Genomic DNA, 91419 nt, shown 5'->3' with positions numbered 1-91419 from the left:
GCAGGCCTTCTTCGGCGGCGAGGCGGGCGATGAAGTCGAGGTCGGTTTCGCCGGCCTGTACGCAGTATTCGCGGGGTTGGTGCTCGAAGCAGATCTCGCTGCGGATGTCGGTCAGCTTTTGCTCGGCCAGCATGCTGGTGATGATGTCGGGCACGGTCTGGCCCTGGAAGATGCGCCAGTTGGAGCGCAGGTCGAAACGTTTCAGGGTCGGTTCAACTATGGCGGTGTAGCGGGTGCGTCGAAAGCCGGTGTCACCTTGCTGGAACAGGCTGACCAGGCCGTGGACGTAGCGTACCGGGGTGTCGTCGCGCCAGATGGTGAACACTGCCGCCAGGTCGAGCATGCGGTAGAAGTCGATCGCCGGGTGATGGCTGACGAGTTCCAGTTCCAGTTTGAACGGTTGGGATAGGCCTTCTTGAAGGGTAAATGAGACCACTTCGAAGGGATCGCCCCGCAGCGGTTCGAAGGTGTAGCGCAGGTCGCTTTGACGGGGCATGAAACCTCCTTGTGGTGAGTCCGGGTCAGTTGATCAGCCAACTAGCGTCGCCGTTTTCCAGGACGCCGCCGTGATCGGTGGTGTCCCCGATCCTTGCTACAGGTTGGCCTTCGATAATCATCAACGCTGAGCCGCTGGAAATTACGGCTCCGCAACCGAGCGTGTCGCCAACACGGGCGACGGCTCGTCCGTTGACACTGAAACTTCCTGATCCACTGGTGACAGTGACCGGTCCACACGATGGACAAGCATGGTCGTGACCGACCAATACGACGGCAGGCATATGGCCTCCTGATAGTTTTTTACGTAGGGGTCAGAGCTTTAGAATTTTGTCCAGCGAGGCAAGCACCTCTTGGGTGATAGCGTTCAGGCGCAGGGTGTAAATCGTGTAAGCCGTGGCCAGGACGACGGCGGCCAGGGCCCATGGAGTCCACAGCGGCCACGTGCGTTTGATGCGGTAATTGCGCGGGGCGACGTTGGCCAGTGGGTTGGTCAGGCGCTTGGGTGTTTCGCCGCGCAGGGGGCGCAGCAGGCCGTGCAGTTGGGTGATGATTTTTTGTACTTCGTCGTCGCCGTTGGTACGGGCGCCATATTTGCCCTTGAGACCGGAGACCAGGCACTGGTACATGAACTCCAGTACATGCTGGTACCGGGCCGCTTCGGGGATCATGTTGTTCATGACGGTAAAGAATTTTTCGCCACCCCACGTCTCTTTATGAAACTGACTGAGCAGTGAGCGTGCACTCCACGTGGAGGACTTGCCCCAGGCGGTGTTCATGACAACTTCATCCAATAACAGGCACAAGCTGTAGGAATAGGCCTTGAGCATGCCGTCGTCGTAGTCGAGTTGGCTGACTTCTTCCATGATCGTGGTGATCTGGTTGCTGACGCTGCGGTACAACGCAGGCACGTCCGCATGCTGGTCCAGGCGCCGTATTCGGATCACCAGGCCGATCAAGGGCGTGGCGGCATCGCACAGCGGGTTCCACGCCACACCGCGCATGACGAACTCGGGATCTGCGAGCAGCAGTTCGGGCTTGGTGTCAGTAGATGTCGGTTCAGGGGTGTTGTCGGCCAAAGCGGCAGGTGTTGGTTGTGTGTGGGTGGTACTGTTCGATAGGGCGTCACTCATCGCGTGCACTCATCTATTTATGCCTATCCTGCAGGGAAATTCGCTGCTGGCGTCACTCTAGGCAAACAAGATTTGGCGCTTCAATAGGGCAGGGGCGATCAAGAGTCGTCCTACAATTGCTGGTGCAATAGGCTGTCAGTTTTGACTGTCTTCGGCGGGCGTTTCGTTTTCCTACCCACATGCTCGGGCCAGACGCAACGTCGCCTCGCGGATTTCATCCTGGTTGAGTGAGGCGAATCCCAGGCGCAGTGCATTTTCCGGCTGATCCATCGGTGAGAATTGCCGACCGCTGCGCACGACCAACCCGTGCCCAACGGCCGCGCTCACCATTGAATCAACATTGATTTCATCGTCGAAGCGTACCCACAGCGCCAGGCCGCCTTCCGGTTCCCGCACCTTGATCCGATCGCCAAATGCCTCATGCAAGCAACCCTGCAAGGTTTCGCGACGGGCGCGGTATTCCTTCGAGACTCGGCGCAGATGTTTCTTGAGTTCGCCGTCGTTGATCAGGTCGGCGAGCATCTTCTGCGCCACTGCATCGGCATCGCCCAGCATCAGCGCGGCGTTGCTGTGCAGGGCCTCAACCACCTGCGCGGGGGCAACCACATAACTGCAGCGAAACGTTGAGCCGAGCGCCTTGGATAATGAACCCACATAGATCACATGGCGCTGCGCGCGGTCGCTGGCCAGGGGCAGGTAGGGCCGCCCGTTGAAGTGATATTCGTGGTCGTAATCTTCTTCGATGATGCAGAAATCATGCAGCGCCGCCAATGCCAACAGCTGTTGCCGTCGCGCCGCGTGCAGGCTCACGGTGGTGGGGAACTGGTGGTGTGGCGTGAGGTAGATCATGCGCACTTTATGCGTGCGGCACAGGCGATCGATCTGGTCGGTGCGACAGCCTTCTTCGTCTACGTCCACCGTGACCAGTTGCGCGCCCAGCTTTCGGAAAATCTCCCAGGCCGGCGGGTAACTCAGACGCTCCACCAGCACCACGTCGCCGGGTTTCAGCAAGAGGCTGGCGGTCAGGTACAGCGACATTTGGGTGCCTTGGGTCAGGCAGATGTTCTCGGCGCCTACCGTCAGCCCGCGGTTATTGCGCAACATTTCGGCCAGTGCGCAGCGTAGATGGTAACCAGTGCCCTCGCTGCCGTAGCGCACGGTGTTTGATGTAAAGCTGTTGCGCAGGGCATTGCGGTAATAGCGATGCAGCACGGCTTGGGGCAGCAAGCGGTGGTCGCTGGTGCCGTTATCGAAAAACAGTGCGTTTTGCTGGTGTTGCAGCGCCGTCACCTGGGCGTTCTGGGTGAAATACGGCACGACTGGCTGGGGCAGGATGGACGGAGCAAAGGACTGCTGCACGCGACTCGGCAGATGCTTGGGCGCCAGTTGCGCATTGACGAAGGTCCCGCGTCGCGGCTCGCTGACCAGCCAACCCTTGGTCATGGCCTCTTCGTAGGCCAGGATCACGGTCTTGCGGTTGACGTCGAGCAACTGCGCCATTTCCCGCGTGCCCGGCAGCAACGTGCCGGGCGGCAATCGCCCCTCGACGATCGCGGTCACGAGGCCTTCGGCAATCGTGCGGTAGGACGCTTGGCCGGCACGTTCGTCCAGCTTGAGCAGCGGTCGCCATTTTCGCATCTGGACCATCTGAAGTATCCAAAACTGGAGGTTTTAATGGGCCTAGTCTAGCGCAACAATCAGGCCTCACTCGCCCCGAGGTTGTTATGAATACACGTCATGTCATCGAACTGTCCCCCTCGGGGAAGACCTTTGAAATCGGTGACGAGTTGTTGCTGGACGCGATGCTCGCCAACGGCCTGTCCGTACCTTTTTCCTGCCGACGCGGTGCGTGCGGATCGTGCAAGGTGGTGGTGGCGCAAGGCGAGTACCGGGCCAAGCACCTGGCGCCGGACGCTCCCGCGCCATGCTACCCCCTCGCGGCCAATGAAATGCTGCTGTGCCAAAGCCACGCATGCGGCGACATGCGCCTGGAAATTCCCGGTTGGTCCCTGGACACCCCGGTATTGATGGTTGAGGCGCAGGTTGTGAGCAAGCGCGCATTGAGCCCCGATATCGTTGAACTGGTCGTGATGCCGGACAGGCCGTTGGCGGTGCGAGCGGGGCAGTACCTCAAGTTCCGCCTGGTCGACGGCGATTCGCGGTGTTTCTCGATTGCCAACCTCCCAGCTGATGACGATGGGCGTCTGGTATTTCAGATTCGCCAGGTGTGCGGCGGGCTTTTTTCCGAGGTCATCCTGGGCGACCTTGATGCTGGCGATTTGTTGCAACTGGAAGGGCCTTTTGGTGCCTGTACCTGGCAGGACAATGACGATGCACCTGTGGTCCTGTTCGCCACGGGCACCGGCTACGCGGGTATCAAGCCTATTCTTCTGACCGCGTTGGCGCGTGATGTCGACGTGACGTTGTACTGGGGTGGCACGCAGCCGGCAGATTTTTACGACGGCGTGTTCCTGAATAAAGCCGTCATCGACCACCCACGTTTTCACTGGCACCCGGTGCTCGCTTCGCAGGGGCGGGTGCAGGAGGTTGCGCTGAGCCATGGGCATTCCTGGGAAGCGGTCCAGGTGTATGCGTGTGGTAATGGCGCAATGATCAATCAGGTGCGTACGGAATGCCTCGAGGCGGGTTTGCCCAGCCACCGGTTTGTCGCGGAAGCCTTTGTACCCAGCGGCCTGTCGAGCGCTGGCAAGGCGCCAAAGCCGCTGAATCCGATCTGGGAAAAGGTCGGCCCGCGCTACTCCCTGGACGGCATGCTGGCGGCGCGCGCGCAGTCCATTCGAGCCCTGGCGGCAATCGCCAGTCAATTGAGGGTTGGCATGACGACCGGCGAGGCCCTCGATATGGCGGCTGAACAACTGCAGGCCATGGGCGCGTCACATACTTGGCATCCGACCTATATCCGCTTTGGCGACGACACCATCCGCCCATCCCGCGAAGGGATTGACCCCCAGCGCAGGCTGCGCGCCAGCGATATCGTCGTGGTTGACCTGGGGCCGGTATGGGACGGCTACGAGGGCGACTACGGCGATACCTTTGTGTTCGGAGATTCGCCGCTGCACTTGGCATGCAAAACCGCACTGCACGAGGTGTTCGACGAGACCCGCGAAGCCTGGTTGGGTGGCCTTACCGGCCGCGAACTCTATGACTATGCCGAGCAAAGCGCCGTGTCAAAAGGCTGGAGGCTGGCGCGCAACCTTGCGGGTCATCGCCTTGCGGATTTCCCCCACGCGTTGTTCGAAAACAAGGAGCTGGCGGATCTGGAAATCCCACCGAGTGAAATGGCCTGGGTCCTGGAGATCCAGCTGTGCCATCCCACGGAACCTGTCGGAGGATTTTTTGAGGATATGTTGATGCTGCACGCCTGAAGAGCCCGCCATTGCGGCGGGCTCCTTTACATCAGAACGTGGATCAGAGCGTCGGCAACTGCCCCACACGGCCCATCATTTCAGTGACGATCTGCAAGTCCAGCAGGAACTGGTCCACCGTCTTGAACTCATTGTCGGTGTGCCCGGTGTACTTCACTTCCGGGCGCGCCAGGCCGAACTGCACGCCATTGGGCAGTTCATGCACCGAGGTTGCGCCGGCTGAAGTACCGAACTTATGTTCCATGCCCAGGTTTTCACTGGCCACTGCCAACAGCGCCTTCACCCATTCGCCTTCGGGGTTGCGGTACATCGGTTCAGCGACCGAGTACGTGAAGTCCACCTTGACCTTGGTTTTTTTGTCCCAGGCGCTCAGTTTGTCGGCAATCTCGGCTTTCAGTTTTTCCGGGGACTTGCCCTTCGGTACCCGCAGGTTCACGGCCAGCTTGAAGGCCTTGTCGTCCAGCCCGACAAACGTCAGCGACGTGGTCAGTGGCCCCATGAACGCATCGGAAAAGCCCACGCCCAATTTGCCACCCAGGTAGTCCAGGCCCCAGTTGTCGGAGGCGTAACGTGCTGCATCGGTGATGTGGTTGTGCTTGAGTGCGATCTTGCCGTCTACGCTGTGGATCAGCTCCAGCATGCGTGCCACTGGGTTGATACCCGATTCTGGCTCGGAGGAGTGCGCCGATACACCCGTCACCGTCAGCTTGACCTCTTTGCCGACCACCTTGGCCGCCACTTCGAAGTCGGCGCCGTTCGCCTTGACGTATTCCGCGCCGGCTTTTTGCAGGCTGGCGGCCAATTCTGCAGGCTTGTCGCTCACGAACGTCGCCACCGACGCCGACGGAATCTGGTTGGTTGCCATGCCGCCGGTCATCGAAATGATTTCCGCGCCTTTGCCTTCACCTTTACGGCGGGGGAAGGTGGCCATGACGGTGCCGTAGCCTTTTTCGGCAATCACCACCGGGTAGCCACCATCCAGCGCCAAGTTGTACTGCGGCGTCGGGTTGTGTTCGAAGTAGTAGGGGATCGCGTCGCCCGAGGTTTCCTCGGTGGTGTCCACCAGCAACTTGAACGTGCGCGCCAGCGGCAGCTTCTCTTCCTTGATGACTTTCATGGCATACATCGCCACTACGATGCCGTTCTTGTCATCCTCAGTGCCACGGCCGTACATGCGGTCGCCAATCAGCGTGACCTTGAACGGATCAAGCTTGGTGCCGTCTTTGAGCACCCAGTTTTCCGGTGTCACCGGCACCACATCGGCGTGGGCGTGGATGCCCACTACTTCATCGCCGCTGCCTTCTAGGGAAATTTCATAGACACGGTTATCGACATTGCGGAAGTTCAGGTTGAAGGCTTTGGCCAGGTCCTGGATCTTGCCGGCGATCTTGAGGAATTCCGGGTTCTTGTACTGTGGCAGGCCGTCGACGTTGAACGTCGGGATTTCCACCAACTCGCGCAGGGTTTCGGTGGCGGCCTTGCCGTACTTGACCCGTGTGTAAATGCCCAGCAGTCGATTGATTTCGTTCTGCTGATCGGCGCTCAAGGTTTTGTTGTCGAGAAAGGCGCTGATCGCCGGGCCCACATCGCTGGTTTTGCCCAGGTCGCCCTTGGCCAGGGTGCCTAGGAAACCTCGGAAATCAGTGACAGACGTTTCGTTGAAGCTCTTGAGAATCGCCGCGCTTTGGTCCGGGGTGATGTTGGCGAGGGCGGGCGTGGTGACAGCCGAAAGGCCGACGGCGAACAGGGTGGCCGCAACCAGTTGCTTGAGTGGAAAGTGCATTGCTAGAGGCATTCCTTTGCAGGTAGTGAGTAAGAAGTTTCTGACCGAAACGTCAGAAACATTTCCACACACTACCATTACTCAGGTGCGTATCGTCAATGCTGGCCCGGGTGGGGCGCAGGGTATTCATCCGTGACACTCAAGGCCTTGGCGTAGGGCCCATCCCACAGTTGCTCGTGCAATTCCCCTACACGTTTGGCCATCGGTTCGTTGTGCATCACCACCTCAAGGTTGCGCGAGTTATCCAGGTAACCGCCCAGCCAGTTGCTGGTGCCGATCCAGGCCACTTGCCCGTCAACTTCCATCGTCTTGCTGTGGATCACCCGCGCGTAAGGGATAAACCCTTGCTTGGCTTCGGGCAGCGTGACGATTTTGACCTGCACGTTGGGCAGTACGGCCAAGCTCTTGAGGTAGGGCAGTTCCAGTTTGTCGGTGTTCCAATTGGATACCATCAGCTTGATCGACACGCCACGTGCTGCGGCGGCGCGTACGGCGTTATCGATCACGGCGTAGTACGGACGCGTTCGGTCCGGTCCGTAGGACAGCGGTGCATAGTCCAGCAATTGCACGCGCACTTCCTTCTTTGCTTCGCCGAGCAGGCGTGGCAGTTCCAGCTGTGAATCACCGACGCCCGGCGGGTTGTAACGTTGCGGGCTGGCGACCAGGTAATTGCCGGTGCGGGGTGGTTCCGTGCCAGCGACGGGCAGCGGCACGGGTTTGTTTTCGGCAAGCGCGGCCTGGGCTTGCCAGTCTTGATTGAAGATGGCCTGCACCTGGCCAACCACGGTTGGGTCGCTGATGCGCAGCCCGGTTTCGTGGATGTGTTCCAGCGAGCGCCAATCAAAATTCTGGCTGCCGACAAAAGCCTGCTTGCCGTCGACCACCATGTATTTGGCATGAATGATCCCACCGCTCAGTTGCCCATACGCGAGCACGCGGAAGGTGAGGTTGGGGATTGCTCGCAAGCGTTCCAGGGTGGACGCTTCTGACAACTTGATGCCTTTTTCTTCCAGCAAAAAGCGAATCTTCACACCGCGTTTGCCGGCGGCTTCAAGGTGCTCGATCACGGTGTCCATCACCGAGCCGGGGTGATCGGCCGCGTAGAACTGGCCGATATCAATGCTGCTTTTGGCCGCGTCAAACAGCTCGATCCATACAGGGCCTGGCTGGCGCAGATCGGCAGTACCCAGGGCGGTGTCCACCGGCACGGTGTGCACCAGTTCAAACCCCGCAATTGAAAAGTCCGCCTGGGCAAGCGGACTGAGGAGCAAGCCGGCGAGGCCTGCGACACGCAACTTCAAGGAGATGGGCATAGGAATCTCTTTGTAGAAAAAAGGCGGGCGCATTGCGCGCCCGCCTGAACGATTACGCAGTGCGGCTGTGCAGCGGCGTCGGTACCAGGTGTGGCACTTCGCTTTGTACGCGGGCGCCGGTGGCAGCGCGGATCAGCAGGATCTTCAGCTGATCGTTGATGCGCTCCAGGCTGTCCTGGAAGAAGTTGTGGAACACCACGCAGAACAGCGCGATGGCGATCCCCAGGCCGGTTGCGAACAAGGCCGTACCGATACCACCGGAAATCTGGCCTGGGTCGGACACACCGGCCGATGCCAACGCCTTGAAGGTGTCGATGATGCCGAGGATGGTCCCCAGCAAGCCCAGCAGTGGCGCGGCAGTGGTGATGGTTTCGATGATCCACAGGCTGCGGGCCAGTGGGGCACGGGTGGTCAGGTACTGGGTTTCGATCACGTCATCCAGGTCCTTGCGCGAACCGTGGGTGGCTTTCTGTGCCAATACCGGCAGCACCATGCTCAACGGCAGGCTGTCGCGACGGGTCAAGCTTTCTGGCAGGTCACGCTCGCTGTGCACATTGGCGCCCAGCACTTCGGTCAGGGCGCGCGCTTGGCGGCGCACATAGGCGAAGAAGATCCCGCGTTCGATGGTGATAAAGATGGCGATGGCCATCGCGGCATACATCACATAGAAGGTGATGTCGTGGAGCACATTCATGTCCATGTTCACTTACCTCGCAGTTAGAAATTGGCTTCCAGGGAAACCGTCACGGTGCGTTCCAGGCCAACGATGTACGCCGGGTCGCCGTCGCGGAAACCGCTGTAGGTGGCCGAGTTGGTCTTGGTGGTGTACACGCCATCCAGGTACTTCTTGTCGAACAGGTTGTCGACGTTCAGGCGCAGGGTCGCGTCCTTCACGACCTTCTTGTCCACCGGCAGGTAGATACCGGCGCCGGCGTTGAAGACGGTGCGCCCGGAGATCGCTTCGTCGTTGGTCAGGTCGCCGTAGAGCTTGCTGGTGTACTTGCCGCCGAAGGTGCCGTAGAAGCGCCCGTCGTCATAACCGATGTTGGCTGCCAGCATGTTTTTCGGCACGTTGGCGAACTGCTTGCCACTGGTCGGCAACAGGATCGCTTTGCCTGCGTTGTAGACGGTCAGGTCGTCTTGCTGCTCGGCCTTGGTGTAGGTGTAGGAGGTGTAGTAGTTGAAGTGATTGGGCAGTAGGCCGCTCCACTCCAGTTCCAGGCCGCTGTTGTTGACGGAGCCGGCGTTGATGTCGGCGAAGTCGCCGTTGATATCCTTGGACGAAACCTGGCGATCCTTGAACTGCATGTAGAACAAGGTGGCGGCGACGGTCATGTCGTCACCGGTGAAGCGCCAGCCCAACTCGTGGTTCCAGCTGGTTTCCGGCTTGGAGTTGATCGAGTCCACGCCCTTGTCGTACAGCACGTAGTTCTGCGGGATACGCATGTTGCGCGACAGGCTGTAGAACAACTGGTCACGCTCATCCAGTTGGTACTTGAGGCCGACGTTGGGCAGCAGCTTGTTGTAGGTCTGGTTACGTTTTTCGGCTTGCTCGGTGAGGCTGCCGTGGTTGGTGCCGTCACGCTCGACGTTCATGTAGGCGAGGCCCGCCACCAGGGTCCAGTCCGGGTTGATGTACCAAGTGTCCTGGGCCCAGACTTTTTGCGCCGGGGTCACGGTGAAGCGGTCGCGACCTTGTACGGTGTTGCCGTTGGCGTCGACCACGGCGTTGCCATCCGGCCAGGTGTCGCTAGGCTTGCCGCTGTTCTTGAGCGCAATGAACGGTTGGGTCTGGCTTTGGCGTGCGCGCTCATACCAGTAGCCGAATTGCAGGCTGTGTTCGTCCAGGTCCCAGTTCAGCTTGGTGGTGATGCCCGGGCGCCAGGTCTGGGTGCGGGAAGGGCGGTAGTACACGCCGGTCGTGGAAGAACCGTCGGCGTTGTACTGCGCGGCGGTCGGCAGGTTGCTCAGGTCGAATACACCGCCCGCGTTCGAGCCGCGGTTGAGTGCGTAGCTGGAGGAGCCCACGCCGCTGCCGTTGCCCCAGTAGTAATACGGGATGACGGAGAGGGCCAGGTTATCGGCCAGCTTGAACTGGGTGTTGAGTACGCCGGTAAAGGTCTGGAACGGGTTCTGCGCCAGGGCGTAGTAGCTGTTGACCTTGCCGTTGCTGCCCACGGTCGGGGTGGCCGGGTAGGGGTCGTACTTGCGGCCATTCTGCTGGTACTGGGCCTTGGTCAGCTGGCTGTAACTGTTGTTGTCCTGCTCGTGGTACTTGAGGATCAGGTTGGCCGTGTTGCCGTTGCCGGCATCGAAGAAGCTGTTCCACTCCACCTTGTCCGCACGCACGGCACCCGAGCCGCGCCACATGTCACCTTCGGTATGGGACACCGACAGCCAGTTGCTCAGGCCGTTGACTTCACCGGTGTTCAGGCGCGCAAAGGTCTTGCGGGTGGCGTTGCTGCCCATCACCTGTTTGACGAACGCACCGGTTTCCTTGGTCGGGCGAATCGTCACGATGCCGATGTTGCCGCCGCTGGAACCGATGTGCGGGCCGTCGGCTTCGGATGAGCCTTGGGTGACGAAGATCTGGTCGATGTTTTCCGGGTCGCCCAGCAAGTTGGAATACAACGCGTAGTTGCCGGAGTCGTTGATCGGCATGCCGTCTACCGACATGCCCACTTGGTCGGAGTTGAGACCGCGCATGGTGAAACGGAAGCCCGACAGACCGGTGTTGTCTTCGCTGGAGATGTTCAGGCCCGGGGTGTACTTGAGCTTGTCGATCGCGTTACCGGTGGCGGTTTGTTTATCCAGCGCTTCCTTGGTCACGGTGGAGCGGCCCTTGATGCTTTCTTCTTGCACCATGTAGCCGCCACCTGCCGTGGCCTTGCCCTGAACCCCAATCGTGCCGACGTCGCTGTCGCTGGTGTCTGCCATGACCATTCCATGGCCCATGCTTGCGGCAACGAGTGCCAGATGAATCCGTGTGAACCTCATCACTGTCGTCCTGGTGTCGGGTGCTTATTGCACGCTGTAGTTGAAGGTGGCGGTGAAGCGCTGCTCATTGCGCCCCCCGAAGGCTTGCTCGGGGAACGGCTTGACTTGCTTGATACGACGCAAGCTGTTGGTGGCTGCCCGGTTGAGCAACATGCTTGACGCCTGGGTTTGTAAGCCGGAGTCCAGAACGCGACCCTGGCGATCTACCAGCAACCAGACCACTACCTCGCCGCTTGGGCGTTCGAGGGAAGCTTGGCGTCCGGTGGGGTATTGCTTGTAAGTGTCCAACTCGTTGCGCAAACCCTTGAGGTAACCGCCTTCCAGCGCCTGGCCGTCGACCTTCGGCGGTGCGGGCGGTGCCGGTGTCGGGGCGGTCTGGGCCACGGCGGCAGGTGCCGGTTTGGCGGCCACAGGTGGCGGTGTCGGTGTCGGTTTGGCTACCACCGGCTTGGGCACAGGTTTTGGCTTGGGCTCGGGTTTGGGTTTTGGCAGTGGCTTGGGCGGCGGCGGAGGCGGGGCTGGCTCGGCCTCTTCATCCTCGATCACCGGCGGTGGCGGCTCTTGTTCAACCACCGGCTCCGGGATTACTTCCGGCTCAGGTTCGACCAACGCCAACTCGACCGCCGACTCGTCATACACCGGCTCGACTTTCAGGGTTTGGGAATGGATACCCAGTGCAATCAGCACCAGGGCGATCAGGGCCGGGACACTGCCCAGCAGCCGACGCGCACGAAACAGGACGTACATGATCAGGACTTACGCGTGGCAATGGACACGGAGGTGAAGCCACCCAGGCGCAGGGTGTCCATCACTTCCACCAGGCGCGAAACCTCTACGCCCTTGTCGCTGTTGACGATGATCGTCGACTTGGTATCGGGCTTCTCTGCTGCCTTCAGCGCCGGTACCAGGGCGTCGACCGTAAGGTCTTTGCCATCCAGTTGCAGTTGGCCTTCCAGGCCCAGGGTCAGGATGAATTTGTTCTGCGGCTTGAGTTGTTGTGAGCTGCTGGCGCTAGGCAATTGGGTCTTCATGCCGAGCGCGGGAATCACGTTCAGGCTCACGAGTACGAAAAACACCAGGAGGAACATCATCACGTCGATCATTGGGATCAGTTCGATGTGTGCCTTGCGTTTCTTGGGTTCATCCCAGGTTCTCATTCCGCTACCCCGTCGTTGAATTAGGGGCGACACGCTAACAACCAAAAATGACCGATTGGTTAACATTAATTGACGTTTTGAGGGCTCTAGGACGCGTCTTTCAGGAGATTTACCTTGCAGTTTTATGACGTAATGAAATTGAAACACCCACGGTACATTCTCGAAAACTTTACATCGAGGGCCCCCGGGAATGAGTCATTCACTGCCGCATTTATCGACTGCGCGACTACTATTGCGCGCGCTGGAAATGGGCCAGGCCGAGGCACTTTCCCGCCTCGCCAACGGGCCGAAAATCGCCGACAACACGGCGAATATTCCATCGCCCTACACGCTGGAAACCGCACAGGTTTTTATTGATGCGATGGAGGCGAAATACCGTGGGGGTGAATTGCTCAGCCTGGGCATGCATGAGCATGCGAGTGGCGAGTTGGTCGGCATCGTCAGCCTGCGGCTCAACCCTCGGCATCGCTATGGCCACTTGGGTGGCTGGGTGGCAGCGCACTGCCGTAACCAGGGCTACGCTGCCGAGGCGGCCAGTGCCGTGACGGACTTCGGCTTTACCGAGTTGGGCCTGCAACGCATCGGCAGCCAATGCTTCGGTCGTAACAAGGAGTCGGCGCGGGTGATGGAGAAAATCGGCCTGCGCTTTGAGGGCTGCATGCGCGAAGCGTTTCTCAAGAACGGGGTATTCGAAGACCTGTTGGGGTTCGCCGTGGTGCGTGAAGACTGGGAACGTCGCGTATGAGTGGCGCGGTGGACCATGACCGCCGACGGATCCTCACGGGGCTGGCGGTGGCTGGCGCGTTCTCGATCCTCAGCCCGTTTGCGCGCAGTGCCGGGGTGGACTATCCGTTCACGCTCGGCGTGGCTTCCGGAGATCCACTGCCCGATGGTTTTGTGATCTGGACCCGACTGGCGCCGCTGTTCAATGACGCCGATGGCCGTGGTGGCTTGCGTCGCGCGGTGCCGGTACGTTGGCGAGTGGCCAGCGATGCAGCGATGACGCGCATCGTCAGGCAGGGCGAGGTGATGGCGACGGAGCGCTTTGCGCATTCCGTGCATGTCGAAGTGGCGGGGCTGGATGCCGGTCGGCCGTACTGGTACCAGTTCGACGGCCTCGGCGCGCAAAGCCCTGTGGGCCAGGCACGCACGACGCCGCCGGTGCAGGCCATGGCCTCGGCTCGAGTAGGTTTTGTGTCGTGCTCGCACTGGGAGCGCGGTTACTTCAGTGCCTATCGCCACCTGGCGGCGGAGCAGCCCGACCTGGTGTTTTTCCTCGGTGACTATATCTACGACAGCTCCTTTGCGCCGGAGTCTGGCAAGGTGTTTCGTTCCCATGGCAGTGGTAATGCGGTGAGCCTGAGGGACTACCGCAATCGCTACGCGCTGTACAAAACCGATCCGGATTTGCAGGCGTTGCACGCGGCTGCGCCCAGTGTGGCCACCTGGGACGATCACGAGGTGCAAAACGACTATGCCAACCAGTGGTCCCAAGATCCGAAGATTCCGGTGGCACAGTTTCTCCAGCAACGGGCGGCGGCCTACCAGGCGTTTTACGAACACATGCCACTGCGAGCCAGCAGCGTGCCCAAGGGGCCGGACATGCGTATTTATCGGCGTTTGGACTACGGCCGACTCGCACGTTTTCATGTGCTCGACGGTCGGCAATATCGCTCCGAACAGCCGTGCATCCTGGCCAATGGTAGCCACCAGGGGCATATCGCCGACAACACCTGCAGCGACTTGCGCGACCCTCGCCGCACCCTGCTCGGTTGGGAGCAGGAGGCCTGGCTGGATCGCGGGTTTGCCGAGTCAAAGGCGCAATGGAACGTGATTGCCCAGGACGTGTTGGTGGCGCCGCTGAACCAGCGTGACCTGACCAATCACAAGCCCGGGCGCTGGACCGATGGTTGGGACGGCTACATGGCCAACCGTGAACGGATGCTGGCGTCCATCCAGCGCCGGCAGCTGAAGAACCCGGTGTTCTGGGGCGGTGATATCCATTCGTTCTGGACCACGGACTTGCACGCTGACGCCAATGACCTGGACTCGCCGATTGTCGCTACCGAGTTTGTAGGGTCGTCCGTCACGTCCGATGGTCCACCCTTCGAGGCATTCAAGACGCTGCTGCCGCTCAACCCCCATGTGCAGTTTTTCGACAGCCGCCAGCGTGGGTATGTGTCGGTGGAGATCGCGGAGCAGAAGATGCTGACACACTTTCGGGTGATCACTGATCCGCGTGATCCAGTGGCTACGGTGTCGACCCTCAAGTCATTTGCCGTAGAGCCCGGAAGGCCCGGAGCAATTGCTTTGTAGTGAGCGGGCTTGCCCCGCGCGGCGGCGTGTCAGGTGATTTCGTAGCGCACCGACAGCGCGCCTTTTTTCTCCGACAGGGCCAGGATCGTCACCTGGCCCAATTCGCTCAGCGCCTGCACATGCGTACCGCCACACGCATACGCGGGCAGCTCGCCGAAACCTACCTCGCGGGTGCCGTCTTCCAAGGTCATGTGGCGAGGGTGGTCGGCAGCGATCCATTGGTTGATTTGCTGCTGGATCGCCTCGGCATCGATCGCTTGCGCCGCTTCACCGCGAATAAACGTGATCTTGCCCTCACCCGGCCAGTGGTGCGCCTTGATTGGCATCCACCCCAGGGTTTCGCCGGCGTTGCCAATCAAATGTCCAGCCGAGTGCAACCGCGTGTGCAGGGTGCGGCGTGGTTCATCGACCCGCGCCGTGATCGGGCCTGGTGCCACCGGTTGGTCGACGTAGTGCACCACGCGGTCGGCTTCCTGGGTGACCCGCACGACCTGGCTGTCGCCCAGCCAGCCAGTGTCGAAGGGCTGCCCGCCACCTTGGGGATGGAAGATCGTCGATTGCAAGACGACTGCAAAAAGACCTTCGTGGGCTGTGCAACTGAGCACTTCCAACTCGGCCGTCAGGTGGTCATGGGTGAAAAACAGGCGCTCGGTCATCATTTACATCCGCATCAGGGTTCTGTGGGCAGTATAAATAGTGCTCGGATCGGTGATAATCCGCTCAATTATCAATGGACCTGTGCGTCATGAGCATCAATCTTCCTTTGCCGCTGCTGGCTGAAATGGCGATTTTCGTCAAAGTTGTGGAAGCCGGCAGTTTCTCCGAAGCCGCCCGGCAGCTGGGCGCTTCGCCGTCATCGGTGAGCCGCAGTATTTCGCGCCTGGAAAAGGCCTTGGCGACGCGGTTATTGCAACGCACCACGCGCAAGCTGCGCCTGAGTGAGGGGGGTGAAGAGGTGTTCAAGCGCTGCCAGGAGATGGTCAACGCGGCGCGCTCGGTGATGGAAATCAGTGGCCAATACACCCATGAAGCCGAAGGTTTGGTGCGCGTCAGCGTGCCCAAGGCGGTGGGACGGTTTGTGATTCACCCGCATATGCCGGCGTTTCTGCAGCGCTATCCCAAGGTGGACGTGCAGTTGATTCTTGAAGACAGGCCGGTGGATTTGATCGATGACAACCTGGATCTGATCCTGCGCATTTCCGAAAGCCCACCGCCGGGTTTGGTGGGGCGGCCATTGTTCCCCATCGAGCATCTGCTGTGTGCCACGCCTCAGTATTTGGCCGAGCACGGCACGCCGCAGCACCCGCATGATTTGCAGGAACACAGCTGCATTTACCTGGGGGAAACGCCAGCGGATGCCCGTTGGAAATTTCGCCAGGCCGGCAAGACGGTGACGGTGGGGGTACGCGGGCGTTATGCGGCGAACCACACCGGAGTGCGCCTGGACGCGGTGTTGCAGCATGTGGGGATAGGCAGCTTGCCGTACTTTACGGCGCGGCATGCGCTGGAGGCGGGGACGGTGGTGCAGGTGTTGGCGCAGTGGGATTTTATTGCGTCGTACCACGGCGAAGTGTGGTTGTTGCATTCGCCGACGCGGTATCTGCCAGCCAAGTTGCGGGTGTTTATAGATTATCTGGTGGAGTGCATGGCCAAGGAGCCGACCCTTCGCCACCGGTAGAAACGCGGTGCAAATGTGGGAGCGGGCTTGCTCGCGAATGCGCAGTGTCAGTCACTCGATGTGATGACTGATCCACCGCATTCGCGAGCAAGCCCGCTCCCACATTTTAGTTCAGCAGTGTCTGGAAGAATCAGTGCTTGCTTTGGTCGTCTGGCATGGCCAGCAGTTGCTTTTCCTGGTTCCAGTCGAACGGTTCGTCGTTCTGTTCGGCTTCGAAGCGACGTTCTTCCAGGGCCTGGTACAGGTCCAGTTCTTCATCGGGCATGAAGTGCAGGCAGTCACCACCAAAGAACCACAGCAGGTCGCGCGGTACCAGGTGGGCAATTTGTGGGTAGCGCAGGATGACCTGGCTCATCAGGTCCTGGCCCAGATACTGGCTTTCGATCGGGTCGATCGGCAGCAGGGCGCGCAATTCGTCGAAACGCTCCAGGAACAGCGAGTGGCTTTCCTCGGGAACCTGTTCGGCTTCGCCGACGGCTACCAGGATGCTGCGCAGGTGGTCGAGCAAGACGAGATGATCGGCAACGACGTTGGACACGAGATAAGTCCTCTAAAGCAAAAACGGGCGCGAGAGTATATAGCTCACGCGCCCGTTTTTATATGACCGCTCGACTCAGCGGATTTTACCCTCGGTGTGGGTCAGCTCTTCCTTGCTGAAATCATCCACGTCGATCACCTTGCGTCGCGCCGCTTCGGCGTCACGCAGGGTTTGTGCTTCGCCCGGTTGCAGCACGCCGGCTTCCAGTGCTGCGTCGATGGCGTGCTCGCCGGCCTTCGGTTTGACTTGGCCGCTTTTAAGCGCTGTGTGCAGTTTTTTCTGCAACGGATGGCTGGCGCCGAGCAGGTCGTAGGCGTGTTGCAGAGCGCCCACTGGATCTTCCGCCGATTGCGGGCGGTAGCAGCCTGCCAGCAATTCTTCCAGGGTCGGGTCGCCTTTGGCACGGCCGATCACTGCCGCGACTTCGGCGTCCAGTGCGTCGGACGGGCCGGTATGGCGGCGTCCGAACGGGAACACGATCACCCGCAGCAGGCAGCCCAGCACTTTGTTCGGGAAGTTGCTCAGCAGTTCATCCAGCGCCTGCTCCGATTTGCCGAGGCTTTCTTCCATGGCCCAGGCGAACAGCGGCTCCAGATGGTCTGGCGACTCCAGGTCGTGATAGCGCTTGAGCGCCGCCGAGGCCAGGTACATGTGGCTCAGCACATCGCCCAGGCGGGCGGACAGGCGTTCGCGGCGCTTCAGCTCGCCACCCAGCAACATCATGCTCAAGTCGGCAAGCAGTGCGAACGCTGCGGCTTGGCGGTTGAGTGCACGGAAGTAGCCTTGGCTCAAGCGATTGCCGGGGGCTTTCTCGAAGTGGCCGATCCCGAGGTTCAGCACCAGGGTGCTGGCGGCGTTGCTCACGGCAAAACCGATGTGTTGCATCAGCAGGCCATCGAACTCCTTCAACGCCTGGTCATGGTCTTCACGACCGGCCAGGGCCATTTCCTTGAGCACGAACGGATGGCAACGGATGGCGCCCTGGCCAAAGATCATCAGGTTGCGCGACAGGATATTCGCGCCTTCCACGGTGATGAAGATCGGCGCACCCTGCCAACTGCGGCCCAAGTAGTTGTTCGGGCCCATGATGATGCCCTTGCCGCCGTGCACATCCATGGCGTGGCTGATGCATTCACGGCCGCGCTCGGTGAGGTGGTACTTGAGGATCGCCGACAATACCGAGGGTTTTTCCCCCAGGTCGACTGCGTTGGCGGTGAGCATGCGCGCACTGTCCATCAGCCAGGCGTTGCCGCCGATACGTGCCAAGGCTTCCTGGATACCTTCGAAGGCCGACAGCGGTACGTTGAATTGCTCACGCACCTGGGCGTACTGGCCGGTTACCAGGCTGGTGAACTTGGCCGCGCCGGTGCCCACGGCCGGCAGGGAGATCGAACGGCCTACCGACAGGCAGTTCATCAACATCATCCAACCCTTGCCGAGCATTTCCTGGCCGCCGATGAGAAATTCCAGCGGGATGAAAACGTCCTTGCCGGAATTGGGGCCGTTCATGAAGGCGGCGCCGAGGGGCAAATGGCGACGGCCGATGTCCACGCCGGGGGTGTCCGTAGGAATCAGTGCCAGGCTGATGCCCAGGTCTTCCTCGTCGCCCAGCAGGTGGTCGGGGTCATGAGCCTTGAAGGCCAGGCCCAGCAAGGTCGCGACCGGGCCGAGGGTGATGTAGCGTTTTTCCCAGTTCAGGCGCAGGCCGAGGGTTTCCTTGCCTTCCCATTCACCCTTGCAGATCACCCCGGTGTCCGGCATGGCGCCGGCATCGGAGCCGGCCAGTGGGCCGGTGAGGGCAAAGCAGGGGATGTCATCGCCACGGGCCAGGCGTGGCAGGTAATGGTTGCGTTGTTCGTCCGTGCCGTAGTGCAGCAGCAGTTCGGCGGGACCGAGGGAGTTGGGCACCATGACGGTAGACGCCAGGTCGCCGCTGCGGGTAGCGAGTTTCATCGCCACCTGGGAGTGGGCGTAGGCCGAGAAACCCTTGCCACCGTATTCCTTGGGAATGATCAGGGCGAAGAACCCGTGGGTCTTGATGTGTTCCCAGGCGGCGGGCGGCAGGTCCATGGCCTGGCCGATTTCCCAGTCGCTGACCATCGCGCAGAGTTCTTCGGTGGGGCCGTCGATAAACGCCTGTTCTTCTTCGGTCAGTTGGGCCTTGGGGTAGGCCAGCAACTTTTCCCAGTCAGGGCGGCCGCTGAACAGCTCGCCATCCCACCACACCGTGCCGGCATCGATGGCATCGCGCTCTGTTTCGGACATCGGCGGTAGGACTTTCTGGAACCAGCTAAATAGCGGTTTGGTGAAGTATTGGCGGCGCAGGTCAGGCAGCAGCAAAGGCGCGGCGACGGCAGCGATCAGCACCCAGAAGATCAGCAGCAGCCAGCCTGGCGCGTGACTCCACGCGCCCATCGCCAAGAGGTAGACGGCGACCACGCCCAGGGCGGGCAGGGGCGCAGTACGGCGGTGTGCCAGGTAGGCAATGCCGACCACCAGAACCAGTATCCACAACAACAGCATATTCAATCCTCCGTGAAACCAGGGGCGAAACCACCAAGGAGCTTAGTCGGCATCCGAGCAAGCGGGTGATCAGGGTGTAACGAGAATTGGCCGAATCGTCGTTATCTACCCGGCAGGCCTGTGGTTAGACTCCAGGCTTCCTTCGGAGATAACGCGCATGGATACGTACTTGAGTCCCAGCCGCTTCATCGATAGTGACCACCCTGCGGTGGTGGAGTTCGCCGAAAAACACCGCGGGCCCAGCGCAGATTTATGTGACCAGGCAGTCAGTCTTTATTACGCGGTGCGTGAGGCGATTCGCTATAACCCCTACACCTTTAGCCGCGACCCAGAGACCTTGAACGCCAGCTACGCCCTGAGCGTTCGCGAAAGCTACTGCGTGCCCAAGGCCACGCTGCTCGCCGCTTGTGCACGCCATTGCGGCATCCCGGCGCGCATCGGCCTGGCGGATGTGCGTAATCATTTGTCGACGCCGCGCTTGATCGCGTTGCTCAAAAGCGATGTGTTCGCCATGCACGGTTACACCGAGCTGTATCTGCACGGGCGTTGGGTCAAGGCCACGCCGGCGTTCAACCAGCAACTGTGCGACCTGTTTGATGTTCCGCCGTTGGAATTCGATGGGATCAACGACAGCGTCTTCCATGCCTTCAACCGCCAGGGCCAGCGCTCGATGGAGTACGTGGTGGACCACGGTCAGTTTAATGACGTGCCCGAGGCGTTTTTCTTCGCGCATATTCGCCAGTGTTACCCGCATTTGTTTGGCGAGGACATGCCCGAGTTGCTGGGGGACATGCAGACCGATTTAAGCCGCGCGTGATCCGGCGTATGCTGCTGCGCTCACCAAACGATAAGGCACGGTCATGCTGAAAATCTGGGGTCGTAAAAATTCATCAAACGTCAGGAAAGCACTGTGGTGCGCCGAGGAACTCGGCCTGGACTATGAAGCAATTGATGCGGGCGGGGCGTTTGGCGTGGTTGACACGCCGCAGTACCGAGCGTTGAACCCCAACGGTCGGGTGCCGATGATCGAGGACGGCGACTTCGTGCTGTGGGAGTCCAACACCATCGTGCGTTACCTGTGCGCCAAGCAGGGCTCCAGCTGGTACCCGACAGACCTGAAAGCCCGGGCCAGTGCGGAGAAGTGGATGGACTGGACCACCTCGACCCTGGCCGAACCGTTCAAGATTGTGTTCTGGGGCATCTTGCGCACCCCGGCGGAAAAACAGAACTGGGACAACATCCATGCCGGGCGCCAAGCCTGCATCGAAGCACTGAGTACGGTGGAAAAAGCCCTCGCCGAACAGCCGTATCTGTCAGGCAACGAGATCGGCATGGGCGATATCCCCCTGGGCTGTTTTGCCTACGCCTGGTTTGAAATGCCCATCGAACGGCCTGCGATGCCCAATCTAGAGGCCTGGTATGCGCGCCTGCAGCAACGTCCGGCCTACCGCAAAGCGGTCATGACTGCGTTGACTTAATACTGACTATTAATACAGGTGACTGTACTTGTGCGGCGCGGGCAAGCACCATGCTTGTCATGCGCCGCCGTTGAACTACGTGGGCTGCGCCCTCATCTATTCTTTCTATTCCCTTCTTTGGTGCGTAATCCGATATGAGTTCCGCTCTGTCCATCCGGCAGCTAACCAAAACCTACGGCAACGGTTTCCAGGCCCTGAGTGGTATCGATCTGGACGTTGCCGAAGGTGACTTCTTCGCCTTGCTTGGGCCTAACGGCGCCGGCAAATCCACCACCATCGGTATCCTCTCGACCCTGGTCAACAAAACCAGCGGCACGGTGAATATCTTCGGACATGACCTGGACAAATCCCCGGCGGCGCTCAAGCGTTCCATCGGCGTGGTGCCCCAGGAATTCAACTTCAACCAGTTTGAAAAGACCTTCGACATCGTCGTGACCCAGGCCGGTTACTACGGCATCCCGGCGAAAATCGCCAAGGAACGCGCCGAGCAGTACCTGACCCAGTTGGGCCTGTGGGACAAGCGCGACGTGCCTTCGCGTTCGCTGTCCGGCGGGATGAAGCGGCGCCTGATGATTGCTCGCGCGCTGGTGCACGAGCCGCGCCTGCTGATCCTCGATGAGCCCACCGCTGGCGTGGACATCGAGCTGCGTCGTTCGATGTGGACCTTCCTCACCGAGCTGAACGAGAAGGGCATCACCATCATCCTCACCACCCACTACCTGGAAGAGGCTGAGCAGCTGTGCCGCAACATCGGCATCATCGACCACGGCACCATTGTCGAGAACACCAGCATGCGTAACCTGCTGGGCCAGTTGCATGTGGAAACCTTCGTGCTCGACCTGAAAAACAACCTGTCGGTAGCGCCGCAGTTGCTCGGCTACCCGAGCCGCCTGGTCGACAGCCACACGCTGGAAGTCCAGGTGGACAAGGCCATGGGCATCACGGCGTTGTTCACGCAGTTGGCAACCCAGAACATCGAAGTGTTGAGCTTGCGTAATAAAACCAATCGCCTCGAGGAGTTGTTCGTGTCCCTGGTGGAGAAAAATCTGGCGAAGGTGGCGGTATGAGTTCCGAACTGCAACCCAACCTCGTCGCGCTGCAAACCATCGTCTATCGCGAAGTGAAGCGCTTTACCCGGATCTGGCCGCAGACATTGCTGCCGCCGGCGATCACCATGGTCTTGTACTTCGTGATCTTCGGTAACCTGATCGGTCGCCAGATCGGCGACATGGGTGGCTTCACCTACATGGAGTACATCGTGCCGGGGCTGATCATGATGTCGGTGATCACCAACTCCTACGGCAACGTGGTGTCGAGTTTCTTCGGCAGCAAGTTCCAGCGTTCCATCGAAGAACTGATGGTGTCGCCGGTGTCGCCGCACACCATCCTGATCGGCTACACCCTGGGCGGCGTACTGCGCGGGCTGATGGTGGGGGTGATTGTGACGTTGCTCTCGCTGTTCTTCACCCACCTGCAGGTGCATCACCTGGGGGTTACCTTGCTGGTGGTGGTGCTGACGGCGACGATCTTCTCGCTGCTGGGGTTTATCAACGCCGTGTTTGCGCGCAACTTCGATGATATTTCGATCATCCCAACGTTCGTGCTGACGCCGCTGACCTACCTGGGCGGGGTGTTCTATTCCATCACTCTGTTGCCGCCGTTCTGGCAGACCGTGTCGCTGGCCAACCCGGTGTTGCACATGGTCAACGCCTTCCGCTACGGCATCCTGGGGGTGTCGGATATCAAGATCAGCGTGGCGATCACGTTCATGCTGGTGGCGACGGTGGTGCTGTATGTCGGCTGCGCGAAGTTGTTGGTGAGCGGGCGCGGGATGCGTACGTAAGCGACAGTTCGCAATAAAAAACGGCCTCAATTGAGGCCGTTTTTTTTGGAGCGTATTCAGGACAATGTGGTAGCTGGCTTTAGCCTTTCAGCGCCAATTCGATCAGTTCGTGCAGTTCTTCGACCTGCAGCGGCGCACTCCCAAACAAAATCCTGAACACCGTCGGCGCCGCCAGCAGATTGATCAACCGGTCCACGTTGGGTGCTGGGCTATCAGGATAGCGGTCCACAATCGTCTGCAATTGCCCACCAATCAGGGTCATGCAATACCCTGGTGTCTGGCTGCTTTGCACATCGCGCATCATGTTGCGCCCCGGCTCCGAACTCATCTCATCCAAGTACTGCTCGGCCCAGGCTTGCAGGTCGCCACGCAAGCTGCCGGTGTTGGCCGGCTCGCTGTCGGGGCGCATGCGCTCCAGCGCCACGTCGGCGAGCAGGGCAGAGAGGTCGCCCCAGCGCCGATAGATGGTGGAGGGCGTAACGCCCGCGCGCGCAGCAATCATCGGCACGGTAACGCTGGAACGCTCATGGGCTTCCAGCAATTCGCGCGTGGCGGTGTGCACTGATTCTTGGACCCGGGCACTGCGGCCCCCCGGGCGAAGGCCTTCTTTAATTGCCATGCGTAAAACCTTAACACAAAGAATTTGCTTTAAGCGCGCGCTGGTAGCACACTCCGCAAAAGCAAAATATTAGCTTTAGCGGAGCGTGCCCATGTCCCTTCCTTCTTCCAACCGTTCGAGCCTGACATTCCTGGTCGTCACGGTGTTGACCTTTCTTGCCGCCTCCAGCGCGCCGACGCCGCTGTATCAGGTGTATCAGGACAACCTGCACTTTTCCGCAGCCATGCTCACAGTCATCTTCGGCGTATACGCCGTCAGCCTGCTGGCGGCGTTGCTGACCGTGGGGTCGCTGTCGGATTACTTGGGGCGCAAGCCGGTTATTTTTGTAGCCTTGCTACTGAATATCGTGGCGATGCTGCTGTTTATCAACGCCGACAGCACCGCTTACCTGATTGCCGCCCGTGCGCTACAAGGTTTTGCCACCGGCATGGCGACGGCGGTATTGAGTGCGACGCTGCTGGACACCGACCGTGTACGCGGCCCGATTCTCAATAGTTTGGCGCCGCTGCTGGGCATGGCCAGCGGTGGCCTGGGCAGTGGCCTGCTGGTGGAGTTTGCGCCTCGGCCGACCCAACTGATTTATGTGGTGATGCTGGGGTTGATGGTGCTGCAAGCGCTGTACGTAGGGCGCCTGACGGAAACCGTCAGCCGCATACCGGGTGCCTTGAAGTCGCTGGCGCCGACCCTGCATGTGCCGGAACAAGCGCGCCGGGCGTTATGGTTGGCCATGCCATTGAATGTGGCGGTGTGGGCGTTGGGCGGGTTCTTTTCTTCGCTGGCGCCATCGCTGGTGCGGGCTGCGACCGGCTCCACATCCCATCTGATCGGTGGCGGATTGGTGGCGGTCGTAACCTTGAGCGGTGCGGTGATGATCTACAGCCTGCGGGAGCGCCCGGCGGATAAGGTCATGCGCCTGTCGGCGGTGTTGCTGGCCGCAGGTGTGGCCTTGCTGCTGGTGGCGGTTCAAACCGCCAGCTTAGGGCTGTTTTTTATCGCCAGTGTGATCGCCGGCTTCGGCTTTGGCGGCGGTTTTATGGGCAGCGTGCGCAGTATTGTCGGGCTGGCATTGCCCCATGAGCGGGCCGGCTTGATGTCGGCGTTCTATGTGCTGAGCTACCTGGCATTTTGCCTACCGGCGTTGCTGGCGGGAAATCTGAGCCGTGTGTATGGCTTGATTGCAACCACCGACGGTTATGGCGCCGTGCTGATCTTACTGGCGCTGGGTGCCTTGGCGGGGCAGTTGACAAGGGATTCGGCCAGTCGCAACGTTCGTATATAGGGAAAACAGATAACAGTTAGAGAAATTACCCGTTATATAGATATTCGATAAGGTTCTACCATGATCTCAACCTCATGCGAGGAGGAGGAATTTCCACATGACCTGTTCGAATACCATCAGCTACAAGCCATTCAGTCACCTGACCCGTCCACGGGAAGTGATTCGCCAGTTCACCCCCAACTGGTTCGCTGCGACCATGGGCACCGGCGTGCTCGCGCTGGCCCTGGCGCAACTGCCGATCAACCTGCCCGGCGTGCATGCCATTACCGAAGGGCTGTGGTTGTTTACCATCGGCCTGTTTGTGTTGTTCAGCATCCTGTACGCCGCCCGTTGGGTGATGTTTTTCCATGAGGCGCGACGGATCTTCGGGCACTCTACGGTCTCGATGTTCTTCGGCACCATTCCCATGGGGCTCGCGACCATTCTCAACGGTTTGCTGCTGTTTGGTCTGCCGCGCTGGGGCAGCGATGTCATACCGCTGGCCGAAGCTTTGTGGTGGCTGGACGTGGCCATGGCCTTGGCGTGCGGCGTGCTGATCCCGTTCATGATGTTTACGCGCCAGGAACACAGCATCGACCAGATGACCGCCGTATGGCTGCTGCCGGTGGTTGCCGCCGAAGTCGCCGCCGCCAGTGGTGGCCTGTTGGCGCCACACTTGGCCGACGCCCATTCGCAACTGGTGATGCTGGTGACCAGCTACGTGCTGTGGGCGTTTTCCCTGCCAGTGGCATTTAGCATCCTCACCATCTTGATGCTGCGCATGGCCCTGCATAAATTGCCCCACGCCAATATGGCCGCGTCGAGCTGGCTGGCCCTGGGGCCCATCGGCACCGGTGCGTTGGGCATGTTGTTGCTCGGCGGTGATGCGCCGGCGATCTTCGCCGCCAACGGCTTGCCTGGCGTCGGCGAAATGGCCAACGGTCTGGGCCTGGTGGCGGGCATTACGCTGTGGGGCTTTGGCCTGTGGTGGATGTTGATCGCCGTGTTGATCACTCTGCGGTACCTGCGTTCCGGTATCCCGTTCAACCTCGGCTGGTGGGGCTTCACCTTCCCGCTGGGGGTATACGCCCTGGCCACATTGAAGCTGGCGAGCCTGTTGCACCTGGGTTTCTTCAGTGTATTTGGCAGCGTACTGGTGGTGGCGTTGGCGCTGATGTGGCTGATTGTTGCCAAGCGCACCGTGCAGGGCGCCTATAAAGGTGAGCTTTTTGTTTCACCCTGTATTGCGGGACTAGGGAATAAGTAAGCGGGATTAGGTAAAGTCGTGGCCTGTTTTTCAATAAAAGCCTAACAGGCCACGCAGGTACACGGACGATGAGCCACCCCTCGCAATTCACCTTGCTGCGCACGCGGCGCTTCCTGCCGTTTTTCATCACCCAGTTATTGGGCGCTTTCAACGACAACATCTTCAAGCAATCGCTGATCCTCGCCATTCTCTACAAGCTGACCATCGACGGTGACCGCTCGATCTGGGTCAACCTGTGCGCGCTGCTGTTTATCCTGCCGTTCTTCCTGTTCTCGGCGCTGGCCGGGCAGTTTGGCGAGAAATTCAACAAGGACGCATTGATCCGCGCGATCAAGATCGGCGAGATCGTGATCATGGCGGTGGGCGCCACCGGGTTCATGTTCAACCACTTGGAACTGATGCTGCTGGCGCTGTTTGCCATGGGTACGCACTCGGCGTTGTTCGGCCCGGTGAAGTACTCGATCATGCCCCAGGCCCTGCATGAAGATGAGCTGGTGGGTGGCAACGGACTGGTGGAAATGGGCACGTTCCTGGCGATCCTGGCCGGCACCATTGGCGCCGGGATCATGATGTCGTCCACCCATTACGCACCGGTGGTGGCGGTGGCGATTGTCGGCGTGGCAGTGCTCGGCTACCTGGCCAGCCGCAGTATTCCGCGGGCGGCAGCGTCGACCCCCGAGTTGCGTTTGAACTGGAACATTTTCAGTGAATCCTGGGCCACCTTGCGCCTGGGCCTGGGGCAGACGCCTGCGGTGTCGCGCTCCATCGTCGGCAACTCGTGGTTCTGGTTTGTCGGCGCGATCTACCTGACGCAAATCCCGGCTTACGCCAAGGAATGGTTGTACGGCGACGAAACCGTGGTGACGCTGATTCTCACCGTCTTCTCGGTGGGTATCGCACTGGGTTCGATGCTTTGCGAAAAACTCTCCGGGCGCAAGGTGGAAATCGGCCTGGTGCCGTTCGGCTCCTTTGGCCTGACGGTGTTCGGCCTGTTGCTGTGGTGGCACTCCGGTGGCTTCCCGCAGAATGTGCAGGCCAACGACTGGCTGGCGGTGCTCAGCTACGGTCAAGCCTGGTGGGTGCTATTCGATATTCTCGGGTTGGGCGTGTTTGGCGGTTTTTACATCGTGCCGCTGTATGCGTTGATCCAGTCGCGCACTGCCGAGAACGAGCGGGCGCGGGTCATCGCCGCCAACAACATCCTCAATGCATTGTTCATGGTGGTATCGGCCATCGTGTCGATCCTGCTGCTCAGCGTGGCCAAGCTGTCGATTCCCGAGCTGTTCCTGGTGGTGTCACTGCTTAACATCGCGGTGAACACCTATATCTTCAGGATCGTTCCCGAGTTCACCATGCGTTTCATGATCTGGCTGCTGAGCCATTCCATGTACCGCGTGGAGCATCGCAACCTTGAAGTGATCCCGGACGAAGGCGCGGCGTTGCTGGTGTGCAACCACGTTTCGTTTGTCGATGCGCTGTTGATTGGCGGCGCAGTGCGTCGACCGATTCGCTTTGTCATGTACTACAAGATCTACCGCTTGCCGGTGCTGAATTTCATCTTCCGTACCGCCGGGGCGATTCCGATTGCCGGGCGCCATGAGGATATTCAGATTTACGAAAAGGCCTTCACGCGCATCGCCCAGTATCTGAAGGAAGGGGAGTTGGTGTGCATCTTCCCCGAAGGCAAATTGACCGCCAATGGTGAGATGAATGAGTTTCGCGGTGGGGTGACGCGGATCCTGGAGGAAACGCCGGTGCCGGTGATTCCGCTGGCGTTGCAGGGGCTGTGGGGAAGTTTTTTCAGTCGCGATCCGAACAAGGGGTTCTTTCACCGGATCTGGTCGCGGGTGGTGTTGGTGGCGGGGGCGCCGGTGGAAGGCCCGACGCCTGCCAGGTTGCAAGAGGTGGTGGGTGAGTTGCGGGGAAGTGTCAGGTAGTTTTTGTGTTGGATGTACCGGCCTCTTCGCGAGCAAGCCCGCTCCCACATTCGCCCGCATTCCAAAGGTGGAATTCGGTCGAATGTGGGAGCGGGCTTGCTCGCGAAGGCGGTAGTGGCTTAAGCGCTGATCTTGAGCCCGATAAGCCCGCAAATAATCAGCGCCACACTGGCCAACCGAAACAACGCCATGGACTCCCCAAACAGGATAATCCCGGCAATCACGGTGCCCACGGCGCCGACTCCGGTCCAGATGGCATAGGCGGTGCCCAGCGGCAGTTCCTTCATGGCCAGCCCCAACAGGCCAAGGCTGATGGCCATGGCGGCAATCGTCAGGGCAGTAGGCAGTGGCTTGCTGAAACCATCGGTGTACTTCAGGCCGACGGCCCAGCCGACTTCAAACAAACCCGCAAAGAACAGAATGATCCAGGACATGATGACCCTCTCTATAGACGTGGGGTCGTCCCCGGATTAGGCGCTTGAGAGCGTCGCGAGGTCGTCCCCGCGAAGCTCGGTAGAGTGCCGAATATTGATCGGGCGATCAAGTTTGCGGGGTATTTTCCAGTGCGCGGCGGTCTTCCTTTTCGCTCATGCGGCGGAAGTACGTCGACAGCAACGCCCCGGAAATATTGTGCCAGACGCTGAACAGCGCACTCGGCACCGCCGCCAGCGGCGAGAAGTGCGCGCTGGCCAAGGCGGCACCCAAACCGGAGTTCTGCATGCCCACTTCCAGTGCCAGCGACTTGCGTTGCGCCAACGGCAACTTGAACACGCGGCCGGTGAAGTAGCCCAGCAAGTAGCCGAAGCTGTTGTGCAGCATCACCACGGCCATGATCAGCAGGCCCGACTCGGCGATCTTCGCCTGGCTGGCGGCAACCACCGCCGCGACGATGATCACGATGCTCACCACCGACACCAGTGGCAATACATCTACCGCATGGCGCACTCGCTCACCGAGCACGCGTTGCGCAACAACGCCCAGGATGATCGGCAACAGCACCACTTGCAGGATCGACCAGAACAACTCCATGAACGAGACCGGCAACCAGGCGGAGGCCAGCAGCCAGATCAACGCCGGAGTGAGCAGCGGGGCGAGGAGGGTGGTGACGGCGGCGATGGCCACCGACAACGCCAGGTCGCCTCGGGCCAGCCAGGTCATGACGTTGGACGAGGTGCCGCTTGGGCAGCAACCGACCAGGATCACGCCGACGGCAATTTCCGGTGGCAGATGGAACGCCTGGCACAGCAACCACGCCACGCCCGGCATGATCACGAAGTGTGCGACCACGCCCAAGGCCACGCGCCACGGATGGCGGGCAACTTCGGCGAAGTCATCAATCTTGAGGGTCAGCCCCATGCCGAACATCACCAGGCCCAACAGCGGCACGATGGCGGTTTTCAGGCCGATGAACCAGCTTGGCTCAAAGAAGGCGAGCACCGCGAAAATCAGCACCCAGTAGGCGAAGGTATTGCCGACGAAGCGGCTGAGTGCGGCGAGTGCGCGCATGGTAAATGGCCTTTGTTGTTAGATTTTTTGAATTGTAAATGCGATCAAATGTGGGAGCGGGCTTGCTCGCGAAAGCAGTGTGTCAGTCGATAAATTAGGTGACTGATCCACTGCATTCGCGAGCAAGCCCGCTCCCACATTTTGATTTTCACAGGGGTTAGATGCCTTGCGGGGTCTCTTCGCCGCCGAGCGCTTCAACCAACGCCGGGATGAAGTCGCCGAACGTCAGCATCATCAGGGTAAAGCTCGCGTCCAACTGGCCCAGTGCCTCGTCGCCGCCGTCCTGTTCTGCCTGGTCTTGCAGCAGGTCTTCGAACTTCAGACGCTTGACGGTCATCTTGTCGTCGAGCATGAAGGACAGCTTGTCCTGCCAGGCCAGGGACAATTGAGTCACGACTTTGCCGGTGGTCAGATGCAGTTGGATCTCTTCGCCGGTCAGGTCCTGGCGCTTGCAGCGCACGATGCCGCCGTCTTCGTGGGTGTCGCGCAGTTCGCATTCGTCGAGGACGAAGAAGTCATCTGCCGGCTTCTGGGTAGTAACCCAGTCGGTCATGATTGCAGTCGGAGCTGTTTTTACTGTGAGCGGGCGAACCGGCAAGGTGCCGATCACTTCACGCAGTGTCGACAGCAAATCTTCGGCGCGCTTTGGGCTGGCCGAGTTCACCAGGATCAGGCCCTGTTTCGGTGCGATGGCGGCAAAGGTCGACGAACGACGAATAAAGGCACGGGGCAGGAAGGCCTGGATGATTTCATCCTTGATCTGGTCGCGTTCCTTCTTATAGACCTTGCGCATCTGCTCGGCCTCGATCTCTTCGACTTTCTCTTTAAGGGCATCGCGCACCACGCTACCTGGCAGGATGCGTTCTTCCTTGCGCGCGGCGATCAGCAGGAAGTCACCGCTGACGTGAACCAGGGGAGCGTCTTCACCTTTACCAAAAGGTGCGACGAAACCGTAAGTGGTCAACTCCTGGCTAGCACAAGGGCGCGCCAGTTTGGTGGCCATGGCCGCTTCCAACGCCTCGGCATCAACAGGCAGATCTTGGGTCAGGCGATAGATAAGCAGGTTCTTGAACCACATGGGGTGAGTCTCTCCTTTATACAAAGGGGGGCATTATTGTCTTGATAACGCCTGAGGCCAACCCTGCCTAAGCCATTGGAAGGCCTCAAAAAAAAGATTTAAGAAAGTGCTTGCCAGACCCTGGGTCGCTCCGTAGAATGCGCGCCACACCGAGACGAAGGGTGATTAGCTCAGCTGGGAGAGCATCTGCCTTACAAGCAGAGGGTCGGCGGTTCGATCCCGTCATCACCCACCATTCGCCTCATGTGTTACGCGCAGCGGTAGTTCAGTCGGTTAGAATACCGGCCTGTCACGCCGGGGGTCGCGGGTTCGAGTCCCGTCCGCTGCGCCATATTCGGTAACCTGGAACACTGAACGCCAGGTCGCCACAGGAAGCCCGCTCATTGAGCGGGCTTTTTGCTGTCTGGGCTTTATGAAGCTCCAAAAAAGCCGCCGATCATTTCCGATGATCGGCGGCTTTTTAATGGGCGATCAGAAATCCCAGCGCGTGGTCACCATGAAGTTGCGTGGCTCGCCGTAGGCTGCGGAATTATAGAAGCCGATGTTGGTGTAGTAGGACTTGTCGAAGAGGTTGTTGACGTTCAACGTTGCCGACAGGTTTTTGCTGATCTGATATTTGCTCATCAGGTCCACCAACCAATAGGCATCCTGGGAAAACTCTTCATAGCCGCCGCGCGGAGAGTTGTAGATGTCCTGCCAGCCCACGCTCTGCCAGCGTACGCCGCCGCCGACGGTCAACTTGTCCAGGTCGCCCTTGAGTTTATAAGTGGTGTACAGCTTGACCTGGTCTTCGGGCTCAAACGTGGAGATCTTCACCCCCTGGTCGTCGCGCACAATCTTGTGGGTGTAGCCGGCCTGCAGTTGCCAGCCCGGGGCGATCTCACCGGACATCTCCACTTCATAACCTTTGGTCACGGCCTTGCTGCTCTTATAGGCATAGTTGTTCGGTGTGGGTTTGAGGTTGTTGTACTCGTCGTCGGACAGTGCGCGATTGGACTCATGAATCTCAAAGTACGCCGCGCTGGCGTTCACCCGGCCGTCGAGGAAGTCAGCCTTGAGGCCCACTTCCCAGTTCTGGCCTTCGTCCGGTTCAAGCAGTTTGTTGTCGCGGTCGCGGTTGTAGTTTTCCTGGGGCATGAAGATGTCGGTGTAGCTGGCGTAGACCGAGTAGGTGTCGTTCAGGTCATACACCGCACCGACGTACGGCACAAAGCGCCCGGACTCTCGATAATTGGGGTTGTAGCCGGTGACCTGATAGTTGACCACGCGTCCGCCCATTAACACTTTCAGGTCATCGGCCAGATTCAGGCGAGTGGTCACATAGGCGCCGGTCTGGCGTACGGTGTCGTCAATCAGCGATTGCGCCTTGCCCCAATCCGGCATCGCGCCGTGGCCGTGCCAGTTATTGAAGTCGACCAGGTTGGGTTCCAGGTTCCAATAGCCTTTGCCTTTCCATTCCGACGCGCTGATCGAACCGCCCAGCACCAACTCATGTTCACGCCCGCCAAGGGTGTAGGGGCCGCTCACATACAGGTCGGCAGAGTCGCTGACGGTTTCCCCGGTGTACTTGCCCGAGGTCAGTTGCGCGGTGCCATCTGGCTGCGGTTGGTCGCCTTGGATCGAGCCCATCAAGGCGTGGTAGCCGTTGATCTTGTGGTCCAATTGCAACTTGCTTACCCAGCCATTGCCCAGGTCATGTTCGAGCATGGCGAAGACGGTGCGGGTGTATTGCTCCCAACTGCTCCATTCGGCAGCGTCGTTGAACGAGCGCTTCACGCTGTTGCGATTGCCCTGGGAGTTGATCAGCGGAAAGCTGCCCGACCAGGACGAGCCTTTTGGCAGGGTGTCCTGGTAGTCGCCGCCGACGGTCAGCAACGTATCGGGCGACAGGTCGAACTCCATGATGCCGTAGTACACCGGACTCTTGCGCGAATAGTGGTCCATGAACGAATGCTTGTCCTGGTACGCCGCGACCGCCCGGCCGCGCACGTTGCCGCTGTCGGTCATTGGCCCGCTGACGTCCAGTTCGCTGCGGTAGTTATCCCAGGAGCCCGCGCCAAGCGTGGCATGCCCCTGGAAATCTGCCGTGGGTTTCTTGCGCACCAGGTTGATGGTCGCGCCGAGGGAGCCTGCCCCCGTGAGCAGGCCGGTCGCGCCCTTTAGCACTTCGACGCGGTCGTAGATCGCCATGTCGCTCAGGGTGTTGCCGGCTGAATAGGCAACGTTGCGCGCCGTGGACGGGATGCCGTCGTATTGGAAGTTATTGATCGAGAAACCGCGCGCGTAATAGTTGCTGCGCTCGGTGTCGAAGGCCGAAACGGTGATGCCCGGCGTATGGCGCATCACGTCGTCGACGTTGTTCAGGCCGAAGTCGTCCATGTGCTGGCGGGTCACTACCGACACGGATTGCGGTGTCTCCTTGGGTGTCAGCACCAGGCGCGTCGACGTTGCGATGGTGCCGGGCGTGTAGGAACCGGTGCCTTCGGTGACGTTGCCCAATTGGTTGGCGCTGACTTGGGTCGGGCTCAGTTCCAGGGTGTCGCCGCTGGCGACGGGAACAGGTTGCAACGCGTACACCTGGTCGCCCTTGACCGCGCGGTAGCCGCTGCCTTGCAGCAATCTGTCGAAGCCGTCCTGGATGGCGTAATTGCCTTTCAGGCCTGGGCCCTTGAGGCCTTCCAGCTCGCGGGATTCAAACACGATTGCCACGCCTGCTTGCTGGGCAAACCGATTGAGCGAACTGCCCAGCGGCCCGGCGGGAATGTCGTAGGTGTGGGCGGCAACACTGGCGGTATCTGCCTGCGCGAGTTGGGCAGGCAGCGTGGTGGCGGTCAGGATGGCCAGGGACAGCGGCGCGCTTTTCAGCAGTTGAAAGCGCCCGCGTGGCAAGGAAGGGGAGTGCATGGTGAAGGCGGTCCTTTATGTGTCGAATTACCTTCCTTGACGGGCAGCTCCGAAAAAACCGGAAGCAAATGCGAATAATTATTCATTGGGTGCCGAGGCGGGGTCTACAACGATCAGCCAAGGCGTGAACGTGCGCACGTTGATAGGCAGTGTTCGCGCCAGTAATTGCAGGGCATGTTCGCTGTCATCCAGCGGGATTACGGCCGACACCCGAAGGTTTTGCAGCGCGGCGCGGTCGAAATGCAGCATGCCGGAGCGGTGCCGCGAGATTTCATCCAGCACCTCGGACAGCGGCCGGTTTTCCACCACCAACTGATGGCGGCGCCAGGCTTCGTTGATGCTGGCCGGGTCGACGCGGCCAGCCAGGCGCACATCCTGGTCGCGGAGCAGGGCTTGGGAGCCGGCATCGACTTCCAGCACTTGCCCGGTTTTCGCGCTTTGCGCTGCCACCCGCGACTGGAGCATGGTCAGTACGGTGGTCTCACCCTCACGCTTGACCACAAATCGAGTGCCCAATGCGCGCAAAGTGCCTTGCGGTGTCTGCACGATAAACGGCCGCGTGCTGTCATGGGCGACTTCCACCAGGATCTCCCCTTGCAGCAGTGTGATGCGGCGCTGTTGCCCATCGAACTGCAGGTTGGCCGCACTGATGCCATTTAAGGTCAGCGTCGATCCGTCGGCCAGGCGTAGGGTTTGCCACTGGCCAGGACCGTTGCGTACATCGGCCATCCATTGCTGCGGATAGGGGCTGACCAACAGCGCCGTTGCCGGAATCGCCAGGCTGCACGCCAGCAGCAGTGCGCGTATCGCGTTCTTGCGGCGATGGGATTTCTGATGGGCAAACGCTGCATTCAGTGCGGCCCGCGCCGGCGACTTTTTACCGCGCAGGGCCTGCATCCGTGCAATCACTTCTTCCATGCGGGCAGCAGCAGCGGCGTAGTGCGGGCCTTGTTGCTTCCAGCATTCGAACGCCAGGCGCTGGGCTTCGCTCAGTTCACCTTCGTGCAGGCGCAGCATCCATTCGGCGGCTTGTTCTTCGATATGTTGGCGGGCGTCGGACATGGGCAATCACGTATCCACACTATGGCCGCAATGCATAAGCGCCTGGATCAGGTACTTGCGCACGGTGCGCTCCGACAGCTTGAGCTGTCGGGCGATTTGCTGCTGCGTCATGTCTTCGAGGTAATACAGCACGAACGCCTGGCGCGAATACGCGTGCATGCCTTCCAGGATAAAGGCGATCTGCTCCAGCGCTTCGAGGGTGGTGTGGATCTGCTCCGGGGATTGGAACCCTTCAAGTGCATCGACCGTCAGCGCCAACTCGTGCAGGTAAGCCTGTTCGATCTGCTTGCGCCGAGCCTGGTCGATAAGCAAGCGCCGGGCAGTGGTGCTCAGGTACGCCCGGGGCTCACGAATGGTGGCCACCGATTCACGTGCATTGAGGATGCGCGCGAACGTGTCCTGCGCCAGGTCGGCTGCGTTTTGTCGGCAGCCCAGCTTGCGCCGCAGCCAAGTGAGCAGCCAGCCGTGATGCTCGCTGTAGAGCAGGGCTATTTCCCGTTGGAATGGAGGTTCACCCACTGACATAGGCGTGGCTCAGGCGTTATTGAGAATGGTTTTTAATTGTGAAGCCAAGTGTCAGGTAAACGCAATAGACTCGCGTTTGCGGGGGTAGAAGCCCGTGTTTACGGGGTTTGCGCGGTTCAAGAGAAATTATTTTAAATAAATTGCATTTAAATCAAGACATTGCGGATTTTTGGTGTATGATGCCGCCCACACCGAAACGAAGGGTGATTAGCTCAGCTGGGAGAGCATCTGCCTTACAAGCAGAGGGTCGGCGGTTCGATCCCGTCATCACCCACCATTCGCTTCAAGTGTTACGCGCAGCGGTAGTTCAGTCGGTTAGAATACCGGCCTGTCACGCCGGGGGTCGCGGGTTCGAGTCCCGTCCGCTGCGCCATATTCGGTAACCTGGAACACTGAACGCCAGGTCACCACAAGAAGCCCGCTCATTGAGCGGGCTTTTTTTCGTCTGCGATTTATCCTCTTTACGCGTTACCGTCGCGCACTGCATGTTCGCCCTGAACTGTGCTGGTGCGTCATGACGTGGCGGAATACCCCCATGCTCATTGGTCGATTGCGCCCCTTGCCGCTTAAACGGTTATCTATAGCCACGCGAAGACTTCCAGGCGAGCGACCGGCAGCAGGACGCTGCGGTGCCCGCTTTCTAACAATGGCCTTTAGGGCCGATAAAAAAATAGTCTGCAAGGGGAACGGCTCTACATGAAATATCCATTGCGTCCGTTGGTGTTCTGGCCAACTTTCCTGATTCTGCTGGCAGCGGTGATCGCCAGCTACGTCGACCTGAATGCATTCCTAACGGTCAGCAAACAGCTCAACAGCGTGATCCTCAAAAATTTCTCGTGGCTGTTCAGCGCCGGCTCGTTTGCCATGGTGGTGCTGACCGCAATCGTCTATTTCTCCGCGCTGGGCAAGGTGCGTATTGGCGGCGAAGATGCCCAGCCATTGCTCAGCAAATGGCGCTGGTTCATGGTGGCGCTGTGCACCACGCTGGCCGTCGGCGTGTTGTTCTGGACTACCGCCGAACCGCTCTATCACCTGTATGGCCCACCCTCCAGCCTGCCCATCGAAGCGGGCAGTTCGGCGGCCAAAAGTTTTGCGATGTCGACGATGTTCCTGCACTGGACCATCACCCCCTACGCGATCTACCTGGTCCCGTCCCTGGTCTTTGCGCTGGTGTTCTATAACCGTCGCAGCAACTTCTCGATTGGCGCCATGCTGGAGCCGCTGCTCGGCGAAGCACGGGTCAAACGTTATGCCGGGCTGATCGACACCCTGGCGATGTTCGCCCTGGTGGCCGGCATGGCCTCGTCCCTGGGCACTGGCGCGCTGACCCTTTCCGGTGGTCTTAGCCAGTACATCGGCGGCGAGACCACACCGTTTCGCCTTGCGATCATCATCGCGATCATCGTCATTACCTTTGTTGCCTCGGCTGCCAGCGGCTTACAGCGCGGCATCGTGATGCTGTCGTCGTTCAACACCTGGATCATGCTGGCCCTGGGATTGTTCGTGCTGTTGTGTGGGCCGACGCTGTACATGTTCAGCCTTGGCGTCGAATCCCTCGGGGTTTATCTCGACACCTTCTTCAGTCGCAGCCTGTCTACTGGCGCTGCCAGTGGCGATACCTGGCCCCATAGCTGGACGGTGTTCTACTGGTCGGTGTGGTTTGCCTGGGCGCCGGTCAGTGCGCTGTTTCTCGGCAAGATTGGCCGTGGCTACACCGTCCGCGAATTCATTCACATCAACATGCTTTACCCGGCGCTATTCACGGCGGTGTGGATCTGCATTTTCTCCGGTACCAGCCTGTACTTCGATGCGCTGGGCGATGGCAGCCTCAACCGCGTGTTGAACGAGCAGGGCGTAGAGCACGTGCTGTACCAGATGTTCCAGCAACTGCCGGCCACTGGCCTGATGATCGCGTTCCTGTTGTTCGTGGCTTTCATCTCGTTTGTCACGGCGGCGGACTCCAGCACCGACGTGATCGCCAACCTGTGCAGCAAAGGCGTGACCGCCGATTCCGATCTGGACGGCAACCCGGCGCTGAAGATTGTCTGGGGCGTGATCATTGGCACGGTGTCGTGGGTGATGGTCTCGTTCATCGGTATCGACGGGGTGAAGATGCTTTCCAATCTCGGAGGGTTGCCGGGGATGATCCTGGTCTTGCTGGCCAGCACCTCGCTGATCTTCTGGCTGAAAAGTCCGACGCTGCTGGATGTGAAAAGCCCACAGCCAACGACTGAACCCGACCTGCGTGGCGCCATCCCGGTCGCGGAACTCGCCCGCTAGAACCTGAAACCTGTGTGTCTCCTCACGCGCTCCCCACTGGGCGCGGGGGAGTCGTTTGTTCGCAATAAATGTTTGGAGCTACCGATGGAAGTCGTTACCGAGTTTGCCTATAAGGTCCGAGAAATCGAGCACTGCCTGATTCCTCTCAAGGACGGTACCCAACTGGCCGCGCGCATCTGGCTGCCGGAAGTCGCAGGTTTGCAGACGTTTCCGGCAATCCTGGAATACCTGCCTTACCGCAAACGCGACGGCACCGCCGTACGCGATGCATTGACCCATCCGTGGATGGCGGGGCAGGGCTATGTGAGTGTGCGTGTGGACATGCGCGGTAATGGCGAATCCCAAGGGCTGATGGCCGACGAATACCTGTTGCAGGAACAGGAAGACGCGCTCGAAGTGATCGACTGGTTGTGCCAACAGCCTTGGTGCGACGGCAATGTCGGCATGATGGGCATCTCCTGGGGCGGCTTCAACGGCCTGCAGGTTGCGGCCCGCCAGCCGGAGGCACTCAAGGCGATTATCACGCTGTGTTCCACCGACGACCGCTTCGCCGACGACATCCATTACAAGGGCGGCAACTTGCTGATGGAAAACTTCGGTTGGGCCGCGACCATGCTCAATTTCAGCGCCGCCGTGCCCGACCCGTTGTTGGTCGGCGAAGGCTGGAAAGACCTGTGGCACCAACGACTGGACGCCATGCCGCTGCTCGCCGAAACCTGGCTGCAGCACCAGACCCGCGATGACTACTGGCGCCATGGCTCGGTGTGCGAGGACTATTCGAAGATCAAGGCGGCGGTCTACGCGGTGGGCGGCTGGGGTGATGCTTATCGCAATACCGTCTCGCGGCTGATGGAAAACCTGCCTGGGCCGAAGAAAGCGATGATCGGCCCGTGGATTCATAAATACCCGCATTTCGCCGTACCCAATCCTGCCATCGGCTTCCTGCAAGAAGCCAAGCGCTGGTGGGATCACTGGCTTAAAGGCATCGATAACGGTGTGATGGATGACGCGGCCTGTACTTTTTACCTACAGGATATTCTGCCGCCGAAAGGTAGCTACGCCGAGCGTCCGGGGATTTGGGTACAGACGGCCGGTTGGCCTGATCCTCAGGTGCAGTGGACTGACTTCAGTCTCGATGAGAGCGGTCTCAATCCGGACGCAGAACCCTTGGCCACGCCACAAAGTATCTGTTCGCCACTGACCACCGGCCTGCATCAGGGCGAATACTGTGCAATCTGGTTTGGCCCCGATGGGCCGACGGATCAACGCCGCGACGACGCCAATTCGCTGTGCTTCGACTCGCAACCGCTGACCGAACCTCTCGCGTTGCTGGGCGACGCTCGCCTCACGCTACGCTTGGCCAGCGATACCACGTGCGGGCAATTGGTCGCTCGATTGAATGCGATCGCACCGGATGGTCACGTTACGCAGATCAGCTATGGCGTGCTGAATCTCACGCTGCGTGAAGACTTTTCCCAGGTAACCCCTGTAGTCCCGGGGGCGCCGATGGACGTGAATTTAAACCTGGACCACATCGGCATGCGCCTGCCTGCGGGCTACCGTTTACGTCTGGCGTTGAGCACAGCAAGTTTCCCGTTGCTATGGCCGAGCCGCGAGCTGACCACCCTGACCTTGCAGCCCGCACTGCAACGCCTGCAACTGCCGGTGTTTATCGGCGAGGCGGTGGACTGCCCGTTCGAAGCTCCGCAATCGGCGACGCCGGCGAACCTGGAAGTGCTGCGCGCCGCTGCGCCGAAACGCACGCTGATCGAAGATGTGGGCAGTGGCGAAGTGTGCGTGAAAATCGAAGACGACCTGGGTGCGGTGCGTTTTGCCGACCACGGCCTGTCGGTAGACCAGTGTTGTACCGAGCAATACCGCACGTTGCCTTGGGACCCGTTGTCGACCCAAGCGGATATCCAGTGGCATTACCGTGTAGGCCGCGGTGAGTGGATGGTCGAGGTGGAAAGTCGCTTGAGCGTGCACGCCGATGCCGAGTGGTTCTACGTCGAAGCCGAGCAGACGGCCTGGGAAAACGGCCAGTTGGAACACCGCCGCCAGTGGAGCAAGCGCGTGGCCAGGGTCGCGCTGTGAGTGAGCAACTGGCAGGATGCCTGCCATCGTGATCTTTGCGGGCCCGGGGAAACCCAGGCCCGCTTTTGCCATTGGAATTGCTCATGTCGCGCCGAAACGTCGATCTTCCCCCGCTCAATTGCCTGCAAACGTTTGAAGCAGCGGCCCGCCATTTGAGTTTTACCCAGGCCGCCCATGAACTGAATCTGACCCAGAGCGCGGTCAGTCGCCAGGTCAAGCGCCTGGAAGAAGACCTGGCTCGCCCGTTGTTTTACCGGTTGGCCCAGGGGCTGAGCCTCACGCCTGCGGGCGTGCGTTACTTCCGCACCATCCAGCGCCTGCTGCGTGAACTCGGCCGCGAGTCCGCCGAGTTGCGGCGCCGCGGTGCCGACCGTCAATTGACCCTGGCCAGTACGCCGACCATCAGCTCGATCTGGCTCGCCGGCCTGTTACCGGAGTTCCAGCGTGAGCACCCGGACCTGGATATACGCATCCTGTGCAGCGAAAGCCCCAACCATCTGGATGTGAGCGAATATGACTTGGGCCTGTTCTATCACCTCGACGAATTGCCAGCGCCCCATGGCCTGGAATTGTCGCCGGTGTTCGACAGCGAGCAGGTGATCACCGTATGCAGCCCAGGCTATATAGAACGCCACGGCCCGATTCACGATGTGCACCATCTGCTGCACGCCCACACCCTGCTGATTGTGGAGGACCATTACCACGACTGGCTGACGTGGACCGACTGGTTCGCCGACGCCGACGCTCACTACTACACACCGCGCCATGCGTTGCGCACCAACAGCTACCAACTGCTGCTGCAGTCGGCGGTCATGGGCCATGGTGTTGCCCTCGGCTGGAAAAGCCTACTGGAAGGTGAGCTGACTTCCAGCCGTCTGCAGATGGCGTTACCTCACACCATGCACAGCCGTGGCCGCCTGCACCTGATGCAACCTCACCATCGCAATCCGCCTTCGGCGGCGCGCAGTTTTCGTCAATGGCTGCTGGCCAATGCCGGCAGCATGAACAACCCCCTCTGAGCCACCATGAACCTGACTTTCCTGACCTTCCCCGCGCTGTACAGCGCGACCATTCTGATGCTCACCGGCAACGGGCTGTTCTTCAGTTTTATCGGCCTGCGCCTGAGCAGCCAGGGCATCAACGAACTGTGGATCGGCGCGCTGACGGCCGCGTATTACGGGGGCATGGTGTGCGGCGCCAAGTTCGGCCACCGCATGATCGCCGGGGTGGGGCATGTGCGCTCGTATGTGGCCTGCGCGGGGGCTGCCACCATCATCGTGTTGCTGCATGTGCTGTTCGAGCAGTTGGAGTTCTGGCTGGCGCTGCGCTTTGTGATGGGGCTGGTGATGATGAACCAGTACATGGTCATTGAAAGCTGGCTCAACGAGCAGGCGGAAAACAACCAGCGCGGCGCCGTGTTCGCCGGCTATATGGTGGCGGTGTCCCTGGGCCTGATGCTGGGGCAGGGCGTGTTGATCTGGCGCCCGGAGCTGGATTTCAAACCGTTGATCATTGTCGCGATCTGCTTCGCCGCCTGCCTGTTGCCGGTGACCATGACCAAGCGCTTGCACCCGGCAAAACTGGTGGCGGCGCCACTGGAAGTCGGATTCTTCTGGCGACGAGTGCCCCAGGCGTTGACCACGGTGTTTGTCACCGGCCTGATGATCGGTGCGTTTTACGCACTGGCCTCGGTGTTCGCCACACGCAACGGCTTGAGTACCGCCCAGGCCAGTACCTTTGTTGCGGTGTCGATCTTTGCCGGGCTGTGTGGCCAGTGGCCGATTGGCTGGTTGTCCGACCGCATTGACCGGTCCCGGCTGATTCGCTTTTGTGCGCTTGCATTAGGGCTGCTGGTGATTCCGTTGTGGGGGCTGGTGCAACTGCCATACGCGCTGTTGCTGGTGTTTGGTTTTCTCAGCGGTTTGCTGCTGTTCACCCTGTACCCGTTGGCGGTAGCGCTGGCCAATGACAATGTTGAACAACCGCGCCGCGTGCCCTTGAGCGCAATGATGCTCGCCACCCACGGCATCGGTGCCAGCCTGGGGCCGATGCTCAGTGGTGCGCTGATGAACAGCTACGGCCACGGCGCGTTCTACATGCTGTTTTCGGCCTGCGCGCTGCTGTTGATCTGGCGCGTGCAACCCAAGCACGTCACCGGTGAATACCTGGTCGAAGGTGCGCCACTGCATCACGTCGCCATGCCGGAACATCCAATGGGTGCCATGGCGGCGGTGCTCGACCCACGGGTCGATGAGATCCCTGAGGACCTGGTGATCAGCGACCCGACGCCCGACAGCAAGGCGTGACGGCTACTTGGTTTTTTTCTTGCGTGTCTGGCGCGTTGCCAAGTGCTCGAAGCAAAAAGACGCAGTGCCGAATACGGCGATGATGGTCAGTACGAGCATGCCGAGGGTTGAGCTTTCCACGGTGATTTCCTACAGGTTGTGGGGTAGGAATTCACGGTAGAGGCAGTATGAAAACGGCTCAATAGACCCGACGCAAACCTTACGGCGCCGGGCCCATTGTTACGCACTCTTTACGGCGCGTTGCGGCTGTGGCGGTAATCGCTGACCGCTTCGTACACCGCCTTGCGCAAGCGGTTGATACCGCCGATAGGGCGGTGCTCTGCGACGCCGAACCACGGGTTGAACGACTGGTTATCGCACGCCAGGTTTTGTTCTGGAGTATCGAAGTCCTGGGCCGGGATTTTTATCTTGGCCACCGTTTCATACGGCGCATCGCTTTCCTTCCATTCAATGCTGGTGTCCTCGATCGGCATGAACTTCTGCGGGTTTTGCCGCTGGATCTGCAACACGAAACACGCTGCTACGCGGTCGGTGGACAGCTGTTGATTCAAGGCGCTGCGCAGGAAATTCGGCAGGTCTTGGTTCTGTTTGGGCAGCGCGTATTCCGGGCAGCTTTGTGGGTCTGGGGCGACACGGAATTTGGCGTTGGCCGCACCGAACTTGTAGGGCGATACGGAGAAGTACGTGGTCTGTGTCGGACTGGCCGGGGCGGGTGCCAAGGTTGCCAGGGCGATAAACAAGTGACGCACTTGCCAACTGCGTGGGTCGACCTTGGGGAAGAACGCCAGCACTTTTTTGCCATCTGCCTGAGCGCCGATGTTCTGCGCATATTCGGCCACATCGCTGACGAAGAAGTTCGGGTGACTGAACATCACGAAGTCCTGCTCTGAGCGCGTTTGCTGATCGGCCAGCAACTGCTTGCCCGGTACGTCCAGTAGCTTGATCGCCATGCCTCGGGCATCGCGGATGCTGTCGAACTGTGGGTAGGCGTTGCCGTTGGACAGCCGCATCATTGCCTGCCAGGTCTTGCCCGGTTCGGCGAATACGCCCTGGCGCAATGCGGGGTCTAGACCGGTGAGCACGCTGACTTCAGCTTTCACACAACCATGAGCCTTGGCGTGAGCATCGCGCAGGTAGCGCGTGCCTTCGCGATGCTGATCAACGATGCGCACCGCCGTCTGGATGATGCCCTGGGTCATCGCCGCTTCACCGGGCGGAACCTGTTCATTGGGCGACACCGGGCCGCTGTGCTGCCAGGCGTACCAGGCAGTGGCGCCCAGCCAGCCGAGCAGACCAAGGCCCAGCAGCCACAGCAGGGTCTTGCCGAGAAATGCACCGATGCGCAGCCACAGGCGGGCGAGCAGGGAAGGTCGGTCGTAGGGGGATCGAATCATCATGGCAGTTGTTGCTCCAGCGGGCCGCCCAGCACTTTGAGGTATTCCAGCAGCGCCCAGCGCTCCTGCGGCAGCAAGCCACGGCCGATCACGCCGTTGCCCTGCTTGCCAGCACGGAATTCGTGACCGCTGTTGTGGTTGCCGGTGATCTTGGTATCGAACAGGAAGGCATTCTTGAACGCGCCGGTTTCAAACCCCAAGTGGCGCGGGTCGTAGGCGAAGGTGCCTTTATAGAAGGTGGTGCTGCGCTCGTCCTGGGGCGAGAGCAACTGGTAGATCGTCGGCACCGAACCGTTATGCAGGAACGGCGGGGTAGCCCATACGCCGGCCAATGGCCGGGCCTTGTAGGCGCGCAGTTCGCGCACGCCGATGGGCAGGCCGAAGCCGTCCAGGCTTGGGCGTTCGCTCGGCGTTACACCCGCGGCGCGGTAGGCGTGCTCTTCGACAAAGGCGGTGACGTAGGCGAGGCCCTTGGCCACCGACATTTTCTTCAGGTCCAGGGGCTCGGTCGGTGTCGGGTGGAGGTCGACATTGAGCTTGGCCAATTCCGCCGGGTCCCATTGCAGGGCGCTGAGGTCGTAGCGTTGGTCGGCGATGTTGCTGGCGGTGCCGGGGTCGGTGCCAATGTAGTCCACCGGCAGCATTTTCAGCTGCTGCATCGGGCGGCCGTTTTCCTGCGTGACGCTGGGCACATGGCAACCGGCGCAGTTTTCAGTGAACAGCGCACGGCCTTGGGCGGCAAGGGGCTTGTCGATGGCGCCGAACAGGTCTTCTGGCCAGGTGGGCGGCTTGAGGCGTTGCAGGGTTTCTTCGATCAGGTTGAGGTCACGCACTCGCACGCTGGAAGGGTAGCGCGCGTCGCCCTGCAGCGGCTGGCCGGCGTTGTCGAAGAAGGTCAGGGTTGCGCCGACGCCGAGGGCTTCGCCGATGTTGCGGGCCATGGGCTGCTGGGCCGAGCCGTTCCATTGCACCCAGTCGAAGGTCCAGATGTCCCACAGGTGTGGGTAGTCCACTGGGGCATTGGCGACGCGATAGTTGTCCGGCGAAATCGCATCGCCAAAGCTGGCATTGGCGATGCGGCCGAATGCGTCGGTGCGACCGGGGCCTTCTTCGGTGGGGTAGAGGCCACGGTGGGTGTCGTTCCAGGCGACTTTGAGGAACTGGTTGAGCGACCGCTTGAAGTCCTCGCGCAGTTGCTGCTTGTTGTGATCGTCGTAGTCGTGCCCAAGCACCGCGTGGGCGAAGCGGTCGAACTTCCACGGGTTGTAATAAGTCGCTGCAAGGCTGGCAACCAAAGCTTGGCCGAAACTTCCGCCGCGCAAGGTAGGAACGCTGGATGGCAGCAGATGCTGGGCCGAACCGCCGTCGATACGCAGGGCTTGGCCTTTGAAATGCAACTCGCCGGTGTGGCAGGCGGCGCAGGTGATATCCAGGTACTCGGCATTGCTGCCGGCATTCTTATGCCGGGCGAAACCCACAGGCAGGTTGCCGGGGTTTTGAGTCGTGGGGACTTGCTTGGGGTCCACCAGGAAACCGAAGCGCGCCAGGTATTGCGGAGTGGCAAAGCGCTGCTCGGAAAACGGCAGTTCCAGGGCGGTGAACCAGTCGTAGTGCAGGCCTTTTACCTGAGTGCCCTGGGGCGTGAAGTAGTAGGTCTGGCGGTCTGCGGCACTCCATTGGTCCTGGTAGTGCACCTGCTCCACGGGCACGTAGTCCGGCAGCTTGGGGTTGAGGGTGTAATAGATCACCACGGCCAGGGCGATGCCCAGCAGCGTGAATATCAGGAATAAAACACGGGAAAAAATGCGCAAGATAACTATCCTTGTCGAGTTGTAGCGCTGTTATGCCACCACGCCACAGGTGCGGCAAGTGGCCATGAGCGCTGTCAGGGGTTGTCCCGCGATCCGTCGCGGGCCCTCATCATGAATGAAAATGCTTTTAAACACGTGAACTTATCGGAAAACTCCTGCTCAGATGCCGGTAGCCATTGGTCGTGGCCGCCTGATAAGCTCGCGACTTTATTCGATTGCCCTTTTGGCGCATGAACAAGGAAATAGCATGAAACAGCATCGGTTGGCGGCGGCGGTGGCCCTGGTTAGCCTGGTACTTGCGGGTTGTGATTCGCAGACCAGCGTAGAGCTGAAAACCCCGGCGCAGAAGGCTTCCTACGGCATCGGCCTGAACATGGGCAAGAGCCTTGCCCAAGAAGGCATGGATGACCTGGATTCCAAAGCAGTAGCCCAAGGCATCGAAGATGCCGTCGGCAAAAAAGAGCAGAAGCTCAAAGACGACGAATTGGTTGAAGCGTTTGCAGCACTGCAGAAACGTGCTGAAGAACGCATGACCAAAATGAGCGAAGAGTCGGCAGCCGCCGGCAAGAAATTCCTCGAAGACAACGCCAAGAAAGACGGCGTCGTCACCACCGCTTCCGGCCTGCAGTACAAGATCGTCAAGAAAGCCGACGGCGCACAGCCTAAGCCGACTGATGTCGTGACTGTTCACTACACCGGCAAGCTCACCAACGGCACTACCTTTGACAGCTCCGTGGATCGCGGTAGCCCGATTGACCTGCCGGTCAGCGGTGTGATCCCAGGTTGGGTCGAAGGCCTGCAACTGATGCACGTCGGCGAGAAGGTCGAGCTGTACATTCCTTCCGACCTGGCCTACGGCGCTCAGAGCCCGAGCCCGGCGATTCCAGCCAACTCCGTGCTGGTATTCGACCTGGAACTGCTGGCCATCAAGGACCCAGCCAAGGCTGAAGCCCCTGACGCACCTGCAGCACCAGCCGCCAAGAAGTAATCGGCGCCTGAACACACAACGCCCCGTCTCGACGGGGCGTTGTTGTTTGTGCAGCCCTGACGGGTGTTGTAGTGAGCGGGCTTGCCCCGCGCTGGGGGGCGAAGCCGCCCCAATAAGACCGCCTCAGTGTCTTAGAACGACCGAGGTGCCTGGATTTAGGGCGGCTTCGCCCCCCAGCGCGGGGCAAGCCCGCTCACTACATGAATCCAACCGAACGTCCGTGGCGGGTAACAGTCTGATATAACACTCGAGTACGGGTAGCCGCACATCAACGCCAAGTCAATGAAATCTTGGGTTTTTTTTATGTGCGCAAAAAACGCCCGATCTAACTGCAGGCCTTGTAAACCGTGGCTTTCAGCCTGCAAAAGGGGCTCTGTTCACAAGGTTATCCACAATTTGTGTGGATAACATTTTCGACCGCCTGGAACTGGAGTGACGAATGAAACCACCCTTCAATTTCACCCGTTTCCTGCCCATGGCCGCACGCTTGCTTGGCCGTGGCCGTTTGCCAACCCTGCTGTTTGCCGTCGCCGCCAAGAGCTCGAACCAGGGTAGCCGGCTGGGCAAGCTCAAGGACGATCTCAAACTGTTACAGGCCCTGTGCCTGGCCTACTGGCGCGGTGAGTACCGGGCTATCAGTCCCAAGGCGCTGATCTCGGTAGTGGCGGGGTTGATGTATTTCCTCAGCCCGATTGATGCGATCCCAGACTTTATCCCCATGTTCGGCATGCTCGATGACATCGCCGTACTGGCATGGGTCATGAAGACCCTGGATGGAGAACTGAGCGCCTTTCGCACCTGGCGCGAGGCGCAGCGCCCGGAAAAGCTCGCCGTAGTCGAACGCTTGCCTGCCACACCCGCATTGTTAGCCAAGGAAAACCCGCAAAAAAATGCATGATGCGGATATCCCCCTGCGACCTTTGTGGCTGTTAGGATTACACTCCTAAGGAAAGAGCTTACTCAGTAAGTGCAGTTATCCTACGGGGCAGTCATGGATATTCAGATCATTTCACGCAATGGCGAACCCGAGTACGCGGTGTTGCCATGGGACCAGTACCAGGCGCTGCTAAAAGCTGCCGGTCAGCAACAACCCACTCCACCTCCTTCTTCAGCAACTGCCCAAGCTGCACCCGCCCAGGATCTGCGCCCGCTTGCAGAGCTGCGTGGCCTGCGCGAAGACAAGGGCTTGGCGATTGAAACCCTAGCCCGTACGGTGGGCATCAGCCCCTCGTACCTTGGTTTGATTGAAAGTGGTGAACGCCAGCCGGATGCCGCGATCCGCCGCAGCCTGGCCTGGGAATTGGGCGTTGCAGGTTGGAGGGATGAATCTTGAGCCTACGTATCAGTCGTCAACACTGGGATGGGTTACTCAACGAACTGGACCAGGCGCGTCGCCAGCGCCATCTGCTGACTTACCGTGCGTTATTGGAGCGCTTGCAGTTTCCCACGCCGGCCATGCAAACCCTGGCTGCGGCCCTGGAACACCTGGCGGCGCTGGACGCCAAGGCCGAGCAACCGTTGCGCAGCTCCCTGGTGATCAGCCAGGGCGCCAGCCGCTTGCCGCGTACCGGTTTTTTTGAGTGTGTGGAACGCCTGGGGCGTTTCAGCGGGCCATCCGATGGCGTGGCCGCGGCGTCCTGGCACGCCTCTGAGGTAGTGCGGGTATTCGAGTACGAATACCCGGAATCCGCCGAGGCTTAAACGGGCAGGCTATCCATACTGTCAATCACATGGATGCTGTAGCCCGCCATGTCCTTGGCATGGTGCTTGGCTTGTGAAGCCAATTCCGCCAACTGGCTGGCATCGAGTTGTCCACAGGCCTGTGGATATAAATGCACCACGCCGATGGACAGCGACAGCAGTGCGAACTCCTGGCGCACGCCCTGGCGGTTCAATGCCACGAAGCAGCCGGCCTCAAGGTGTTCGGCGCGATAGAAACGCCGGCATTGGGTGTGGAAGTCGTCCAGTAACTGGTTGAGCCGCTTGCGCCAATCCTGCGGGCCCAACACCAGCAAGAAATCATCACCGCCGATATGCCCGACAAAGTCGCGGCTGGGGTCTACGCGGTCGTTCAGGCACTGTGCCAGGCACAGCAACACCTCATCCCCACGGCCATAGCCGTAGATATCGTTAAACGGCTTGAAGCTGTCGATATCCACGTAGCAGATCACCGACTCCCGTTGTTGCTGCAACAGCCGCGTCAGGCACTGCTGAATCGGCACGTTGCCCGGTAGCAGGGTGAGTGGGTTGGCGTAGCGGGCTTGTTGGATTTTCAGCTCGGTAATCAGCTTGAGCACATCGATCACCCGACCCAGGCCCAGATAGTCGCCGTTGAGGGTGATGATGAAATCTTCTTCGATACGTTGCCGCGCCCGGCTGGTGAGCAACCGACTGACCTGTTGCAGCGACTGGCTCAGCTCCACCGCCAGGAAGTCGGTGCTCATCAGGCGACTGATGGGCTTGCGTGCAAACAGGTCGGTGGCAAACGGCTTGAGCAGCGCATCCGACAACGAATGCCGGTGCACGATACCTACCGGCTGGCCGCGCCCATCCAGCACCGCCAAGGAGTTGAGGTTGGCTTGGCGGCGGAAGGCCTCCAGCACCTGGGCGGTGGCGGTGTCCTGATCCATCGCCGGTTGCTCGTTGAGCAGGGCGCTCAGGTCGCTGCCTTCATCACTCAGCGCTACGTTGGCGCTGTCGGGCTTGGGCAGCATCTGGCGCACTTCCTGCGGCGGATGTTCTTGTGGACGACAGAGCAAATAGCCCTGGACCAGGTCCACCCCCATTTCGGTCAATACGGCCAACTCTTCGGGCAGTTCGATACCTTCGGCGATCACTTGCGCGCGTGACGCCTTGGCGATTTGCAGGATCGAGCCGACAAACTCGCGCTTGAGTGCGTCCTGATGGATGCCGTCGATAAAGTGCCGGTCGATCTTCACGTAATCCGGCCGCAGTTCTGACCACAAGCGCAGGCTGGAATAGCCGGCGCCCAAGTCGTCCAGGGCGATCGAGAAGCCCATGTTGCGGTAATGGTGCAGTGCGGTTTGCAGCAGGTCGAAATCGTCGGTGGGGGTTTGTTCAGTGAGTTCGATCACCACCTGGCTTGGAGGAATGCCGTAGTCATGCAGCAATTGCAGGGTGCGCCCCGGTTGATGGGCGGTTTCCATCAGGGATTCCGGCGAGACGTTCAGGAACAGCTTGCCCGGCAGCTTTTGCTCGCTGAAACGTCGGCAGGCGCTTTCGCGACAGGCCATTTCCAGTTCACTGAGGCGTCCCGCCTGGCCGGCCACCGAGAACAAGGCGACGGGGGAGTGCAGCGGGCTGTTGGACGGACCACGGCTTAGGGCTTCATAGCCGAGAATGCGCCGTTCGGACAGGCAGATGATCGGTTGGAACAAGCTGTGCAAACTGCCTTGAGCCAGGATAGAGCCCAATGCATTCAGCTGTTCGGTCATGGTCATGGCGATCTCGATCGAAAAAAAAGGACCGCAGGCGGTGAGCCTGCGGTCCTTCATTTCACGACAGAATGATGTCTATATGATGACACTCCAAGGAGCGATCACATTAATTCGCCATCATTTACTGCTTGGCCACCTGTTTGCTGATCTTCAGGTAGTCCAGCAGGATCCGGCCCGTCTCCGCCAGGTAGGCGTCGTCTTCCGGCTTGGTTTTGTCTGCTTCGGTCGGCAGCGCATCTTCATCTTCTTTCTTCAGCTCTTTGAGCGGATCTTCACCCTTGGCCTTGCGGCGGGCGTTCTCCAGCACCAGCTGCTGATTCTCGATGTCGGCGTGCTGTTTGCGGCGGTCCACTTCATTGAGGCTGACGGATTTTTCTTCCATCAGCTTCTTGGCCAGGGCCAGCTTGTCGCGGATGAACACGAACTCGGCATCCTTGGCGGAGCGGGTGTCATGGTCAGCTTTCAACTGCGCCAGGAACGGCTTGAACGGGTCCGACGCCGGCTTGATCGCAGGGCGGATGGTGTCCCACGGCATGGCTTCCGGCAGGGCGCTTTCGCCGATCTCCTTGGTGTCGATGATCGACGGGAAATCGATATCCGGCAGTACGCCCTGGTGCTGGGTGCTCTGCCCGGAAACCCGGTAGAACTTGGCCAGCGTCAGTTTCAGCTCGCCATGGTTCAGCGGCTGAATGGTCTGCACGGTGCCTTTGCCGAAGGTCTGTCCACCGATGATCAGCGCACGGTGATAGTCCTGCATCGCGCCGGCGAAAATCTCCGAAGCGGATGCCGAGAGGCGGTTGACCAGCAACGCCATCGGGCCTTTGTAGAAGGCGCCTGGGTTCTCGTCTTCCAGCACGTCGACGCGGCCGTCAGCGTTGCGTACCAATACGGTCGGGCCCTTGTCGATAAACAGGCTGGTCAACTCGGTGGCTTCCTGCAGGGAACCGCCGCCGTTGTTACGCAGGTCGATGACCACACCGTCGACTTTTTCCTTCTGCAGCTCTGTCAGGATTTTCTTGACGTCACGGGTAGTGGACTTGTAGTCCGGGTCGCCAGCGCGGAACGCCTTGAAGTCCAGGTAGAAGGCCGGGATCTCAATGACGCCCAGCTTGTAGTCCTTGCCATCCTGCTTGAGGTTGAGGACTTTCTTCTGCACGGCCTGGTCTTCGAGCTTCACCGCTTCACGGGTGATGGACACGATCTTGCTGGTCTGGTCGTTTGGCGCATTGGTGTGCGGAATCACTTCCAGGCGCACCACGCTGCCTTTCGGCCCACGGATCAGCTTGACCACTTCGTCCAGGCGCCAGCCGACCACATCGACCATCTCTTTGTCGGCCTGGGCTACACCGATGATCTTGTCAGCCGGAGCGACTTGCTTGGTCTTGTCTGCCGGGCCTGCTGGCACCAGGCGCACGATCTTGACCTGGTCGTTGTCGCTTTGCAGGACGGCACCGATGCCCTCCAGCGACAGGCTCATGTTGATGTCGAAGTTTTCCGCGTTATCTGGCGACAGATAATTGGTGTGCGGGTCGTAGGACATCGCGAAAGTATTGATGTAGGCCTGGAAGATATCTTCGGCACGGGTCTGGTCCAGGCGCGCCAATTGATTCTTGTAGCGCTTGGTCAGCAGTTCCTGGATGGCCTTGGGCTCTTTGCCGGCGATCTTCAAGCGCAGCACTTCGTCCTTGACGCGTTTGCGCCACAGGTCGTCGAGTGCGGTGGTGCTGGTCAGCCAAGGAGCGTCCTTGCGGTCCACCAGAAGGGTTTCCTTCTCGGTGAAGTCGAACTTGTCGACGCCCTTGTTCAGCTCAGCCAAAGCGAAGTCCAGACGCGCTTTGACGCGGTCCAGGTATCGCTTGTAGATGGTGAAGCCAGGCTGCAGGTCGCCGCTCTTGAGGAAGTCGTCGAACTGAGTCTTCCACTTGTCGAACTCAGCGATATCGCTGGCCAGGAAGTAGCTGCGCGACGGGTCCAGCAGCTTGAGGTAGCTGTCGTAGATGATCACCGAGCGCGCGTCGTCCAGCGGCGGTTTGCTGTAGTGATGGCGCTTGAGCAACTCGACGACGTTAAGGCTGGCAATCACCTCATCGCGATCCGGCTGAAGGTTGTCCCAGCTGTTGGCTGCGAACGTATTGGTCGACATCGACGCGAAGCCGAGACCAATGAAAAAAGCGAGGGCGGTGCTGGGGAACAAATGCTTCATGCTGATTCGACGCGGGGGCAATTGATAACGCATATTAGGCCGTCTTTGAGGGAGCCGGTTCCATATGGTCCGGTCGCATAATGCAAAAAACCCGGCGATACAGCTACGGGCTCAGTCCAGACTCACTATGGAGGCACTGTGAAAGCATTGCAAGGCGTTGAAGGTCATGTGGAGTGGTTGGATGAAGCAAGTCCTACATGCGATGTAGGCCAAGTTCGTATTCGCGTGGCGGCGGCGGGCCTCAATCGGGCCGATTTATTGCAGCGAGCGGGCCTTTATCCGCCACCACCGGGCGCCAGCCATGTGCTGGGCCTGGAGTGTTCCGGGGTGATCAGCGAGGTCGGGGCAGGTTCGTCGTGGCAATTGGGCGACCGTGTTTGCGCGCTGCTGGCCGGTGGCGGCATGGCCGAAGAAGTGGTGGTGGATGCGCGCCATGTGCTGCCGGTACCGGAAGGCCTGTCGCTGATCGAAGCGGCGGCGCTGCCTGAGGTGTACAGCACGGCGTGGCTGAATTTGTTCCAGTTGGCGGGCCTCAAACCCGGTGAGAAAGTGTTGCTGCATGCTGGCGCCAGTGGTGTGGGTTCAGCCGCAATCCAGCTGTGCAAGGCGTTTGGCAGCCCCTGCTGGGTCAGCGTGGGCTCGGCGGAGCGCCTGGCCTACTGCGAAGACTTGGGCGCCCAGGGCGGCGTGGTACGTACCAACGGCATCGAGGCCCTGCGGGACTTTGGGCCGTTCGATGTGATTCTCGACCCGGTGGGCGGTGACTATGCGGCCCTGGACCTCAAACTGCTGGCCCTGGATGGTCGTTGGGTGTTGATCGGCTTGATGGGTGGACGTGAAGCCAAGCTGGATCTGGCGCAGGTGCTCGGCAAGCGTGTGCAACTGCTGGGCTCGACCCTGCGCAGTCGCAGTGATCAGTTCAAGGCCGATTTGCTCAGTGATTTAAGCCAGCATGTGTGGCCGTTGTTTGTAGAGGGGCGCTTGAGCCCGCAGTTGGCAAAGACCTTTGCGATCAAGGATGCCGAGGCGGCGTTTGCGGAGTTGGCGACTAACCAGATTAGCGGGAAACTTGTATTGGTAATTGACGAAAGCCTGACCTGATTTCAGCTTGAAATACAGTCAATGTGGGAGCGGGCTTGCTCGCGAATGCGGTGTGTCAGTGAAGAATATTTCATCTGACACACCGCATTCGCGAGCAAGCCCGCTCCCACATTTGGATCTAGGTTGAATCAGATCCAGTGGTGGATCGGCCAGCCGGCTTGTTGCGCATGCGCCCGTAAGACCGGATCAGGGTTCACCACCTGCGGATGATCCACCTTCAACAGCAACGGCAGATCATTACGCGAATCCGAATAGAAGTACGCCCCCTCCAACGTCTCGCCTTCCTGCTCCAACCACTCCAGCAAGCGCGTGATCTTGCCTTCGCGGTAGGTCAGTACGCCGACGGTACGCCCGCTGTACACGCCATGGCTGACTTCCAGCTCGATCCCCAACACTTCATCAATTCCGATGCGTGCCGCGATCGGCTTGACCAAATGCGTGCCGGACGCCGAGATCACCAGGATCCGGTCGCCATTGGCCCGGTGACGCGCGATGGTCTTGGTGGCGTCGCTGTAGATCAACGGCTCGATCACGTCCTCGACCCACGGCTCCACCAGGTGTTCGATTTCCGCCGGTGTACGGCCGATCATCGGTTCCAGGCTGAAGTCCATGAAGTCTTCCATCTTCAGTTGGCCCTGGCTGTAGGCGTGCATCAGTTCATGGTTCTTGCGCATGAACGACTCAGCGTCGACCCAGCCCAGGCGGCCCATCTGCTCGCTCCACAAGGTGGCGCAGTCGCCGTGGATCAGGGTGTCGTCCAAATCAAAAATTACCAATGCCATCGGTCATGCTCTCTCAATAAAACGTTGCATCAGGCTACTTCACACAGGGCGCTTGGGTCGATGGAAAGTGCCAGGCGTTGCCCCTCCGGGTACAGATCGTCGGCCGAGCGGTTGAGCACGTCCACTACCAACTCCACGCCGCGCGCTTCGATGCGGTAGCGAATCACGTTGCCCAGCAAGCTGTGGCTGCGCACCAGGGCGTCGAGTTCACCGTGGCGGCTCAACTCAATGGCTTCTGGGCGAATGGCGATGCGGCTGCTGATCGGGCGTTGCAGCAGTTGAGTGGCCTTGTCGGCGTCCAGCAGGTTGTAGTTGCCGATAAAACCGGCGGCAAACACGTCCACCGGCGCGGTGTAGAGGGTCTCGGCGTCGCCGCTCTGCACGATCTTGCCCTGGTTCATCAGGAAGATGCGGTCGGACATGGTCAGCGCTTCTTCCTGGTCATGGGTCACGAAGATCGTGGTCAGCCCCAGTTCGCGCTGGATCTGGCGGATCTGTTCGCGCAGGTGCTTGCGAATCCGCGCATCCAGCGCCGACAACGGTTCATCCAGCAACAGCAGGCGTGGGCGGGTGACCAGGGAGCGGGCGAGGGCTACGCGCTGGCATTGGCCGCCAGACATCTGGTGCGGGTAACGGCTGGCCAGGTCCTTGAGTTCCACCAGTTGCAGCACTTCCTGCACGCGCTTGTGGCTGTCGTCGGCGTTGACCTTCTGCATGCGCAGGCCGAACGCGACGTTCTGTTCCACGGTCATGTTGGGGAACAGGGCGTAGCTCTGGAACACCATGCCGATGTTACGTTTCTGCGGGCTCAGCGGGACGATGTCTTGGCCATCCAGCAGAATTTTCCCACTGTCCACCGAGGTGAGACCGGCGATACAGCGCAGCAAGGTCGACTTGCCGCAGCCGGAGGGGCCGAGCAGGGTGACGAACTCGCCTTTGGCGATCTCGCAGTTGATATCGCTGAACACCGGGGTGCCGGCGTAGCCTTTTTGCAGGTGTTGGACGCTGACGAAGCTCATTGGCTTTTGTCCTTGTTCAAGATATTGGCGGCCCAGGTCAGCACCAGCACAAAGAAGAAGTAGGAAATCACGACGGCACTGGTGAAGTGGCCACTGCTGTTACGCATGTTGTTGAGGTACACCTGCAGGGTTTCGTAGCGGGTGCCCACGAGGATGTTGGCAAAGACGAATTCACCGAACAGGAACGAGAACGACAGCAGCAGCGCAACCATCAGGCCTTTGCGCAGGTTTGGCAGCACCACCAGGATCGCCGCCTGCCAGGTGCTGGCGCCGAGCAGTTGGGAGGCGTCCATCAGGTCGCGCAGGTTGATGGCTTGCAGGTTGTTGGTGATCGCCCGGTACATGAACGGCAGCGCCACGGTGAAGTAGCAACCGATCAGAATCCACGGCGTGCCCACCATCGCCATCGGCCCGGAGCCGTAGAGCTGCAGCAGGCCCACCGAAGACACCACCGGCGGCACCGCAAAGGGCAGCAGGATCAGGATGTTCATCAGCGCATCGAGCTTGGGGAAGTGGTAATGCACCACGAACAACAGCGGCAAGATCAGCACCACCGACAGGATCAACGCGCCCACGCACACCAGCAACGACTGCCCGAAGGCCATCAAGAAGCGCGGGTCGCTCCACAACTGCACGTACCACTTCAGGGTAAACCCTGCAGGCAGGATGGTCGCTGACCAACTGCTGGCAATCGAGTAGACAAAGGTGCCCACCAAAGGCAGTACCAGGATCGCAAACAACACCCACACCACTACCCGATGGTAGAGCGAGGCTGGGCCGGCTTCAGCGCGAGACATGGTAGCTCCTCTTGAGCAGCAGTTGATGGACTACGGTGACCACCGTCATCAGTGCCACCAGCACCACGGCCAGGGCGCTGGCCATGTTCGGGTCGAGTGACACATCGCCGGAGACCAGGCCCGCGATGCGGATCGGCAGCACGTTGAAGTTACCGGTAGTCAGTGCATACACCGTGGCGTAGGCGCCCAATGCATTGGCCAGCAGGATCACGAAGGTACCCAGCAGCGCTGGCGTGAGCACCGGCAAGCCGATATGCCGCCAGAACTGCCAGCCGTTGGCGCCGAGCAAGGCGGCCGACTCGCGCCAGTCCTCGCGCAGCGCGTCAAAGGCGGGGTAGAGCAGCAGCACGCCGAGGGGAATCTGGAAATAGGTATAGAGGATGATCAGCCCGGTTTTGGAGTACAGGTTGAAGTCCTGGATGATCCCCGCCTGCTTGAGCATCAGGGTGATGCTGCCGTTGAAGCCCAGCAGGATGATGAACGCGAACGCCAGGGGTACGCCGGCAAAATTGCTGGTCATGTTGGCAAACGCGGTGACGAAATTGCGCAGTGGCGAATCCACCCGGCGCAGGGAATAGCTGCCCAGCGTGGCGATGATGATGCCGAAGACGCTGGAATAGAAGCTGATCTCCAGGCTGAACTGGATGGCTTGCAGGTAGAACTTCGAGCTGAAGATCCGCGTGAAGTTTTCCAGGCCCCAGCCGGCTTCTTCGGTTTGCAGGCTGTTGATCAGCACCCACACCAGCGGGGCAATTTCGAACACGATAAAGAACAACGCAAACGGCACCAGACACAGCAGCGCAAGCCATTTACCACGGGTCATTTCAACAGCTCCCGGCATACAGGTTTGTCGTGGGGCACGCCCAGCAGTTCACAGACGGTGCCGCACAGCTCGGTCTGTTTGGGGGTGGCCTTGGCATCCAGGCTGAAGGCATCGCCCAGGACGAACAGCGGGACTTCGCGCTCTTCCGGCAGCAGCCCGTTGTGGGAGCGGTCGTTGTTCATGCCGTGGTCGGCGGTCACCAGCACCTGGTAGCCAGCGTCGAGCCAGCCTTGCAGGTAGTCGGCCAGGATGATGTCGGCCGAGCGTGCACTGTTGCGGTACTGCGGGGTGTCGAGGCCGTGCTTGTGGCCGGCGTCGTCGATGTTCATCGGGTGCACCACCAGAAAGTTCGGCGCGTGTTTGAGGCGCAGGCTTTCGGCGTCGGCGAACAGGTGGGAATCGGGGTAGTGGTCATTCCAGTAGAAATGCCCGTGCTGGATCGCCAGCGTCTTGTCGTCGGTATGGCGATCGCGTGCGGCGAGAAAGGGCGTGCGGTTATACAACTCGCTCACCCAGTGGTAAGCCGCCGCCGCTGTGGTAAGGCCTGCGTCGGTGGCGTAATGGAAAATGCTGCGCTGGTTGGACAGGCGCGAGACATGGTTGTGCACGATGCCGCTCAGGATCGGCGGCACACCGGTGAGGATGCATTCATACAGCGGACGGGACAGGGCGGGCAGTTCACATTCCAGCGTGTAGAGGGCTGCGCGTCCTGCGCCGACATAGGCCTGCAAGTGCCCCATGGCGTGTCGGGCAACCTCGAAGTTCAGGCCGTCGAGCACGACAAGGATGACATTGTGCTTCATGGGGGCTGGAGCTCCGCAACAGATTGGTTTTGGCTCGAATTTATTGGATGAGTGGGGTCAAAACTGTGGGAGCGGGCTTGCTCGCGAAAGCGGTGGTCCAGCTAACTGATGCACTGCCTGGTACACCGCTTTCGCGAGCAAGCCCGCTCCCACATTGGATCTCCAGTGGAGCTCCAATGTGGGTTCCAGCCTTACTTCATTTCTACAATGACCTGCTCGTTCCACAACTGCGGCAGCTTCTTGGAAGTTGCTTCCCAGGCATCGGCATCCTTGATCGGCTGCGGGTTGGCCTTGGTGTACTGCTCGCCCGGGATCAGGTTCTTGGCGATATCGGCCGGCAGTTTCAGGTCGGTTTCAGCACGGATGGGGCGCGCATTACCCTTGGCCAGGTTGAGTTGGCCGGCATCGCTGAAGATGTATTCGCGGGTCAGCTTGGCGGCGTTCGGGTGCTTGGCGTATTTGTTGATAATGGTGGTGTAGCCGGATTTCACCGAGCCGTCCGATGGGATCAGCACCACGTAGTCATCCGGGTTGGCCATCTTGGCTTTGTAGCTCAAGCCGTTGAAGTCCCAGACCACGCCCACTTCGACTTCGCCTTTTTCCATGGTGGCGATGGTCGGGTTGGACAGCGACAGACGGCCTTGCTGGGCGATTTTGGTGAAGAACTGCAGGCCCGGGGCAATGTTTTTCTCATCGCCCTTGTTGGCGATGGCTGCGGCCAGCACACCGTTGGCTGCCTGGGCTGCGGTGCTTACGTCACCGATGGAGACTTTGTATTTGCCTTTTTGCAGGTCAGCCCAACTGGTGGGCACATCGGAGCCGTGCAGCAGCTTCTTGTTGACGATAAACGCGATGGTGCCGGTGTAGGCCAATGCCCAGTGACCGTCTTTGTCTTTTGCCCAATCCGGCACCTGGGCCCAGGTGGACGGTTTGTAAGGCTGGGTCACTTCTTGCTTCACCGCAATCGGACCGAATGCCGCGCCGACGTCGCCGATATCGGCGCTGGCGTTGTCTTTTTCGGCTTTGAACTTGGCGATTTCCTGAGCCGAGCTCATGTCGGTGTCGATGTGCTTGAGACCATAGGTCTTGGCCAGGTCTTCCCAGGTGCCTTTCCAGTTGGCCCAGTCATCGGGCATGCCGACGCTGTTCACTGCGCCTTCTGCCTTTGCGGCAGCTTCCAGGGTTTTTAGATCGGTATCAGCGGCCATGGCGGCGGTGCACATGGCAATGGTCGAGCCTAACAGTGATGCCAGGAAAAGCTGTTTCATCCGAAGCTCCTTTGGGCGTTATCAACGCTGCGTTTTTATGAACGATTGCGGTGGTGTTGGTCTAGGTCAGCAATACCTGAGCCAATCTAGGCTCGATGGATGACAGTTTCATGTCGATGTCGTTTTTAAATCGCGGATGTCGCACGTCGCAGAGTGAGCGTAGACCATGCTCAAGTGCCCGTAATGGTTGGACTTGGCCGATGTATTGCAGGGTGTGCTTGCGGCGGGCGACACGGACTGTCATCTGTCGGTCATCTGCAATGCCTAGGCTGGCAAGCAGCAGTAGTAGCCCGTTTACGGAGCGGTTTATGCACCTGAACAGTGCTGGTCTAGTCCAGATAGGTAACATTGATGCGTGATGAGGCAATCAAGGCGGTGACATCCATTGGCCTGGCGCTGCAAGAGCAGATCGACCACGGCCTGTTGCCGCCTGCAAGCAAACTGCCCGCCGAGCGCAAGCTCAGCGAGTTGTTTGGTACCACTCGAATTACCGTGCGGGAAGCCTTGTTACAACTGGAAGCCCAAGGGCAGATTTACCGAGAAGAGCGCCGCGGCTGGTTTGTCTCGCCGCCACGGCTGGCTTACAACTTGATGCAGCGGAGCCACTTTCACGCGATGGTCAGTGACCAGGGGCGAGTGCCGTCCACCGAAGTGATCTCGGCGCGGCTGCAACCGGCGTCGGCAGCGGTGTGTGCGTGGTTGCAACTGCCGGCATTGTCCAGCGTGATCCAGATCTGCCGGGGCCGGCGCATTGATGGGCGCTTGGTGCTGTATGTAGAGCATTACCTGAACCCGCAGTATTTCCCGGGGATTCTGGACTGCGACCTGAACCAGTCGATGACCGAGCTGTATGCCCGCAAGTACGACTTGCACTACGGGCGTGTGCGCTTTGAAATTGTGCCGACATCATTGCCGGTAGAGGCCGCCGCCGCGTTGCGCGTGTCGTCGGGCAGCCCGGGCTTGCGCATTGCCCGGGTCAACTATGACCAGCATCAACGCTTGATCGACTGCGACCTGGAATTCTGGCGGCATGACGCGATCCACGTGGGTGTGGACGTGGTGTGATGTATCACGGGGTGAGGGTCTTGATCACCTGATCCACATTGGTTTCCAGCTCGGCTACCGGGTCTGCGCTGTCGACGTTCAGCACCAGTAACTGCGAACCGCCTGCGGTCACCGCCGCTTTCACGGCTTCACTCGGCTGGCGGTGATGCAGCACTACGGCCACATCGTTGTCCTTCAACTGCGTGCTGAGTTTTTGCAAATCCTCATCCGTCCAATCAGCATCGGGCCGTGCATCGGTGCCGACCACTTCCAGGTTCAAGCTGCTGACCAGGTAGGCGAAGTGATCGCTCAGGCTGACCACCGTGAGGTTATCCGCTTTGGCCAGCCGCGCCTCGCTGTCGGCGGTGAGCTTGAGCAGGCGCTGTTTGAGCGCGGCGAGGTTGGCGTCGATCTTCGGCTTGGCGCCGGGTGCCAGGCGGCTCAGGTCGGCGGCCAGCACATCGGCCATGCGCCCCAGGTTGTTGCTTGATTGCCACGGTTGGCTGTTCAAGCCATCGGTGACGCCTGGTTGCACGGCGATGCCCGGCAACCCCCCGTCCACCGGGCGTGCCGCGTCAACTTCGACGATGCGGATGTTGCTGCGTCGCGCCACCGGGTACAGCGGGTCATCCGCCCACAGCGAGCGCAGGCCGATGGCGGCATCGGCCTCCACGGCCAACTTGCTGAGGGCCGGTGCGCCACGGCCAGTGAAGTACGAAACCTGCCGCGAGCCGGGCAGATTCGCCGGTGCCGCGCGTTCAAGTTGTACATCGCTGCCTTTGAGCAGCACTTCGGCCAGGCCATACGTGATCGGCAGCGAGGCCAACACTTTCACCGGTTTTTTGGTTTTGGTCAGGGCGGCATGGCCAAGGCCTTGGTTGACTTTGAAGTCCTTGGGCTCGAAGCCATCCACAGCCAGCGCCGAGGTGCTGATCAAACAAGCGATGGCCAAGGCCAGTGGGCGAAAGACGGGGCGCATTATCCAAGATTCCCTTTGAGACTGGGTACGATGCCGCGTGCAATGGCGGCGAGGGCGAAGGCGATACCGGCCATCAGGATGATCGCGGCACCGGATGGGATAGGCAGGTCGAAGATGATTGGCAACAGGATCCCGCACAAGGTGCTGACGGTGGCAATCGCCACCGACACCCAGAAAAACCCTTTGAGCGACTGGCTCAACAGGCGTGCCGCCGCCGCTGGGATCACCAGCAATGCGCCCACCAGGATCGCGCCGATCACCTTGACCGCTGCGACGGTGATCAGCGTCACCAGGATCACGAACAGGTAATCCAGGGTCTTCACCGCCACGCCGCGCACCGCCGCCAACTGCGGGTTGAAGCTGGCGAGCATGATGCGGTTGTACAGCGGCAAGGCCAGGGCCATGACCAGCGCGCCGACAATCGCCAGCACCAGCAGGTCATTGCCGTTGACTGTCAACACCGAGCCGAACAACACGTTTTCCAGGATATGCACGTTGATCTTGCCCGCCAGGATCAGCAGCAGGCTCGCCCCCAGTGCCAGGGACACCGAGAGGAACACACCGATCAAGGTATCCGGTGCCAGGCCCGTGCGGTTGCGCAAGTAATTGAGCAGGATGCCGAACAGCAGGCAATAGCCGAACAGCGCGCCGTACGGCCCGGTGTAGGGTTCGCCTAGCAGAATGCCCACGGCCACACCGGTCAGTGCGGCATGGCCGACCGCTTCGGAGAAAAACGCAAAGCGCTTGACCACCACCAACGTGCCCAGGCCGCCCAGTACCGGGCCGATCAGCAGGCCGGCGAGCAGGGCGTTGACCACAAAGCCATAGGCAAGCGCTTCCGGCAGATAACCGGAAGAGGCCCAGCCCTGGACCATCAAGCGAAAAGTTTCATAACTCATTGCGCCGCGCTCCGAGGGTGGGTGGAGAACAGGGTCAGCAGGCGGTCCGGGGTCAGCGCCTCCTTTGGCGTGGCGTCGAACAGCACGCGACGGTTAAGGCCAGTGACGCGGTCGGCCAGGCGACCCACGGCTTCCAGGTCGTGTTCGATCCACAGCACGGTAATTCCCGCCAGGCGCCAGTCATTGAGCAGGCGTTCGAACACCTGGATGCCGGCTTCATCGAGGGCCGACATCGGCTCATCCAGGACCAGCAGTTGCGGTGCCGGGATCAGGCCCTGGGCCAGCAGCACGCGCTGGCGTTCACCACCCGATAGTGCGCCCATGCGCCGCTTGCGTTTGTCCTGCATGCCCACCCGCTCAAGCGCGTCACCCATGGCGCCGGCGTAGTGTTTGGACAAACCGAGAAACGCCGGACGCCGCTGGCACATCGCAGCCATGAAATCATCCACGGTCATTGGCAAGCCCCGGTCAAACTCCAAGGCCTGGGGCACATAGCCGATGGTGCCTACGGTGCTCGGCCACTGCAGGCGCAGTTGCCCCTGGTGCGGTGTTTGTCCCAGCAGGGTCTTGATCAGCGAACTTTTGCCGCCGCCGTTGGGGCCGACGAGCGCATGGATGCTGCCCGGCTCGACCTGGAAACTCACAGCCTCAAGGATCGCTGTGCGGCCCAGGGTCAGGGACACCTTGTCGAACTCGATCGTCGGGCCAATGCTGGCCACTTTCAGTTGTTCTGCAGCCGTCATGCCCCCGACTCCTGAATCGCACGGACCACGGTGTTGAGGTTGCCGGTCATTTCCACTTCGTACTTCTCGGGGCTGTATTCGCCGTAGGAAATATGCGACAGCGGGTACAACTTGACCCCGGATTCACGCTGGATGGTCTCGACGTAGGTGGACGGGAAATCCATCTCCGAGAAGATCACCTTCACGTCCAGGGCGCGCAGTTCGTCGATGGTCTTTTTCAACTGGCTCGGGCTGGGCTCGATACCGTGGGCCGGTTCGACCACGGCCGTGACTTCCAGGCCGAATTCGCGCAGCAGGTAGTCGTAGGCCGCGTGCACGGTGGCCACGCGCAGATCCGGGTTAGGTGCGCTGGTCAGCTTGGCCAGGGCGTCGGCGCGCATCTGGCGCAGGCGCTTGCCGTAGGCGCGAGCGTTCTGGGTGTAAGTCTTGGCATTGTCCGGGTCGAGCTTGCCCAGTTCGCGGGCGATGTTGTTGACCTGGGCAATCGACGCGCTGATCGACAGGAAGGTGTGCGGGTTGACCACTTTGCCCGCACCGCGCGCAGCGTTACCGGTGGCGGCCAGCAGTGGCACATTTTCGTTGGCTTCGATCACCGGGATATCCGGGCGCTCGCTGGTGGCGATCATGCGGTCGGCAAAGTCATCATGGCCGACGCCGTTGAGTACGATCACGTCCAGGCCGCCGATGCGCTTGATGTCATCGGCGCGCGGCTCGTAGGCGTGGGGGTTGAAACCGGCGGGAATCAGCGGCACGACTTCGGCTTTGTCACCGACGATATTCGTCACGTAGCTGTAGTAAGGGTGCAGGGTGATGCCGATACGCAGGCGTTTGGCTGCCTCGGCATGTGCAAAGGGGCTGAGCATCAGGCTGAACAGGCCAACCACTAACAGGCGCGACAGGGGCGATGAAATAGACATGGGCAATCGGTCTTCTCGTTCAGTGACGGTGCTGGCGGGTCACGCCGGCATCGAATTGCGTGACCACCTGTTGCCAGCCGGCTGCGATGAGCGCCTGGTCGGAGAGGTCGGAAGGGGCGGCCAGGTTGGCGCTGCGGTTGAGCCAGATGTCGGGTTCGGCACCGTGCACCCGCATCAACAGCGAACCGCTGGTACTGGGGGCCTGGCTCAAGCCCAGATAGGCCGAAGGTTCCAGGATCTGCCAGCGGTGATTGCCACGGCTGACCGAGCTGGCGTCCTGGGCGAACGGCGCAAAGCCTTCTTCGGCCAGTTGCTCGGGGGTTGGCAGAGTGCTTTGTTCCTGTTGCAACAACTGGATCTCATCGAGGGTCACCCGCAGGTCCGCGTAGATACCTTGCTCGGCGGCGCTGAGGTCGCGGCGGGCGTCCAACTGATGGCTGGGCACGGCAACGACTTCCTGGGATTCACCGTGCAGCGCAATCACTGAGCCTGCCACCGCGAGGATGATCAGGCACAGCAGCAGGACGTAGAGGGTTTCGTGACCGGCACCTGCGGGGCGTACAACCTGTGTGGTACTCATTGCGGCTGGATGTCCGCTTGGTCGATTTCCACCACGTGGCCGGGGCCCGCATCGAACAACACGTAGAACTCGGCGGCGGGTTTCTTGAAGGTCAGGGTCGAATCCTGGCCAAGCTTGCCGGGCACCAAGATGGTTTCGTCGTAGCCGATCACATCCAGGGTCACGCCGGGGGCGCCGCTGCCGTCGGAAAAACCGCCGGTGCACTGGATTTGCTCGCCGGCGATTTCCTTGCATTCACACATCGGGTTGTGGGCCAGGGCGATGGTGCTGAAACCGGCACCCATCAACAGGGCGCCGCAGGCGCGAGTCAGGCGCATCAAAGTCATGGTTTAACTCCTTGCTTGTTCAGCCAGGCAATAGTGGCAGGCGAGGCCTGGCTCAGCGGGATGGAACCCTGGTGCATGGTGCCGTCCCAGCCCTCCATGGTGACCCACAGTTCGGCGTCGGCAGGCGTGCGCTCCGGCACCGGCAGGGCAGCCCCCATGCGGTAAGGCGTGCCGAAGAAGATCACCCCGGCGGCCCGCAGGCTGCGAGGCTTGCCGATACGCAGGTAAGTGGCCTTGACCTGGTCGGCGCAGGTCTCGCACAGGGCGGCGTTGAAAAATTTCATCGGGCCGGCCGGGTCGGGTGTTGGGCCTTCATTGCGAAACTCGGCGAGGGTCAGGCTCCAAGGGCCGACCTGCACTTGGCCGGCGACCCGCTCTCCGATGCCGGTATCGCCGCGAAACAGTGCGGCGTCGGCAAAGTACTTGGGCATGAACCCCAGCGGTATCAGCAGCAGCAGAATATTGATGTGGAACCGCCATTTGAGCCAAAAGGCCCGCAGTGGCGTAGGCGGTGCAGCAGCGGCGACCTTGCTCATCGGGTGCCCTCCGTGGTTTCAGCCTGCAAGGCAGGGGTGGGGGCGGGTTCGCGGGGTGCCTTGTTGCTGCGCTTGAGCGCATTGAGGCTGGCCAGGGCGGTACGTTTGGTCCAGATCAGCAGCCCACTCAACACCATCATGCTCAGGATCAGGCCGAAGAACGCCCAGATCAGTTTGATCCAGATGCCACCGAAGTCGCCGGTGTGCAGCGGACGCATGGACTCAGTGACGAACTCCAGGGCGGTGCGATCGGAGAGCATGTGCGAGACCGCGATTTCGCCGTCATACGGGTTGAGCTGCGCCGTTTGGAACATCAGCGGGTACCAGCCCCGGCCGCCAATCTGCAGGTGACTGTAGGCATTGAGGGGCAGGGTCACGAAACTGGCCTCGAGGCCGGGAATGCGTTGGGTGGCAATTTCAATCGCCTCATCCAGACCGATCATCGGTGCCGGTACGCCAGGCGCCGACAGGGGGACTTTTTCCCGGGCAACCACCGGCACGACGGGCTCGCTGGAAATCGAAATCTGGTTATCGCCCAGGATCGCCTGGATCAGGAACCAGGTGCCAGTGATGGAGATGACGGCGATAAACCAGATCGACCAGATACCGCTCAGGCGGTGGAAGTCGCCCCAGAAGATCCGCGCGCCATGGCGAATGCGCAGGGTTGGCTTGAGAAAACCCTTCCAGAAACGCTTGTACACCACCAACCCGGTCACCAGCGACGCCAACATCGGCAGGCCCAGCAGCGACACCAGGTACCAGCCCCAGCTGTAGCCATTGGTGAACGGCACTAGCCACCAGCCATGGAGGGCGCGGGTGAATTGCTGGAAGTCGAACGAGGGGCTGATGCCCTGGATGGCGCCGGTGTAAGGGCTGACATAGGCCGCCACTGCGCGCCCATCCGGGTAGGTGAGGCGTACGGTCAGCGCGAAATGCGATTCGTCGGGCCGACTGATTGACCGCACGATCACTTTGGGGTCTTCGCGCTTGATGGCGCCGATCACCTGTTCAAAGCTCAGCGGTTCGGCATCCTCCGAGGGCTTGCTGGCCCGGATATCCGGGTTGGCCAGCCAGACGATTTCCTGGCTGACTACCGCCAGGGTGCCGGTGAAACAGACGATCAGTACAAAGAACCAGACGGGCAATGCCAGCCAGCTATGTACGAGAAACCAGAGTTTTGAGCGTGACTTCTTCGACATGTGAATGCGGGTCTTGATCGGAGGGGGGCAATGGAGGCCCGGAAAAGGCCGGTCGTAGCTTTTGCTGACGCGACGGGCTGTATCTAAGTTAAGACGGATGAGAATCGCAAAACCCTAACGCGGAGATGAAAGCAAATGTTTCAGGTTCACAGTTCCGCAATTTGGAAGCCCTGATCGAACACGAAACATGTTCCAAGCCATCACCCAAGCGCCATTGATGGCAGGGGGCGTCTGCGTAGGATGGGGGCATACCGTTGAGTGAGTGCCTACAACAATGAACCCGCAGAAAATCCCCGCCAGAACCCTCTACGACAAGCACATCGATTCCCACACGGTGTGCACTCTGGATGACCAGGGGCATGTGCTTCTTTATATAGACCGCCAGGTGATCAACGAATACACCAGCCCGCAGGCGTTCAGTGGCTTGCGCGAGGCCGGCCGTGGCGTATGGCGCCCGGGCACGGCACTGGCGGTGGTTGATCATGTGAACCCCACCACCCCCAAGCGCATCGCTGCAATGCCCGACGCAGGCGGGGCGCGACAGGTGTCGTACCTGGCGGAGAACTGCCGGGACTTCGGCATCGAACTGCTGGATATCCTCGACAAGCGCCAAGGCATCGAACACGTGATTGCCCCGGAGCAGGGTTTTATCCTGCCGGGCATGGTGATCGCCGCCGGTGACAGCCACACCACCACCTACGGCGCTTTGGGCGCATTTGGGTTTGGTATCGGCACGTCGGAAATCGAACACCTGCTGGCTTCTCAGACCCTTGTGTATAAACGCCTGAAAACCATGCGCGTGACGGTGCACGGTGTGTTGGCCCCAGGCCTCACGTCCAAGGACGTGATCATGGCGCTGATCGGCAAGATCGGCGCCTCCGGTGCCACCGGTTATGCCATCGAGTTTTGCGGTGCCACCATCGATGCGCTCAGCGTCGAGGCGCGCATGACCATCTGCAACATGGCGGTCGAGGCCGGTGCACGCGGCGCGTTCATGGCGCCGGATGAAAAGGTCTTCGCCTACCTCAAAGGCAAACCCCGTGCACCCAAGGGCGAGTTGTGGGAGCAGGCGTTGCTGGGCTGGCGCCAATTGCATTCGGATGCCGGTGCGGTGTTCGACCAGGAAGTGCAGCTCGACGCGACGACCCTTGAGCCTATGGTCACCTGGGGCACCAGCCCCGACCAGGCCGCCCCCATCGGCGCTCGCGTGCCCGACCCGCAAGACGTCAGCGACCTGATCCTGCGCCAGGACATGCGCCGCGCCCTTACCTACATGGGCCTGGAAGCCGGCATGCCGCTGAGCGACATCGTCATCAGCCATGCGTTTATCGGCTCCTGCACCAACGCGCGCATCGAAGACTTGCGCGACGCGGCCAGCGTGGTGCGTGGCAAACACGTCGCCAAACACGTGCGGGCGATGATCGTGCCGGGCTCCACCGAAGTCCGCGACCAGGCCGAGGCGGAAGGGCTGGCGGCGATCTTTATCGACGCAGGGTTTGAATGGCGACAGTCGGGCTGCTCGATGTGCCTGGCGATGAACGACGATGTGCTGGCCCCCGGCGACCGCTGTGCCTCCAGCACCAACCGCAACTTCGAAGGCCGACAGGGTGCAGGGGCACGCACCCACCTGATGAGCCCGGCCATGGTTGCCGCCGCCGCCATCACCGGCCGCCTGACTGACATCCGCCTTTTTGGAGAGCGCCCATGAGCCTGCAACCCTTCACCCTGGTTACCGGCAAAGCCGCACCGATGCTGGCGGCGAATATCGACACTGACGTGATCATGCCCAAGCAGTTTCTCAAGGGCATCGACCGCAACGGGCTCGACCGTGGGCTGTTCTTCGACCTGCGCTTTTTGCCCAACGGTGAACCCAACCCTGAATTCGTACTGAACCAACCGGCCTGGCAGGGCGCGAGCTTTATGGTGGTGGGGCCGAACTTTGGTTGTGGCTCCAGTCGCGAGCATGCGGTGTGGGGCCTGAAACAGATGGGTATTCGCGCGCTGATCGGCAGCAGCTTTGCCGGAATTTTCTATGACAATTGCCAGCGCAATGGCGTGTTGTTGATTACGTTGGAAGAGGCGGTGTTGCAAAAACTGGGGCAGACCGTGGGCCAGCCGGGGCAGGCGCAGATCAGTGTGGACTTGCAAGCGCAGGAGATTGGTTTGACGAATGGCGAGGTGATCCCTTTCCAGATCGACACCCTGCGCAAGACTGCGCTATTGCTGGGGCTGGATGCGATTGGCAGCACGCTGCAGCGCAGTGAGCAGATCAAGGCCTTCGAACGTCAGCACCTGCAAGCCAACCCCTGGCTCAACTGATACTCCGCAAAACGAAATGTGGGAGCGGGCTTGCTCGCGAATGCAGTGTATCAGTCAACTTATCTATGACTGACAGACTGCTTTCGCGAGCAAGCCCGCTCCCACACTTCTAATTGGGTTTACAAGGCGTTGATGTGGGCTAGATCGACAGCCCCTTGAAATGCTCCTGCAAAAACTCCACACACGCCCGCAGCTTCCCGGAATACGCCAACCGTGTCGGGTACACCGCCCACACGTTGGCGCTCTGGGTGTAGTCGTGCAGTACCTGAACCAGCTTGCCTTGCTCCAGCAGTGGTTTCACATCCCACATCGAACGTAGCAACACGCCGCGCCCATCCAATGCCCACTGCAATACGATCTCGCCGTTGTTCGACGACAACGGCCCGCGTACCCGCACGCTTTCCTGAATACCTTCGCGCTCCAGGTTCCAGATGCCAAACGCATTGTCACGCTCTTTGATCACCAGGCAATCGTGTTGCTCCAGGTCGCTCAGGTGTTGCGGCACGCCCCGGCGCTGCAGATACGTGGGCGCGGCACACAACACTCGGCGGTTGCTCACCAACTGTCGACCGATGTGTTGGCCGGGGATGTCATCGCCTACGCGGATCTCCAGGTCGAAACCTTCGCTGACGATATCCACCACGCGGTCGAACAGGTCCAAGCGGATTTCCAGGTCCGGGTATTGTTCTGCCAGTAGCGACACGGCGGGAGCCACATGGTTGCGCCCGAAGCCGAAGCTGCTGCACAGGTGCAAGTGGCCACGAGGGCTGTCGTGGGCATCGGTGAGCTCATCGGACAGTTGCTGGAAGTCTTCGAGGATGCGCACCGCCCAGCGCTGCACCCGTTCACCGTCTTCGGTGAGGGCAATGCGCCGGCTGGTGCGGTGCAGCAGGCGGGTGGCCAGGGTGGTTTCGAGGATCTGGATGCGCTTGCTGACATACGCTGGCGACAACCCCAGCTCATCGGCGGCCGCAGCGAAGCCGGCCTTGCGGATCACGGTCAGGAACACCCGCAGGTCTTCGGGTAGGGGCACGGTATCTTTCTTATGAGTCATCAGAAGCAGGGCTGGCGGCATGAACCGCCAGAATAGCACCGGATAGGCGCGCCTTCCGGCGCGCCGGGTCTAAAGCGTTTATTCGGCTGCGACCTTCGTGGCCTGGGCGGCGCGTGCATGGCGGCCGCGCTTGAGGGCGATCGGTGCCATTTTTTCGCGGTCCAGTTCACCTTCCCAGGCGGCTACCACCAGCGCGGCTACGGCATTGCCGATGATGTTGGTCAACGAACGGCATTCTGCCATGAAGCGGTCCACACCCAGGATCAACACCATCGCCGCCACCGGCACCGTCGGCACCACTGCCAGGCTCGCGGCCAGCGCCACAAAGCCCGCACCGACCACCGCACCGGCACCTTTGGACGTCAGCATCGCCACCGCCAACAAGGTCAATTGCTGCTCGAGCGGCAGGTGGATATTGGTGGCCTGGGCCAGGAACAGCACCGCCAGGGTCATGTAGATGTTGGTGCCATCCAGGTTGAAGGTGTAGCCGGTCGGTACGACGATGCCCACTACACCTTTGGACGCGCCCAGGCTTTCCAGTTTCTGGATCAGTTGCGGCAGCGCCGATTCCGACGAACTGGTACCCAGCACGATCAGCAGCTCCGACTTGATATAGCCCATCAACTTGAAAATGCTGAAACCGGCATAGCGCGCGATGCTGCCCAGTACGACGGCCACAAAGAAAAATGCGGTGATGTAGAACGTGCCCACCAGTTTCAACAGCGGCAGCAACGAACCCACGCCGTACTTGCCGATGGTGAAGGCGATGGCCCCAAAGGCACCAATCGGCGCAACGCGGCTGATGATGCCGACGATACGGAAAAACACTTCGCTGGCCTGGTTGATCACAGCGACCAAGGGCCGACCCTTTTCCCCCACCATCACCAGACCCACGCCGAACAGCACGGATACAAACAGCACCGGCAGGATTTCACCCTTGGAGAATGCATCGAAAAACGTCGCGGGGATCACATGCAGCAGAAACCCAATGACGCCTTCGCCATGCTCGGCCTGGCCGACAAAACCTGCGATGGCCGAACTGTCGAGGGTTTTCACATCGATATTAAAGCCCACGCCTGGCTGCAACAGGTGAGCGGCGAGAAGGCCGATCAGCAGGGCGAGGGTGGAGACGATCTCGAAGTACAGCAGCGCCTTGCCACCCACTCGGCCCACCTGCTTCACGTCGTGCATGCTGGTGATGCCAGACACCACCGTGCAGAAGATGATCGGGCCGATGATCATCTTGATCAGCTTGATAAATCCGTCGCCTAAAGGCTTGAGGTCGACGCCGATCTGTGGCCATTGATGGCCGATCAACACGCCCAGGGCGATAGCGATCAGCACTTGCACATACAGGGTTCCCAGCAGCTTTCTGATTGTCATTGTTATTATCTCGGTATGTTTCTGGGGGCAAAGCGAACCCGTCGCAGGCCATTGGCAGCCTGCGAGGCGCGTGTTTCAGGTCGTGGTGTCGTTAAGTGTTGAGAGTGGGCTCAGCGCAGGAAGGCCAGCACTTCACCCAGCAATAACTCGGGGGCCTCTTCAGCGATGTAATGGCCAGCCGGCAGGGCCTTGCCGCGTACGTCGGTGGCAACTTTCTGCCATTCCTTGAGCGGTTCGAAACAGCGGCCGACAGTACCTTCGGCGCCCCACATCACCAGCAGCGGCAAGTGCAGGTGGTGGTTGGCGTCGATGTCCGTCTGGTCGTGTTCCAGGTCGATGCCGGCGGCGGCGCGGTAGTCTTCGCAGATGCCCGTGGCGGCGCCTGGCAGTTTCAGGCAGCGCAGGTATTCGGCAAATGCCTCGTCGGTGAATGGCTTGAGCCCGGCGCTGCGGCTACCCATGACGCTGCGCAGGTACAACTCGGGGTTGCTTTCGATCAGAGCCTCCGGCAGCGGCGCGGGACGGATCAGGAAGAACCAGTGCCAGTACGCCCGGGCGAAGGCCTCATCGGTTTGCGCGTACATCGACAGCGTGGGGGCGATATCCAGCAGCACCATGCGTTGCACGGCGGTCGGGTGGTCCAGGGCCAGGCGGTGTGCCACGCGGGCGCCGCGGTCGTGGGCCAGCACCGAGAAGGTGTCGAAGCCCAACGCGTTCATCAACTCGACGCCGTCTCGCGCCATTTCCCGCTTCGAGTAGTTTGTGTGATGGTCATTGGCCGGCGGCTTGCTGCTGTCGCCGTAGCCGCGCAGGTCGGCTGCGACCACGGTGAAGTGTTCGGCCAACTGTTCGGCGATCTTGTGCCAGATCACGTGGGTTTGCGGGTGCCCGTGCAGCAACAGCAGGCCGGGGCCCGTGCCGCCTTTGCGATAGCTGATGCTGACGCCGTTGACGTGGCGCTGGTCTTTCTGGAAACCGGCGAACATGGAGTGGCTCCTTGTAATGAGTGCATGCATCGTGGAATCACACGGCATTCGGGGCAAGGGGGAAAGCGTGGAGGGGGTGTTCATGAAGTGTGTAGCAGGGTGGTTCAGGGTCGACAAAGATCCAGTGTGGGAGCAGGCCAGCTCCCACGGTTTTAGATGTGTTGGCAGCGGGATCTCAGCCCTGCTTGAACATCTCCTCGGCACGCTGGCGGATCTGCGCTTCAGTCAAATCCTCCTTGTGGGTTGCCAGGAACCACACATGCCCGAATGGATCCTTCAGCGTACCGGAGCGGTCACCGTAGAACTGATCCTTGGGTTCTGAGATTGGCGTGCCACCGGCGGCGATGGCTTGTTTGTACTGCACATCGACATCGTTGACGTAAAGGTGGATGCCCACGCTGGTGTGGCCATCGCGCGGGCTGCCGAATGGGCTTTCAACGCAAGGCGAGCCGAGCATGATCGGCGAATCACCGATGCGCAATTCGGCGTGGCCGACTTTGCCGTCGGGCATGTCCAGGCGCATCACCTGTATGGCGTTGAAGGCTTGCTTATAGAACTCGATGGCTTCGGCGGCTTTATCGACGCCCAGGTACGGCGTGATGCTGTGGAAACCCTCTGGAACAGGCTTGACGCTCATATCGTTCTCCTTGGGTGGTGGTGTGGAGGTACGGCCCTTTAACTATAGGCCACGTACCGCGCGGGCTGCGGGCAGCCGACAAGGTGTTCGCCAGGCAACAGTGAACGGGCAGTTTGCTGCGCCATAAGCGGCCTTTTTCGTGGTTTTTGCGCTCAACCCCACGGTTTCAGCGCTCGGCACAGAAGCTGCAACGCCTAAGGCAAACCATTCGCCCGAGAGCGTTGTATGTCTGTACTGCCTGTGTCTGCCGATTACCCGATCCACACGCCCCACGCTGACCTGATCCGTGATGAAGCCGAGGCGATTGCCGTGGCGCATCGTGTTGCCGCCGTATTGCTGGAGCAGGACGCCGAACGTGACCGCACCCGCCAGGTGCCCGCCGAGGTGGTAGACCTGTATTCCAACAGCGGCCTGTGGGGCATCAGCGTGCCGCGCGAGTTTGGTGGGGCGCAGGTGTCCTACGCGGTGCTCGCCCAGGTGATTGCGATTATTTCCGCCGCCGATCCGTCCCTGGGGCAGATCCCGCAAAACCACTACTGCCTGCTGGAAGACATTCGCCTGCAAGGCACGCCCGAGCAGCAGGCGCATTTCTTTGGCTTGGCATTGCAGGGGCATCGTTTTGCCAATGCGCTGTCGGAAACCGGTGGCAAAAATGTGCAGGACATTCAAGCGACGATTCGCCGCGAAGGCGACGGTTATGTGATCAACGGGCGCAAGGGCTATTGCACCGGTTCGTTGTACGCTCACTGGCTGGCGGTACTGGCTCTGGATGAACAGCAAAATGCGCAGTTGGCGTTCGTAAAGCGCGGCACTGAAGGACTCGTTGTAGTCGACGATTGGGACAGCATGGGCCAGCGCACCACGTCCAGTGGGACGGTGCTGGCGCAAGACCTGCGCGTGCCGGCGTTCAACCTGTTTCCTACTCATAAATCTTACGATTCGCCGACCTTGGCCGGACCTTTCGCTCAGCTGACCACTGCTGCCATCGACGCCGGCATCGCCCGCGCGGCACTGCGTGACACGGTGCAGTTCGTGCAGCAATTCGCCCGGCCGTGGATCGACGCCGGTGTGGAAAATGCCAGTGAGGACCCGCTGACCATCATCCAGGTTGGCGCCCTGGACATTCGCCTGGAAGCCGCCGAAGCCCTGTTGGAACGTGCAGGTTTTGCCCTCGATGCTGCACGCCCGGCGCCGAATGAAGACAACGTCGCCCATGCCTCCCTGGCAGTCGCCCGCGCCAAGGTGCTCACCACCGAAATTGCCATCGAAGCCAGCAACAAGTTGTTTGAGTTGGGCGGCACACGCTCCACCTTGAAGAAGCACAACTTCGACCGCCACTGGCGCAACGCACGGGTGCATACCCTGCACGACCCGGTGCGCTGGAAGTACCACGTCGTGGGCAACTGGCTGCTCAACGGCGCCAAGCCACCGCGCCACGATTGGTCGTGATCCATGGCCGAACTGTTCAAGAACATCTACTGGGCCGACATCGGCCAAGCCTGCCTGGAAACCCTGAGCATGCTCACGGCGGCCCTGGGTTTTACCGTGCTGTTGGGGTTGCCGCTGGGGGTGCTGCTATTCCTGACCGGCAAGCGCCAATTGCACGAAGCGTTGGTGGTGTATCGGCTGTTGTCTGTGGTGGTCAACGTGCTGCGTTCGCTGCCGTTCATCATTTTGCTGATTGTGCTGATCCCGCTGACCACCTTGCTGGTGGGCACCTCCCTTGGCGTACCGGGCACGATCCCGCCGCTGGTGGTGGGGTGCACGCCGTTTTTTGCGCGGCTGGTGGAAACCGCGCTGCGTGAGGTGGATCGCGGTGTTGTCGAGGCCACCCAGTCCATGGGCGCCAGCACTTGGCAGGTGATCCGCCACACGCTGCTGCCGGAGGCCCGGGGTGGGCTGCTGGCAGCGGTGACCGTGACCGCGATTGTGCTGGTGGACTACACCGCCATGGCCGGGGTGATTGGTGGCGGTGGCCTGGGTGACCTGGCGATTCGCTATGGCTACCAGCGGTTCCAGACCGACGTGATGGTGGTCACCGTGGTGCTGTTGTTGGTGCTGGTGCAGGCCCTGCAGATGACCGGTGATCGTTTGGTGGCGCGTTACAGCCGCCGTTAATTCTTATAGCAACTGCCTTCGGAGCACGTATGAAAAAGTCCCTGGCCATCTTGGCCGCTGTCCTGTCGTTCAATGCCTTTGCCAACGAAACGTTGGTGGTGGGTGCTACACCCGTGCCGCACGCGGAGATCCTGGAATTTGTCAAACCGGTACTGGCCAAGGAAGGCGTGGACCTGCAGATCAAAGTCTTCACCGACTTTATCCAGCCCAACCAGCAACTGGCGTTGAAGAATATCGACGCCAACTACTACCAGTACCGCCCGTTCCTCGATGATTACAACAAGACCCGCCACACCGACCTGGTGCCGGTAGTGGGCGTACATATCGAACCGTTTGGTGCGTACTCGACGCGCATCAAGAACATCTCGGAGTTGAAAGACGGCGCCACCGTGTCGATCCCCAACGACCCGGTCAACACTGGTCGTGCCTTGGTGCTGTTGGACGAGGCGGGCCTGATCAAACTCAAGGACCCGAGCAACACCCTGAGCACTCCGCGGGATATCGCGGAAAACCCCAAGCACCTGAAAATCCGTGAGCTGGAAGGTGCATTGCTGGCGCGTTCGGTGAGCCAGGTCGATTTGGCGTTCGTGTTTGCCAACTACGCGCTGGAAGCGGGGATCGATACCAACAGTGCGTTGATCGTGGAGAAGGGCAAGTCGCTGTACGTCGAGTACCTGGTGGCGCGGCCGGACAACATCAACGATCCGCGCATTCAGAAGCTGGCCAAGGCGTTGAACTCTGATGAAGTGCGCCAGTTCATCCTGACCCGCTACAAGGGGCAGATTGCTCCGGGGTTCTAAAATCCACACAGGTTTAATGTGGAACTGGGCTTGTGTGGGAGCGGGCTTGCTCGCGAATACGGTGGATCAGTCGAAATATCGGTGACTGACACACCGTATTCGCGAGCAAGCCCGCTCCCACATTGAGTGCGGTTTACACATCCAAATTATGGCGTTGGCTCCAATAGCTGAGCCCCCGGCCCACGCTCCCCTAACTGATCATCCTGATTACGCAACGGGCACGCTTCCAACGACAAACACCCGCAGCCAATACAGCCATTGAGCTTGTCGCGCAGCAGCAACAACTTATTGATGCGCTCATCCAGATCTTCCCGCCACAACGCCGACAGGCGCTCCCAGTCCTTGGCCGTGGGCGTACGCCCATCCGGCAGCGTCTGCAACGCCTCACCAATGGTCGCCAACGGAATACCCAACCGCTGGGCAATCTTGATCACCACCACTCGCCGCAACACATCACGTGGATAACGCCGTTGGTTCCCCGCATTGCGATTGCTCTTGATCAGCCCCTTGGTCTCGTAGAAATGCAGGGCCGTGACCGCCACGCCGCTGCGGGCCGCCAGTTGGCCGACGGTAAGTTCTTTGTTCAGCATGAAAACTCCGAAACAACGCTTGACCTTGACTTAACTAGAGGTTTTACCCTGCGTGGCATCGAATCACAAGATTCTGCCTACAGAGAAAGGGGAGTGTTCATGCAGGTATCAGAGAAGAATCGCAGTTTCGCTCAACTGATCGAATTCCAGATCGAACCCCGGCAGCAATCTGCCCTGGTGGCCGCGCTGTCGATACAGAGCGAGCGCCTGGCGGAGGGCCATGGCGGTTTTATCCATGCGAGCGTGCAGGTCAGCGATGACGGTCGGCGCGTGCTCAACTACCTGCAATGGCGCTCCCGCGAGGACGGGGAGGCCGCCTTTAAATGCTTCGAGCACGGTGAGGAGGATTTCTGGACGCTCATCCGTGCGCACCAGGCCACAGCAGTGACCTTTGGGTCCTTTCAGGTGCTGCGCAGTTTCGAGCGCAGCCATGATGACGCATTGCATTGCCGTCTAAATGGATAGGTGCAACATGCGCTCGCCTTGCACATTTTCGCCGGGGCGACGTTTGTTTACGGCCAGCTCGCCGATCTTGATCAAACGGGTGCGGGTCACGTTGCGGCTCAGGCCCAACAGGTTGGCGGTGTGCACCTGGTTGTAATGGCTGAAACGGTAGGCGGCACGTAGCAGGGCGTCTTCGACTTTTTCATGCAGGGCGCCGGCCTGTTCTTCGAAGAGTTTTTGAAACGCACGCGCCAGCAACGCTTCGGCGCTGTTATCGGTGCCGTGCTGGCTGTCGTCCTGACGCTCGATGCGCATGTTCGACAGGCGCAGGTCATCGCGCTCGATCACTCCGTTACGGCAGATCAGCAGGGTGTGGTGAATCACGTTTTCCAGCTCGCGGATATTGCCCGGCCAGCTGTAGCTTTTAAGCTTGTGTTCGGCCTCGCGGCTGATGGTGATCTCGCCGTAGCCCAAGCGTTGGCTGTACGCCTCGATAAAGTGCCGGGTCAGCGGCAAGATATCGCCGGGCCGATCACGCAGCGGGCTGAGTTCCAGGCTGACCACATCCAGACGGTAGTAAAGGTCTTCGCGGAAATGCCCAGCGTTGATGGCCTTTTCCAGTTGCACGTTGGTTGCGGCCAGTACGCGCACATCAATCGGAATGCTCTTGCGCGAACCTAGGCGTACGACTTCGCGCTCTTGTAGGACACGCAACAGCTTGACCTGGATCGCCATCGGCAAGTCGCCGATCTCATCGAGGAACAAGGTGCCGCCGTCGGCCTCTTCGAACCAACCGGCCTTGGCGCTGAGGGCTCCGGTGAAAGCGCCTTTTTCGTGGCCGAACAACTCGGCTTCCACCAGGGACTCGGAGAACGCCCCGCAGTTCACCGCAACAAAGGGACGGTTGCGCCGGGCACTGAGGTTGTGGATATGCCGCGCCACCAGCTCTTTACCGGTACCGGTTTCGCCGATGATCAACACGCTGGCTTCGCTGGGCGCCACTTGCTGGATATGGTCGAGCAACGCTTGGGATTTGGGGTCTTCAAAGACCTGGGCCGTGGCGCGGATCGAGGTCGCGAGGGCGGGCGAGGGCGGTAGGGTTAAAAGCTGCATGGGCACCTCTTCTCAGGAATAAAACGTCGGGATCGGCAGGGATTGGTTCAATGCCCAGTCCCCCAGTTCGTGGAGTTTGTAGTCCACCGGGTCGTGCAGGGTTTGTGTGCGCAGGTTGCGCCAGTGGCGGTCCAGGCGCAGTGACGCGTGGGTGGAGCGCGCGCCGGTGACTTCGAACAGACGGCTGCACAACGCCAGGCCCTCGCGGGTGGCGGCGACCTTTGCGGTAGCGATGGCGATGGCCAGTTGGCCGCGTTCGTTTTCGCTGAGGTTGGGGCCTTTGGCCCAGGCATGGTCGAGCAGTTCGGCGGCGCGTTCCACCAGCAGGCGCACACCTTCCAGTGCCACCCAGAATTCGCCGTAGTGATGCAGCACATAAGGGTCTTGGCGGACGTCTTCGGCCGAGGATTTATGCCAGGAGCGGGTTTCGGTCAGGGTGTAGGTGCGCGCTTCTTCAAAGGCGCCTTCGGCAATGCCGAGGAACATATGCGTGAAGGTCAGTTGGGCGATCAACGGGCGCAGGCAGGCGAAAGGCGTGCTCAGCGGGCCTGGGTCTAGCAGCAACTCCGATTCCTCGACGCGCACCCGTTCGAAGCTGGCGCTGCCGCTGTCGGTCTGGCGCTGGCCGATATTGTTCCAGTCGTTGTGCAGGGTGATGCCGCTGCGGCCGCTGGGGATTGCGGCGATCAACAGTTTGCCGCCGGCCGTTTCATCCACTGCCGAGGCAATCAGCATTTCCGAGTCGCTGGCGCCGGAGCAGAAGCTCTTCTTGCCGGAGAACTCGCGCCAGCCGCCAAAGTCCTTGACCACGGTGCGGGTGTCCAGCGGGTTGAGGGCGTTGCCCCAGAACCAGTTTTTGCGTGCGGTCTGTTCGAACCAGGGTTGCCATTGGTCCGGGCGCGAAAACAGGCGCACGGTGGCGAGCATCAGGTGGTGGAAGCCGAAGACATGGGCGATGGAGCTGTCGACCTTGGCGAACTCACGCACGATGCCCAGGGTGTCGCTCCAGCGTGCGCCGAGGCCGCCGTATTGGGTGGGAATGCTCAGGGCCAGCAGGCCGCTTTGGCGAAGGGCGTCACGTTCGGCTTTGGGGGTGCCACCGCGCTCGTCACGTTCGACGGCGGTGAGGGCGAATTCGGCGGCCAGCAGTTTGGCGGTCTGCAATGGTGATGGCAGGACGCTATGGGGTTTGGCTGTCACGCGGTGTTCCTCTATATCGATTTGGCAATCAGGGCCAAATGTGGGAGCTGGCTTGTGTGGGAGCTGGCTTGCCTGCGATAGCATCAGCTCGGTATCACTGAAACACCGAGTCGCCTGCATCGCGGGCAAGCCCGGCTCCCACACAAAACTGTTATCAGCGCGTTCAGGATTTGTTCGGCAACACATCGTTGGCAATCATTTCGCCAAACGGCCCAGTGAGGTTGGTGATGCCACGCCCGGCAAGGCTGGCATAAGGTTCTGGCAGCAGTGGGAACACCAGCTCGGCAAAGCGATACGCCTCTTCCAGGTGCGGGTAACCGGAGAAGATGAAGCTCTCTATCCCCAGATCGGCGTATTCCTTGATGCGTTCGGCCACTTGCTGTGGGTTACCCACCAGCGCCGTACCGGCACCGCCGCGTACCAGGCCAACGCCGGCCCACAGGTTGGGGGCGATTTCCAGGTTGTCGCGGCGACCATCATGCAGGGCAGCCATGCGGCGCTGGCCTTCGGAGTCGAAGCGCGAGAAGGATTTTTGCGCCGCTGCGATGGTTTCGTCGCTGATGTGCTCGATCAGTTTGTCGGCGGCTTTCCAAGCGTCTTCTTCGGTTTCGCGCACGATCACGTGCAGGCGAATACCAAACTTCACGGTGCGCCCGTGGCGAGCGGCACGTTCACGTACATCCGCGAGCTTTTCAGCGACGGCGGCGGGTGGTTCGCCCCAGGTCAGGTACACGTCCACCTGCTCGGCGGCAAGGTCGTGGGCGGCATCCGAAGAACCGCCGAAATACAACGGCGGATAAGGCTTCTGCACCGGTGGATAAAGCGCCTTGGCGTTCTGTACGCGCAGGTGTTTGCCTTCGAAATCTACCGATTCGCCCTGCAACACACGGCGCCAGATCTTGAGAAATTCGTCGGAGACTTCGTAGCGTTCGCTATGGTCGAGGAAGCTGCCGTCGCCGCGGTTTTCGTCGGGGTCGCCGCCGGTCACCACGTTGATCAGCAAACGGCCGTTGGACAGCCGATCAAGGGTGGCCGCCATCCGTGCGGAAACAGTCGGCGAGATGATGCCCGGACGTATCGCCACCAGGTAACGCAGGCGTTCTGTCAGCGGCACCAGCGCTGAGGCGATGACCCAGGAGTCTTCGCACGAGCGCCCGGTAGGAATCAATACGCCGTAGTAACCCAGGCTGTCAGCCGCCTGCGCGACTTGCTTCAGGTAATTGAGAGTGACCGGCCGTGCACCTTGGGTGGTGCCCAGGTAATGACCGTCGCCATGCGTTGGCAGAAACCAGAAAACATCCATGACAAATCCTTAAGCGATTTTCAGCAGAGAAGGGGAGTGCGCTGCAAACAAAGGTGCTGCGCGTTCTGCCGCCAGTTGAATCCGGGCTTTTAATAATTCGCTGGTTATTTGGTAGTCGGTGAAGTCGGCCTCGGTGGCGTACACGCCGATCGGCAAGGTTAGTGCCTGGAAGAAACTGAACAGCGGACGCAGTTGGTGATCGAGTACCAGCGCGTGGCGGTCGCTGCCGCCGGTGGCCGCCAGCAGCACCGGGGTGTTGATCAGCGCATTGAGGCCAACCAAGTCGAATAGATGTTTGAGCAGGCCTGGGTAGGAGCCGCGATAGACCGGCGCGGCGACGATCAGCAGGTCGGCCTGTTCGATGGCCAACAGTTGGGCTTCGACGTCGGCGGGCAGTTCATCGCGCGACAGTGCACCGCCCAATGGGCGAGCGATGTCGCCCAACTCGATCACAGTGCTTTGGATCGGCAGCAAAGTGGCCAGTTCGGCCAGCACGGCCTGGGTCAGCACCAGGGTGCGGGATGGGCGCCAGGTTCCGCCGGAGAGGGCAACGACATTCAGGGGACGGGTCATGAACAGTTCCTTTTTCAACAGTGGTTCGTAGCAGGAGTAGTGCAACCTGTTGAGCAAGAGCTGTACCAACGGATGCAAGCCTTGATTGGCGTGGGCTGCGCGCTCACTGCTGAAAAAGCTGATGTTGTCAGCCTGCTGATTTGTTGAATGGCTGTTGCCTGGGCAACAGTTGCGTGGCGAACAGTGGAGTTTCGTGTAAAACCATTTATAGAGGGTTATGGTTATTCCGTAAACGAACGTATTTCCATATTTATAGATCATATAGAAATATGAATTGATCGCTATCGAAGGTGTCTCGGCGGTTGATAGCAACTATCACGGGAGGTGATTTTTCACTGCGAAGGGGCGGGAGTAGCCTGTGTTCATTGACTTAAACCTACTTCGCAGAGCCGCCGCCATGAACCGATTCCTCACTGTTTCCCTATTGCTTGCCATCTCCGTCCTCGCCGGATGTGCGACTCATCCTTCGCCAGACTTGCGTCCTTATACGGCGGAAGAAACCAAACAGTTGGCGCTGGAAGCGTTGGGGCGTCGCGGGTTGTCATTTGATGACTATCAACGCCAGCGCGCCGAATTGACCGGCCAGCCACGGAAGGCGTTTGGTTTTGATCAACAGGCTGAGATGAATGCGCAACGTGCGGCTCAGCGCAGTGGTCGTCAGAGCTGAAACCTTCTCGATGGCAGGGCAGGTAGATATTCGGGTTTGACGTTGCGATATATCCCAACTAGAACTTACGAGTAGTTAGTCAATTCGCCTGAATCGTGCAGGCGAGTGTTCGAGTCGAGTGTCTGTCGCTTCCTGACCCTATGGCTTTAGGCCATGTCTTGGTTTCGCAGTGGAATAGCCTTGCAAGACATTCCCATTTGGATCGTCGGGGTGCGTCGGCCTTTTTTGGCCCGCAGCCCTGCCAGGCGCTTTCTGACGGGATCGTGAAACTGTGCAGTCGTTCTTCGATGGAGCTATACCTGGCCTGCCAATGAGGCCGTGAGTCATGGAGAGGTCGTTCGGGTTGTTGAGTTGTGGCTGGGGGGTGTTGTTTGCCTTGCTGGGTTCTGAAGCGTTTGCAGCGGCCTGTACGGCGCCAGCCTATGAAGCAGGTAAGGTCTACGTAGAGGCCGACCAGGTACAAAACATCGGTCGACAGTTTGAGTGCTGGAAGGATGACGAGGCCCCCCTTGGTATTGGGAGTTGGCAATGGTGTCGTCAAACCGATTACAACCCTGGTTTGCCCGCTGGCAGCGGCGCGATCCACTGGCCGGATGCCTGGAAAGACCTGGGCGAGTGTGGCGGCTTCCAAGGCAACCGCCTGACCCTGAACTTCACCACTTTGAGTGGCCGCGCGCCTCTCGCAAACCCTTTGCCCGGTGTGTCCCGTGCCGATCAAGTCGTTACTGGGGTATTGCGCTGCAAGGCCGAAGAGATCCCGATCAGTGCCAAGTCGGGTGAAACAGTCCATCTCGATAACTTGAAGGCTTGCGACTATCAATTGGTGATGAATGTCGCCGATGGGTTTGTGCCGTTGAACACCCCGCGTATCGTTTCCTTCCTGCGCAATGAAGGTGAAGAGCAGGCTGTCACCCTGAAGTATCGGCCGCCGGTACAGGTGGGCAAGTTGAGTGGTTTGCCGGGAATCAAGATCAGCCTGTTTGCCCAAGGGCTGATTCAGCCACGGCAAATGGCAATGGGCAAGAACGTGCTCTATGTCGGCTCCAGTGCGATTCCTTCCTACGTCTACGACAAAAAAATCGCCGATATGATTTACGCCTTGCCGCTGGACAGCGCGGGTAAACCCACCGGTATTTTCGTGATCGCCAGCGGGCTGGAGGAGCCAGCCGGGGTGGTTTTTCGAAATGGCGACTTGTACTACTCAACCACCGGCGGCCTTTATCGCCTGCGCGACGCTGACTCACACTACAAGGACCCTTCGCCTGAGTTGGTACTTAAATTCCCTGCTGATGATTCGGTGTTTCCATTGCCTTCCCTGGCTTCCGGTTCCAGCACGCGCTTCTGGCATATGAAGCACCCGTTGCATTTCAACCCGCTGGACCCGACCGACACGGGCCTCTATACCGCCAATGGTATTCCTTGCAACCTGTGCATGATCCCGGCTGATCCGCGTTACGGCACGTTACTGCGTTACGACACGGTGACAGGCAAAGCGCAAATTCTTGCAAAGGGGGTGCGTAATTCCGTCGGTTTCGACTGGAACCCCACGACCGGTGAAATCTGGTTCACCGACAACAATCGCCAGGGTTATCCCAACCCTGATGAGATCAACAGGATCAGCGCCCCCAACCAGCATTTTGGAGTGCCTTACCTGTTCGGCAAAGGCACGCCAGGCTTTACCGAAGAAGAGTTTAACGACCCGAGTGTCATTCAGCCGACTTTGGTTCAAGGCGCGATTGTTTCCGATAAATCCTTGCAACAGGTCGATCCGAAAGAGTATGTACCCCCAGCCTTTGAGTTAGGCACCAACACGGCGCCGCTGGGGCTGAAATTCTGGAACGGCTACCCCGCGCGTGCGGGCACCCAGAATATGCTGGTGGCTGTGCACGGTGCGGGTACGGCAGAGCGGCCGGGCATGGATGTGCGCCTGGTCTCTATCCAGGACGGCACACGGGTGGTTAATCAGATCCCGCTGATCAACGGTTTCATCCAGGACCCGCAACGCTTTGATGTGTCTTGCCTGGATGATTCGTGCATAGGCAGGCCTGTGGATTTCCTGGAGCTGTCCGATGGGAGTCTGCTGATCTCCGATGATGTCGCGGGGGTGATCTATCACGTCAGTTATGACCCCACAGGCCTGCCGGATACACGGCTTAGCTTGCGCCCGATGCTAGCACCTGCGCCGGAGTTGGAGGGCGAAATGATCAGTGGCACGCTGATCTCGCCTGACGGTAACTCCCGTCAGTTCCATACGTCCTTTAATCCCGCCGACAGTGAGGCTGCACTGGTGCTCAACGGGTTGGCGTACGGCACGTACAAGGTCCAGCTCAACGATGTGAAAAACTGGATTCCCCAGACACGCAACACGCTCCTCACCTTGTCTGCCGAGAACAAACAACAGGTATTGAACCTGCAATACCGTGTGCGGCCGATCAAGCTGGAAGTAAAAGTCACGGTGTTGGCGCCTCAGAAGCCGAGCTCCGTAACAGACGCCAAATGGCACTTCACCGTACAGCCAAAAGAGCCTGCGGATGCCGCGCCCGAAGTGGTGCAAGTGCCCTGGGGTGAGAGCGTCACACGGCTTTTCGACTACGGGGAGTACGACATCCTCCACCCTTTCTACCCTCAGGAAATGCCACAACCGGAGCGGGTAACGCTACGCATCAACGAAGAAAGCCAGGACGAACAACTCACGCCGATCTCGTATCGCCACGAGCCGAAACTGGGCGAATCGGTACTGGCCGAGTCATGCACCAAGTGCCATGCCGTGGAGTTTTTCAAGAACCTGCGCATGGCGGTGGCGTGGAGCGCTGCGGGCCAGGATGCGTTGGTGCGGCAGATCAAGAGCATGCCGGTGGCCGGGCACTGTGATACCACCTGCGCCACCGAGATCAGCAAGCATTTGTTTAGCGTGGTCTGGGCGCCGTACTTGGAGTCGACGGAAGCCCATGGGCAGCGCCAGTTACGTCTGCTGACGCGTGACGAATACGCCAACAGTGTCAAAGATATCCTGGCGGTGGAGGTCAACACCGAGAAACTGCCGGCGGATAAATCGGAAAAAGACTTCAAGTACCCCGGTGAGGCAGACATGGGGTTCTTGCAGGCCGAAGACATCAAGCAACTGTATGGCATGGCCGTGTCGATCGCCGAAAGGGTGACAGCCGAACAGCTTGAACACCTCAAGTCGGCCACCGACAGTGGGGCGGTGAGTGCTTTGGGCTACCAACTGTTCCGTCGTCATTTGACCGAGGTTGAACTTGCGCGTTATCAGGCCACGCTGGATGCGCACGGAGAGAAGGCGCTGGTGACAGCGCTACTGCTGTCGCCCAACTTCCTCTACCGCTCGGAGTTGGGGCAGGCTGTGTCGGGAAAAACCGAGGTCTACAAGCTGACGCCTTACGAGACCGCAACCGCGTTGTCCTACACCTATCAAGGAACCACCCCGGACGCGCAGTTGCTGGCCAAGGCCGAGCGCAATGAGCTGCAGACGCCATCGCAAATTACAGCAGAGATCGACCGGATGATGCGCACCGAGCGGGGCCTGGAGCAATTCAACCGATTCATCAGTTACTACATCAAGACGCAGCGCGGTGTGCAGGAAAAACCGGGGTTGGATGCGACGACGATCCAACTGATGACGCTAGAGCAGTCGCTGTTGACCCGCCATGTGATGCTCGATGGCAAGGGCACGCTGGATGAGTTGTTTAACCCGGGCGTGACCTTCCTGAACAAAGCGCTGGCCGAGCATTACGGCATCAGCGGGGTAACGGGCGACACAATGCAGAAGGTCACGGTGGATGAGAAACGCGGAGGTCTACTACACCTCGGGCTCTTTCAGGCGTCTACCGCTGACTTCAAGGTCACTTCGCTGGTCAAGCGCGGCATTGCAATTCGCGAGAATTTGTTCTGCCGAGAGTTTGGTGCACCGATTGAGGCCGAGCCGACGGAGCCGGCCTACCCGCCGCGTGCGATCACGACCCGCGAACGTTGGGACCTGGTCAACGGTGAGCAGGCCTCTGGCGGACGTTGCTGGCAGTGCCACCAATACATGAATGACACCGGTGCGTCGATGGAGCACTACGATGCTACCGGGCGCTATCGGCAGCAGGAACCGGCCTATAACTACGCGCAGTTCCCTGCGCAGTTGCCGATTAATGCCGCCGGGCCGTTTATCAGTGTCGATGGGACGGTACCTATCGAGGATGTGCGGGGTATCTCTAAATTGATCGCGCACAACTCGGCGTCGTTGTTCTGCATGGCGGACAGCTACTTCCGTTTTGCGTCGGGTAACAAATCTGACGAATCCACTACCGCGACGGTCAAGGCAATGATCGACGGGCTCAAAGGAGAGGGCTCATTGCCGATGATGTTGCGCACGTTGGGCACCTCCAACGCGTTCCAATTCAAGACGCAGAGGGATTGATCATGGATATCTTGAAAAGCCGTCGTCTGTTCCTTGCCGGTCTTGCCGGTTTAGGGGCCGTTGGCGCCGTCACAGCGTTGACCCAATGTGGCCTGGCGCGAATGGCCCTGACTGGGCAGAGCCAGCAAGCCAAGCTCAAAGTCGTGTTTTTTGTGGTGCCCGATGGCTTGGCGGTTGACTCCGCGTCTGCGTACTCCAGCGATGGCCTGGGCCTTTGGCATCCGAGGGCCAGTGGCATGGATACTTCGGACTTTGTGCTTAACGAAGTCAGTCAAGAGCTTGCCGCCTATAGGAACCAATCGCTGTACTTGCGTGGCACGATTTTGGGACCAGGCAATGAGGGCCATAACGGTTGGACTTGGGCGCTGCGAGACCGTGAAAAGAAGATGGCCTCGATCGATGTGCTGTTGGGGCGGCACATGCCGGGGACTGATCCGTCCCAACGCAGTCTTTATTCCGGGCCGCATTCGGGCATAGACGGCACCGCGTGGCATGTGTCGTGGGAGGGGCCGGAAAATGGTGGCGCGATGCGCAGGCCTGAACAGGATCCGGTTTTGATGTACGAAAAAATCTTCGGGAGCGTCAGCCGCGAGGTGCGTGAGCAACAGTCGCGAAACAAGCATGTGTTCGACCCGGTTCTGGCAGACATCAATGAAGTCCGAGGACGGCTTGGGGGCGCGCAAAAGCAAAAGCTTGATACACAGCTGGCGTCCGTGGAACAAACCATGAAGGACATGGAAGAGGTGTTGCCGCCCGTAGGTGAGTGTTCGCCTTTGGCGCTGGACGAGGTGCCGTACAAGTCGGCACAGTTTCGTACCCAGGTGCAGAACAGCCATCATCAGGTGGTCGCCACGGCGCTGGCATGCGGGATCACCCGCGTTGCCACTGTCCAGGTCGGCCGCTCGGCAGAATCGTTGAATATCCTGGACGTCAGTGACGTGACCAACCCCCATGACTGCGCTCACCGCTATGCCGGGTTGGATGTGTGGAAGAAATCGAGACAGTGGTATACCCAGCGCGTCAAGCTATTCATGGACCAATTGGCAATGCATGCCGACCCTGATGTGCCAGGCGACAACTTGCTCCAACACACCCTGGTTGTGTTCACCAGCGAAATGGCCGACGGTGCGCCCGAACATACGCTGGATATGCCGTTGGTCCTGATGGGGGGCGCCAGTGGTTTGTTAAAAAGCGGCGACGGAGCGGGCCGGTATTTCAACATCACGGCCCAGGGTGACAGGCAGCAATATGGCAACCCTGTGGTTGGCAATACGTTTGTGGATATGCAGAGGATCTGGGCCACCATCGCCAAGGCGGCAGGGACCAGCGTGCCTTATGGTGGGAATGTCGACCCGGTGAGTGGGATATTCAGTAACGTCTAAGCATGCAGGTACTGCTTAAAAAGCCGAAAAGTCGCAATAGAGAACTTTTCGGCTTTCTGCATTTAGGCCCAATCGTTCTAACGTGCCCAACCTTCGGGCTGTTAAGCTCAATTCCAGGAGCGTTCCTACGCACATTTACATTACGTGACCCTTTTTTAATAGCATTCGATCGGTTAAACCTGACGACCTCTGTCCCGGTCGATGCCCCTGAGGCGCTGCTCTCGGGAACCTGCTCTGCGAGTCTCTAACGTCATGAATAAACGTCCGCTGTATTTCGACTACGCCGCCACCACCCCAGTGGATGAGCGAGTTATCCAGGTGATGGTCGAGTGCCTGGGCTTCAACGCCAATTTCGGTAACCCTGCGTCCAGTTCCCATGCCTTTGGCCAAGCGGCCCGGCAAACGGTCGAGCAGGCGCGTCGCCAGGTGGCCGATCTGGTCGGTGCCCAGGCTGAGCAAATCGTCTGGACCTCCGGTGCCACCGAGTCCAACAACCTTGCGATCAAGGGCGTCGCCCAGGCGCGTGGTGTGGCCGGTGGGCATATCATCACCAGCCAGATCGAACACAAGGCAACGCTGGACACCGCGCGGCAATTGCAGGAAGCCGGAGTGGCCGTGACCTACCTGGTGCCGGACGCCGACGGCTTGATCACTGCCGAAGCGGTGAGTGAAGCACTGCGCGAAGACACCTTCCTGGTGTCGTTGATGCTGGTGAATAACGAACTGGGTACCCTCAATGACATCCCGGCCATTGGCGCACGGGTTCGTGAACACGGCGCGCTGCTGCACGTGGACGCCGCGCAAGGTGCGGGCAAGGTGGCTATCGACCTGGCCGAGTGGCCGGTGGATTTGATGTCGTTTTCCGCCCACAAGTTGTATGGCCCCAAAGGAGTCGGCGCACTGTACGTCGGGCCTAGGGCGCAGCAGAAGGTGTTGGCGCAGATTCACGGTGGCGGCCACGAAGGTGGCTTGCGCTCCGGTACCCTGGCGACCCATCAGATTGCCGGCATGGGCACCGCGTTCGCCTTGGCGGCGACGTCTTTCAATGAAGAGAAGGCGGTGATCGTAGCCTTGCGCCAGCGCCTGCTGGATCAATTGGCATCGGTTGCCGGAGTGCGTCTTAACGGCAGCGCTACGCAGCGTATTCCTCACACTTTGAGCCTCACGTTTGGCGAAGGCGAGTTCAACTCCGCCGCATTGAGCGCCGGTATCGCGTTTTCCGCGACGTCTGCCTGCAATTCGGCGAGTAATGCGCCGTCCCACGTTCTTTTGGCGCTGGGCCATGATGCGCGTAGCGCTGGCCGAACCATTCGCTTGAGCCTGGGCCGGTTTACCACCGAGCAGGATATCGACCAAGCCGTGCAATTGATCAAGGCGGCACTCGCCAGTGCACCGGCGTTTTGGGCGGTCTGATTTAACTTTCGCAACACATAATAATTATTCGTGGTTAGCAGGAGACACAATGAGTACGCAGCCCTTGACCCATGGAACGGTTCCCCAGCGCCTGGCGCATACCCGTGAACTGATGAGCCGCGAGGGCATCCATGCCCTGCTGGTGCCGTCGGCCGACCCGCACTTGTCCGAATATTTGCCGGGTTACTGGCAGGGGCGGCAATGGTTGTCGGGGTTTCATGGGTCGGTGGGGACATTGATTGTCACTGCAGATTTCGCCGGGGTTTGGGCTGACAGCCGTTACTGGGAGCAAGCGACCAAGGAACTCAAGGGCAGCGGTATCGACTTGGTGAAATTGCAGCCGGGGCAACCTGGGCCTTTGGAATGGCTGGCAGAACAGACGCCTGAGGGCGGGGTCGTCGCGGTAGATGGCGCCGTGATGGCTGTGGCTTCGGCGCGCACGTTGGGCGCCAAGCTGGCTGAGCGCGGCGCGCGTTTGCGTACCGATATCGACCTGCTGGATGAAGTCTGGCAAGAGCGTCCTACCTTGCCGAACCAGCCGATCTACCAACACTTGCCACCGCAGGCGACTGTCAGCCGGGGCGAGAAACTCAGTGCACTGCGTGCAAGCCTGAAAGAGAAGGGCGCTGATTGGCACTTCATCGCGACTTTGGACGACATCGCCTGGTTGTTCAACCTGCGTGGCGGGGACGTCTCGTTCAACCCGGTGTTCGTGTCCTTTGCGTTGATCAATCAGCAGCAAGCCACTTTGTTTGTCGCGCTGAGCAAAGTCGATGCCGAGTTGCGGGCTGTGCTGAAACAGGATGGCGTCACCCTGCGCGACTACAGCGAAGTGGCTGATGCGCTACGTGCTGTACCGTCGGGTGCCAGCTTGCAGGTTGACCCGGCGCGCGTCACTGCGGGTTTGCTGGAAAACCTCGATCCAGGCGTCAAGCTGGTAGAGGGATTAAACCCCACTACGTTGGCCAAGTCCCGCAAGAGCTTGGATGACGCAGAACATATCCGCCAAGCCATGGAGCAGGACGGTGCGGCACTGTGCGAATTCTTCGCGTGGCTGGACAGTGCGTTGGGTCGTGAGCGCATCACTGAACTGACCATCGATGAGCACTTGACTGCTGCGCGTACTCGTCGACCGGGCTATGTGTCGCTGAGTTTCAACACTATCGCCGCGTACAACGCCAACGGCGCGATGCCGCACTACCACGCTACTGAAGCAGAGCATGCGCTGATCGAGGGTGATGGCTTGTTGTTGATCGACTCGGGTGGCCAGTACTTGGGTGGCACAACCGATATCACGCGGATGGTGCCCATCGGTACCCCGAGCGAAGAGCAAAAGCGTGACTGCACTCGCGTGCTCAAGGGTGTGATTGCCTTGTCCCGTGCGCACTTTCCCAAGGGGATCTTGTCGCCGCTCCTGGACGCTATCGCCCGTGCTCCGATCTGGGCTGAGGGCGTAGACTACGGCCACGGTACAGGACACGGCGTAGGCTATTTCCTGAATGTGCATGAGGGCCCGCAAGTGATCGCCTATCAGGCCGCCACTGCGCCGCAAACGGCGATGCAGCCTGGGATGATTACCTCTATCGAGCCGGGGACTTACCGCCCGGGACGTTGGGGTGTGCGCATCGAAAACCTGGTCTTGAATCGGGAGGCGGGCAAAACCGAATTTGGTGAGTTCCTCAAGTTCGAAACCCTGACCTTGTGTCCAATTGATACCCGTTGCCTGGAGCCGTCACTGTTGACGAGCGACGAGCGCGATTGGTTCAACGCCTATCACGCCGAGGTGCGTGAACGGTTGAGTCCTTTGCTCAGTGGTGCGGGCCTTGAGTGGTTGCGGGTGCGTACGGCCGCTATTTGATCGGTTGCAGTTCGGGCGCCTGGGCATGTCGCGGTGATTGACGGGGAGGGGGCTCGAACATCCTGGTCAGATACTCGCGCAGGCAAGCGAAAGCCGATCATGGATGAGCGTCGATTCGGCCTGCAAACGGCAAACGCTGCTTACGATTTACTCGCAAATGGCGCTTACGTACGTTTGGCGATCGAGATTTGAGCCGGGGCTTCACCCACGACGGTCAGGCGAGCGTGATCGACTGCCTGTAGGGTGAATGGTCGGTTGGTGTCGGAAGTTAAATACGAGCAGTCGGAGGATGACTGCTCGGTCGACTATTTGCAGATGACGATCATGCTGCGGCTCGTATAGCCGGCGGGGTTGAGGCCGAAGGGGTAGTCCCCTGGCTCTTCGGAGTTGTCGCCCGACTTGGCGATAACCCGGTAGCCCTTGGCTCCGCAGGAGTTGGTTGCGCTTGTGTAGCACTGGTCCCAGGAAGAGGACAGGCCGGAACAGTTGATATGCAGCCCTTTTTTGCCCCGTTTTACTTCTGTCTTGGTGGTCGCGGCGCAGCCAGCAACGGCAACGACCATTAACAGTATCAAAATTCGTTTCATTCCTATCCTTAATAGCCGCTTCGCAACAATGCTTTGAAGCAGGCTCTACTCGCTCTCGAGTGTAGCGTTCACGCTGTCCTTGTCGAAATTCTCCATGAATGACATTCGTTTACGGCCTAAACATGGCCTAAATGAGCGGTAAATACCAGAGCTACATTCAAAGATCGGTCAATCCGCCGGAACCAGCGGTTTTGATTCGTTATGCATGGTCAGTGTTGCGCCAGCGGAGGCCAGGATAATGCAGGTGATGGCCAGCCATTGCGCCAGGGACAGGTGTTCTTGCAGGAAGAGCAGCCCGGACAGCGCACCGAATGCCGGTTCGACGCTCATGAGGGTGCTGAAGGTGCGGGCGGGCAGGCGTGTCAGTGCGACCATCTCCAGGGTGTAGGGCAGGGCAGTGGACAGGATGGCCACGCCAAGGGCGACCGGGATCAATGCAGGTGTCAGCAGTGCAGCGCCAGCATGGATAATGCCGAAAGGCGCGACAAACAATGCCGCGATCATCACGCCAAGGGCTGCGGTCTGCACGCCGTTGTCGTTGCCGGCCTTTTGGCCAAACAGGATATACAGCGCCCAACAGACGCCTGCTCCCAGTGCGTAGGCCACGCCGAGCAGGTCGATGCCGCTGCTGGTTTCTCCCATTGGGATCAACAGCAACAGGCCGACGATCGCGAGCGCGATCCACAGGAAGTCGACCGCCCGACGTGACGCATAGATTGCTACCGCAAGCGGTCCAGTGAATTCGAGGGCGACTGCAATACCCAAGGGGACACTGCGCAACGACATATAGAAGAGAAAGTTCATCCCCCCCAATGCCATCCCGTAGACGATAACGGTGCGCAGGGACTTTGCTGTCAGCTTGGCGCGCCATGGCCGTAATAGAAGCAGCATGATTACACTGGCGAAAATCAGGCGTAGAGCAGTAGTACCTTGCGCGCCAATGATAGGGAACATGCTCTTTGCCAGCGAAGCGCCGGACTGGACGGAAGCCATGGCGATCAACAGCAGGCCGATAGGGAACAGTGCCGTGGCCAGGCTGCGAGGGGAGGTGGTCATTGGGGTGTTTGTCCGAGGTCGTATTGGAAAATGAATCTGGCGCTATGATGCTTAACTGTTTTGAATTGAGCAATATATTGCTCATGTTGGGACGTTTATCGTTCTATATAGAGAGGGTTGAGTGATTTTTGGCCCTTTGATAGAAAATTCGAATTAAGGGCTTGACGGCAGATTCTGGAGGCCTATAATTCGCCCCACTTCCGGCGCAGTCGAAACGGAAAACTCCTTGGTAAACAATGAGTTATGTAGGTTTCGGCAGTCAGTTGCTTCAGCTCATCGAAGCCCGCAAGAAGTTGAAAAAGAGGTGTTGACAGCAGCGTGTAACGCTGTAGAATTCGCATCCCGCTAACGAGTGATCGGAAGCGCA

81 protein-coding genes and 4 tRNA genes are annotated in these 91419 nt (G+C 60.0%); 36 read left to right on the top strand and 49 right to left on the bottom strand.

Translation table 11 applies throughout. The annotated features are described in order from the left end of the window. The 4 genes from HF257_RS32010 to pdxR all read right to left on the bottom strand — a co-directional run. A partial coding sequence (locus HF257_RS32010; RefSeq protein ID WP_269835818.1) for a contractile injection system protein, VgrG/Pvc8 family occupies positions 1–496 on the bottom strand: 496 nt, incomplete at its 3' end. A gap of 25 nt (positions 497–521) precedes the next feature. After that, the gene (locus HF257_RS32005) at positions 522–779 is read right to left on the bottom strand and encodes a PAAR domain-containing protein (RefSeq protein WP_185710575.1); all 258 of its coding nucleotides are present in this window, start codon (positions 777–779) and stop codon (positions 522–524) included. 30 nt (positions 780–809) lie between these two features. Beyond that, positions 810–1628, bottom strand: a complete 819-nt coding sequence (gene icmH, locus HF257_RS32000; protein WP_185710576.1) for a type IVB secretion system protein IcmH/DotU — start codon at positions 1626–1628, stop codon at positions 810–812. A gap of 171 nt (positions 1629–1799) precedes the next feature. After that, complete coding sequence (gene pdxR, locus HF257_RS31995; protein WP_185710577.1) at positions 1800–3275, bottom strand: MocR-like pyridoxine biosynthesis transcription factor PdxR; 1476 nt, start codon at positions 3273–3275, stop codon at positions 1800–1802. Positions 3276–3352: 77 nt separating this feature from the next. On the opposite strand from pdxR, the gene HF257_RS31990 reads away from it, so the two are divergent. Then, complete coding sequence (locus HF257_RS31990; protein ID WP_185710578.1) at positions 3353–5014, top strand: M24 family metallopeptidase; 1662 nt, start codon at positions 3353–3355, stop codon at positions 5012–5014. Positions 5015–5057: 43 nt separating this feature from the next. Here the strand turns inward: HF257_RS31990 and HF257_RS31985 are convergent, their stop codons facing one another. From HF257_RS31985 to HF257_RS31960, 6 genes are all read right to left on the bottom strand, one after another. Continuing rightward, complete coding sequence (locus HF257_RS31985) at positions 5058–6797, bottom strand: dipeptidase (RefSeq protein ID WP_185710579.1); 1740 nt, start codon at positions 6795–6797, stop codon at positions 5058–5060. A gap of 95 nt (positions 6798–6892) precedes the next feature. After that, the gene (locus HF257_RS31980; protein WP_185710580.1) at positions 6893–8110 is read right to left on the bottom strand and encodes a phospholipase D-like domain-containing protein; all 1218 of its coding nucleotides are present in this window, start codon (positions 8108–8110) and stop codon (positions 6893–6895) included. A gap of 52 nt (positions 8111–8162) precedes the next feature. Next, positions 8163–8810, bottom strand: a complete 648-nt coding sequence (locus HF257_RS31975; protein ID WP_185710581.1) for a MotA/TolQ/ExbB proton channel family protein — start codon at positions 8808–8810, stop codon at positions 8163–8165. 17 nt (positions 8811–8827) lie between these two features. Beyond that, the gene (locus HF257_RS31970; RefSeq protein WP_185710582.1) at positions 8828–11107 is read right to left on the bottom strand and encodes a TonB-dependent receptor; all 2280 of its coding nucleotides are present in this window, start codon (positions 11105–11107) and stop codon (positions 8828–8830) included. A gap of 24 nt (positions 11108–11131) precedes the next feature. Then, positions 11132–11854 carry an energy transducer TonB family protein gene (locus HF257_RS31965; RefSeq protein ID WP_185710583.1) on the bottom strand — a complete coding sequence of 241 codons (723 nt, stop codon included), beginning with the start codon at positions 11852–11854 and terminating at the stop codon, positions 11132–11134. Between the two features lie 2 nt (positions 11855–11856). Next, a complete protein-coding gene (locus HF257_RS31960) occupies positions 11857–12264 on the bottom strand; it encodes an ExbD/TolR family protein (protein WP_005786670.1) in 408 nt (135 codons plus the stop codon). Positions 12265–12454: 190 nt separating this feature from the next. On the opposite strand from HF257_RS31960, the gene HF257_RS31955 reads away from it, so the two are divergent. Together HF257_RS31955 and HF257_RS31950 are read left to right on the top strand one after the other, a co-directional pair. Further along, on the top strand, positions 12455–13009 hold the full coding sequence (locus HF257_RS31955; protein ID WP_185710584.1) for a GNAT family N-acetyltransferase: 555 nt from the start codon (positions 12455–12457) through the stop codon (positions 13007–13009). Further along, complete coding sequence (locus tag HF257_RS31950) at positions 13006–14580, top strand: alkaline phosphatase D family protein (RefSeq protein WP_185710585.1); 1575 nt, start codon at positions 13006–13008, stop codon at positions 14578–14580. Before HF257_RS31955 ends, HF257_RS31950 begins: the two co-directional genes overlap by 4 nt. A 29-nt stretch (positions 14581–14609) precedes the next feature. Here the strand turns inward: HF257_RS31950 and HF257_RS31945 are convergent, their stop codons facing one another. Next, the gene (locus tag HF257_RS31945; RefSeq protein ID WP_185710586.1) at positions 14610–15236 is read right to left on the bottom strand and encodes an alanyl-tRNA editing protein; all 627 of its coding nucleotides are present in this window, start codon (positions 15234–15236) and stop codon (positions 14610–14612) included. A gap of 89 nt (positions 15237–15325) precedes the next feature. Between HF257_RS31945 and HF257_RS31940 the strand changes: the two genes are divergently transcribed. Continuing rightward, on the top strand, positions 15326–16258 hold the full coding sequence (locus tag HF257_RS31940; protein WP_185710587.1) for a LysR family transcriptional regulator: 933 nt from the start codon (positions 15326–15328) through the stop codon (positions 16256–16258). Between the two features lie 130 nt (positions 16259–16388). Here HF257_RS31940 and HF257_RS31935 read toward each other — a convergent pair whose 3' ends face one another. Further along, positions 16389–16796 (bottom strand): PA2817 family protein, encoded by a 408-nt coding sequence (locus HF257_RS31935; RefSeq protein ID WP_010211653.1) that lies wholly within the window; start codon positions 16794–16796, stop codon positions 16389–16391. Between the two features lie 75 nt (positions 16797–16871). Next, positions 16872–19319 carry an acyl-CoA dehydrogenase gene (locus HF257_RS31930; protein ID WP_185710588.1) on the bottom strand — a complete coding sequence of 816 codons (2448 nt, stop codon included), beginning with the start codon at positions 19317–19319 and terminating at the stop codon, positions 16872–16874. Between the two features lie 157 nt (positions 19320–19476). Here HF257_RS31930 and HF257_RS31925 point away from each other — a divergent pair, with 157 nt between their 5' ends. The 4 genes from HF257_RS31925 to HF257_RS31910 all read left to right on the top strand — a co-directional run bounded on the left by HF257_RS31925 (position 19477) and on the right by HF257_RS31910 (position 22640). Then, complete coding sequence (locus HF257_RS31925) at positions 19477–20136, top strand: transglutaminase-like domain-containing protein (protein WP_185710589.1); 660 nt, start codon at positions 19477–19479, stop codon at positions 20134–20136. 43 nt (positions 20137–20179) lie between these two features. Further along, positions 20180–20797: a glutathione S-transferase family protein gene (locus tag HF257_RS31920; RefSeq protein WP_185710590.1), complete on the top strand. Its 618-nt coding sequence runs from the start codon at positions 20180–20182 to the stop codon at positions 20795–20797. A 134-nt stretch (positions 20798–20931) separates the two neighbouring features. Further along, complete coding sequence (locus HF257_RS31915) at positions 20932–21864, top strand: ABC transporter ATP-binding protein (RefSeq protein WP_185710591.1); 933 nt, start codon at positions 20932–20934, stop codon at positions 21862–21864. After that, positions 21861–22640, top strand: coding sequence for an ABC transporter permease (locus HF257_RS31910; protein ID WP_185710592.1), 780 nt, complete (start codon positions 21861–21863; stop codon positions 22638–22640). The genes HF257_RS31915 and HF257_RS31910 overlap by 4 nt, the downstream gene beginning before the upstream one ends. Before the next feature lie 79 nt (positions 22641–22719). On the opposite strand, the gene HF257_RS31905 is transcribed toward HF257_RS31910, so the two are convergent. Continuing rightward, on the bottom strand, positions 22720–23259 hold the full coding sequence (locus tag HF257_RS31905; protein ID WP_185710593.1) for a TetR/AcrR family transcriptional regulator: 540 nt from the start codon (positions 23257–23259) through the stop codon (positions 22720–22722). A 91-nt stretch (positions 23260–23350) separates the two neighbouring features. On the opposite strand from HF257_RS31905, the gene HF257_RS31900 reads away from it, so the two are divergent. From HF257_RS31900 to HF257_RS31890, 3 genes are all read left to right on the top strand, one after another. Then, positions 23351–24538 (top strand): MFS transporter, encoded by a 1188-nt coding sequence (locus HF257_RS31900; RefSeq protein ID WP_185710594.1) that lies wholly within the window; start codon positions 23351–23353, stop codon positions 24536–24538. 97 nt (positions 24539–24635) lie between these two features. Then, positions 24636–25784 carry a TDT family transporter gene (locus HF257_RS31895; protein ID WP_185710595.1) on the top strand — a complete coding sequence of 383 codons (1149 nt, stop codon included), beginning with the start codon at positions 24636–24638 and terminating at the stop codon, positions 25782–25784. Positions 25785–25852: 68 nt separating this feature from the next. Then, positions 25853–27721, top strand: coding sequence for an MFS transporter (locus HF257_RS31890; protein ID WP_185710596.1), 1869 nt, complete (start codon positions 25853–25855; stop codon positions 27719–27721). Between the two features lie 119 nt (positions 27722–27840). Here HF257_RS31890 and sugE read toward each other — a convergent pair whose 3' ends face one another. The 3 genes from sugE to rdgC all read right to left on the bottom strand — a co-directional run bounded on the left by sugE (position 27841) and on the right by rdgC (position 30305). After that, positions 27841–28155 carry a quaternary ammonium compound efflux SMR transporter SugE gene (gene sugE, locus HF257_RS31885; protein WP_010166396.1) on the bottom strand — a complete coding sequence of 105 codons (315 nt, stop codon included), beginning with the start codon at positions 28153–28155 and terminating at the stop codon, positions 27841–27843. Between the two features lie 106 nt (positions 28156–28261). Further along, complete coding sequence (locus HF257_RS31880; RefSeq protein WP_185710597.1) at positions 28262–29227, bottom strand: bile acid:sodium symporter family protein; 966 nt, start codon at positions 29225–29227, stop codon at positions 28262–28264. A 157-nt stretch (positions 29228–29384) separates the two neighbouring features. After that, entirely contained in the window at positions 29385–30305 is a 921-nt protein-coding gene (gene rdgC / locus HF257_RS31875; protein WP_010211632.1) for a recombination-associated protein RdgC, read from the bottom strand. 159 nt (positions 30306–30464) lie between these two features. On the opposite strand from rdgC, the gene HF257_RS31870 reads away from it, so the two are divergent. After that, positions 30465–30540: transfer RNA gene (locus HF257_RS31870), tRNA-Val, on the top strand. Positions 30541–30559: 19 nt separating this feature from the next. Beyond that, positions 30560–30636 (top strand) — tRNA-Asp (locus HF257_RS31865). Positions 30637–30776: 140 nt separating this feature from the next. Here HF257_RS31865 and HF257_RS31860 read toward each other — a convergent pair. From HF257_RS31860 to HF257_RS31850, 3 genes are all read right to left on the bottom strand, one after another. Beyond that, the gene (locus tag HF257_RS31860) at positions 30777–33209 is read right to left on the bottom strand and encodes a TonB-dependent siderophore receptor (protein WP_185710598.1); all 2433 of its coding nucleotides are present in this window, start codon (positions 33207–33209) and stop codon (positions 30777–30779) included. Positions 33210–33287: 78 nt separating this feature from the next. After that, a complete protein-coding gene (locus HF257_RS31855; protein WP_185710599.1) occupies positions 33288–34271 on the bottom strand; it encodes a FecR family protein in 984 nt (327 codons plus the stop codon). Between the two features lie 6 nt (positions 34272–34277). Then, the gene (locus HF257_RS31850) at positions 34278–34796 is read right to left on the bottom strand and encodes a sigma-70 family RNA polymerase sigma factor (protein WP_185710600.1); all 519 of its coding nucleotides are present in this window, start codon (positions 34794–34796) and stop codon (positions 34278–34280) included. A gap of 201 nt (positions 34797–34997) precedes the next feature. Between HF257_RS31850 and HF257_RS31845 the strand changes: the two genes are divergently transcribed. From HF257_RS31845 to HF257_RS31820, 6 genes are all read left to right on the top strand, one after another. Then, positions 34998–35073, top strand: a tRNA-Val gene (locus tag HF257_RS31845). Positions 35074–35092: 19 nt separating this feature from the next. Continuing rightward, positions 35093–35169: transfer RNA gene (locus HF257_RS31840), tRNA-Asp, on the top strand. 323 nt (positions 35170–35492) lie between these two features. Beyond that, positions 35493–37076 carry a BCCT family transporter gene (locus HF257_RS31835; RefSeq protein WP_185710601.1) on the top strand — a complete coding sequence of 528 codons (1584 nt, stop codon included), beginning with the start codon at positions 35493–35495 and terminating at the stop codon, positions 37074–37076. An 84-nt stretch (positions 37077–37160) separates the two neighbouring features. After that, the gene (locus HF257_RS31830; RefSeq protein WP_185710602.1) at positions 37161–39170 is read left to right on the top strand and encodes a CocE/NonD family hydrolase; all 2010 of its coding nucleotides are present in this window, start codon (positions 37161–37163) and stop codon (positions 39168–39170) included. Positions 39171–39253: 83 nt separating this feature from the next. Beyond that, a complete protein-coding gene (locus HF257_RS31825; protein WP_185710603.1) occupies positions 39254–40189 on the top strand; it encodes a LysR substrate-binding domain-containing protein in 936 nt (311 codons plus the stop codon). Positions 40190–40195: 6 nt separating this feature from the next. Then, positions 40196–41476 carry an MFS transporter gene (locus tag HF257_RS31820; protein WP_185710604.1) on the top strand — a complete coding sequence of 427 codons (1281 nt, stop codon included), beginning with the start codon at positions 40196–40198 and terminating at the stop codon, positions 41474–41476. 230 nt (positions 41477–41706) lie between these two features. Here HF257_RS31820 and HF257_RS31815 read toward each other — a convergent pair whose 3' ends face one another. Both HF257_RS31815 and HF257_RS31810 read right to left on the bottom strand, forming a co-directional pair. Continuing rightward, on the bottom strand, positions 41707–42873 hold the full coding sequence (locus tag HF257_RS31815) for a catalase family protein (protein ID WP_185710605.1): 1167 nt from the start codon (positions 42871–42873) through the stop codon (positions 41707–41709). Beyond that, positions 42870–44681, bottom strand: coding sequence for a di-heme-cytochrome C peroxidase (locus tag HF257_RS31810; RefSeq protein ID WP_185710606.1), 1812 nt, complete (start codon positions 44679–44681; stop codon positions 42870–42872). Before HF257_RS31810 ends, HF257_RS31815 begins: the two co-directional genes overlap by 4 nt. A gap of 247 nt (positions 44682–44928) precedes the next feature. On the opposite strand from HF257_RS31810, the gene HF257_RS31805 reads away from it, so the two are divergent. The 4 genes from HF257_RS31805 to HF257_RS31790 all read left to right on the top strand — a co-directional run bounded on the left by HF257_RS31805 (position 44929) and on the right by HF257_RS31790 (position 47370). Continuing rightward, on the top strand, positions 44929–45669 hold the full coding sequence (locus tag HF257_RS31805; RefSeq protein WP_017136377.1) for an FKBP-type peptidyl-prolyl cis-trans isomerase: 741 nt from the start codon (positions 44929–44931) through the stop codon (positions 45667–45669). Between the two features lie 439 nt (positions 45670–46108). After that, on the top strand, positions 46109–46567 hold the full coding sequence (locus HF257_RS31800; RefSeq protein ID WP_185710607.1) for a YkvA family protein: 459 nt from the start codon (positions 46109–46111) through the stop codon (positions 46565–46567). A gap of 93 nt (positions 46568–46660) precedes the next feature. Beyond that, positions 46661–47002, top strand: a complete 342-nt coding sequence (locus tag HF257_RS31795) for a helix-turn-helix domain-containing protein (RefSeq protein WP_185710608.1) — start codon at positions 46661–46663, stop codon at positions 47000–47002. Beyond that, positions 46999–47370 carry a hypothetical protein gene (locus tag HF257_RS31790; RefSeq protein WP_005786715.1) on the top strand — a complete coding sequence of 124 codons (372 nt, stop codon included), beginning with the start codon at positions 46999–47001 and terminating at the stop codon, positions 47368–47370. Before HF257_RS31795 ends, HF257_RS31790 begins: the two co-directional genes overlap by 4 nt. On the opposite strand, the gene HF257_RS31785 is transcribed toward HF257_RS31790, so the two are convergent. Together HF257_RS31785 and HF257_RS31780 are read right to left on the bottom strand one after the other, a co-directional pair. Further along, positions 47367–49130, bottom strand: coding sequence for a bifunctional diguanylate cyclase/phosphodiesterase (locus tag HF257_RS31785; protein ID WP_233081655.1), 1764 nt, complete (start codon positions 49128–49130; stop codon positions 47367–47369). The genes HF257_RS31790 and HF257_RS31785 overlap by 4 nt on opposite strands. A gap of 118 nt (positions 49131–49248) precedes the next feature. Beyond that, entirely contained in the window at positions 49249–51330 is a 2082-nt protein-coding gene (locus tag HF257_RS31780; RefSeq protein ID WP_233081657.1) for a carboxy terminal-processing peptidase, read from the bottom strand. A gap of 138 nt (positions 51331–51468) precedes the next feature. On the opposite strand from HF257_RS31780, the gene HF257_RS31775 reads away from it, so the two are divergent. Further along, on the top strand, positions 51469–52431 hold the full coding sequence (locus tag HF257_RS31775) for a zinc-binding dehydrogenase (protein WP_185710611.1): 963 nt from the start codon (positions 51469–51471) through the stop codon (positions 52429–52431). 128 nt (positions 52432–52559) lie between these two features. On the opposite strand, the gene HF257_RS31770 is transcribed toward HF257_RS31775, so the two are convergent. From HF257_RS31770 to HF257_RS31745, 6 genes are all read right to left on the bottom strand, one after another. Then, entirely contained in the window at positions 52560–53213 is a 654-nt protein-coding gene (locus HF257_RS31770) for an HAD family hydrolase (RefSeq protein WP_185710612.1), read from the bottom strand. A gap of 29 nt (positions 53214–53242) precedes the next feature. Continuing rightward, on the bottom strand, positions 53243–54232 hold the full coding sequence (locus HF257_RS31765; protein ID WP_185710613.1) for an ABC transporter ATP-binding protein: 990 nt from the start codon (positions 54230–54232) through the stop codon (positions 53243–53245). Further along, positions 54229–55029, bottom strand: a complete 801-nt coding sequence (locus tag HF257_RS31760; RefSeq protein ID WP_185710614.1) for an ABC transporter permease — start codon at positions 55027–55029, stop codon at positions 54229–54231. The genes HF257_RS31765 and HF257_RS31760 overlap by 4 nt, the downstream gene beginning before the upstream one ends. Further along, entirely contained in the window at positions 55016–55852 is an 837-nt protein-coding gene (locus tag HF257_RS31755; protein WP_371319350.1) for an ABC transporter permease, read from the bottom strand. Before HF257_RS31755 ends, HF257_RS31760 begins: the two co-directional genes overlap by 14 nt. After that, the gene (locus tag HF257_RS31750; protein ID WP_185710615.1) at positions 55849–56655 is read right to left on the bottom strand and encodes an alkaline phosphatase family protein; all 807 of its coding nucleotides are present in this window, start codon (positions 56653–56655) and stop codon (positions 55849–55851) included. Before HF257_RS31750 ends, HF257_RS31755 begins: the two co-directional genes overlap by 4 nt. A 191-nt stretch (positions 56656–56846) precedes the next feature. Continuing rightward, positions 56847–57923, bottom strand: a complete 1077-nt coding sequence (locus HF257_RS31745) for an ABC transporter substrate-binding protein (RefSeq protein WP_185710616.1) — start codon at positions 57921–57923, stop codon at positions 56847–56849. Positions 57924–58274: 351 nt separating this feature from the next. On the opposite strand from HF257_RS31745, the gene HF257_RS31740 reads away from it, so the two are divergent. Next, on the top strand, positions 58275–58988 hold the full coding sequence (locus HF257_RS31740; protein WP_185710617.1) for a UTRA domain-containing protein: 714 nt from the start codon (positions 58275–58277) through the stop codon (positions 58986–58988). 4 nt (positions 58989–58992) lie between these two features. On the opposite strand, the gene HF257_RS31735 is transcribed toward HF257_RS31740, so the two are convergent. From HF257_RS31735 to HF257_RS31700, 8 genes are read right to left on the bottom strand one after another with little or no spacing between them, the layout of a single operon-like run. Then, complete coding sequence (locus tag HF257_RS31735) at positions 58993–59946, bottom strand: metal ABC transporter solute-binding protein, Zn/Mn family (protein ID WP_185710618.1); 954 nt, start codon at positions 59944–59946, stop codon at positions 58993–58995. Continuing rightward, positions 59946–60845 carry a metal ABC transporter permease gene (locus HF257_RS31730; RefSeq protein WP_185710619.1) on the bottom strand — a complete coding sequence of 300 codons (900 nt, stop codon included), beginning with the start codon at positions 60843–60845 and terminating at the stop codon, positions 59946–59948. The genes HF257_RS31735 and HF257_RS31730 overlap by 1 nt, the downstream gene beginning before the upstream one ends. Continuing rightward, positions 60842–61588, bottom strand: a complete 747-nt coding sequence (locus HF257_RS31725) for a metal ABC transporter ATP-binding protein (RefSeq protein WP_185710620.1) — start codon at positions 61586–61588, stop codon at positions 60842–60844. Before HF257_RS31725 ends, HF257_RS31730 begins: the two co-directional genes overlap by 4 nt. Continuing rightward, a complete protein-coding gene (locus HF257_RS31720; protein WP_185710621.1) occupies positions 61585–62505 on the bottom strand; it encodes a metal ABC transporter substrate-binding protein in 921 nt (306 codons plus the stop codon). Before HF257_RS31720 ends, HF257_RS31725 begins: the two co-directional genes overlap by 4 nt. A 19-nt stretch (positions 62506–62524) precedes the next feature. Continuing rightward, complete coding sequence (locus tag HF257_RS31715) at positions 62525–63085, bottom strand: DUF6162 family protein (RefSeq protein WP_185710622.1); 561 nt, start codon at positions 63083–63085, stop codon at positions 62525–62527. Next, positions 63082–63411, bottom strand: a complete 330-nt coding sequence (locus HF257_RS31710) for a hypothetical protein (RefSeq protein WP_185710623.1) — start codon at positions 63409–63411, stop codon at positions 63082–63084. The genes HF257_RS31715 and HF257_RS31710 overlap by 4 nt, the downstream gene beginning before the upstream one ends. Next, a complete protein-coding gene (locus tag HF257_RS31705) occupies positions 63408–63947 on the bottom strand; it encodes a thiamine pyrophosphate-binding protein (RefSeq protein ID WP_185710624.1) in 540 nt (179 codons plus the stop codon). Before HF257_RS31705 ends, HF257_RS31710 begins: the two co-directional genes overlap by 4 nt. Next, positions 63944–65146, bottom strand: coding sequence for a PepSY-associated TM helix domain-containing protein (locus HF257_RS31700; protein WP_185710625.1), 1203 nt, complete (start codon positions 65144–65146; stop codon positions 63944–63946). Before HF257_RS31700 ends, HF257_RS31705 begins: the two co-directional genes overlap by 4 nt. Before the next feature lie 274 nt (positions 65147–65420). Between HF257_RS31700 and leuC the strand changes: the two genes are divergently transcribed. Together leuC and leuD are read left to right on the top strand one after the other, a co-directional pair. Beyond that, entirely contained in the window at positions 65421–66854 is a 1434-nt protein-coding gene (gene leuC / locus HF257_RS31695) for a 3-isopropylmalate dehydratase large subunit (protein ID WP_198913767.1), read from the top strand. Beyond that, positions 66851–67465, top strand: coding sequence for a 3-isopropylmalate dehydratase small subunit (gene leuD, locus HF257_RS31690; RefSeq protein WP_185710626.1), 615 nt, complete (start codon positions 66851–66853; stop codon positions 67463–67465). The genes leuC and leuD overlap by 4 nt, the downstream gene beginning before the upstream one ends. A 139-nt stretch (positions 67466–67604) precedes the next feature. Here leuD and HF257_RS31685 read toward each other — a convergent pair whose 3' ends face one another. The 4 genes from HF257_RS31685 to HF257_RS31670 all read right to left on the bottom strand — a co-directional run bounded on the left by HF257_RS31685 (position 67605) and on the right by HF257_RS31670 (position 71525). Beyond that, complete coding sequence (locus HF257_RS31685) at positions 67605–68519, bottom strand: LysR substrate-binding domain-containing protein (RefSeq protein ID WP_198913768.1); 915 nt, start codon at positions 68517–68519, stop codon at positions 67605–67607. Between the two features lie 78 nt (positions 68520–68597). Beyond that, complete coding sequence (dctA, locus tag HF257_RS31680) at positions 68598–69902, bottom strand: C4-dicarboxylate transporter DctA (protein ID WP_185710628.1); 1305 nt, start codon at positions 69900–69902, stop codon at positions 68598–68600. Positions 69903–70012: 110 nt separating this feature from the next. Further along, on the bottom strand, positions 70013–70888 hold the full coding sequence (locus HF257_RS31675) for an alpha/beta fold hydrolase (RefSeq protein WP_185710629.1): 876 nt from the start codon (positions 70886–70888) through the stop codon (positions 70013–70015). Positions 70889–71063: 175 nt separating this feature from the next. Continuing rightward, complete coding sequence (locus tag HF257_RS31670; RefSeq protein ID WP_185710630.1) at positions 71064–71525, bottom strand: VOC family protein; 462 nt, start codon at positions 71523–71525, stop codon at positions 71064–71066. 225 nt (positions 71526–71750) lie between these two features. On the opposite strand from HF257_RS31670, the gene HF257_RS31665 reads away from it, so the two are divergent. Genes HF257_RS31665 through HF257_RS31655 form a run of 3 tightly spaced genes read left to right on the top strand, consistent with a single transcriptional unit; the run spans position 71751 to position 74443 of the window. Beyond that, positions 71751–72974 (top strand): SfnB family sulfur acquisition oxidoreductase, encoded by a 1224-nt coding sequence (locus HF257_RS31665; RefSeq protein WP_185710631.1) that lies wholly within the window; start codon positions 71751–71753, stop codon positions 72972–72974. Between the two features lie 3 nt (positions 72975–72977). Further along, complete coding sequence (locus HF257_RS31660; RefSeq protein WP_065901293.1) at positions 72978–73643, top strand: methionine ABC transporter permease; 666 nt, start codon at positions 72978–72980, stop codon at positions 73641–73643. A 29-nt stretch (positions 73644–73672) separates the two neighbouring features. After that, positions 73673–74443, top strand: coding sequence for a MetQ/NlpA family ABC transporter substrate-binding protein (locus HF257_RS31655; RefSeq protein WP_185710632.1), 771 nt, complete (start codon positions 73673–73675; stop codon positions 74441–74443). A gap of 146 nt (positions 74444–74589) precedes the next feature. Here the strand turns inward: HF257_RS31655 and soxR are convergent, their stop codons facing one another. Continuing rightward, positions 74590–75033, bottom strand: a complete 444-nt coding sequence (gene soxR / locus HF257_RS31650) for a redox-sensitive transcriptional activator SoxR (protein WP_185710633.1) — start codon at positions 75031–75033, stop codon at positions 74590–74592. Positions 75034–75132: 99 nt separating this feature from the next. On the opposite strand from soxR, the gene HF257_RS31645 reads away from it, so the two are divergent. Then, positions 75133–75498, top strand: a complete 366-nt coding sequence (locus HF257_RS31645) for an antibiotic biosynthesis monooxygenase (protein ID WP_185710634.1) — start codon at positions 75133–75135, stop codon at positions 75496–75498. Here HF257_RS31645 and HF257_RS31640 read toward each other — a convergent pair. The 4 genes from HF257_RS31640 to msuE form a co-directional block, all read right to left on the bottom strand. Further along, positions 75487–76590 carry a sigma-54 interaction domain-containing protein gene (locus tag HF257_RS31640; RefSeq protein ID WP_185710635.1) on the bottom strand — a complete coding sequence of 368 codons (1104 nt, stop codon included), beginning with the start codon at positions 76588–76590 and terminating at the stop codon, positions 75487–75489. The two genes, HF257_RS31645 and HF257_RS31640, sit on opposite strands and share 12 nt — an antisense overlap. A 12-nt stretch (positions 76591–76602) precedes the next feature. Next, positions 76603–77790, bottom strand: a complete 1188-nt coding sequence (locus HF257_RS31635; RefSeq protein WP_185710636.1) for an acyl-CoA dehydrogenase family protein — start codon at positions 77788–77790, stop codon at positions 76603–76605. Between the two features lie 163 nt (positions 77791–77953). Beyond that, the gene (ssuD, locus tag HF257_RS31630; RefSeq protein ID WP_185710637.1) at positions 77954–79093 is read right to left on the bottom strand and encodes an FMNH2-dependent alkanesulfonate monooxygenase; all 1140 of its coding nucleotides are present in this window, start codon (positions 79091–79093) and stop codon (positions 77954–77956) included. A gap of 9 nt (positions 79094–79102) precedes the next feature. Further along, positions 79103–79666, bottom strand: a complete 564-nt coding sequence (gene msuE / locus HF257_RS31625) for an FMN reductase (RefSeq protein WP_185710638.1) — start codon at positions 79664–79666, stop codon at positions 79103–79105. Between the two features lie 397 nt (positions 79667–80063). On the opposite strand from msuE, the gene HF257_RS31620 reads away from it, so the two are divergent. From HF257_RS31620 to HF257_RS31600, 5 genes are all read left to right on the top strand, one after another. After that, positions 80064–80333, top strand: a complete 270-nt coding sequence (locus HF257_RS31620) for a hypothetical protein (protein ID WP_185710639.1) — start codon at positions 80064–80066, stop codon at positions 80331–80333. Between the two features lie 325 nt (positions 80334–80658). After that, positions 80659–84756, top strand: coding sequence for a DUF1592 domain-containing protein (locus HF257_RS31615; protein ID WP_185710640.1), 4098 nt, complete (start codon positions 80659–80661; stop codon positions 84754–84756). 2 nt (positions 84757–84758) lie between these two features. Then, positions 84759–86138: a DUF1552 domain-containing protein gene (locus HF257_RS31610; protein WP_185710646.1), complete on the top strand. Its 1380-nt coding sequence runs from the start codon at positions 84759–84761 to the stop codon at positions 86136–86138. Between the two features lie 252 nt (positions 86139–86390). Further along, complete coding sequence (locus HF257_RS31605; protein ID WP_185710641.1) at positions 86391–87551, top strand: cysteine desulfurase family protein; 1161 nt, start codon at positions 86391–86393, stop codon at positions 87549–87551. Positions 87552–87600: 49 nt separating this feature from the next. After that, the gene (locus tag HF257_RS31600; RefSeq protein ID WP_185710642.1) at positions 87601–89409 is read left to right on the top strand and encodes an aminopeptidase P family protein; all 1809 of its coding nucleotides are present in this window, start codon (positions 87601–87603) and stop codon (positions 89407–89409) included. 305 nt (positions 89410–89714) lie between these two features. Here HF257_RS31600 and HF257_RS31595 read toward each other — a convergent pair whose 3' ends face one another. After that, entirely contained in the window at positions 89715–89996 is a 282-nt protein-coding gene (locus HF257_RS31595; RefSeq protein ID WP_185710643.1) for a hypothetical protein, read from the bottom strand. 168 nt (positions 89997–90164) lie between these two features. Beyond that, positions 90165–91052 (bottom strand): threonine/homoserine exporter RhtA, encoded by an 888-nt coding sequence (rhtA, locus tag HF257_RS31590; RefSeq protein ID WP_185710644.1) that lies wholly within the window; start codon positions 91050–91052, stop codon positions 90165–90167. Positions 91053–91419: the final 367 nt, after the last annotated feature.

This window comes from Pseudomonas cremoris (genome assembly GCF_014230465.1).
This window is presented reverse-complemented; position numbering and strand designations above follow the sequence as displayed.

Bases quoted from the DNA above. Each gene is read 5' to 3' on its own strand.
- HF257_RS31905 (WP_185710593.1), bottom strand. From the start codon at position 23,259: ATGGCAATTAAAGAAGGCCTTCGCCCGGGGGGCCGCAGTGCCCGGGTC.
- HF257_RS31610 (WP_185710646.1), top strand. From the start codon at position 84,759: ATGGATATCTTGAAAAGCCGTCGTCTGTTCCTTGCCGGTCTTGCCGGT.
- HF257_RS31745 (WP_185710616.1), bottom strand. From the start codon at position 57,923: ATGAAACAGCTTTTCCTGGCATCACTGTTAGGCTCGACCATTGCCATG.
- ssuD (WP_185710637.1), bottom strand. From the start codon at position 79,093: ATGGATGTTTTCTGGTTTCTGCCAACGCATGGCGACGGTCATTACCTG.
- HF257_RS31605 (WP_185710641.1), top strand. From the start codon at position 86,391: ATGAATAAACGTCCGCTGTATTTCGACTACGCCGCCACCACCCCAGTG.
- HF257_RS31735 (WP_185710618.1), bottom strand. From the start codon at position 59,946: ATGCGCCCCGTCTTTCGCCCACTGGCCTTGGCCATCGCTTGTTTGATC.
- HF257_RS31720 (WP_185710621.1), bottom strand. From the start codon at position 62,505: ATGTCTATTTCATCGCCCCTGTCGCGCCTGTTAGTGGTTGGCCTGTTC.
- HF257_RS31835 (WP_185710601.1), top strand. From the start codon at position 35,493: ATGAAATATCCATTGCGTCCGTTGGTGTTCTGGCCAACTTTCCTGATT.
- HF257_RS31740 (WP_185710617.1), top strand. From the start codon at position 58,275: ATGCGTGATGAGGCAATCAAGGCGGTGACATCCATTGGCCTGGCGCTG.
- HF257_RS31910 (WP_185710592.1), top strand. From the start codon at position 21,861: ATGAGTTCCGAACTGCAACCCAACCTCGTCGCGCTGCAAACCATCGTC.
- HF257_RS31900 (WP_185710594.1), top strand. From the start codon at position 23,351: ATGTCCCTTCCTTCTTCCAACCGTTCGAGCCTGACATTCCTGGTCGTC.
- HF257_RS31755 (WP_371319350.1), bottom strand. From the start codon at position 55,852: ATGACCCGTGGTAAATGGCTTGCGCTGCTGTGTCTGGTGCCGTTTGCG.
- HF257_RS31965 (WP_185710583.1), bottom strand. From the start codon at position 11,854: ATGTACGTCCTGTTTCGTGCGCGTCGGCTGCTGGGCAGTGTCCCGGCC.
- HF257_RS31655 (WP_185710632.1), top strand. From the start codon at position 73,673: ATGAAAAAGTCCCTGGCCATCTTGGCCGCTGTCCTGTCGTTCAATGCC.
- HF257_RS31600 (WP_185710642.1), top strand. From the start codon at position 87,601: ATGAGTACGCAGCCCTTGACCCATGGAACGGTTCCCCAGCGCCTGGCG.
- HF257_RS31850 (WP_185710600.1), bottom strand. From the start codon at position 34,796: ATGTCAGTGGGTGAACCTCCATTCCAACGGGAAATAGCCCTGCTCTAC.
- HF257_RS31955 (WP_185710584.1), top strand. From the start codon at position 12,455: ATGAGTCATTCACTGCCGCATTTATCGACTGCGCGACTACTATTGCGC.
- HF257_RS31855 (WP_185710599.1), bottom strand. From the start codon at position 34,271: ATGTCCGACGCCCGCCAACATATCGAAGAACAAGCCGCCGAATGGATG.
- pdxR (WP_185710577.1), bottom strand. From the start codon at position 3,275: ATGGTCCAGATGCGAAAATGGCGACCGCTGCTCAAGCTGGACGAACGT.
- sugE (WP_010166396.1), bottom strand. From the start codon at position 28,155: ATGTCCTGGATCATTCTGTTCTTTGCGGGTTTGTTTGAAGTCGGCTGG.
- HF257_RS31760 (WP_185710614.1), bottom strand. From the start codon at position 55,029: ATGTCTCGCGCTGAAGCCGGCCCAGCCTCGCTCTACCATCGGGTAGTG.
- HF257_RS31615 (WP_185710640.1), top strand. From the start codon at position 80,659: ATGGAGAGGTCGTTCGGGTTGTTGAGTTGTGGCTGGGGGGTGTTGTTT.
- HF257_RS31795 (WP_185710608.1), top strand. From the start codon at position 46,661: ATGGATATTCAGATCATTTCACGCAATGGCGAACCCGAGTACGCGGTG.
- dctA (WP_185710628.1), bottom strand. From the start codon at position 69,902: ATGACAATCAGAAAGCTGCTGGGAACCCTGTATGTGCAAGTGCTGATC.
- HF257_RS31930 (WP_185710588.1), bottom strand. From the start codon at position 19,319: ATGCTGTTGTTGTGGATACTGGTTCTGGTGGTCGGCATTGCCTACCTG.
- HF257_RS31915 (WP_185710591.1), top strand. From the start codon at position 20,932: ATGAGTTCCGCTCTGTCCATCCGGCAGCTAACCAAAACCTACGGCAAC.
- HF257_RS31685 (WP_198913768.1), bottom strand. From the start codon at position 68,519: ATGACTCATAAGAAAGATACCGTGCCCCTACCCGAAGACCTGCGGGTG.
- HF257_RS31895 (WP_185710595.1), top strand. From the start codon at position 24,636: ATGACCTGTTCGAATACCATCAGCTACAAGCCATTCAGTCACCTGACC.
- HF257_RS31675 (WP_185710629.1), bottom strand. From the start codon at position 70,888: ATGTTCGCCGGTTTCCAGAAAGACCAGCGCCACGTCAACGGCGTCAGC.
- icmH (WP_185710576.1), bottom strand. From the start codon at position 1,628: ATGAGTGACGCCCTATCGAACAGTACCACCCACACACAACCAACACCT.
- leuC (WP_198913767.1), top strand. From the start codon at position 65,421: ATGAACCCGCAGAAAATCCCCGCCAGAACCCTCTACGACAAGCACATC.
- HF257_RS31640 (WP_185710635.1), bottom strand. From the start codon at position 76,590: ATGCAGCTTTTAACCCTACCGCCCTCGCCCGCCCTCGCGACCTCGATC.
- HF257_RS31725 (WP_185710620.1), bottom strand. From the start codon at position 61,588: ATGACGGCTGCAGAACAACTGAAAGTGGCCAGCATTGGCCCGACGATC.
- HF257_RS31920 (WP_185710590.1), top strand. From the start codon at position 20,180: ATGCTGAAAATCTGGGGTCGTAAAAATTCATCAAACGTCAGGAAAGCA.
- HF257_RS31780 (WP_233081657.1), bottom strand. From the start codon at position 51,330: ATGAAGCATTTGTTCCCCAGCACCGCCCTCGCTTTTTTCATTGGTCTC.
- HF257_RS31925 (WP_185710589.1), top strand. From the start codon at position 19,477: ATGGATACGTACTTGAGTCCCAGCCGCTTCATCGATAGTGACCACCCT.
- HF257_RS31705 (WP_185710624.1), bottom strand. From the start codon at position 63,947: ATGAGCAAGGTCGCCGCTGCTGCACCGCCTACGCCACTGCGGGCCTTT.
- HF257_RS31715 (WP_185710622.1), bottom strand. From the start codon at position 63,085: ATGAGTACCACACAGGTTGTACGCCCCGCAGGTGCCGGTCACGAAACC.
- HF257_RS31620 (WP_185710639.1), top strand. From the start codon at position 80,064: ATGAACCGATTCCTCACTGTTTCCCTATTGCTTGCCATCTCCGTCCTC.
- HF257_RS31940 (WP_185710587.1), top strand. From the start codon at position 15,326: ATGAGCATCAATCTTCCTTTGCCGCTGCTGGCTGAAATGGCGATTTTC.
- HF257_RS31980 (WP_185710580.1), bottom strand. From the start codon at position 8,110: ATGCCCATCTCCTTGAAGTTGCGTGTCGCAGGCCTCGCCGGCTTGCTC.
- HF257_RS31990 (WP_185710578.1), top strand. From the start codon at position 3,353: ATGAATACACGTCATGTCATCGAACTGTCCCCCTCGGGGAAGACCTTT.
- rdgC (WP_010211632.1), bottom strand. From the start codon at position 30,305: ATGTGGTTCAAGAACCTGCTTATCTATCGCCTGACCCAAGATCTGCCT.
- HF257_RS32005 (WP_185710575.1), bottom strand. From the start codon at position 779: ATGCCTGCCGTCGTATTGGTCGGTCACGACCATGCTTGTCCATCGTGT.
- soxR (WP_185710633.1), bottom strand. From the start codon at position 75,033: ATGCTGAACAAAGAACTTACCGTCGGCCAACTGGCGGCCCGCAGCGGC.
- HF257_RS31595 (WP_185710643.1), bottom strand. From the start codon at position 89,996: ATGAAACGAATTTTGATACTGTTAATGGTCGTTGCCGTTGCTGGCTGC.
- HF257_RS31815 (WP_185710605.1), bottom strand. From the start codon at position 42,873: ATGATGATTCGATCCCCCTACGACCGACCTTCCCTGCTCGCCCGCCTG.
- HF257_RS31830 (WP_185710602.1), top strand. From the start codon at position 37,161: ATGGAAGTCGTTACCGAGTTTGCCTATAAGGTCCGAGAAATCGAGCAC.
- HF257_RS31805 (WP_017136377.1), top strand. From the start codon at position 44,929: ATGAAACAGCATCGGTTGGCGGCGGCGGTGGCCCTGGTTAGCCTGGTA.
- HF257_RS31800 (WP_185710607.1), top strand. From the start codon at position 46,109: ATGAAACCACCCTTCAATTTCACCCGTTTCCTGCCCATGGCCGCACGC.
- HF257_RS31820 (WP_185710604.1), top strand. From the start codon at position 40,196: ATGAACCTGACTTTCCTGACCTTCCCCGCGCTGTACAGCGCGACCATT.
- HF257_RS31765 (WP_185710613.1), bottom strand. From the start codon at position 54,232: ATGAGCTTCGTCAGCGTCCAACACCTGCAAAAAGGCTACGCCGGCACC.
- HF257_RS31770 (WP_185710612.1), bottom strand. From the start codon at position 53,213: ATGGCATTGGTAATTTTTGATTTGGACGACACCCTGATCCACGGCGAC.
- HF257_RS31670 (WP_185710630.1), bottom strand. From the start codon at position 71,525: ATGAGCGTCAAGCCTGTTCCAGAGGGTTTCCACAGCATCACGCCGTAC.
- HF257_RS31950 (WP_185710585.1), top strand. From the start codon at position 13,006: ATGAGTGGCGCGGTGGACCATGACCGCCGACGGATCCTCACGGGGCTG.
- HF257_RS31975 (WP_185710581.1), bottom strand. From the start codon at position 8,810: ATGGACATGAATGTGCTCCACGACATCACCTTCTATGTGATGTATGCC.
- HF257_RS31985 (WP_185710579.1), bottom strand. From the start codon at position 6,797: ATGCACTTTCCACTCAAGCAACTGGTTGCGGCCACCCTGTTCGCCGTC.
- HF257_RS31785 (WP_233081655.1), bottom strand. From the start codon at position 49,130: ATGACCATGACCGAACAGCTGAATGCATTGGGCTCTATCCTGGCTCAA.
- HF257_RS31750 (WP_185710615.1), bottom strand. From the start codon at position 56,655: ATGAAGCACAATGTCATCCTTGTCGTGCTCGACGGCCTGAACTTCGAG.
- HF257_RS31890 (WP_185710596.1), top strand. From the start codon at position 25,853: ATGAGCCACCCCTCGCAATTCACCTTGCTGCGCACGCGGCGCTTCCTG.
- msuE (WP_185710638.1), bottom strand. From the start codon at position 79,666: ATGACCCGTCCCCTGAATGTCGTTGCCCTCTCCGGCGGAACCTGGCGC.
- HF257_RS31945 (WP_185710586.1), bottom strand. From the start codon at position 15,236: ATGACCGAGCGCCTGTTTTTCACCCATGACCACCTGACGGCCGAGTTG.
- HF257_RS31730 (WP_185710619.1), bottom strand. From the start codon at position 60,845: ATGAGTTATGAAACTTTTCGCTTGATGGTCCAGGGCTGGGCCTCTTCC.
- HF257_RS31645 (WP_185710634.1), top strand. From the start codon at position 75,133: ATGCAGGTATCAGAGAAGAATCGCAGTTTCGCTCAACTGATCGAATTC.
- HF257_RS31960 (WP_005786670.1), bottom strand. From the start codon at position 12,264: ATGAGAACCTGGGATGAACCCAAGAAACGCAAGGCACACATCGAACTG.
- HF257_RS31825 (WP_185710603.1), top strand. From the start codon at position 39,254: ATGTCGCGCCGAAACGTCGATCTTCCCCCGCTCAATTGCCTGCAAACG.
- leuD (WP_185710626.1), top strand. From the start codon at position 66,851: ATGAGCCTGCAACCCTTCACCCTGGTTACCGGCAAAGCCGCACCGATG.
- HF257_RS31970 (WP_185710582.1), bottom strand. From the start codon at position 11,107: ATGAGGTTCACACGGATTCATCTGGCACTCGTTGCCGCAAGCATGGGC.
- HF257_RS31880 (WP_185710597.1), bottom strand. From the start codon at position 29,227: ATGCGCGCACTCGCCGCACTCAGCCGCTTCGTCGGCAATACCTTCGCC.
- HF257_RS31710 (WP_185710623.1), bottom strand. From the start codon at position 63,411: ATGACTTTGATGCGCCTGACTCGCGCCTGCGGCGCCCTGTTGATGGGT.
- rhtA (WP_185710644.1), bottom strand. From the start codon at position 91,052: ATGACCACCTCCCCTCGCAGCCTGGCCACGGCACTGTTCCCTATCGGC.
- HF257_RS31700 (WP_185710625.1), bottom strand. From the start codon at position 65,146: ATGTCGAAGAAGTCACGCTCAAAACTCTGGTTTCTCGTACATAGCTGG.
- HF257_RS31860 (WP_185710598.1), bottom strand. From the start codon at position 33,209: ATGCACTCCCCTTCCTTGCCACGCGGGCGCTTTCAACTGCTGAAAAGC.
- HF257_RS31660 (WP_065901293.1), top strand. From the start codon at position 72,978: ATGGCCGAACTGTTCAAGAACATCTACTGGGCCGACATCGGCCAAGCC.
- HF257_RS31665 (WP_185710631.1), top strand. From the start codon at position 71,751: ATGTCTGTACTGCCTGTGTCTGCCGATTACCCGATCCACACGCCCCAC.